Here is a 97,668-nt window from a genome sequence, read left to right as displayed (position 1 = left end):
CCACACGACCGCCGGTCCTCGAACCGGCCGACCGCTCGCGGCGACGAAGAAGAACACTACACAGGCTGCGGGCCTCGCGCAAACGCGAGGGGCCCGCACCGCGCTGACGCGCGTGCGGGCCCCTCAGCGGGGCGTCCTCCGCTGCCCGGAACCGTCCGACGGGCCGGCGCGGGACCTCAGTCCCTCGGCTGCAGCCACACCGCGCCGAGCGGCGGCAGGTCGACCACGGCGTGAGCGGGCTGCGCGTACCGGGGCTCGTCGACCGCGCTCGCGGAGCCGTTGACGACCCCGGAGCCGCCGAAGCGCTCGTCGTCGGAGTTCAGGACCTCGTCCCACTGCCCCCCGCGGGGCAGGGGCAGCCGGAACCCCAGGTGCGGGGCGCCCGCGAAGTTCACCGCGCAGACCAGCGGCCGTCCCTTGGCGTCCCAGCGCACGAACGACATGGTGCTGCCCTGGCTGTCGTTGGCGTCCAGCCAGGTGAAGCCCTCCGGGATGTTGTCCTGCGCCCACAGGGCCGGGGTCCGCCGGTAGATCGCGTTGAGCTCCGCGACCAGGCGCTGGATCCCCTGGTGCGGCTCGGTCTCCGCCAGCCACCAGTCCAGGCTCTTGTCGTTGTCCCACTCCGCGTCCTGGGCGAACTCGGTGCCCATGAAGATCAGCTGCTTGCCGGGGTGCGCCCACATGTACGAGAGGTAGGCGCGCACGTTCGCGAGCTGCTTCCAGCGGTCCCCCGGCATCTTGCGCAGCAGGGAGCCCTTGCCGTAGACGACCTCGTCGTGCGAGATGGGGAGGATGAAGCTCTCCGAGTACGCGTAGACCATCGAGAACGTCAGCTTGCCGTGGTGGTAGCCGCGGTACATCGGGTCCTCGCTCATGTACTCGAGCGAGTCGTGCATCCAGCCCATGTTCCACTTGATCCCGAAGCCCAGGCCGTCGGCATCCGTCGGGCGGGTGACGCCCGGGAACGCCGTGGACTCCTCGGCGATCATGACCGTCCCGGGGCTGCGCCGGTACGCGGTGGCGGTGGCCTCCTGCAGGAACGCGATCGCCTCGAGGTTCTCGCGGCCGCCGTGCTGATTCGGCTCCCACTCCCCGTGCTCGCGGGAGTAGTCCAGGTAGAGCATCGACGCGACGGCGTCGACCCGCAGGCCGTCCACGTGGAACTCCTCGAGCCAGTACAGGGCGTTGGCCACGAGGAAGTTGCGGACCTCGGCGCGTCCGTAGTCGAAGATCAGGGTGCCCCAGTCCTTGTGCTCGCCGCGACGGGGATCGGGGTGCTCGTAGAGCGGAGCGCCGTCGAAGCGCGCCAGCGCGAAGTCGTCCTTCGGGAAGTGCCCGGGGACCCAGTCGACGAGCACGCCGATGCCTGCCTGGTGCAGCGCATCGACCAGGTGCTTGAAGTCGTCCGGCTCCCCGTAGCGGGAGGTCGGGGCGTAGTAGCCGGTGACCTGGTAGCCCCACGACCCGCCGAAGGGATGCTCGGCGACCGGCATCAGCTCGACGTGCGTGAAGCCGTGCGCGGTGACGTAGTCCACGAGCTCCGTGGCCAGGTCGCGATAGCTCAGGCCCTGGCGCCACGAGCCGAGGTGCAGCTCGTACACGCTCATGGGGCTGTTGTGGGGGTCGGTCTGCGCCCGACGGGCCATCCACTCGTCGTCGCCGAAGCGGTAGCCGCTCTCGAGCACCCGCGAGCCCGTCATGGGCGGGACCTCGGCCCAACGGGCCATCGGATCGGCCTTGTCCTTCCACTGCCCGTCCGGTCCCATGATGCGGAACTTGTAGGTCGTGCCGTGGCCGGGGCCCGGGACGAACAGCTCCCAGACGCCGCTGCGGCCGAGGGAGCGCATGGCGTGCTCGGTGCCGTCCCAGCCGTTGAAGTCGCCGATCACGCGCACGGCCCGGGCGTTCGGGGCCCACACGGCGAAGCTCGTGCCGTGGATCTCGCCGAAGCTCGAGGGCCAGCGGCGCACGTGCGCTCCCAGGGCCCGCCACAGATCCTCGTGGCGGCCCTCGCCGATCAGGTGCAGGTCCATCTCGCCGACGGTCGGGGCGTAGCGGTACGGGTCGTCCATCTCGACCGCGCTCCCGCCGTCCCAGGTCACGCGGAGGCGGTAGTCGGGGATCCCTCCGTCGGGGGCGGCCGGGATGCGGCCGGTGAAGATCCCGCCCCATTCGTGGCTGAGCAGGTGCACGGAGCCGTCCCCGGTGACCGCCTCGACCTTCTGCGCGAAGCGGCGCAGGCTGCGCACGAGGATCGAGCCGTCGTCCTGCGGATGGGCGCCCAGCACCGAGTGGGGGTCGTAGTAGCGGCCTTCCGCGACGGCCGCGAGGACGTCTTCGGAGATGCTGTGGGACACGTGGTTCTCGCTTCCGATGGTCTCGCCCGCGCCCGCCGGCTCGAGGCCGGCGTCGGGGGTCTCCTGGGTGGACCCGGCGGCCTCGCCGAGGGCCTCGTCGTGCTCGTACTGCGAGGGTACGCCCGCGGCCGCGGCATCCGGTCCCGACGGGTCGGGAGCCCCGGAGCGGCCGGTCCCGGCGACGGCTCCGGCCCCGGTTCGGGCAGGGGCTCCGTCCGCGTCTCCCGAGCGGTCGTCCGTCGCGCTGCCGGGGGCGACCGGGGCTCCGCCCGGCGCGCCGAGCGCCCGCTGCACCGCCGCGAGCGGGACGTCGATCCAGTCCGGCCGGTTGCGCGCCTCGTAGACGACCTCGTACATGGCCTTGTCGAGCCACAGGGCGCGGAACACCGGATCCGCGCGATCCACGAGCACGTGGGCCACGGCCGTCCAGCCCTCGAGGAAGGCGGCGGCGGCCTCCTCGCCCCACTGCGCCGTGTCCCCGCCGGATTCGCGGGCTCCGAAGGCGGCGGCGTAGTCGAGCGAGCGCAGCATGCCCACGACATCGCGCAGGGGCAGATCGGCGGCGCTGCGCTCGGAGATCTCGCGCAGCGGCTCGCCCTCGAAGTCGAGGATCCGGTAGGCGCCGTCGGGGCCCCGCAGGACCTGCCCCAGGTGGTAGTCGCCGTGGATGCGCTGCAGGTCGGGCAGCTCCTGCACGGCTCGGGCCGCGGAGAGCACGCCGTCCAGCTCGTCCGCGCGCTCGCCCAGGCGATCGCCGATCTCCCGTCGCGCCCAGTCGATGCGCCCGGCCAGTCCCTCCAGGACCTCGCGCCGCCGCGGCCCGTCGGGCTCCTCGACGCCGAACGCGCTGGCGAGATCGCGATGCATGCGCGCCGTGGCACGGCCGAGCTCGCGCGCCTCAGCGGCGAACGAGCGTCCCTCGGCCGCCGCATCGACGGCCGTGCGCCAGGCGTCGGAGGCGCCGTCGACGAACTCCGCCGCCACGAGGGCGTGCCCGGAGGCCTCGCGGCCGTCGCCGCCGGCAGCCGCCTCGGGCCATCGCACATCGGCCCAGCCCCACGTGCGCGCCACGACCGAGCAGCCGAGATCGGTGAGCTCGCGCCCGACCTCGACGTCGGGATTCGCGCCCTCTCCGAGGACGCGGAAGAGCTTGAGGATCAGGGCGTCCTCCCCCGGCTCCGTGGGGCGCAGGACCACGGAGGTGTTCGACTGCTCGCCGGCGATCACCTGCACCTGATCCGCCGTGCGCACGCGGGAGACAGGGGTCAGAGCGTCGTTGGAATCGCCCTCGAGCGAGGCCTGCTCGCCCTCGACGGTCGTGCCGCGGGCGAGCAGGCCCAGGACCGCGTCCAGGAAGGCGGGCCGGTCGACGGCCTCGCGGACGTGCCGCGTGCCGTCCTGGGCCTCGAACGAGCCGATCGAGCCCTCCAGGGGATCCCGGGAGATCTCCAGGGGCACCTGGACGATTCGCCGGTCCCCGCCCGCGCCGGCGCGCAGCAGATGGAACGCGATCCCCTCTCCCCCGCGGGCATCGGCCGCGGCGTCCGGCAGCGGGATGACCGCGACGGTCTCCACGTCGAGCTGCCGGGGGTCGCCCTCGAAGGGGAACCAGCGGCGCGACGGCAGCCAGGCGCGCAGCACCTCCTCGAGGCTGTGCGCGTTCTGCGACGACGGTGCTTCGGCGGGCATGTCAGGCTCCTGTGAGGTGATGGGCGATGCGAGGGCCGCGCGGCGGGGCCGATCAGCCCAGGGACGTGATCACCGGCATGGCGCGGGTGGCCGGCTGAGCCCCCGAGGCGTCCGGCGCGGCGCGCAGGCGCAGCCAGAAGAAGTCCTGCGAGCCGAGGGTCACCCGGTAGGCGCCGTCGGAGCCGACCTCGCCGAACGGCTCCCCGCCGAAGATCTCGCGCAGGCCGCGCCCGGCGTACTCCGGCAGGTCGATCGTGCTCGCGGCCGGCGTGTGGGACAGGTTGAAGATGCACAGCAGCGATTCGGCCTGGTCCTCGTGGCGCTCGTCGCGCGGATCGAACTCGCGCACGAAGGCGAACACCGCCTCGTGGCCGGAGTCCACCGAGCGGAACTCGCCCATGCCGAAGGCCGGGTGCTCCCGGCGCACGAGCAGCATCCGGCGCAGCCAGTGCAGCAGCGAGGACGAGGAGGCCAGCTGCGCCTCGACGTTCGTCTGCGTGTAGTGGTGGACCAGCGACTGGATCACCGGCAGGTACAGCTTGCCCGGATCCGCCTCCGAGAAGCCCGCATTGCGGTCCGGGGTCCACTGCATCGGCGTGCGGGAGGCGTCGCGGTCGTCGAGCCAGATGTTGTCGCCCATGCCGATCTCGTCCCCGTAGTACAGGAACGGGCTGCCCGGCAGCGCCAGCAGCAGGGCGTGGATCAGCTCGATCTCCGCCCGCGAGTTGTCCAGCAGCGGGGCCAGCCGGCGGCGGATGCCCACGTTCGCGCGCATGCGCGGGTCCGGTGCGTACCAGCCGAGCATGGCCTGGCGCTCCTCGGGGGTGACCATCTCGAGGGTGAGCTCGTCGTGGTTGCGCAGGAAGGTGCCCCACTGCGTGCCCTCGGGGATCCGCGGGGTGCCCGCCATCGTGTCGATCAGCGGCTGGGCCCGCTGGTCGCGCAGCGCGTAGAAGATCCGCGGCATGATCGGGAAGTGGAAGCACATGTGGCACTCGGGCGCCTCGTCGGAGCCGAAGTACTCCACGACCTCCTCCGGCGGCTGATTGGCCTCCGCGATGATCACGCGGCCGGGGAACTCCCGGTCGACCATCTCGCGCAGGCCCACCAGGAACTCGTGCGTTCCCGGGAGGTTCTCGCAGTTCGTCCCCTCCTCCTCGACCAGGTACGGGATCGCATCCGCCCGGAAGCCGTCGATGCCCATCTCGAGCCAGAACCGCACGACGTCGTGGACCGCCTCGACGACCTCGGGGTTCTCGAAGTTGAGGTCGGGCTGATGCGAGAAGAACCGGTGCCAGAAGAACTGCCGGCGCACCGGGTCGAAGGTCCAGTTCGACTCCTCGGTGTCCACGAAGATGATGCGGGCGTCCGAGTAGAGCTCGTCCGTGTCCGACCAGACGTAGAAGTCGCCGTAAGGGCCGTCGGGATCCTCGCGGGAGGCCTGGAACCACTCGTGCTGGTCCGAGGTGTGGTTCAGCGGCAGGTCCGTGATGACACGCAGGCCCCGGGCGTGGGCCTCGGCGACGAGCCGCTTGAAGTCCGAGACCGTCCCGAACTCGTCGAGCACCGAGTAGTAGTCCGAGATGTCGTACCCGCCGTCGCGCAGCGGCGACTCGTAGAACGGCGGGATCCACAGGCAGTCGATGCCCAGCCACTGGAGGTAGTCCAGCCGCTCGATGAGCCCGGAGAAGTCACCCGACCCGTCGCCGTTGGCGTCCGAGAACGCGCGGACGAGGACCTCGTAGAAGACCGCCTTGCGGAACCAGTCGGGATCGTGGGAGATCCCGGGGGCGTTGACGCCGAAGCTGGTCGGGTTCATGGCATTCACGTGCGGGGTGTCTCCTGATGCTGTCTGCGGCCGGGTGCCCGAAGCGGGCGCCCGGCCGGCGATGCGGCGGTCCTCGGCTGCGATCTCGCTTCCGAGGGGGCCCGGGTCAGTGCGAGCGGCGGACGCTCACGATGTGGACGGGCTCGTAGAACGGGTCCAGGCGGACCCACACCCGGTCGCCCCAGCGCCAGGACTCGCCGGTCAGCAGCTCGTCCGCGGCGAAGGCCCCGTCCTCGCCCAGATCCTGCGGTGCGATGCGCAGGGCCTCCAGATCGAGCTCGATGTTCGCGATGCGCACTGAGTGCGGATCCGTGTTCGCCACGACGATCAGCGTGTCCTCGTGCTCGCCTTCCGGCCCGCTGACCGTCTTGGTCTTGGAGAAGCACAGGATCGCGTCGTCGTCCGTGGGATGCAGGGTGAGGTTCTGCAGGTCCCCCAGGGCCGGGTGCTGCCGGCGCAGCTGGTTGAGGCGGCGCACGTACGGAGCCAGCGAGTCGCCGCGGGCCTCGGCGCCCTCGAAGTCGCGGGGCCGGTACTCGAACTTCTCGCTGTCGATCGACTCCTCGGCCCCGGGGCGCTGCACGTTCTCGTACAGCTCGTAGCCGGCGTACATGCCCCACAGCGGCGACGACGTGGCGGCCAGGGCGGCGCGGATCTTGAAGGACGGGCGCCCGCCCTCGACGAAGTACGCGGTCAGGATGTCGGGGGTGTTGACGAAGAAGTTGGGCCGGTACTGCGCCGCCGTCTCCCGCGTGATCTCCTCGAGGTACTCCTCGAGCTCCCACTTGGCGTTGCGCCACGTGAAGTACGAGTACGACTGCTGGAACCCGGCCTTGGCCAGGCCCTGCATCATGGCCGGCCGCGTGAAGGCCTCGGCCAGGAAGACGACGCCGTCGTCGTGCCTGCGGACCTGGTCGAGCAGCCACTCCCAGAACCACAGGGGCTTGGTGTGCGGGTTGTCGACCCGGAAGATGCGCACGCCGTGGGAGATCCACAGCTTCACGATCCGCAGGATCTCCCGGCACAGCCCCTCGGGGTCGTTGTCGAAGTTGATCGGGTAGATGTCCTGGTACTTCTTGGGCGGGTTCTCCGCGTACGCGATGCTGCCGTCGGCGCGGGTCGTGAACCACTCCGGGTGCTCCTGGACCCACGGGTGGTCCGGCGAGGCCTGCAGGGCGAGGTCGAGAGCCACCTCGAGGCCGAGCTCGCGGGCCCTGGCCACGAAGGCGTCGAAGTCCTCGAACGTCCCGAGATCCGGGTGGATGGCGTCGTGGCCCCCGTCCTCGCTGCCGATGGCCCAGGGCGATCCCGGGTCGTTCGGGCCGGCGTCGAGGGTGTTGTTGGGGCCCTTGCGGTGGGCGCGCCCGATCGGGTGGATCGGCGGCATGTAGAGGACGTCGAAGCCCATGTCCGCCACGGCGGGCAGGCGCTCGGCGGCCGTGCGGAAGGTGCCCGAGCGGAACCCGCCGGTCTGCTCGTCCCGCACGGCGCCCTCGGAGCGCGGGAAGAACTCGTACCAGGCGCCGCGGCCGGCCGCATCCCGCTCGACCCGCAGCGGAAGGCTCTCCGAGCTCGTCACGAGGCTGCGGATCGGACGCGTGCGCAGGAGCTCGAGCACCGAGCGGTCGGTCGCCCGGGCGAAGCGCTGACCGGCCGGGACCGAACGATCCTTCAGGTGCTCGGCGATCTCGCGGAGCCGCTGCCGTTCGGTCTCGGGGCGATCGGCCTCGGAGGCGGCTCGGGCGAAGACCACCGCGCCCTCGTCCATCATGAGCTCGACGTCCTGGCCCACGCCGAGCTTGATCTGCGCGGCGTGATGCCACGTCTCGTAGAGGTCCCCCCAGCCCTCGACGGCGAAGCTCCACTCGCCCTCGGCATCGGGGCGCAGCCAGCCCTCGTAGCGGTCGGTGCCCGGGGCGCTGAGCTCCATGGCCGCCCGCGAGCGCTCCCGGCCCTGCGGGTCCCGCAGCACCGCGGACACCCCCAGGGCGTCGTGGCCCTCGCGGTAGACGGTCGCCGAGACCCGGATGTCCTCCCCGGGCAGTGCGGCGGCGGGGCGGCGGCCGCCGAGGACGCGGGGCTGCACGTCCTCGATCGGGATGCGGCCGTAGACCAGACCCGAGAGATCGATGGCCGAGGCGCCGGACGCCGCGCCGTCCGGCGCGGATCCCCCTGTCTCGGCGGAGGCGGCGTCGGAGACGGAAGGGGACTGGCTGTTGGAAGTCACCCCCACACCGTAGCCAGTCCGGCGCCCCATGGTGAACCACGTCATCCGGAATTCGCCCGGGAGCCGGACCGTGATCGCTCGGCGCCCCGGCGGGCGGGCGAACTGCCCCGCCCCGCCGTGGGGGTCTCGTCGGAACCGGCGACCGCGGCTAGGCTGGCCGAGTGTGAAGGCGATCACCACGTTCACCGTCCGCACCTCCCTCCCCGAGTCGATCGGCGCGCTGAGCCGGCTGTCCGCCAATCTGCGCTGGTCCTGGCACCGGCCCACCGAGGCCCTCTTCCGCGATCTGGCCCCCGGGGCCTGGGATGCCTCCGGCGGCGATCCCGTCCGGGTCCTGGACTCGCTCACCCGCGAGGAGATCCAGCGGATCGCCCAGGACGACGAGCTGGTGGAGCGCATCCAGGCGCTCGAGCACGACCTCGACGCGTACCTGAGCGAGCCCCGGTGGTACCAGCAGGAGCACGGCGCCTCCGGACCGCGCTCGATCGCCTACTTCTGCGCCGAGTACGGCATCACCCCCGTCCTGCCGCAGTACTCCGGCGGTCTCGGCATCCTGGCGGGGGATCACCTCAAGACCGCCTCGGACCTGGGCGTGCCCGTCGTCGGGGTGGGCCTGCTGTACCGGAACGGCTACTTCGACCAGTCGCTGTCGCGCGACGGGTGGCAGCTCGAGGACTACCCGGCCCTGGACCCGCAGGGCCTCCCCGTGACCCTGCTGCGCGAGGCGGACGGCACCCCCGTCCGCATCCGGCTGCCGCTGCCCGAGGGCCGGCAGCTCGGCGCGCAGATCTGGCGGGCCGACGTCGGGCGGGTCCCGCTGCTGCTGCTCGACGCCCAGGTCCCGGACAACGACGAGGCGGCCCGCGGGGTCACCGACCGCCTCTACGGCGGCGGGGGCGAGCACCGCCTCCAGCAGGAGCTGCTGCTGGGGATGGGCGGGGTCCGCGCGCTGCGGGAGTTCTCCCGGCTGACGGGCGCCCCCGAGCCCGAGGTCTTCCACTGCAACGAGGGCCACGCCGGCTTCGCGGGCATCGAGCGGATCGCCGAGCTGATGAGCGAGGGGACCGACGGCGGCTCGGGCCTGTCCTGGCTCGAGGCCCTCACCGCGGTCCGCGCCTCGACCGTGTTCACGACCCACACCCCTGTGCCCGCCGGCATCGACCGCTTCGAGCGCGGGCTGATCGAGCGCTTCCTCTCGACCGGCCTGACCGGGCCCGCCCCGCTCGAGGACGTCCTGGCGCTGGGGGCCGAGGACTACGAGGGCGGCGACGGCTCGGCGTTCAACATGGCGGTCATGGGCCTGCGGCTGGCCCAGCGCGCCAACGGGGTGGCTCAGCTGCACGGGGCCGTGTCCCGGCAGATGTTCTCCGGCCTCTGGCCCGGGTTCGACGCCGACGAGGTCCCGATCGCCTCCGTGACCAACGGGGTGCACGTGCCGACCTGGATCGACCCGCGCATGGAGGCTCTGGCCGTGGATTGCAGCCAGCCCGATCTGCGGTCGCGCTGGCGGGCGATCAGCGGGGTCTCGGACGAGGAGCTGTGGCGCGTGCGGGGTCAGCTGCGCGCTGACCTGGTGGCCGACGTCCGGCGCCGTCTGCGGGAGTCCTGGAAGCAGCGCGGCGCCTCCGATGCCGAGCTGGGCTGGACGGACTCGGTCCTGGACCCGGAGATCCTCACGATCGGCTTCGCGCGGCGGGTGCCCACCTACAAGCGGCTCACGCTCATGCTGCGCGATCCGCAGCGGCTCAAGCGCCTGCTGCTGGATCCCGTGCGCCCGGTCCAGCTCGTGGTGGCGGGCAAGTCCCATCCTGCCAACGAGATGGGCAAGCGCATGATCCAGGACCTCGTGCGCTTCACGGACGATCCCGAGGTCCGCCACCGGATCGTCTTCCTGCCGAACTACGACATGGCCATGGCCCGGACCCTGCTGCCCGGCTGCGACGTCTGGCTCAACAATCCGCTGCGGCCCCTCGAGGCCTGCGGGACCTCCGGCATGAAGGCGGCGATCAACGGCGGGCTGAACCTGTCCGTGCTCGACGGCTGGTGGGACGAGCTCTACGACGGCCGGAACGGGTGGGCGATCCCGACCGCCGACGACGGAGCTCCGGGCGAGGAGCGCGACGGGATCGAGTCCGCGGCGCTCTACGAGCTGATCGAGGACCACGTGGCCCCGCGGTTCTACGGCGAGGTCCGCGACGACGGGGCCGAGCGCATCCCGCACGAGTGGCTCGCGATGGTCCGGCACACGCTGATGCACCTGGGACCGAGCGTGTCTGCGGCCCGCATGGTCATGGACTACGTGGCGCAGCTCTACGTCCCGGCCGCCGGGTCGGGTCGCGCCGCCGCGGCCGCGGGCCACTCCCGAGCGCGCTCGACGGCCGCGTGGATCGCGCGCGTGCGCGAGAGCTGGCCGCAGGTCGGGATCGAGCACGTGCATCTCGACGGCCTGCAGGCCGAACCGCAGATCGGCGACACCGTCGAGCTCACGGCCCGCGTGCGCCTGGGGGACCTGAGCCCGGAGGACGTCCGGGTCGAGGTCGTCTTCGGCCGGGTCGCCGACGGCGATCACCTGCGCGAGCGGGAGCACCGAGACCTCGCCCCGGCCGGGTCCTCCGAGGCCGGGGTCCGGGCCTTCTCGGGCAGCTTCACGATCGACCGCTCGGGCCCGTTCGGCTGCACGGCTCGCGTGCTGCCCGAGCACGAGGCCCTGCTCGGCGGGGCGGAGCTGGGGCTCGTGGCGAGCGCATGAGCCGCGCCGGCGATCGCTCGGCGCCGGGGCTTCAGACGAACGCGAGCGCGGCGACCGTCAGCCCCGGGAGCTCCAGGGCCTGCCCCCCGTCGAGGCGCAGACCGCAGGAGGCGCGCTGCTCGGCATCGGTCGAGAAGACGAACTCCACGGCACGCTCCGGGTGGTCTGCCGCCGCACCGGATCCGACCGCACCGGGGTCCTCGGCCGCGAACAGGTCCTCGCTCAGATGCGGCACCGTGAACTCGCGATCCTCGCGGGCCCCGTTGAGCATCACGAGCCCGGCCACTCCCCCGTGGCGCGCCCGCACGAGCATCTGCACCGCGCGGGCCCCGGGGGCCTCCCAGTCCTCCGCTCGCATGAGCCGCCCCTCGGGCGCGAACCAGAGGACGCGGATGTCCTCCGGGCGCATCATGTAGTCCTCCGCCTGCCGGCGCAGGAAGCGGCGGCGGACGCGCAGCGCCTCCCGGGTGGTCTCCAGCATCGCCCGCTGCGCCGGACCCGTCTTCCAGCTCACGTAGCCGATCGGCCCGTCCTGGCAGTAGGCGTTGTTGTTGCCGCCCTGCGTGCGCAGCATCTCGTCGCCCGCGGTGATCATGGGCACGCCCTGCGAGAGGACCAGGGTGGCCATGAGATTGCGTGCCGTGCGGGCTCGCGCGCTGCGCACCGCGGCCGAGCGGCTGGGCCCCTCCTCGCCGTGGTTCCACGAATGGTTGTCGTCCGTGCCGTCGCGGTTGTCCTCGCGATTGGCCTCGTTGTGCTTGTGGTCGTACGTCGTGAGGTCGTGCAGCGTGAAGCCGTCGTGCGCCGTGACGAAGTTGACCGAGGACAGGGGGGTGCGCCCCGAGGCGGCGAAGCGCCCGGGCGAGCCCACCAGCACGTCGGCCAGCCGGGAGAGGCCGCCGCCGGGCGCGCCGTCGGCCATGCCGCGCTGCTCGGTGAGCCAGAAGTCGCGCACCGTGTCCCGGTAGACGTCGTTCCAGTCGGCCCAGCCGGGCGGGAAGCGCCCGGTCTGCCAGCCCCCCAGCCCGACGTCCCACGGCTCGGAGATGAGCTTGGCGCCGCCGATGGACGGGTCGGCCACAGCGGCGACGAGGAACGGGTGCCGCGCCGTGAAGCTGTGCGACGCGTCGCGCCCCAGGGCGGGGGCGAGGTCGAAGCGGAAGCCGTCGATGTGGCAGACGTCGGTCCAGTAGCGCAGCGAGTCCAGGGCCATGCGCACGACCTCGGGCCGAGAGAAGTCCAGCGTGTTGCCGCAGCCGGTGACGTCGAGGTAGTCGCCGCTGTCGTCGTGGCGGTACCACTGCCGGTCCCCCAGGCCGCGCCAGCAGTAGGGCTGCTCGGTCCTGCCGGCCTCCGCGGTGTGGTTGTAGACGACGTCGAGGATCACCTCGAGGCCCGCGGCGTGGAGATCCTTGACCATCTGCTTGAACTCGTCGAGCACACCCTGCGGGCCGCGCCGCTGCGCCGCGCGAGTCGCGTAGGCGGCATGGGGGGCGAAGTACGACAGCGTGTTGTAGCCCCAGTGGTTGCTCAGCCCGGCGGCCGTCAGGTGGGGCTCGTCGAGATGCGCGTGCACGGGCAGGAGCTCGACGGCGGTGATGCCCAGCGATCTCAGGTGCTCGATCATGACCGGGTGGGCGAGCCCCGCGTAGGTGCCGCGCATGTCCTGCGGGATCCCCGGGTGCTGGATCGTGAGGCCCTTGACGTGCGCCTCGTAGATCACGGTGTCGCGCCAGGGGATGTCCGGGGCGAGGTCGCCGGCCCAGTCGAAGGCGTCGTCCACGATCACCGAGACGTAGCGGCTGCCGTACGTGTCGGGCTGCGTGACCCCGCGGCGGCCGGGCACGTGATGGACCTGCTCGAGTCCCCGGCCGTGCGGATCGAGCAGGATCTGCTCGCTGCACGGCGTCGACCCGTCGCGCAGCAGCGACGACCCGGCGTCCACGAAGCCGTAGCGGGTGCCCGGGGGCATTGCGGGGCCGCCGCCCGGGGCGGGCGGCACGAGGTCGAAGTGGATCCCGCCCTCGAGCCGACGCAGCGTGTGGCGGCGCCAGCGGCCTCCCGGCACCTGCCACACCAGGTCCAGGCGGTCGACGCCCGGGGCCCAGACCGCGATGTTCGCCGCGTCCTGGCCGCCCAGGGCCTGGGAGACGCCCAGCGGTCGCGGCCGCGACCGCGCCGGCCCCGGGGCGGTCGGGCGCCTACCGGGAGCGGGCGGCACGGCGGCACGACGTCTCGTAGAGAGCGATGCCGACGGCCATGGAGGCGTTGAGCGACTCCATCTCCGACTGGATCGGGATCGAGACGATCTGATCGCAGCGCTCGGTCATCAGCCGGGAGAGGCCCTTGCCCTCCGAGCCCACCACGATCACGAGCGGCTCGGTGGCCAGCGAGAGCCCGGGCAGCTCGACGCTGCCGCCGCCGTCGAGGCCGATCACGAAGTAGCCGCGCGACTTGGCGTGCTCGATCGTCCGGTTGAGATTGGTGGCCTGCGCGGCGGGCACCCGCGCCGCCGCGCCCGCACTGGTCTTCCAGGCGGTCGCGTTGAGCCCGGTCGAGCGCCGCTCGGGCAGCAGGACGCCATCGCCGCCGAAGGCGGAGACGCTGCGCATGATCGCCCCGAGGTTGCGGGGATCGGTGATCCCGTCGAGGGCCACGAGCAGCGGGGCGCGCTCGCCCGAGCGGTCGCCCTTCCAGCGGTCCATGGCCTCGTCGAGCAGCTCGTCCGCGCCGCGGTACTCGTACGGGGGCACCTGCAGGGCGATGCCCTGGTGGACGGCGTCCTCGGTCAGGCGGTCGAGCTCCGGGCGGGTGGTCTCGAGCACCGGGATCCCGCGCTTGCTGCACAGCTTGATGATCTCGCGGATGCGGTCGTCGGCCTCGATCCTGACCATGATGTAGGCCGCCTTGGCGGGGATCTGCGCGCGCAGCGATTCGAGCACCGCATTGCGTCCCGTCACCAGGTCCTCGGTCTTGCCCGGCCCGCGGCGGTTCGGCCCGCGGCGCCGGCCGGCGTCCGGGGCGCCGGTGGCCGCGCGGCGCTCGGCGGCCTTCTTCTGCTTGTAGGCCTTGTGGTAGGGGCGGTCCTCCGCCCGGGGCGTGGGGCCCCTGCCTTCGAGCTTCTTGCGGCCGTGGCCGCCGGTGCCCACGGTGGGGCCCTTCTTCTTGGAGCTTCCGCTCCCGCGTCGGGGTGCTGACATGGTGTGTCACCCATTCATCTCGTGACCGGGCGTCCCGGTCGGCGTTCGGCTGCTCCGGCGACCGCTGCGTGAACGGCGCCGCGTCGGTGCAGGTGAGGTGCTCAGCCCAGCGACCAGGTCGAGCCGGCGGGCCCGTCGGCGACGGTCACCCCGGCGGCGGCCAGGGTGTCGCGCAGGCGATCCGCCTCGGCCCAGTCCTTGGCCGCCCGGGCCCGGGCGCGGCGCTCGAGCAGGTCGTGCACGAGGTGGTCCAGGGCGGCGTGCTCCTCCGCCCCGGCTCCGGGCCCGCCCAGCGCCATGAGCTGGCGCAGGCCCAGGACATCGGTCATGGCCGAGACCGCTCGGGCCGCCGCGGCGAGGTCCTCCGCCGCGGCCTCGGCGTGCAGCGCGGTGTTGCCCGCGCGGACCGTCTCGTGCAGGACGCCGAGGGCGCGGGGCACGTTGAGATCGTCGTCCATGACCGCCGCGAAATCGGCGGGGACGTCGTCGGCCGTCCACTCCAGGTCCGCTCCGGCCGCCGCGGCGGCGACCAGGAACGCCTCGATGCGCTCGACGGCCGAGGCCGCCTCCTCGAGGGAGGTGGGGCGGTAGTCGAGCACCGAGCGGTAGTGGGCCTGCCCGAGCAGGTAGCGGACCACGAGCGGCCGGTTCTCGGCGAGCATCTGCTGCGGGTCGATCGTGTTGCCGATGGACTTGGACATCTTCTCGCCCTGGTAGGACACCAGGCCGTTGTGCAGCCAGAAGTTCGCGAAGGGCTGCCCGGCCGCGCTCGACTGGGCGAGCTCGTTCTCGTGGTGCGGGAAGCGCAGGTCCAGGCCGCCGCCGTGGATGTCGAAGTGCTCGCCGAGGTAGCGCCCCGCCATGGCGGAGCACTCCAGGTGCCAGCCCGGGCGGCCGCGGCCCCACGGGGAGTCCCAGGAGGCGCTGGCCGGGTCCTGCTCCTTGCTGCCCTTCCACAGGGCGAAGTCCCGGGGATCCCGCTTGCCGCGCGGATCCGCGTCGGCCGCGTCCTGCATCTCGTCGAGGCGCTGATGGGTGAGCTCGCCGTAGCGCGGCCAGGACCGGACGTCGAAGTAGACGTCGCCCGAGTCGTCGGCGGCCGGGTAGGCGTGCCCGCGCTCGATCAGGCGCCGGATCAGCTCGTGCATCTCGGGGATGTGCCCGGTCGCCCGGGGCTCGTAGGTGGGCCGCTCGATGCCGAGGGTGTCGTAGGCGCGGTGGAACACGCCCTCGAACCGGTAGGCCAGGGCCCACCAGGGCTCGTCCGGGTGCTCGCCCACGTAGTCGGGCTGCTCGGAGGCGCGGGCCTTGTCGAGGATCTTGTCGTCGATGTCGGTCACGTTGCGCACGGCGGTGACCCGCAGGCCGCGGAAGCGCAGCCAGCGGATCAGGATGTCGAAGACCAGGCCCGAGCGCACGTGCCCGATGTGGGGGCCGCTCTGCACGGTCGCCCCGCAGTAGTACAGGCGGGCCTCCCCCGGGACCACGGGGTCGAAGTCGCGGACGGAGGCGGAGGCGGAGTCGTAGAAGCGCAGGGTCACGCGGGAAGTCTACCGACGCGCCTTCCGCGGGCACGATTCGGGCCGGGGCTCCGGCACGCCGCGTCGACCGACCGGGTCGGATGCGCCGGCGGGGGCGGCCGGCGCACCGCCTCGGCTCAGACCGGGACGACGAGCGCGGTGGCCACCGCGGCCAGACCCTCGTCGCGCCCGGTGAAGCCCAGCCGGTCGGAGGTGGTCGCCGCGACGGAGACGGGGCAGCCGGCGGCCTCGCCGAGCACGGCCTCGGCCTCCCGGCGCCGAGCGGCGAACCGGGGGCGCTGCCCGATCAGCTGCACTGCGATATTGCCGGGCTCGAAGCCCGCCGCCCGCACGATCGCCGCCGCCTCGGAGAGGATCCGCACCCCGGAGGCCCCTGCCATCTCCGGGCGGTCGGTGCCGAAGTTCGAGCCGAGATCGCCGCAGCCGGCGGCGGAGAAGAGGGCGTCGGCGGCGGCATGGGCGACGACGTCCCCGTCGGAGTGCCCGGACAGCCCGCGCTGGCCCTCCCACAGGAGTCCGGCCAGATGCAGCGGCACCAGGCCGTCGGGGTGCTCGGCGCACTCCCCATCGGTCGCGAAGGCATGGACGTCGACGGAGATCCCGGTGCGGGGGACGGCTGCGGTCATGGGCGGTGCTCCTGATCGGGTGCGGCGCCGCGGGCGGCCACGACGGCCTCGGCCAGCAGCAGGTCCAGCGGCCGGGTGACCTTGAAGGACTCCTCGTGCCCGGCCACGGCGACGACCTCGAGGTCGGTGTAGCGCTCCACGAGGGAGGCGTCATCGGTCACGGCGGCGTCGTCCAGGCCCTCGGCCGCCGCGCGGGCGCTGAGCTCGCGCAGCAGCGGCCACTCGAAGCCCTGCGGGGTCTGGATCGCGCGCAGGCGCGCCCGGTCGACGGTTCCGGAGAGCCGCTCCCGGTCGTCGATCGCGCGCATGGTGTCGATCACCGGCAGCACGGGGATCACGGCCCGGTGCTCGCCCAGCGCCGCGGCGACCTCCCGGAAGACGGAGGGAGGAGTCAGGCAGCGCGCCGCATCGTGGACGAGCACCTCGGCCGGCGCAGGCCCCCGGGCGATGGCCTCGAGGGCGGCGCGCACGCTCGCGGCCCGCGAGTCCCCGCCCGGCACGGCCTGCACGCCGAATCGTCGGCACACGGCGCTGAGCGCCCGGTCCCCGGCCGGGACGGTCACCACGATCCGGCCGGGGTCCGGGCACACCCCGGAGGCCAGGACGCCCTGCAGGCTGCGCTCCAGGATGCTGCGGCCGGCGATCTCGACGAGCGCCTTGGGCATCCCCCGGCCCAGCCGGGTCCCGGATCCTGCCGCGACGACGACGACGGCGCACCCCGTCCCGGAGGAGGGGTGCGCCGTCGCGGAGCCCTGCGGGCCCGATGCGTCCATGCGCTGGGGTCAGCCGGCGAGGATGTCGTCGAGGCGCTTCTCGGCCTCTTCCTCGTCGATGTCCTTGGCCAGCGCCAGCTCGGAGGTGAGGATGTGGCGCGCCTTGGTGAGCATCCGCTTCTCCCCGGCCGAGAGGCCGCGGTCCTTGTCGCGGCGCCACAGGTCGCGCACGACCTCGGCGACCTTGAGGACGTCGCCGGAGGCCAGCTTCTCCACGTTCGCCTTGTAGCGGCGGGACCAGTTGCTGGCCTCCTCCACGTCGTCGGCCTGCAGGACGGCGAAGACCTTCTTGAGGCCCTCCTCGTCGACGACGTCGCGCACGCCGACCAGGTCGACGTTCTCCGCCGGTACCTCGATCACCAGATCGCCCTGGGTGACCTTGAGCTTCAGGTACATCTTCTCCTCGCCCTTGATGGTGCGGGTCTTGATCTCCTCGATCAGTGCCGCGCCATGGTGGGGATAGACGACCGTCTCGCCAACCTCGAAAACCATGTATGGTGCCCCTTTCCGCCGATCGATCCTAACATGCGGCCTCGCGGCGCCGATCTGGTGCCTGAGGGATGCGGACGATCCGTCACCCAGCGGATACCATGGCTCCGAGCATCTACGATCTGCCTGAGGAGTTCGCGCTGTGACCACTGCCGCCCGCAAGAGGCTTCGCACCATCGGCCTGGGGGCCGCATTCGCCGCCGCCGCTCTCACCTCGACCGGCTGCGCCGTGACCAGCCCGCAGGCCACCACGGACGACTACTCCCCCGCCGACGGCATCGTCGGCCAGGTCGGCGAGGTCAGCGTCAACAATCTCCTGATCGCGGCCGAGTCCGGCGACTCCGAGGGGCGCCTGCTCGGCACCCTGGTCAACGAGTCGGGCGACGACGCCTCGGTCGAGATCGCCGTGGAGGGCGCCTCCCCGGTCACCGTGGACGTGCCCGCCGGCGGCGAGGTCCGCTTCGAGGACGACGCCAACGAGGAGCTCGTGGACCCGGCCGGCGCCGATCCCGGTCTCCTGGTCCCCGCCACGCTCACCGTCGGGGGCGAGACCCTCGAGCACGAGCTGCCGGTGCTGGACCACACCTACCCGCGCTACGCCGAGTACATCCCGGGCGGCGCTCCCTCGACCCCGGCGAACCCGTCCAACACCCCCGCCCCCGAGGGCGAGGAGGGCGGCCACTGAGCCGGACTCCTCGCCGCGGGGCGCATCGGTCCCGGCGGTCGGAGCCGGTCCGCAGCTGATCCTCCCGAGCACGACGGGGCGGCGATCATCCGGTCGCCGCCCCGTCGTCGTCCCCGGCACCCGGGCCGAGCATGCCGGCCGGAGCGCTCAGACCTCGAACTTGTAGCCCAGCCCGCGCACCGTCACGAGGTGGTGCGGATCGGACGGGTCCGGCTCGATCTTGGAGCGCAGCCGCTTGACGTGCACGTCGAGGGTCTTGGTGTCGCCCACGTAGTCGGAGCCCCAGACCCGGTCGATCAGCTGGCCGCGGGTCAGCACGCGGCCCGCATTGCGCAGCAGCATCTCGAGCAGCTCGAACTCCTTGAGCGGCATGTTCACCGTCTCGCCCTCGACGGTCACGACGTGGCGCTCGATGTCCATGCGCACCGGGCCCGCCTGCACGGTCGCCGAGACGAGCTCCTCGGGCTCCGAGCGGCGGCGCAGCACGGCGCGGATGCGCGCGACCAGCTCGCGGGAGGAGTACGGCTTCGTGACGTAGTCGTCCGCGCCGAGCTCCAGGCCCAGCACCTTGTCGATCTCCGCATCCTTGGCGGTCAGCATGATGATGGGGACGCTCGAGCGCTGGCGCAGCTGCTTGCAGACCTCCGTGCCGGACAGCCCCGGCAGCATGAGGTCCAGCAGCACCAGGTCGGCGCCTGCCCGGTCGAACTCCGCGACCGCCTGCTGGCCGTCGGCGACGACCTCGGGGTCGAAGCCCTCCTTGCCCAGGAGGTAGGCCAGCGGCTCCGACAGGGACTCCTCGTCCTCCACGATCATGATCCGGGTCATGCGGATTCTCCTCCTTCTCGTCGGCCCTGCCCGGTGCGCACGGGGCGAAGGCCCCGGCGCCCCGAGGGGGCATCGTCTGTTCCCGCGGCCTCGGCGCCCTGGGCGCTCGCAGCGGCATCCGCGGCCTGCCCGTCGTCCGGCCGCCCGTGCTCGGCACCGCTCATCAGCGGGATGTGCAGCGTGAACGTCGAGCCCTGCCCCGGCTCGGACCACATGTCGACGAGCCCGCCGTGCTGCTGCATGACGTGCTTGACGATGCTCAGGCCGAGCCCGGTTCCGCCGGTCTGGCGCGACCGCGCGGAGTCCACGCGGTAGAACCGCTCGAAGACCCGCCCCTGCTCGGTCTCCGCGATCCCGGGGCCCTGATCGGTCACCGCGATCAGGGCCATGTCGTCGCGCCGCCGCAGGCCGATGCCCACCCGGGTGCCCGGGGGCGAGTATCGGATCGCGTTGTCGATCAGGTTGCGCAGCGCGGTGGTCAGCATGTCGGCGTCGCCGAAGGCCGGGGCGTCCACGCTGCCGCCGATCACCAGGGCGATGTCGCGGGACTCCGCGGTCATCCGGTTGCGGTCGACGGCCTCCGCGACCACCCGGTCCAGGGCCACCGGCCCGCCGGAGGTCACGACGTTCTGCCCCTGCAGGCGAGACAGCTCGATGATGTCCTGGACCAGCAGGGTCAGCCGCTCCGACTCCCGATGCAGCCGGGACGCGAAGTGGCGCACGGCGTCCTCGTCCTCGGCCGCGTCCTCGATGGCCTCCGAGAGCAGGCGGATGGCGCCCACGGGCGTCTTGAGCTCGTGGGAGACGTTGGCGACGAAGTCGCTGCGCACGGACTGCGCCCGCTCGATCTCGGTCTGGTCATCGGCCAGCAGGAGGACGAACTCGTCGCCCAGCACCGCCACCCGGACGTCCAGGACGATCACCCCGGCGTGCTCGGCGCCGCGGCCGATCTCGACCCTGCGCTCCTCGGTCACGCCGGAGGTCCGCGCCGCGCGGATCATGGCGAGCAGCTCGTCGAGCACGACCGAGTGCCCGCGCACCAGCCCGAAGGCGTACGCGGCGGGCGAGGCGCGCACGACCCCGTCGACCCCGTCCACGACCACGTAGGCGCGGCCCATGACGGACAGCACGTCCGCGGCGCCGGCCGGGAGCTGCGGCTCGCCCACCTCCGCCGCCTCGACGCGGCGCTGCGAGGTCCCGCGCAGGGCGAAGAGACCGCTGAGTCCGAGCAGCAGTCCGATCAGCCCCGAGAGGAGCGCGAGCAGGAGGGGGTCCACGCCTCCAGGGTAGGGGCACGCCCGGCCGTTGTCGGCGCGCCCCGGGGCCGTCGCCGGGGCGGTCGCCCGGTCGTCACGGGGAGATCACCCGACGTTCGGCCGCTGTTCACCCGCCGCGCGGACGTCCGCAGGCCAGCCCGCGTAGCGTATTCCCCTCGTCGACCTCGGGCACGAGGTCGTCACGGCACGACGGCGTGCGGACCCGGCACCGGGACCGCACAGGGGGAGGCGCTGGATGCGCACGGTGTTCCAGGCAGAGCTCAAGCAGGTGGGCGACGAGCTCGTGGCCATCGCCCGGCTCGTGCGCGAAGCGCTCTCCGAGGCCAGGTCGGCCTTCCTGGACGCCGACCTGGAGACGGCCCAGGAGGTCATCTCCAACGACGCCCGGATCGATCACCTGCAGGACGAGCTCGACGAGCGCTCGATCGACATCCTGGCCCGGCAGTCCCCCGTGGCCTCCGACCTGCGCATGCTCGTGTCCGCCCTGCGGATGAGCACCTCGCTCGAGCGCATGGGCGACCTGGCCCGGCACCTGGCCCAGGACGCCCGCCGCCGGTTCCCCGAGCCGGTGCTGCCCGAGGCCCTGGTCGAGGACTTCGCCCAGCTCTTCGAGCTGGACCTCGGCATCCTGGACGGGGTGATCGAGATGCTCGAGACCCGCGACATCTCGATCTTCGACGAGATCCACCAGCGCAAGGCCCAGGTCAACGCCCTCCACCGCGGCATCTTCGACGCGATGGCCGCGCCGGAGTGGACCGCGCCGGTGCACACGACCGTGGACGTGACGCTGTCCTCGCGCTACCTCGAGCGCATCGGCGACCACGGGGTCTCCGTCGCCCGGAAGGTCACCTATCTGGTGACCGGCGAGTGGACGCCCCAGCCGGCCGACCGCGGGGACGGCACCGCCCGCTGAGCTCCGGCAGACGGCGCGGCGCCGGCGATGGCGGAGCACGAGGCGGGACGACGCAGCAGGGGCCCGGATGCGATCGGCATCCGGGCCCCTGTGCGATCCGGGCCGTGCGACCCGGCCTGCGGGACCGCCTGCGCCCCCCGCGGCGGCTCAGCTCACTTCTTGCCCTGGTTCGCCACGGCCTTGATGGACTCGGCCGCGGCCTCCGGGTCCAGGTACTCGCCGCCGGCGGTCAGCGGCTTGAAGTTGGCATCGAGCTCGTAGACCAGCGGGATGCCCGTGGGGATGTTCAGCCCGGAGATCTCCTCGTCCGAGATGCCGTCCAGGTGCTTGACCAGAGCGCGCAGCGAGTTGCCGTGCGCGGCGAGCATGACGGTGCGCCCCGCCTTGAGATCGGGCTTGACCTGGTCCTCCCAGTACGGGAGGAACCGCTCGAGCACGTCCTTGAGGCACTCGGTGCGCGGCAGGTGCTGGACGTCCTCGTAGCGGGGGTCGCCGGCCTGCGAGTACTCGTCCGAGTCGTCGAGCTCGGGCGGGGGGACGTCGTAGGAGCGGCGCCAGGTCATGAACTGCTCCTCGCCGTACTTCTCCCGGATCTCGGCCTTGTCCTTGCCCTGCAGGGCGCCGTAGTGGCGCTCGTTGAGGCGCCAGGAGCGCTTGACCGGGATCCAGTGGCGCTCCGCGGAGTCGAGGGCCAGGTTGGCCGTCATGATCGCGCGCCGCAGCAGCGAGGTGTGGACGATGTCCGGGAGGATGCCGCGCTGCTGGAGCAGCTCGCCGCCGCGGGCCGCCTCGGCGCGGCCCTTGTCGGTGAGCGGGACGTCCACCCAGCCGGTGAAGAGGTTCTTCTCGTTCCAGTCGGACTGTCCGTGACGGAGCAGGATCAGCGTGTACTTCGCTTCGGTAGCCATATCGCAAGTATCACACCTGATCGGGCCCCGGGCGACCTCGGCCACGGGGTTGTCCGCGGCGCCGGCCGCGATCGGGTGCCGCCGTCGGCCCCGTCACCGGGGCGTCACCAGGCGGACGGACCCGAGGACTCGACGTTCACGGCCGGCTTCACGTCGGCGAGGTAGACGCCGGAGGCGGTGGCCGCGATCAGCAGGACGAACATGCCGCCCAGCTGGGGGATGCCGCCGGTGAGCAGGGCGATCACGGCGGGCACCGACATGAGGGCGGTGAACAGCAGGCACGCGCCCGTCACGAGCAGCCAGAAGGTCCGGGTGCGCTTGAACGCGCGCTCGAACTGGATCGGCTTGACGGTCAGGGCGTGGAAGAAGGCCATGGCCGCGAGGACGGTCACCAGCACCATGGCCGCGACATCGACCAGCGCGACGGCCAGCAGGATGATGGAGGTGAAGGTCATGTCCCCGATCCTACCGTCCGGACCGAGGAGGGCCCCTCTCGGTCGGAGGAGGGCAGCCCCGCGTCCAGGGCGCCGCGGAGGTCGTCCCACAGGTCCTCGACGTCCTCGATGCCGACCGAGAGCCGCAGCAGCGACTCGGGGACGCTCGCCTGCTCCTCGGGGTGGCGGCGCCGTCGTTCGACGAGCGACTCGACCCCGCCCAGGGAGGTCGCCGGCACCCACAGCCGCAGGGCCTCGACCACGCGATCGGCCGCGGATGCGCTGCCGTCGACGACCAGGCCGACGACGGCTCCGAAGCCGCCGTCGAGCTGACGGGCCGCGCGCTCGTGACCGGGGTCCTGCGGCAGCCCCGGATAGCGCACGGCGCGGACGGCGGGGTGGGACTGCAGCCGCCGGGCGATCTCCGCGGCATTGGCGCAGGCGCGCTCGACCCGAAGGGACAGCGTGCGCACCCCCCGCAGCGCCAGCCATGCCTCGAACGGGCCGGGGATCGCTCCGTGGCCGGAGCGGTGGGCGTGCAGCCGCTCCCTCAGCCGGGGGTCCGAGGTCACGGCGGCGCCCAGGACGACGTCGGAGTGGCCGGAGAGGTACTTGGTGGCCGAGTGCACGACGATGTCCGCGCCCCAGGTCAGCGGCCGCTGCAGCAGCGGGGTCGTGAAGGTCCCGTCGACGCAGGTGAGCACCCCCAGGCGCCGAGTGCCCGCCAGGATCGCGGGCAGGTCGGCGACTTCGAGCATGGGATTCGTGGGCGACTCGAGCAGGACCAGATCCGCCCCCTCGGCGGCCGTCAGGACGGCGTCGGTGTCCTCGACGTCGACGGCGCCGACCGAGATCCGCCCCTCCGCCTCGGCCTCGCGGACCAGGGTCGCGGTGCCCATGTAGACGTGCCGGGGCACGATCACCCGGCCGCCCGGCGGCACCAGCGACAGCACCGCGGACAGGGCCGCCGCGCCCGAGCCGAAGGCCAGGGCGGGCAGCCGCGCCTCCTCGAGTCGGCCCAGGACGCCCTCGAGGTCCTCCCACGTCGGGTTGGACACCCGGCCGTACATCCGCTCCCCGGGAACGGGCGGGCCCGAGCCCCGGTAGGTCGAGCTCAGCACGATCGGCGGCCCGACGGGGGCGTCGTTCTCCGGCGCGGGCCGGCCCCCGGACACCGCGATGGTCGCCGGGCGCAGGCCGTGCGGTCCGCTCTCGGCGGAGGCCTCCCGGGAGGGCGCGGAAGCGGAGGCTGACAGGCGGTCGTCCGGGGTCTGCGGGATCATGCCCAACAGCCTACGACCGCCGGCCCACAGCCCCGATGCCCGCATCCGCGATGTCCGGGCGGGCCCCTACAGTGGGTGTGTGAGGACCCAGAGCACCCCTGCGAGCATCTCCGCGGATGCGGCCGCGCACGCCCCCGCCGCCGCGCGCGGCGCGTTCATCGCGTTCGAGGGCGGCGACGGCGCCGGCAAGTCCACCCAGCTGCGCCTGCTGGCGGAGTCCCTGCGCGAGCGCGGGGTCCCGGTGCTGCACACCCGCGAGCCCGGCGGCTCGGCCATGGGCGAGCAGATCCGCTCGCTGGTCCTGGACCCCGAGCACGCTCCGGTGGATCCGCGCACGGAGGCCCTGCTGTTCGCGGCCTCGCGCAGCGCGCACGTCGAGCGCACGCTGCGTCCGGCCCTGGCCGACGGCGTCGCCGTGCTCACCGATCGCTACCTCGACTCCTCGGTGGCCTACCAGGGCGCCGCCCGCGGTCTGGGCCCGGCGGCGGTGCGGGAGCTGAACCTGTGGGCCGTCGACGGGCTGCTGCCCGATCTGACCGTTCTGCTGGACGTCCCGGAGGACACCGGGCGGCGGCGCCGCGCGGACCGGGCCGCGGATCGCATGGAGCAGGAGCCGGCGCCCTTCCACGAAGAGGTCCGCCGGGCCTTCCTGGACCTCGCCGGCTCCGCGCCGGAGCGCTATCTGGTGCTCCCGGCGGACTCCCCCGTGGACCGCCTCGCCGAGCGGATCCGCGAGCGCGTGCTCGAGCTGCTGAGGACGCGGCGGGAGGCCTCCGGCGATCCGGTGCCGGGAGACCCGACGGCGAGCGGTCCGGCCGCCGGCGGCATCGCCCCCGCGACGACGGGCGGTCGGCGATGAGCGTCTGGGACGACCTCGTGGGGCAGGACGCCGTCGTCGACCAGCTGGCGCGCGCGGCGCGCGACGAGCAGCCCTCGCACGCGTGGCTCGTGACCGGGCCGCCGGGCTCCGGGCGATCGCACGCGGCGCTGGCCCTGGCCGCCGCCCTGCTGTGCGAGCAGCCCGATCCGGCCGAGCGCGGGTGCGGTCGGTGCGCGGCCTGCCGGACGGTGCGGGCCGGCTCGCACGCCGATCTCACGCACTTCCGCACGGAGCACTCGGAGATCCGCATCGACGAGGCGCGCGATCTCGTGGTGCGCGCCCAGGACAGGCCCTCCGTCGGCCGGTGGCGCGTCATGGTGATCGAGGACGCCGACCGCATGGCCGAGCGCACCTCGAACGTCATGCTCAAGGCCATCGAGGAGCCGCCCCCGGGGACCATCTGGCTGCTGTGCGCGCCGAGCCCCAGCGACGTCCTGGTCACCATCCGCTCGCGCTGCCGCCCGGTGACGCTGCGCGTGCCGCCCGTCGAGGCCGTGGCGCAGCTGCTCGAGCGCCGCGACGGCGTCCCGGCGCAGCGCGCCCTGGAGTGCGCGCGCCTGGCCCAGTCGCACGTGGGCGTGGCACGGCGCCTGGCGCTCTACGACGACGCCCGCGAGCGTCGTCGCCGGGTCGTGGAGATGCCGCTGCGGCTGAACGGGGTCGCCGACGCCGTGCGCGAGGCCGGGCGGCTGACCAGGCTCGCCGAGGAGGAGGCGACCGCCGAGTCCGAGGCCCGCGACGAGGAGGAGCGGGCCCACCTGCTCACCTCCCTGGGCGCGGCCGACTCCGGCAGGATGCCGCCGAACGTGCGCAGCGCGCTCCGGCGGCTGGAGGAGGATCAGAAGCGGCGCTCCAAGCGGGTGCGCACCGACACCCTGGACCGCTTCCTGATCGACCTCACCACGTTCTACCGCGATGCCCTCACGCTGCAGCTGGGCACCGGGTCGGAGCTGGTCAACCAGCACATCGCGGATGCGCTGCGCGACCACGCGGCCAACTCCGCGCCCGAGGAGTCGCTCGAGCGGATCGACACGATCGCGCGCACGCGGACGCGGATCCGCACCAATGCCGCCGCCGGACTGGCCTTCGAGGCGATGGCCGTCTCGCTGCTGTGACCGGCAGCGCCCGCGGCCGTCCCGCGCCGCGGCCCGGGACGGCCGCCCACCACCGGACGATCGAGATCGGATGCCCCGGATGACTGCTTCAGCTCGCCCGCGCCGGCGGGCGCGGCTGGCCGCGCTCGCGGCCGTCGCCGCCCTGGGCCTCGGCGCCTGCACCGGCGGCGAGGGCCCCCGGGAGGCGGACGTCCCCGAGGGGGCCGCGGCCGGCATGGACCGGTACTACGGCCAGCAGCTCGACTGGGGCGCGTGCGAGGGCTCCGGCGGCCTCTCCGGGCTGCTCGGCGGCGACGGGGACCAGGAGTGCGCGGAGCTCACCGTCCCGGTGGACTACGCGGATCCCGAGGGCGGGACCACGACCGTCGCGCTGTCCCGGCTGGCCTCAGAGGGCGAGGCCGCCGAGGGCGCGCTCGTCGTGAATCCCGGCGGGCCGGGCGGATCGGGCGTGGACCTGATCGCCGGGGCCGGGGGCCTGTTCGGGGAGGAGCTGCGCGGCGCCTACGACATCGTGTCCTTCGACCCCCGCGGCGTCTCGCGCTCCGACGGGATCGAGTGCTTCGCCGACGACGCCGAGCGCGATGCCTGGCGCTCCCTGCCAGCCTTCGACCCGCAGCAGCGCTCGGTCGACGATCTGCGCGGCGAGTACCGCGACCTCGGGCGGGACTGCGCGCAGCGCTCCGGTCCCGTGCTCGAGCACATGGACACCGCCTCCGTGGCCCGGGACATGGACGTGCTGCGCGCGGTCCTGGGCCAGGACCGGACCGACTACCTGGGCTTCTCCTACGGCACGCACATCGGCGCGGAGTACGCGCGGCAGTTCCCCGATCGGGTGGGCCGGTTCGTGCTCGATGCCGCGGTCGACCCGCAGGTCTCCAACAGCGATGTCTCGCTCGCGCAGGCCGAGGGCTTCGAGAACGCGCTGCGCGACTTCCTGGAGCACTGCACCGCGGACTCCCCCGAGTGCTTCGCCGAGGGCTCGGTCGAGGACGGATTCGAGGAGGTGCGGCGGATCCTGGCCCGCTCGGCGGACGAGGAGATCACCGGCGCCGACGGCCGTCGGGTGACGCCGGTGCAGGTCGCCGAGGGCATCATCACGCCGCTGTACAGCACGGCGACCTACTCGACCCTGGACGAGGCCCTGCGCAAGGCATCGGACGGCGACTACGCGGCCCTGCAGGAGCTCTCGGACGCCAATCACGGCCGCCGGCCGGACGGCAGCTACCACGGCAACTCGACGACGTCGTTCACGGCGGTGAACTGCCTCGACTCGACCGACGAGTCCCTCACGGACGAGGAGCTGGCCGCCCAGCAGGAGGTGCTGACCGAGCGGGCCCCGACCTTCGGGCCCTATCTGGGCTACTCCGAGGCCGCGTGCCAGGGCTGGCCGTTCGGCCCGGCGGGCCGCGACGAGCCCGCCGAGTACACCGGCGACGCGGAGATCCTGGTGGTCGGCGGCACCGAGGACCCCGCGACCCCCTATGCCTGGTCCGAGGCGCTGACCGAGCAGCTGGGCAGCGCCCGGCTGCTCACCCGCGAGGGCATGGGCCACGTGTCGTACTCGTCCGGCAACGGCTGCATCGTGGAGGCCGTGGACGGGTTCCTGGTCGACGGGAGCCTGCCCGAGGAGGGCGCCGTCTGCCGGGACCCCCAGCTCTGAGGCACGCGGTCGGGCCGCCGTCGTCCCCGGCCGGATGAGCGCTCAGGGGGTGCGGGAGCGCAGCGGGAGGTCGAGCAGCCCGGGGATGTCGCGCAGCGAATCGACCACGGCGTCCGCCCCGGCCGCCATGAGCGAGTCCTCCCGGTGCGCCCCGGTCAGCACGCCCACGTTGGCCCGGGACCCTGCGCGGCGCCCGGAGAGCATGTCGGCGGCGGTGTCCCCGACCACCATGACCTCGCGGACGTCGGTCAGGTCCAGGGCCAGCAGCGCCGTGAGGATCATGTCCGGGTACGGGCGCCCGCGGCCGGCGTCGGAGGGGCACAGGCTCAGATCGGCCAGGCCCATCCAGCCGAGGTGCTCCAGGATCTGGTTCTGGCTGTGGCGGTTGTAGCTCGTGGCCAGGACCACCCTGAGACCGGCGTCCTGGAAGCCGCGGATGACGTCCTCCGCGCCGGGGACGGGCTCGACGACGTCGGTGCGCAGCAGGTCGTCGAACTGGCGCTCGAACTCCCGGCTCGCCTCGGCCGCCGTGGCCGGATCGTCCTGGAACAGGTGCTGGAAGACCCGGACCTTGGACTGGCCGAGCGTGTCCCGCACGAAGCCGAGCATCCCCGAGAAGCGCTCCGAGGAGGCATCGATCCCGAGGGTCTCGAGGGTCCGGGTGAAGGCCTGCTCCATGATCCCGTTGTCCTGGAACGACGTCCCGGACATGTCGATGAACGCGAGGCGGAGGTTGCGGGCGATGTCGGTTCGGAGGGGCACCGGCGCTCCTTGTGTGGTCGATCCCTGCTCGTCGTTCAGGGCACCGGGCCGTTCACCGCGAACAGTATGAATTCTCAAGCACGAAGGCTTGACACCCCATGGTCACGGCGCGGCGGGCCTGATCCGCAGACGCCCACGGAAGCTGGGGTGAACGACGAGCGAACTCTGCCCCCGCCGGCGCCGGGACGCGTCGATCGGGGGTCCCGCCCGCGCGCCGCCGGTCGATTGTGACGCTCCGGCGCGGCGATGCTAAGGTGTCATCCGCGCTGTGACCCTGCGAGGGTCCCGTCGCGCCGCCTTAGCTCAGTCGGTAGAGCGATTCACTCGTAATGAATAGGTCGCCGGTTCGATTCCGGCAGGCGGCTCGCGCAGAAGGCCCCGTCCCCCTCCCGGGAGACGGGGCCTTCGTCGTCCCCGGCCCCGGCGCGGCCCGGGCCCCCGCGCCCGTCGCCCGGTACGGGCCCAGCGGTTCAGTCCTCGCTCAGCCGGCCGTCGAGCATGCGCAGCCGGCGGTCCCCGGCCTCGAGCAGCTCGGTCTCGTGGGTGACCAGAACGGTCGCGATCCCGAAGCGCCGGGTGGTCTCGCGCAGCAGCTGCATGACCGCCGCCGAGCGCTCGTGGTCCAGCGCAGCCGTGGGCTCGTCGACCAGCATGACCGCGGGGCTGGTCATCAGCGCGCGGCCGATGTTGACGCGCTGCTGCTGCCCTCCGGAGAGCTGATGCGCTCGGCGCCCGGCCGCCGCCTCCAGCCCGAGCAGCTCGAGCAGCTCGTCGGCCCGCTCGGCGGCCTCCCTCCGGGCCCGTCGGCCCAGCCCGGCGATGTGCGCGGTGAGCAGCAGCTGCTCCCGGGCGGTGAGCGAGGCGAGCAGGTTGGGCTGCTGGAACACGAGCCCGATGCTGTCGCGGCGCATCCTCGTGCGCTGCTCGGGGCTCATGGCCGCGACGTCCCGGCCGTCGACCAGCACCTCCCCCGCGCTCGGGCTCACGAGCCCTGCGATGACGGACAGCAGCGACGACTTGCCCGAGCCGGAGGGCCCGGAGACGGCGGTCAGGATGCCCGCGCGGGCCTCGAGGCTCACGCCGTCGAGGGCGTGGACGGTGCGGGGGCGGCCGTCGTCGTCCTGGCCGTCGGGCCAGCTCAGCCGCACATCGCGGATCCGCAGCGGGGCGGGGGCGGCGGGCTCGGCGGCCGCAGGGGACCGCCAGGGAGCGGGGGTGCTGCTCAGGAGGGTCATGCCGGTCTCCTTCGGGTCGGGACGGGTGGACGGCCGGGGGCGGGTGCGCATCACGGCGCCGACAGCGCGATCTGCGGATCCACGGCGGTCACGCGGCGCACGGCCAGCAGGGCGGACGCCAGGCCGAGGACGAGGATCCCCAGGGCCGGCAGCAGCGTCGTGGCCGGCGTCAGGGCGAACGGGACGACGCCGGCGACCAGGACCCCGCCGATGCCGCCGATCAGCAGCCCGAGCGCCGTGCCGCCCAGGAGGACGGCCGCCGACTGGACCAGGGCGTCCCTGAGGACCCAGCCGCGGGAGGCGCCGAGGGCCCGCAGGATCGCGACCTCACGCGTGCGCTGGATGCTCCACACCGTCAGGAACGCGATCACCACGAGCGCGCCGATCCCGTAGAGGAAGCCCTGCATCATCAGCAGGGAGCCGCGCTCGGAGCTGTAGGCGGGCAGCGCGGCGAAGGAGCCGTCGGTGTCGGCGCTCCACGTGCCGGACGCCGCGTCCTGCTCGGCCAGCAGCTCGTCGACCTCCCCCGGGCCGAGGCCGTCGGCGGGGAAGATCGCCAGGGCGCTGCTGCGGCCGTCGTCCATGCGCAGCAGCTGCGCCGAGTCCTCCGTGGAGGTCCAGGCCACGGGGGAATGCGAGTACCACTCGTCGGCCGCGATGCCGACGACCTCGAGCGAGGCCGGCCCGGCGTCCAGGTCGTCGCCCACCCCGACCCCGAGGGCCTGCGCGATCTCCTCCGACAGCACGGTCTGCCCAGCTCCCGGGCGCCCCTGGCCCTCGAGGATCTCGAGCTCGGGGGCCAGGCGGGTGCCCGGCTCCAGGCCGAGCAGCGCTGCGGAGGACGACGTGCCGTCGTGCTCGAGCTGCGTGCGGCCGACGTCGAAGCGCTCGACGGCCTCGACGCCCTCGGCCTCGGCCCAGGAGCGGGCCTGCTGGGCGTCGATGCGGGAGTCGTCGTAGGCCGGGTCCTCGTCGCCCTGTCCGGCGGCCAGGGCGATCCGGGGCGCCTCGAGGCGCTCGAGCGCGGACGTGGACTGGTGTCCCAGCCCGTTGGTCAGCCCCGTGAGCATCACGACCAGCACCGTGATCATGGCGACCACGGAGCCGATCAGGGCGAAGCGGCCGCGCGCGAAGCGCAGATCGCGCAGGGACAGGAACATGCAGGTCACTCCTGGCGGGTCGGGGCGGGGCCTGCGGCAGGACGCGCCGCGCGGTCCCCGATGTGCTGGAGGCTCCACTGTCCGTCGCGGGAGGGGCCCGGGGCATCGGCCGGCGGGCCGGTCCTGCGCACGCCGATCGGCGCAGCCCAGGATCAGCCGATCGGCTGATGCGCCGTCCGTCCAGGTCCGTACGCTGGAGCGATGACCTCCTCCGCCGCCGCCCAGCAGAGGTCCGACGACGCCCCCGCCACCCCCGCCGTCCTGCGGGCCATGCGGGTCGTCCTGCACGTGAGCTTCGCGGGGCTGCTGGCCCTGGCCCTGGCCCGCTTCCTGATCGGCGCGGCATGGCCGGGAGCGCTGTGGCCGCTGTCCCTGTCGGCGCTGCTGGCGGCGGCGTACCTGGCGGGGACCCTCCTGGAGCATCGCGCCTTCCGCGGGGTGCGCCGGGGCTCGCGCCCGGTGCCTGTCGGACTGTGGCTGACGGTCGTGGTGGTGCTGTGGATCCTGCTGGCCCTGCATGCGCCGGACTTCTCGTGGGTGGTCTTCCCCCTGTTCTTCGTGGTCCAGGCGGTGCTGCCCACGGGCCCGAGCCTGCTGGCGGTCGCGGGGCTGACGGCCGTGGTGATCGCGGCGCAGGCCCTGCATGCGGCCCCCGGGGAGTTCGGGGCGGGGCAGGTCCTGGGGCCGATGATCGGCGCGGTGTTCGCCGTGGTCACGGCTTGGGCCTACCGCGCGCTGTGGCGCGACGCGCAGCGGCACCGCCGCACCGTGATCCAGCTCGAGCGCGCCCGCGAGGAGCTCGCCCACCGGGAGCATCGCGCCGGCATGCTCGCCGAGCGGGACCGCCTCTCCCGCGAGATCCACGACACCCTGGCGCAGGGCCTAGCCTCGATCGTGCTGGTCTCCCGCGCCGCCCAGGACTCGCTGGCGCACCGGAGCCTCGAGACCGCGGCCGAGCAGCTCCGGGTGATCGAGCAGACCGCCTCGGCCGATCTCGCCGAGGCGCGGCGGTTCGTCCAGGGCCTGGCCTCCCCGCGGCTGTCCGACGGGCTCGAGGACGCGCTGCAGGGCCTCGTCGACGGCGTGCGGACGCGGGCCGCCGCTGCAGGCTCGGACCTCACCGCCTCCCTCCACGTCGACGGCGATCCCCGCGATCTCGACGAGGCGGCCGAGGCCGTGCTCCTGCGGGCCGCGCAGACCTGCCTCGGCAATGCGGAGACCCACGCGGGCGCCTCCCGCGTCACCCTCACCCTGGCGTACTGGCCGGCGTCCGTGACCCTGGACGTCGTGGACGACGGCGCGGGCTTCGACGCCGCCGTGCGCTCGCACCCGGGCCCCGACGGCGGCTACGGCCTCCCCCACCTGCGGCGCCGCGCCGAGGAGCTGGGGGGCGCCCTGTCGGTCGAGTCCCGACCCGGCGCGGGCACGGCCGTCGCGCTGCAGCTGCCGGCCCGCGCGGCGGCGACCGGTCCGGCGCCCGCCGCCTCCCTCCCGACGGCGCGCGCATCCGAGCTCGGAGCCGGATCGGCGCCCACGGCCTCCGCCGCCCCTCCGCCGGACGGTTCCCGGAAGGCGCCGCAGTCCGCACGGACCGGAGGCGACGCATGACTGCCCCTGTCCCGACCCCCGGATCCCCGCTCGAGCTGCTGCTCGTGGACGACCACCCGGTCGTGCGAGCCGGTCTCAAGGCCCTGCTCGAGGCCGACGGGACGCTCGCGGTGCGCGCCGAGGCCGGCGACGGCGCGCAGGCGATCGCAGCGCTCGACGAGCACCCGGTCGACGTCGTGATCATGGACCTGCAGATGCCGACCATGGACGGGCCCACGGCCATCCGCCGCCTGCGCGAGCTCGGCGGGCCCCCGGTCCTGGTGCTGACGACCTATGAGACGCAGGCCGACATCGTCATGGCGCTCGAGGCCGGCGCCACCGGGTACCTGCTCAAGGACTCCCCCGCCGACGAGCTGCGCGATGCCGTGCGGCAGACCGCGCAGGGCCGCTCGGTGCTGGCGCCGTCGGTCACCCAGCAGCTGGTGCAGCGAGCGGCTCGTCCGGCGCAGACGCTCAGCGCGCGGGAGATCGAGATCCTGCAGGGACTGGCCACGGGGGCGAGCAACCGGGAGCTGGCCGCGCGCCTGGTGATCTCCGAGGCCACCGTCAAGACCCACCTGCTCCACGTCTACGACAAGCTCGGCGTCGACAACCGGACCGCCGCCGTCCACCGGGCGCGGGAGCAGCGGCTCATCTGAGGCTCAGGCCGCGCGGTGCTCCGCGAGCAGCCGCTCGCCGCGCCGGACGTGCTCGTCGACCGCCTCGGCGCGCCGCCGCACGGTCTCGAGCCGCTGCGCACGAGCCGTCTCAGGATCCGCCCCGGGGGCACGGAAGCGAGCCAGCGCCAGGGCCTCGGCCGCCTGGGCCATGTCGTTGCCGGCCCGCGAGAGCTCCCGATGCAGGTCGTTGAGCCACCCGCCGTCGGAGCCGGGGATGTCCTGATCGTCCGAGGGGGCGGCCGACTGCGCGGTGCGGCAGATCTCGCGCACCCGCGGCAGCAGATCCGCCAGCTCGTTGGCGGTGGGGACCACGGCGCCCTGCAGCTCGGGGTCCTGGATCTGCTCGAGGACCTGGTGGAAGCGGTCGAGGCCGCGGCGGAAGCGGCCGTGGGCCCGCCGCCACACGCCCAGACCCATCTCTCGCTCGTCGCGGCGCTTGGCGCGATGCTCGCTCAGGAATCCCATAGGGGCTCATGATGACACGTCGTCAGCATCCTGCCCTGCCATCCCGTCGTTGCCTCCGAGCCCGCCTTCCGCGAGCGGCCGATACTTCACCCATTCGCGCTCGCCGCCCCCGCGAGCGGCCGATTCCTCACCCATTCGCCCCCTCCACTCCCTCGAGTGGCCGATTCCTCACCGATTCGCGCCGGAAACGGTGAGGAATCGGCCACTCGCGAGATATGCGGTGAGGAACCGGCCACTCAGGGGAGATGCGGTGCGGAATCGGCCGATCGCTGCGGGAGATGGGGGCTTGGCGGACGGAGGGGCGACGTCAGCAGCAGCGGCCCTCCGGGTGGCGCTCCTGCCAGTCCTGCCAGCTGCGCCAGAACTCCCGCTCGGTCATCAGCGACTCCCCCTCGCCCGCATGGGCTCGGTGGTATTCGACGTAGCGCTGGTACTTGTCGGCGCCCAGGACGCCGTCGGCGAACCGCTTCAGCGAGGACGCGGCCCTCAGGATCGAGGTCATGCTCTGCTCCTTCCGTCTCTGCATTGCTGCTCGGCGGGCGCCCGCGGGTCGGGCTCGTCGCCGGGGCGCGCGCCCGGCGACGAGCCCTCGCCTCAGTGCCCGTGGCCGGTGACCCCGCCCGGGGTGCGCTGCTCGATCGGGACCTGCTCCCAGCGCCGCGCGAGCTCCTTCTCCGACGGCGTCGTGACGAAGCCCGCCGGGGCGTAGAAGCGGGACTCGACGTACGGGTCCTCGTGGCCGACGGCCTGTCCCTCCAGGTCCTGCACGCCGATCCTCCCGTGGGCCCGGTAGTGCTGGATGGTGCGGATGACGGCCATGATCACGACGGTGAGCGTCAGGACCACGAACACGATCGACAGGACCCCCTGGACCGTCGTGTTGCGCACGACCGCCTCCATGGCCTCGGTGGTCTGGGCCGTGCCGTGGCTGCTCTCCCCGTCGGCCAGCGCCTGGCGGAAGGCCGCGTTGTTGGCCCAGTAGCCGATCGCGGGATCCGAGGAGAAGATCTTCTGCCACGAGCCCGTGACGGTCACGGCGACGTCGAAGGCCAGCGGCACGATGATGATCCACAGGTAGCCGAAGCGCCCCCGGGACGCCGCGATGGTCAGGCAGACCGCGAGCGCGATCGCTGCGAGCAGCTGATTGGCGATGCCGAACAGCGGGTAGAACGTGTTGATGCCGCCCAGGGGATCGGTCACCCCCAGGATGAGGATCGTGCCCCAGCCCGCCACCATGATCGCGGTGGTCAGCCAGGCTCCCAGCCGCCAGTCGGGGTCGCGGAAGCGCGGGATCACGTTGCCCAGCGAGTCGGTGAGCATGAAGCGGGCCACACGGGTGCCGGCGTCGACCGCGGTGAGGATGAACAGCGCCTCGAACATGATCGCGAAGTGGTACCAGAAGCTCATCATCGATGCGCCGCCGAACCACTGGTTCATGATCCCGGCCAGGCCCACGGCCAGCGTGGGGGCGCCGCCGGTGCGGGAGACGATCGACTCCTCCCCCACCGCGTCGGCGGTGCCCTGGATCATCTCGGGGGTCACGCTCACGCCGGCCAGACCCAGGGAGTTCACCCAGGCCACGGCGCCCTCGACCGTGCCGCCGGTGGCCGCCGGCGAGGAGTTCATGGCGAAGTAGATCCCGCGGTCGATCGAGATCGCGGCCACCAGTGCCATGATCGCCACGAAGGACTCCATGAGCATGCCGCCGTAGCCGATCAGGCGCGTCTGGCGCTCCTTCTCGATCATCTTGGGGGTCGTGCCCGAGGCGATCAGGGCGTGGAACCCGGACAGGGCGCCGCAGGCGATCGTCACGAACAGGAACGGGAACAGCGCGCCGGAGAAGACGGGGCCGTCGGTGCGTCCGGCGAACTCCGAGACCGCGGGCACCGAGATCTCGGGACGCACGACGACGATGGCGACCGCGAGCAGGACGATGGTCCCGACCTTCATGAAGGTCGAGAGGTAGTCGCGCGGGCTCAGCAGCAGCCACACCGGCAGGACTGCGGCGACGAAGCCATAGATGATCACGCACCAGGCCAGCGTCACGCGGTCCAGGGTGAACAGCGCGACGCCCCAGTCCGTCTCCGCGACCCAGCCGCCGGCCACGATCGCGAGCATCAGCAGTGCGAAGCCCACCAGCGAGATCTCCAGGACCCTGCCCGGACGGATATAGCGCAGGTAGACGCCCATGAACAGGGCGATCGGGATGGTCATCCCGACCGAGAACACGCCCCACGGGGACTCGCCCAGGGCGTTGACGACCACGAGGGCCAGGATCGCCACGATGATGATCATGATGACGAGCGTCGCGATGATCGCCGCCCAGCCGCCGACCGGCCCGAGTTCGTCCTTGGCCATCTGGCCCAGGGAGCGCCCGCCGCGGCGCATCGAGAAGAACAGCACCAGGTAGTCCTGGACCGCGCCGGCCAGGATCACGCCCACGATGATCCAGATCGTGCCGGGCAGGTAGCCCATCTGGGCCGCCAAGACGGGGCCGACGAGAGGGCCCGCGCCGGCGATCGCCGCGAAGTGGTGGCCGTAGAGCACCCGGCGGTCCGTCGCGAGGTAGTCGCGGCCGTTGGCCTTGTACTCGGCGGGGGTGGCGCGGCGGTCGTCGGGCTGGACCAGCTTGCGCTCGATGAACCGGGAGTAGAACCGGTAGGCGATGAAGTAGCTGCAGACCGCAGCCAGCACGAACCAGATGGCGTTGACGGTCTCCCCGCGCACGATCGCGAGCATGACCCAGGCGAGTCCGCCCACGAGCGCGATGGCCGCCCACAGGGCGATCTTGGCCGGGGTCCATCGCGAGTGCTCGGCGTCAAGGACCTCAGGTTCGACGGCGGCGGGCGGCAGCTCGGTCTGCGGGTCCGGCGAGCCGGGCCCGCCGGCCCCGGGCGGCGTGACGGTGGTGCTCATGGAGGGCTCCTGGTGAGGGAGGGGACGATGCCGCCGCCCCGGCTGGAGGACGGGGGCGGGGCAGGGGACACCAGGAGTCTATGCGGACGTGATCCGGCTCATGCGACGAGCGCCACGGGCCGGCCGCGACGACGGGAGCGTCGTCGAGCGGCCGCTTCCGCACCGCTGCCCTATCGAGCGGTCGCTTCCGCACCGCATCCCCCTCGAGTGGCCGCTACGTCACCGATTCGCCGCGGAACCGGTGAAGAACCGGCCGGTCGCGGGTGGAGGGGTGGAGAAGCGGCCGGTCGCGCGGGCGAAGGAGGGGGAAAGGGTGGAGAAGCGGCCGGTCGCGCGGAGCAGGGCACGAGCTCAGGTCACGGCGTGAGCAGGATCTTCCCGATGTGCGTGCCGGAGTCGAAGTGCTCGTGGGCCTGCGCCGCCTGCTCGAGCGGGAACTCGCGGTCCACGATCGCGCGCACCTGTCCGGAGACGACCTTCGGCCAGACGTGCTCGTGGACCTGGGCCATGATCGCGGCCTTCTGCTCCGCCGGGCGGGCGCGCAGGGTCGTGGCGACGAGGTGCTGGCGCCTGACCATGAAGGAGCTCAGGTCGATCTCGGCCTTCCGCCCGCCCTGCAGCCCGATGATGATGAGCGTCCCGTCCGCCGCCAGGGCCTCGAGGTTCGGGGCGAGGTACTTGGCCCCGACGACGTCGAAGATGATCTCGGGCCCGCGGCCGCCGGTCAGCTGCTTCGCCCGCTCGACGAAGTCCTCCTGGTCGTAGCGGATCGGCTCGGCGCCGAGCTCGCGGACGAACTCCGCCTTGGCCTCGGAGCTCACCGTGGTGATGACCCGCATGCCGATCGCGCGGGCGATCTGGATCGCGGCGGTGCCGACGCCCCCGGTCCCGCCGTGCAGCAGCAGCGTCTGCCCCGAGTCCGCCCCGGCCTCCATCACGAGGTTCGACCACACGGTGGCCAGGACCTCGGGCAGCGCGGCGGCCTCGCTCATCGGCAGCGCGTCCGGCACGGGCAGGACGTTGGCGGCGGGTGCGACGACCTCCTCGGCGTAGCCGCCGGAGTCCATGAGCGCGCAGACCCGGGCGCCGGGGACCAGGACGCCGCCGTCGAGCGCGTGGTGCGCCGCGTCGTCGCCGACCTCGACCACGTGGCCGGAGACCTCGAGCCCGTAGACCGTGGAGCCGCCCTCGGGGACCTTGTAGTTGCCCGTGCGCTGGAGGACGTCCGCCCGATTGATGCCGACGTGCTCCACGCGGATGCGGATGCCGTCGGCGGTGAGCTCGGGAGCGGGCTGATCCGTGACGGAGAGGACCTCGGGCCCTCCGTGCTCGGCTTCGGCGACTGCGCGCATGAGTGCCTCCTGGGATCGTCGTGATGCGTCGTCTTCTGCGCTCAGGCTACTGACGGGGCCCGACGGCGGGGGCCGCGTTTCGCCGGGAGCCGCGTCGATTCGGCACCCCGCCCGCGGCAGTGGAAGAATGTGGCGCTGTGCGGGCGGTGCACGCCGACCCGTCACGGGAAGGTTGTCCGAGCGGCCGAAGGAGACGGTCTTGAAAACCGTTGTGCAGTGACCCTGCACCAAGGGTTCGAATCCCTTACCTTCCGCCTCGGCGCACGAGGGCCCCGACCGGGCGGACCGGTCGGGGCCCTCGTCTTCGGAGGCCGTCGTCGGGAGCAGGGGCGCCGCCCCGCGCGCTCCGGTACCTTGACCGCATGGACCCGACGACGCCGCCGCCCCGCCCTGCCGACAGCTCCTCCCGCCGCCACGAGGTGACCCTGCGCCAGCTGGCCGCGCCGACGGATCGCGGGCACTCCGGGACCGTCGATGCCGGGCGGGTCCTCGAGTGGGTGGACAAGGCCGCCTTCGCCGCGGCCGCCGCGTGGTCCGGCTCGTACTGCGTGACGGCCTACGTCGGCAACATCCACTTCCAGCATCCCGTCCAGGTGGGGGAGATGGTCGAGGTCACCGGAACGGTGCTCTACACGGGCCGGTCGTCCATGCACATCAACACCGTCGTGCGCTCCGGCGATCCCAAGACGGGCGTGCTCGAGGAACGGGCCCGCTGCCTGACGATCTTCGTGGCCGTCGACTCCGACGGGCATTCGGTCCCCGTCCCGCCCTTCGAGCCGCGCGGGCTGGAGCAGGAGCTGGCCCGCGACTACGCCCTGTCGCGCATCCCGATCCGGGAGGAGATCTCCGAGGAGATCTCGCGGCAGGACTACAGCGCCCCCGGAACCGCCGAGCGGGTGGTCCTGCGCTTCCTGGCGGCCCCGACCGATGTGAACTGGGGCGGCAAGGTCCACGGCGGCATCGTCATGGAGTGGATCGACGAGGCCGCCTACCTGTGCTCGGCGCGCTACTGCGGCCGGGACACCGTGGCCGTCTTCTCCGGCGGCGTGCGCTTCCTGCGCCCCCTGCACATCGGGGACATGGTGGAGGTCGACGCCCGGCTGATCTACACGGGGAACAAGGGCATGCACGTGGCCGTCGAGGTCCGCTCCGGGGATCCGAAGGCCCGGGAGCTGGAGGTGACCACCAACTGCCTGACCGTCATGGTGGCCCGCGACGAGGAGGGCACCTCCGTGCCCGTCCCGCGCTGGGAGCCGGCCGACGAGACGGATCGGCGCCTGTGGCAGCACGCCCGCACCCTCCTGGAGATCCGCAGCAGGGCGCAGGGCAACCGGCTTCCGAACCACCTGCTGGAGCAGCACGGCGACGACGCGGAGACCGCCTCGGGCTGAGCGGGTGGCGCCGGCCCGCGGCCCGCTCAGCGCCGCGGGACGACGGCCCGCACGGCTCCGGAGACCAGGCTCTCGAGCGGGCCGGGGCCGTCGCCGCCCGCGCGCCAGACCGTCGCCAGTGCGAGCAGCACGATGACCTGCAGCAGGTACAGGGCCATGAAGCCGGACATGATCACGTGCAGCGCGTACATGGTCAGCGGCATGGACCCGGCCGCCAGCAGCGGCATCAGGATGCGGACGTCGTCCCCCAGCGCCCGGCAGATCAGCACGCACACGGCGATGGCCGCGACCGCGATGCCGGCGGTGTGGACGAGGTCGAAGGTCGTCGACGAGTGCGGACCGGCCGTGGCCAGCCACCACCACGTGTCGGTGGGCGTGGTCCCGTGGCTGCTGATGTGCCTGGCCAGGTGCGGCGATCCCCATTCCAGCAGCCCGCGCCCGGCGGCCGCGCGCTCGATCGCCTCCGCCCCGCCCTGGGCCAGCAGGATCTGCGACGACGCCCAGGCCAGCCCCGCCGCGAGCGCGCCGGCGATGACGGCGCGGACGGCGGTCCTCCCGCTGCGCCAGTCGAGCCGCGCGATGAGCAGGCCCACGAGCAGGTAGCCCATCCACTGCAGCACGGGGTAGTAGCCCGTGAGCAGGACCGAGACCGCCAGATAGCCGGGATCGGCCAGATGCGTGATGTCCGGGGAGACGGCGGCCCGCGGCAGGGCCCAGGCGTCGCGCAGCAGATGCGAGACCACCGGCGAGGCCGCGAGCCAGACGGCCGTGAGAACGGCCAGCCACCGGGTGGGCAGGCGCAGGACCAGCGGTGCGAGCAGGAACAGCACGCCGTACTGGACGAGCACCACCGCGATCGAGGTCGACAGCCAGCTCAGCACCAGGCCGATGAGCGCGATCAGCGCCCCGCGCACCGCCAGGGCCGCGGCGGCGTCGCGCCACCGGTCGTACCGGCGCGTGGACAGCTCGACGGAGAACCCCGCGAGCACCGCGAACAGGGCCGCGGCCTTCCCCGCGATGAGCGCGACGGGCATGGGGTTCCCCGCCGGGTCGACGAGGGACAGGGTGTGGGTCGCCATCATCCCCAGCAGGGCGACGGCCCGGGCCAGATCGATGCCGAGCAGCCGGGACGACGCCCCTGCGCCGACCCGATCCGCGCAGGGCGCCTGTGCGCCGGCCGCCCCCGCGCGGGTCGTCTCGGGGGACCGGGCCGGGCCGTCGCGGTGGTTCTGCATGAGCCCACTGTGCCCGCGGATCACCGGCACCGCGAATCCGCCTCCGACCGGGCCGGACGTCGACGTCGGCGGGTCGTCGCGGTTGTCACGGAGTTGGCCGATCCCGGGCGGCGGAGCAGACTGGACGACGACCCCACGGGAGCCCGGCGCACGGGCTGAGAGGAAGCTGACGCGGCTTCGACCGTCGAACCTGCTCCGGTCAGCACCGGCGAAGGAAGTGATCGCATGACGGCATCATCCGCGCACGCCCCGACCACGGACACGGGGGATCCCCGTCCCCCTGAGCGCACCCGTCACGCGATCCGCGGCGGGATCATGGGCAACTTCGTCGATCAGTTCGACATCTTCCTCCCGGTGATGGCGCTGGGCCCGGCCGCCGCGCAGCTGTTCGGCGAGCAGGACGCCGTGTTCCGGGCGAGCCTGATCTTCGTGGCCACACTGATCGGGCGGCCCCTGGGCTCGCTGGTCTTCGGGCCGATCGCGGATCGGGTGGGCCGCACCGTCGTGACCCAGATCGCGCTGGCCGGGATCAGCCTCACCACCCTGCTGATCGCCCTGGTCCCCGGCCACCACGTCCTGGGGGCGGCCACGTTCTGGGCGGTGCTGATCCTGCGCTTCCTGGGCGGCGTGTTCCTGGGCGGGGAGTACACCTCCGCCGTGCCCCTGGCGATGGAGTGGGCCCGCCCGGGCTCACGCGGCCGGGTCAGCGGCTTCATCATGGCCATGTCCCCCTGCGCCAACGCCACGATCGCCGCGCTGACCTTCGCGCTCATCCAGGGGCTGGGCCCCGAGGACTACGCCGCCTGGGGATGGCGCATCCCCTTCCTCATCGGCGCCGCGATGGCCGCCGGGATGCTGGCCTACTACCGGCTGCGCATCGCGGACGCCCCCGGGCGGCAGCCGGCGGCCTCGGCCGCCCGCCCCGTGGCCGAGCTCGCGAGCAGCGGCCGGCGGCTGTGGCAGGTCTTCGTGCTGATGAGCGGGCTGTGGCTGTTCACCTACATGGCGGTGACCACGTTCACCGCCGAGCTCGGGGCCTCCGGGCAGATCGATGCGGCGCACGTGTCGCTGGTGATGATGTGCGCCACGGCGGTCTCTGCGGTCGCGATGGCCGCAGCAGGGCATCTGTCCACGTTCACGGGGCGGCGCCGGTTCTTCGTGGCCTTCGGCCTGGCCGCCGCCGTCGTCTCGCCGCTGATCTTCCTGGCGGTCTTCGCGGTGCAGGGCACCGGCCCCGTGCTGATGCTCGCCGCGGCCCTGCAGGTGGCCACGGTGACCTGCTACGGGCCGGTGGGCGCGTACCTGACGGAGCGCTTCGCCGACGGCGTGCGCTCGACCGGCTACGGCGCCGCCTACAGCCTCTCGATCGTGCTCCCGGCCCTCTACCCGTACTACCTGCCGCCCCTGCAGGAGGCCCTGGGCCGTCACGGGGCCGTGGCCGCGCTCCTCGTGCTGGCCGGTCTGCTGGTGGCGATCGGCGGGCTGCTGGGTCCGGACACCGACCGCTTCGGCCCGCTGCCGCGACGGGCGGGGTGAGCCCTCGCCCGTCGCGGCCGGGTCAGACCTCCGTCAGGTCCCGCGAGGGGGTGTCCGCCGTCGAGGCCCGGCCCGCATAGGCCCCGCGGTACCTTGCCGCCGGATGGGTGTCGAGCACCCTGGACTGCCCGGCGCCGTAGACGTTCTCGCGCAGGGTCGGCCCGTCGTAGTCCGTGCGGTACCGCCCGCGCTTCTGCAGCTCGGGCACCACCAGCTCCACGAAGTCCTCGAACGACCCCGGAGACACGTGGTAGGCCAGGTTGATGCCGTCCAGGCCGCCGTCGTCGATCCAGGTCTCGAGCTGATCCGCCACGGTCTGCGGGGAGCCGACGACCACATCACCCATCCCGCCGAGCGCGCAGTGCCGGGCGATGTCCTCGCGGGTCCACTGCTTGGCGCCGTCCTGCATCGTGAACGGGGTCAGGAAGGACTGGATGGCCTCGGTCTTGACGTAGTTCAGGACCTCGTCCTCCTGGAACGTCGACAGGTCCAGTCCGGACCAGCCGCCGATGATGGCCTGCGAGGCCTCGAGGTTCGCGTACTCCTGGTACTCGCGGTGCTTGGCCCGGGCCTTCTCGTCGGTCTCGTCGACCACGACGGAGAGCATCGCGTAGATCTTCACGTCGTCGCGGTCGCGCCCCTGCGCCTCGGCGTTGTCGCGGATGCGATCGGTCATGTGTCGGGTGAGATCCGGGCGCAGCGCTCCGATGAACACGGCCTCGGCGTGCTTGCCGGCGAAGGCCTGGCCCCGGGAGGAGGCACCCGCCTGGAAGATCAGCGGCGTGCGCTGCGGGCTCGGCTCGGTGAGCGCGGCGCCGGGCACCGAGAAGTGCTTGCCCCGGTGCTGGATCGGGTGCACCTTGGCCGGGTCGGCGTAGAGGCCGCGCTCGCGGTCCTTGACGACGGCGCCGTCCTCCCACGAGCCCTCCCACAGCTTGTAGCAGACGTCGAGGAACTCGTCGGCGATCTCGTAGCGCTCGTCGTGCTCGATCTGGGTGGGCAGGCCCTGGTTCTCGGCCGCCGAGGGCAGGTAGGAGGTCACCACGTTGAAGCCCACGCGGCCGCGGGTGAGGTGATCGAGCGTGGCGAACCTCCGGGCCAGCGTGTACGGCTGCTCGTAGGTGACGGCGCTGGTCACGCCGAAGCCGAGGCGCTCGGTCACCGCGGCCATGGCGGAGATCTGCAGGAACGGGTCGTTGACCGGGACCTGGGCGCCGTCGGCGATCGCGGGGGCCGCGGAGTTGCGGTAGATGTCGTAGATGCCGACGACGTCGGCCAGGAACAGGGCGTCGAACCGGCCCCGCTCCAGGGTCCGGGCCAGGTCGGTCCAGTACTCGATCGTGTTGTACTCCGTGGCCCGCGAGCGCGGGTGCCGCCAGAGGCCGAAGCTCTGGTGGTCCACGCAGGTCATGTCGAACGCGTTGAGCGAGATCCGCTTGGTCATGGAGATGTCCTCCTGGGTCGGGTGGACCCGCGCCCCGTGCGCCACCGTGCAGTGGTCATACCTGCGGGTCCAGCGCGTGAGGGCGCCGTACTTGCCGCGCGCGGTCTAGCGCGCGGCCCGATCCTCACCTGGGGCACCCCGCTACGGGAGAGGGTTGCCGTCCGGCCAGCCAGGGCTGTGGGCCGGAACTCTTGATCGTGTGGGCGTCATCCTAAGCGCATGAGTGCCCTGGTCGGAAAGCCGGGCCGTCCGCTGCCCCGGACGACGCCCGATTTGCCGATCGGGGCGCGCAGGGCTTTGACTGACCCCGGTTCCCATCCGGAGCGGCCGAGAGACCTGGCTCGTCGACGCCGCAGCAACCCGTGCCGTCCATTACGCGGCACACGGTGCTAATGCCAGGACCGATGGAGTGATGTGATGAGTCCTGCGCCCTCGTCCGCCCCGAGCACGGGCGGCTCCTACTCCGATCCCCTGCGCCCCACCCCGAACCCCGCCCGCGTCTCGGACGAGGCTCGCGTGCAGTTCTGGGAGCAGCAGGCCTCCCGGCTCGACTGGGCCGAGCCCTGGCACACCGCGCATCGCTTCGAGAAGCCGCGCCGCATCGGCACCGACGACGACGGGAGCCCCACCTTCTCGGTGCCCGAGATCGCGTGGTTCGAGGGCGGGAGGCTCAACGTCGCGCACAACTGCGTGGACCGCCACGTCGAGGCCGGCCGCGGCTCCCACGTGGCCCTGCACTTCGAGGGCGAGCCCGGGGACCGCCAGACGTGGACGTACACCGACCTGCAGAAGGCGGTCGCACGGGCGGCCAATGCCCTGGAGGGCCTGGGCGTGGTCCCGGGCGACCGGGTGGTGATCTACCTGCCGGTCATCCCCGAGACGATCATCATCACCCTGGCCTGCGCGCGGATCGGCGCCGTGCACTCGCTGGTCTTCGGCGGCTTCTCCGCGGAGGCCCTGCGCTTCCGCGTCGAGGACACCGGCGCCAGGATCCTGGTCACCGCGGACGGGCAGAATCGCCGCGGCTCCGCGGTGCCCGTCAAGGCGCAGGCGGACGAGGCGTGCGCCGGGGACAACAGCATCGAGCACGTGCTCGTCGTGCGCCGGACGTCGCGCGCGGGCAACCCCCGCCTGCCCGTCGGCAAGCGCGGCGCTCGCTCCAACGACCAGATGAACGTGCCCTGGACCGCGGGGCGCGACCTGTGGTGGCACGAGCTCACCGAGACGGCTTCCGAGGTGCACGAGGCACAGGCCTTCGACGCCGAGACCCCGCTGTTCATCATCTACACCTCCGGGACCACCGGCCGGCCCAAGGGCCTCGTGCACACCATGGGCGGCTACCTGGTGCAGTCCGCGTACACCCACGCGCTGCTCTTCGACCTGCTGCCCGATGCCCCCGACGACGACGGCGCGCTGCGCCCGCAGGAGCTCTCCGCCGTCAACGACCCCGCCAAGGTGGACTCCGCGGTGCACTGGTGCACGGCCGACCTGGCCTGGGTCACCGCGCACACGTACGAGATCTACGGGCCGCTGGTCAACGGGGTGACCCAGGTCCTCTACGAGGGCACGCCGAGCACCCCGGACTTCGGGCGCCACTTCGAGATCATCGAGCGCTACGGGGTGACGAGCTACTACACCGCCCCGACCCTGATCCGATCGCTCATGGGCGCGTTCCCCAACGGGCTGCCCAAGATCTGGAACCTCTCCTCGATCCGCCTGCTGGGCTCGGTCGGCGAGTCCATCAACCCGGAGGCCTGGCGGTGGCTGCGCCGTCACGTCGGCCGCGACGAGGTCCCGTTCGTGGACACGTGGTGGCAGTCCGAGACGGGCTCGTGCGTGGCCTCCCCGCGCCCGCACGATCCGCAGTTCGCCCCGGAGGGCACGTTCCCGGAGGGCACGCCCGGCACGACCCCCAAGCCGGGCTGCGCCGTGCGCCCGGTTCCGGGGGTCTCCACGCGCGTCGTCGACGCCGCGGGCGGCGACGTCCCCGCGGGCGAGCAGGGCCTCGTCGTCGTCGATGCCATCGGGCCGTCCATGGCCCGGACCGTGTGGGGCGATCCGCAGCGGTACCTGAGCTCGTACTGGGCCCACTACGGCGAGCGGGGCTGGTTCCTGGCCGGCGACGGCGCCCGCCTGGACGACGACGGGGACCTGCACATCCTGGGCCGCGCGGACGACGTCATCAACGTGTCCGGCCACCGCCTGTCGACCATCGAGATCGAGTCGGCCCTGGTCACCCACCCCCTGGTCGTCGAGGCCGGGACCGCCCCGGTGGCCGACGAGCTCACCGGCCACGCCGTGCTGGCCTGCGTGGTGCTGACCCCGGAGGGCCGGAGGCTGCCCGAGGCCGAGGTGCACGAGGCCCTGCGCGCCCACGTGGCCCGCGAGATCGGCCCCATCGCCAAGCCCCGGGAGGTCGTCCCGGTGCCGGATCTGCCCAAGACCCGATCGGGGAAGATCACCCGCCGCCTGCTCGGCCAGCTCTACGAGGACAGGCCGCTGGGCGACCGCTCCTCCCTGCAGAACGAGGAGGCCCTCGAGGCGATCGCAGAGGTCTTCGCCCGGCGCCGCCGCTGACCCGCCCTTGCGGCGCCCGCCCGGGCCCCGCAGACTTCCGCACGACCGCCACCGGGGCCGGAGGCCCCCACGAGGAGGACACATGGCCGAGCACCAGTTCGGTTTCCGCACCCGTGCGCTGCACGCGGGCGGGACCCCCGATGCCGAGCACGGGGCCCGCTCCGTGCCGATCTACCAGACCAGCTCGTTCGTGTTCCAGGACGCCGACGACGCCGCCAGCCTGTTCGCGCTGCAGAAGTACGGGAACATCTACTCGCGCATCGGCAACCCGACGGTCGCGGCCTTCGAGGAGCGCGTGGCCTCCCTGGAGGGCGGCATCGGCGCGGTGGCCACGGCTTCCGGCATGGCCGCCGAGTTCATCACCTTCGCCGCCCTGTGCGGGCACGGCGATCACATCGTGGCCTCCTCCCAGCTCTACGGCGGCACCGTGACCCAGCTCGACGTCACCCTGCGCCGCTTCGGCGTCGAGACCGCGTTCGTGCCCGGCACCGATCCCGCCGACTTCCGAGCCGCGCTCACCCCGAGGACCAAGGCGCTCTACACCGAGCTGATCGCGAACCCGTCGGGCGAGATCGCCGACCTGGAGGGCCTGGCCGAGGTCGCGCACGAGGCCGGGGTCCCGCTGGTCGTGGACGCCACGCTGAACACCCCGTACCTGGCCCGGCCCTTCGAGCACGGCGCGGACATCGTGATCCACTCCGCGACCAAGTTCCTGGGCGGGCACGGCACCACGCTGGGCGGCGTCGTCGTCGAGTCCGGGCGCTTCGACTGGGGCAACGGGAACTTCCCGTCCATGACCGAGCCGGTGGCCTCCTACAACGGCGTGAGCTGGTGGCGGAACTTCGGCGAGTACGGCTTCCTGACCAAGCTGCGCTCGGAGCAGCTGCGCGACATCGGCCCGGCGCTGTCCCCGCAGTCGGCGTGGAACCTGCTGCAGGGCGTGGAGACGCTGCCCCACCGCATCGACGCCCACGTGGCCAATGCGCACGCGGTCTCGGAATGGCTGGAGGCCGATCCCCGGATCTCCTACGTGAACTACGCCGGGCTGCCCGGGCACCCGCATCACGAGCGCGCGCAGAAGTACCTGCCCCAGGGGCCGGGCTCCGTCTTCGCCTTCGGGGTGCGCGCCACGGCGCAGCTCGACGCCCGCGAGGTCGGCCATCGGTTCATCGAGGGGCTGCAGCTGGCCTCGCACCTGGCCAACATCGGCGATGCCCGCACCCTGGTCCTGCACCCGGCCTCGACCACGCATCAGCAGCTCAGCGCCGAGCAGCTCGTCTCCGGCGGCGTCGGCCCCGATCTGATCCGCATCTCGGTGGGCCTCGAGGACGCCGCCGACATCCTGTGGGACCTCGACCAGGCCCTCACCGCCGCCACCGGCACCACTCGCGAAGGAGCCTCCGCATGAGCACCGAGTCCCGCACCTGGGTGGGCCCCAGCGCCGCCGAGCGCCTGTCCATCCTGCGCAGCACCCGATCCATCGCGATCGTCGGCATGTCGGACAAGCCCTCGCGGGCGTCCTACTTCGTGGCGACGTACCTGCTGTCCTCGTCCCCGTACGACGTCTACTTCGTGAACCCCGTGCTCGACGAGGTCCTGGGGCAGAAGGTCTACCCCTCCCTGGCCGAGCTGCCCGTGGTGCCCGATCTCGTGGAGGTCTTCCGCAAGGACGCCGACCTGCCCGGCGTGGCCCGGGAAGCCGTCGACATCGGCGCCAAGACCGTCTGGATGCAGCTGGGCTCGTGGAACGAGGAGGCCGCCCGGATCGCGGAGGACGCCGGGCTCGACGCGGTGATGGACCGCTGCGTGAAGATCGAGCACGCGCGCTTCCACGGCGGGCTGCACCTGGCCGGCTTCAACACCGGGGTCATCTCCGCCAAGCGCCAGGTCACGGCCTGAGCCGCTGACGCCCTCCCCCGTCCGAGAGGCGGCGACGCACCCGGCGCACGACGGTCACGGCAGCACACGCTGGTTCGTCCTGGCCGCGGTGCTGGGCACCGGTCACGGTCTGTTCAGCCTCCACTGGGCCGCCGGCGGGACCTGGCTGCTGTCCACGGTGGGCGAGATCGCCGAGCAGTTCGACGGACGGCTGTGGCTGCTCGCTCCGGTGGGGCTCGTGAAGATCGCCGCCGGTCTCGGGCCGTGGCTGCTCGCTCGCCTGGGCCGGCCGCTCCGGGCGCTGAGCCGCGCGATCTGCTGGCTCGGCGCCGCCGTGCTGATCGGCTGGGGCTGTCTCAGCGCAATCGTCGCCCACCTGGTGCTGGCGGGCGTCGTCTCCCCCGAAGGCGGGTACGACCGGGCCTCGATGCTGGGGCACGCGTGGCTGTGGAATCCGTGGTTCGTCGCCTGGGGCGCGGCTGTGGTGATCGGGCTGAGGGCGCTCGCGTCGGGCGGCCGCGGTGCCGGCCGACACCCGCTGAGCCACAGCCGGCGCTGCATCCGGAGGGCGACAGACGCGCGCACGAGCGGTTGACTGACCCCATGGAGATCATCAAGCAGTACACCGTGCTGGATGCCGCGGACGTCGAGGCGGAGGCCGCCTTCTGGGCCGCGGTGCTCGGCGGCACCGCCCGCCCGGACCTCGAGAGCGCGTCCGGGGACTGGCGCACGATCGTGGTCAGGGGCCGAGATGTGCTGGGCATCCAGCTGGCCCCGGACCACATCCGCCCCCAGTGGCCCGACGGCCCGCAGCGCCAGCAGGCGCATCTGGACCTCTGCATCGCCGATCTCGAGACCGCGCATGCCGAGGTCATGGGGCTGGGCGCCGAGCTGCTGCAGCCCGCCGAGGACCCGTCCGCCCAGCGCGGCTTCCAGGTCTACGCCGATCCCGCCGGCCACCCGTTCTGCCTCTGCTGGGAGTGAAGCGGCGGGAGCGGTGCAGGCCCGGCCCCGGGCCGCAGGCGACTCAGTGCTCCCCGCCGCCGTGGGCGGCCCGGTGATGCGCCGCGCCGCAGCTCGACCGGTCCGTCGAGCCCGATCGCTCAGCCGACGAGCCGCTGAAGGCCCCCACGGCGATCGCGGCGGCGATGCCGAACACCGCTGCCGTCGCCGGGCCGACGAGCTCGAGTCCGGCCAGCAGCAGGACCACCGCGCCGGCGACCGCGAGCTGCAGGGCCTTGAGCCGGGCCAGCCGCCGGTCCCAGACGTCGAAGGCGATGCTCAGCAGGGAGCCGGTCTCCCCCGGAACGTACGAGGCCGGGGCGCACCACGCGCCGACCGCCGCCGTCAGCGCGGCGGCGATGCTCACCGAGACGAACTCGAAGCTCATCAGGGGCAGGCCGACGGCCACCATCACGACGACGATCGGCGTGGCGATCAGGGGGATGCGGAGCATGGATCCAGCGAATCACATCGGAATCGCGATCGATCCCGTGTGACGCCGGCGGCTTCGAACACATGAGGGGACGGCCGACAGCTCATGCTGTCGGCCGTCCTGAGGCGGTGCTGCGGGGTCCGGCAGGTCAGCCGACCGGCACCGGCGCCTTGACCAGGGAGAACAGGTCCTTGGGGTCATCGGGATCGGCCACGAGGTCGATCGGGACCTGCAGATCCGTCCCCGCCGTGGCGTCGCGCACGCAGCGCAGCGCCGAGAAGTCCGAGATCGCGAAGCCGACCGAGTCGTAGAGCGTGATCTCGTCATCGGAGCTGCGGCCGGGGGCCGCCCCGGTGAGGACCTGCCAGAACTCGACGACCGGGAAGTCGTCCTCCATCTGCTGGATCTCGCCCTCGATGCGGGTCTGCGGCGGGAACTCCACGAAGACCGTGGCGCGCCGCAGGATGTCGGCCTCGAGCTCGGTCTTGCCCGGGCAGTCGCCGCCCACCGCGTTGAGGTGCACGCCGGGGCGGACCTGGTGGTCGGAGAGCACCTTGTTCTGCGCCTTGTCGGCGGTGCAGGTGGTGATGATGTCGGCGCCCTCGACGGCCTCGTCGACGGAGTCGGTCAGCGTGATCCGGAAGCCGAGCGGCTCCAGGTTGCGACGCAGCTTCTCCATGGCGTCGGGATCGACGTCGTAGACGCGCAGGTCCTCGATGCCGAGCACCGAGCGGAAGCCCAGCGACTGGAACTCTGACTGGCTGCCGGCGCCGATCAGTGCCATCACCTTGGAGTCCTTGCGAGCGCACTGCTTCGCGACCATCACCGAGTTCGCGGCGGTGCGAAGGGCGGTCAGCAGCGTCATCTCGGCGAAGAACGTCGGGTAGCCGTTGTCCACGTCCGCGAGCATCCCGTAGGCGGTGACGGTCTGGTAGCCGCGGGCGGGGTTCGACGGGTGCCCGTTGACGTACTTGAAGCTGTACGTCTCGAGGTCGGACGTGGGCATCAGCTCGATGACGCCCACGGGGGTGTGGGTGGCCACGCGCGGGATCTTGTCGAACTTCTCCCACCGGCGGAAGTCCTCTTCGATGTAGCCGACCATCCTCTCGATGATCGAGCCCACGCCATCGCGCTGGATCCACTGCGCCATGGACGGAACATCCACGAGCTGCGGCATACGGCCTCCTTCTGAAGTGTCCGGGAACTGCATCTGACGGGTTGCTGCTGCACGGTTCGTCGGGTGACCTGTTGAACAATAGGGGGCGAAAAGTGCACGGGTAACCCCCTGGATGCGTGCGATCGTCGCGTGAATGGGCGATCCGTGGCGGGTCGGTTAGCATTCCGCACATGACGCAGATCTCCGAGCTCGAGAGCCGCCTCATCGCCGAGCTGCGCGCCGACGGCCGCGCCCCCATCGCGGCGCTCGCCGAGCGGCTGGGGGTCTCGCGCACCACGGTCAGCCGCAGCATCGACCGGCTCGTGGCCCGCGGGGTGATCATCGGCTTCACCGTGCGCACCCGGGACTCGACGGCCGACGACCGGGTGCGAGCCGTCTCCTTCATCGAGGTGCAGGGCTACACGACCGACCAGGTGATCAGCTCGCTGCGCGGCCTGCCCGAGATCATGGGGCTGCACACGACGAACGGCGGGTGGGACCTCGTGGCCGAGATCTCGTGCCGGGACCTGAAGGCCTTCGACGACCTCCTGCGCCGGATCCGCGCGATCCGGGGCGTGATGAACTCCGAGACCTCCCTGCTGCTCAGCTCGGTCGTGCGCTGACCGGCCGCCCGCAGGCCCGGATGCCGGGCGTGCCTCCGCGCTCGGCGGCTCCGCAGGATCGGCGCGGGGCCGGAGCCGTGCGGCTCCGGCCCCGCGCCGGGTCGGGATGGATCGATCCGGACGGGATCAGCGGGCCCCGGGGGTCCCGTCGTCCTCGGGGACGCCGGCCGAGCCGTCGCGACGGGGATCCGCCGGGCGGTGCGAGCGCTGCTCGAACAGCTCCCGGCCCGGGCTCGTGCCCACGACCGGGAACTGGCCGGTGTAGCCCTCGTGCGCGGCCGCGATCTCGCGCACCCGGCCGCGGACCAGGAACCAGCCGCCGATCAGGCACGGGATGACCACGAGCATCGAGGCCAGGGTGTAGGTGCCGACCGGGTAGTCGAAGGCGATGAGGACCATCACCGCGGCGATGAACACCATCACCGCCCAGTCCGCGAAGCGGCCGCCGGGCGCGCGGTAGGACGGGCGGCGGTACTTCCCGCGGTTCACGAGCTGCAGGAACTTCTGGTGCGACATCGCGATCGCCGCCCACGAGGCCATGGTGCCGATCGCGGCGATGTTGAGCACGATCTCGAAGGCCTGGGCCGGGACCCAGAAGTTGAGGAACACGCCGAACAGCGCGACGACGGCGGTGAGCATGATGCCGCCCACCGGCACGCCGGCCTTGTTCATCTTCTGCGCGAACACGGGCGCGGAGCCGGCCACGGACATCGAGTGCAGGATGCGCCCCGTCGAGTAGATCCCGGCATTCATGGACGACATGGCCGCGGTGATCACCACGAGCTGCATGATCGTGCCCGCGGCATCCACGCCGATCGAGGAGAAGAAGGTGACGAACGGCGACTCGTCGGCGGAGTATGCCGTGTACGGCATGAGCATGCAGAGCAGGAGCACGGAGCCGACGTAGAAGACCGCGATGCGGAAGATCACCGAGTTGACCGCCCGCGGGATGACCTTCTCCGGGTTCTGCGTCTCGCCGGCCGTCGTGCCCACGAGCTCGATGCCCGCGTAGGCGAACACGACGCCCTGGGTCACGATGATCGCGGGCAGGAAGCCGTTGGGGAACAGCCCGCCCTCGCTGGTGATCAGCGACAGTCCGGTGGGCGAGCCGGTCGGCGTCCCGAAGAGCACGAAGATGATCCCCACGATCAGGAAGATCACCAGGGCGCCGACCTTGATCAGGGAGAACCAGAACTCGAGCTCGCCGAAGACCTTCACGGACACGAGGTTCAGCGACACGACCAGCACGACCACGACCAGCGCCAGGATCCACTGGGGGATCTCCCCCAGGAAGGCCATGGACTCGTACTGGCCGAACCAGGCGATGTAGATCGCCAGCGCGGTGGCGTCGGCGACGGCGGTCATGGCCCAGTTGAGCCAGTAGAGCCAGCCGGACACGAAGGCCGAGCGCTCGCCGTAGAACTCGCGCAGGTAGGAGACGAAAGAGCCCGACGACGGCCGGTGCAGGACCAGCTCGCCCAGGGCCCGCAGGATCAGGTAGCCGAAGAAGCCGCAGACGGCGTAGAGGATGAACAGCGACGGCCCGGCGGTCTCGAGGCGGCCGCCCGCGCCCAGGAACAGGCCGGTGCCGATGGCCGAGCCGATCGCGATCATCTGGAGCTGGCGGGCGCCGAGCCCCTTGTGGAATCCCTCCTGCTCATGGGCGAAGGGGTCATCCGGTCGCTGCTGCACCGGTGAACTGCTCGAGTGTGACATGAGGACGCTCTCCTGGATCAGGCGCCGACGACCTGCCGCGCCCGCGGAGGCCCCGCCCGGTGAGAGGCGGCCGCGCAGGCGTCGGGAGGACATGGACGCGCGCCCCGGCGGAACATCCGGTGCAGCAGCGACCGCCGGGAGCAGGATGTACCGTACATCACAGCCCCCTCCGCGCCGCCCTGTGACGCCGCGCGTCGCCGCCCTGCTCAGGAGCGCGGCCCCGCCGCGCCGGAGCGCAGCGGGGCCGCGGGCGGGTCGGCGCCGGAGCCGGAGTCGGAGTCCGCGCGGGACTCAGCGCATGTCGTCGCCGGGATCCCGCAGCGTGTCCTCTCGCGAGACGATGGTGCCGATCGGGAACTGGCCGGTGTGGCCCTCCCGCAGGCGCGCCTGCTCCATGACCCGGCCGCGGACGCAGAACCAGCCGATGACCAGCGCCGGCCCCACCACGACCACCAGCAGCCCCAGGGTCCAGCTGCCCACGGGGTAGTCGATCGCGATCAGGAAGAACACCACCACGATGAACGCGATCACGGCCCAGTCGCCGACGATGCCCGTCGGGTTCCGGTAGGCCGGGCGCTCGTAGACCCCCTGGCGGGCGAGCCGCACGAACCTCTGGTGCGAGAGCACGATGGTCACCCAGGCGGCCATGACGCCGACCGCGCCGATGTTGAGCACGATCTCGAAGGCCTGCTCGGGGACCCAGATGTTCAGGGCCACGCCCACCATGGCCATGGCCGCGGTGAGCAGGATGCCTCCTGTGGGCACGCCCGAGCTCGACAGCCGCTGGGCGAACCGCGGCGCGGAGCCGGCCACGGACATCGAGTGCAGGATGCGCCCGGTCGAGTAGATCCCGGCATTCATGGACGACATGGCCGCGGTGATCACCACGAGCTGCATGATCGGGCCCGCGGCATCCACGCCGATCGACGAGAAGAACGTCACGAAGGGCGACTCGTGTCCCGAGTAGGCCGTGTACGGCAGCAGCAGGCACAGCAGCAGGACCGAACCGCAGTAGAAGACGGCGATGCGGAAGATCACCGAGTTGATCGCCCGGGGGATCTGCTTCTCCGGCTCCGCGGTCTCGCCGGCCGTCGTGCCCACGAGCTCGATGCCCGCGTAGGCGAAGACCACGCCCGCGATCATGACCACGGCCGGCACCGCGCCGTTGGGGAACAGGCCGCCGTTCTGGCTGATCAGCGCGAAGCCCGTCTCCGAGCCGGTGGGGGTCCCGAAGAGCACGAAGAGGGTGCCCACGACCAGGAAGACCACCAGGGCGCCGACCTTGATCAGGGAGAACCAGAACTCGAGCTCGCCGAAGACCTTCACGGAGAGCAGGTTCAGGGAGACCACCAGGACCACGATCACCAGGGCCAGGACCCACTGCGGGACGGCGTCGATGAAGGCGAACGGCTCGTACCTGCTGAACCACTTGAAGTACAGCGCCAGCGCGGTGGCGTCGGCGACCGCCGTCATGGCCCAGAACATCCAGTACAGCCACCCCGAGACGAACGCGGAGCGCTCGCCGTAGAACTCGCGGGCGTAGGAGACGAAGGAGCCGGACGACGGGCGATGGACCACCAGCTCGCCCAGCGAGCGCAGCATGAGGTAGCCGAAGAAGCCGCAGACGGCGTAGAGCAGGAACAGCGACGGGCCGGCGGTCTCGAGACGGCCGCCGGCGCCCAGGAACAGACCGGTGCCGATCGCGGAGCCGATCGCGATCATCTGCATCTGCCGCGCGCTCAGGGACTTGCGGAAGCCCTCCTGCTCGTGCGCGTAGGCGTCCTGCGACGCGGGATCGGTGGAGGGCAGTGACATGTGCACCTTCTCGGGCTGAGGAGCAGGGATGCCTCATCATCGGGGCATTGTTGAACAGGAGAAGAGAGTACTCCCATACCAGACACCGCTGTGACTGGGACCACCCGGGACACGCTCTCAACGTGCACTCACCGGCAACCCAGGGTTCATCCAGGAATGGTGCGCTGGAGCGGTCCGCCGCTCCGGGAGGTCGAGGATTCCGCGCCGGGGCCGACCTCTCCGCCCGAAGGATCGCGCATGTCTCCCCTGAAGCACCCTCGCCCGTCGTCCCTGTCCGCTGCGGTGGCCGCGGCCGGCGTCCTGGTCTCGACGTCGTTCATCGTCCCGGCCCACGCGCAGGAGGCGCAGCCCGAGGCGGTCGCCTCGGCCGCGAGCACCACGGATCTGCTCTACTTCAACGACTTCCACGGGCGGCTCGACGAGGATCCCGTGGGCTTCGCCGGGGCCATCGAGTCGCAGCGCGGGCCCGAGGACCTGCTGCTCTCCGGCGGGGACAGCATCGGCGCCTCGCAGTACACGTCGGCCGCGCAGGACGACGACCCGACGCTGGACATGCTCAACGCCCTCGAGCTGGACGCCTCGGCCGTGGGCAACCACGAGTTCGACCAGGGCCGCGACGACCTCACGGGCCGCGTGGCCGAGCGCGCCGACTTCCCCTACCTGGCCGCCAACGTGCGCGTAGGATCGGAGACCGGGCCGCTGCTCATGGAGGGCGAGGGCCACGAGGGCAGCGGCGCCTACGACCTGTTCGAGCGCGACGGCGTGACCTACGCGGTGATCGGCGCGGTCACCCAGGCCACCCCGTCCAAGCTGGCGCCCTCGGCCACCGAGGGCCTCGTGTTCACCGATCCGGTGGCCGAGGTGAACGAGGTCGCCCAGGAGCTCGCGGCCTCCGGTGAGGCCGACGTGATCATCGCGTCCTACCACGACGGCTCCGCGAGCCAGAGCGCGGCGGAGGCGGATCGCTTCTGGACGGAGACCTCGCAGGAGGTCGACGTGATCTTCGGCGGCGACACCCACGCGGAGTACGACGTGTCGGAGGACGTCGACGGCGACGGCACCGACGACCGCGCCTATCTGCAGACCGGGTCGTACATGGCGAACCTCGGCAAGGTAGAGGTCACCTACGACCCGGAGGCCGACGACGTCGACGTGGTCTCGAGCGTGACCCCCTACGAGGAGCTGATCGACGGGCAGACCCCCGATCAGCTCGCGCAGCAGCACCCGCGCGTCGCGGCCGTGTCCGGCGTGGTCTCCGAGGCGGAGAGGGCGGCCGAGCAGATCGGCTCGACCCCGGCCGGGCAGATCACCGGCGACATCACCACCGCGTTCGTCGGCCAGACCCGCGACGACCGCCAGAACGAATCGGCCCTGGGCAACCTGGTGGGCGAGTCGATCCGCTCCGAGCTGGCCGGGTCCCACGGCGTGGACATCGGCGTCATCAACCCGGGCGGGCTGCGCAACGAGTTCCACTACGCGGACGACCCCGACGAGGTCATCGACGGCGATGCCGACGGCGTGGTCACCGAGGCCGAGATCAACAATGTCCTGCCCTTCGCCAACAACCTCAACACGGTCGAGCTGACCGGCGCCCAGTTCCGGCAGGCGCTCGAGCAGCAGTGGCAGCCCGAGGGCTCCTCGCGCGCGTTCCTGCACCTGGGGCTCTCCGACAACGTGCAGTACACGATGGACGAGTCCCGCCCCGTCGGCGAGCGCATCACGTCGGTGACCGTCGACGGCGAGCCCCTGGATCCGGCGGCGACCTACACCATCGGCTCGGTGTCCTTCCTGCTCGAGGGCGGCGACGGCTTCACGGCCTTCTCCGACGGCTCCGATCCCGTCGACACGGGCCGCATCGACCGCGAGGCCTTCCAGCAGCACATGAGCTCCCAGACGGCCCCCATCGCCCCGCAGTTCGACCGCCGCGCGGTCAACGTGACCGGGTCCTCGGCCGAGGGCGGCACGACGACGCTCGAGCTCTCCGAGCTGAACCTGACCTCGCTGGGGGCGCCGGCCAACGAGACCGTGGAGATCCGCCGCGGCTCCGCGGACGGCGAGGTCGTCGCGACCGCCGAGGTCTCGGGCGACGCCGTCCAGGATCCCGCGTCCGGGCGGGTGGGCGGTGCGGCGACCGTCGAGGTGCAGACCGCGGATCTGCAGGGCGAGCCGTCGTTCCTGGTGGTCCGGCCCGCCGGGACGACGATGCGGCTGCCGGACGAGCTCTTCGCCGCCGGCGGCCCCGGCGCGGCCGACGAGGACTGGCGCACGGACTTCGTGGACGTCCCCGAGGGCCTGGCCCACGCCGAGCACATCCAGTGGATGGCCGACCGCGGCATCGCGACCGGCTGGGTCAACGAGACCCTCAAGGTCGCGGAGTTCCACCCGCACGACGCCGTCCACCGCGATGCCATGGCCGCGTTCCTCTACCGCCTGGCCGGCGAGCCGGAGGTCGAGCTGCCCGAGCAGTCGCCGTTCTCCGACGTCGACGAGGACTCCACGCACTACACCGCGATCGTGTGGGCGCAGCAGGAGGGCATCGCGACCGGCTGGTCCGACGGCACCTACCGCCCGACCGAGGACATCCGCCGGGATGCGATGGCCGCCTTCATGTACCGCTTCGCCGAGGTCCCGTCGTACCAGCCCTCGAGCGCCCAGCCGTTCACGGACGTCAGCTCCGGCCAGCAGCACGGCGCGGCCATGGCGTGGATGAAGGACTCCGGGCTGTCCACCGGCTGGTCCGACGGCACCTACCGTCCGCTCGAGAGCACCCACCGCGACGCGACCGCGGCCTTCCTGCACCGCTACGCGCAGCAGTTCGGCCTCGAGGGCTGATCCCCCGCGCAGCCCGCCGCGGCCTCCCGGCCCGGCGGGCTGCCTCGCGCCCGGCGCCGTCGCGGCGCCTGCCCCTCGCCCACCGCCACCCCCGCTGCCCCGCCGACGTCCGCTCCGAAAGGGATCCCGATATGACCGCGCAGAACTCCCCCGCCCGCCGTTCCCGCTTCGCCGCCCTGCCCGCGGCCGCGCTGCTGTCCCTCCCCCTGGGTCTGAGCTCCCTCGCCCCGGCCACGGCGGCCCCGGCCGGCGACGACGTGGTGATCAACGAGGCCTACGTCAACGGCGGGTCCTCGGGCGCCTCCTTCACCCACAAGTTCGTGGAGCTCTACAACCCCACCGACGCCCCGATCAGCCTCGACGGATGGAGCCTGCAGTACCGCTCGGCCACCGGCACGGCGGGCTCCTCCAGCACCGCGCCGCTGTCCGGCACGATCGGACCCGGCGAGCACTTCCTGGTCACCGGCGGCTCCAACGGCACCGACGGGGCCCCGCTGCCCGCCGGCGACGTCACGGCCGGCGGCAGCCTGAACCCGTCGGGAACCCGCGGCACCCTGGTGCTCTCCGACGGCTCCGCGCCGCTGTCCCTGCCCGCCGGATCGATCACGGAGGGCACGCCCGGCGCGGAGTCCGTCGTGGATGTGCTGGGCTACGGCTCGTCGAACACCTTCGAGACCGCCGCGGCGGCCGGCCCGGACTCGAACGCGGACCCCCGCTCCCTGAACCGCGCCGAGGGCGCGGACACCGACGACAACTCGGCCGACTTCTCCCTGTCGGGCCAGGTCACCCCTCAGACGGGAGACGGGACCGAGGTCCCCGCCCCCGAGCCCGAGCCCGAGCCGGAGCCGGAGCCGGAGGGCCCGGCGCAGGAGCTGCCGATCGCGCGGATCCAGGGCGAGGGCGACACGACGCCCTATGCCGATCAGCGCGTCACGACCCGCGGCGTGGTGACCGCCGCCTACTCGACCGGCGGCCTCGACGGCTACCAGATCCAGACCGAGGGCACGGGCGGCGACCTGGGCGAGGACCACAGCGCCTCGCACGGGATCTTCGTCTACGCCCCGGATGCGCTGGACGCAGCGCAGATCGGCGACCACGTGCAGGTCACCGGCACGGCGGACGAGTACTACGGCCAGACCCAGATCTCGGTGCCCGCAGAGGGGATCGAGGTGCTGTCCGAGCCGGCCGAGGCCGTCAAGCCCGCGGAGGTCGCCTGGCCCGCCGATGAAGGATCCCGCGAGGACCTCGAGGGCATGCTCCTGCAGCCGGCCGGCGAGTTCACCGTCTCGGACAACCACGCGCTCAACGGCTACGGCGAGATCGGCCTGGCCGCCGGCGAGGGCCCGCTGCGGACCCCGACCGACGTCGCCCCGCACGGCTCGGCCGAGGCCGCGGCGGTCGAGGCCGACAACGCCGCCCGCGGCGTCCTGCTCGACGACGGGTCCACCTGGAACTACGGCAATCTGGACCGCTACGGCGACGAGCCCCTGCCCTACCTCTCCCTGGAGAATCCGGTGCGGGTGGGCTCGTCCGTGAGCTTCGACCAGCCGGTGATCCTGGGCTACGGCTTCGACTCCTGGCGCTTCCAGCCGCTCGAGCAGGTCACCGGCGACAGGCCCGCGGCCGTCCCGGCCCTGTTCGAGAACGACCGGCCCGAGTTCGCCGCGCCGGCCGAGGTCGGCGGCGACTACACGCTGGGGACCTTCAACGTGCTGAACTACTTCACCTCGCTGGGCGAGGACGAAGCGGGGTGCGATGCCTACGTCGACCGCGACGGCGATCCCACGACCGCCGACTACTGCGACGTGCGCGGGGCCTATGACCAGGACTCCTTCGAGCAGCAGGAGGCCAAGATCGTCGCCGCGATCAACGGGCTGGACTCCTCGGTCGTCTCGCTCGAGGAGATCGAGAACTCCGCCGCCTTCGGCAAGGACCGCGATCAGGCCCTCTCCGCCCTGGTGGACGCGCTCAACGCCGCGGCCGGCACCGAGAAGTGGGCCTACGTCCCCTCCCCGGACGAGATCCCCGCCGACGAGGACGTGATCCGCACCGGGTTCATCTACCAGCCGGCCGAGGTCGAGACCGTCGGGGAGTCCGCGATCCACGACGACGAGTCGGCGTTCGCGAATGCCCGCGAGCCGCTGGCCCAGGCCTTCCGCCCCGTGGGCGGGACGGAGGCCGACGACTTCGCGGTCGTCGTGAACCACTTCAAGTCCAAGGGCGGCGGCGGCACGGGCGACAACGCCGACACCGGCCAGGGCGCCTGGAACGGCGACCGCACCCGGCAGGCCGAGTCCATGCAGGGCTTCGCGGAGCAGTTCGCGCAGGACGCCGGCACCGATCGGCTGTTCCTGACCGGCGACTTCAACTCGTACACGCACGAGGACCCGATGCTCGGGCTCTACTCCGACGGCTACGTGAACCTCGCCCCCGAGGGCCAGCACTCGTACTCCTTCGACGGGCAGTCAGGCTCCCTGGACCACGTGCTGGCCTCCCCCGCCGCGGCCGAGGCCGTGACCGGCTCGGACATCTGGGAGATCAACGCGAACGAGTCGATCGGCATGGAGTACTCGCGCGCGAACCACAACGTCGTGGACCTCTACGCCCCGGACCAGTTCCGGGCCTCGGACCACAACCCGGCGCTCGTCGGCATCGCCCGAGCTGACGATCCGGGTCAGGAGCCCTCGCCGGAGCCGACTCCGGAGCCCTCGGACGAGCCGGGCGACCGGCCCCCCTTCGGGCACGGCCGCGACCTCGCGGAGCAGCGCAAGCAGGACCGAACCCGGCCCGACGGCGACCTGCGCGAGTGGACCCGCGGGCAGCGCGAGACCCGCACCGGCCGCTGAGCCACTGAGCAGCCGCGGACGCGGCCGGGGCGGCTGACCGGCTGACGACGACAGGGCCCCTGCCCGAGCACCGCTCGGGCAGGGGCCCTGCCTCATGCCCTCGAGCCCGCGGCTCCGGGGCCCAGGAGCCGCGCGCTCACCCCAGGATCTGCTCGGCCGCCCGGTCGGCGTCGGCCAGGGTGCGGGCGCCGAGCTCGGCGGGGGCGTCGGCCTCGGCGGCGATCGCGGTGCCCCACTGGACCGAGGTCAGCTGCAGGCCCAGCACCCACACGCCGTCCTGGACCCGATCGTCCGTGCCCACGGTGCGGTACGGGATCGCGGAGACGTCCAGCCCGGCCCCGGGGAACCGCGCCGCCCCGTCCCGGGTGTCCATCGGCTTGGAGCGCAGGATCCCGGCATCGTGCATGGACTGCAGCAGGGGCGAGATGTTGCGCCGGACCTCGTTGGGCGGGGACATCGCCTCGAGCATCACCCGGGAGCGGAACGGCTCGGCGGCCACCCACGGGGAGCTGGCCTCGAAGCAGCCGCGCTCCTCGTCCACCCGGAACACCGGGTCCGGGCCCAGGAAGCGCACGACCCCGGCGCGGGCCAGGGCCGCCAGCTGGCGGATCCGCAGGGACGGCGGCCCGGAGCTCAGGCCCTCGGCCAGCGGGGCGAAGGTGCGCAGCAGGTCGTCGTGCCACGAGGCATCGGTCAGCCCGACCTCGGCGATGATCTGCTTGAGCAGGGTGCGGGACCAGTTCAGCGAGGAGAACGCCATCTTGGCCGGGTCGTCCTCCCCGCGGGCCGAGCCCGCTGCATCCCGGTCCAGCAGGTGCACCACGGCCGCGGCGTACTCCTCGTGGGAGCCGAAGTGCTCGCCGCGGAACGGCTTGGCCGAGCGCACGGGGTCGAAGCGGTCGGCGGCGGGCACGGCCGTCTGCACGAGCCGCTCGAGGCGCACCTCCCAGGGCAGGCCCTCGGCGGTGTCCTCGGCCAGGCGCTCGGTCGAGTCCTCGGCCCATTCGCGCTCCGCTCCGCGGCGGGCGGCCCGGGCAGCGGGGTCGGCCTCGGCCGATGCGGCCTCGGCGTCGTCGGGGATCCCGAGGGCCCGGTCGAGCTCGGCCAGGAAGTCATCGGCCGGGAGCTCCAGGCGCTCGGGGTGCACACGCGCATAGGTGCGGTAGTAGGTGCGGTGGGCATCGCGCAGCACGAGCGGCAGCAGCACGCGCTCGAAGGACAGCGGCCCCCTGCCCCGCAGCTGCTCGATCGTCGCGGGGGTCAGGAAGCGGTGCTGCAGGCTGCGGGCGTAGTAGCTGTCGATGTCGGGCTTGGCGCGGTACGGGGTCCCGCGGCGGGAGCCCGCGACCACGAACGGCTCCCGGCCCGACGGGCGGTAGACGAGCCGGCCGGTGCCGTCGTCGGCCGGGGCGAAGCTGCCGCCCCGGCCCTCGGTCACCTCGGCCAGCACGTCGTGGAAGTTCAGGCCCATGCCCCGCACGAGCACCGCGTCCCCTGCCGGCAGCGACTCCCAGTGCCCGTCCGCCGGGACGATCGGCGGGCGGTAGTCCAGGCCGTGCTGGGCCGCCGCGTCCACGAGCTCCTTCTGGCCCCTGTTGAGCTGGGCGTCCAGGTGCCCCAGCGCCAGCACGATGTGATCGGCGAGCAGCTCCTGCTGTCCCCCGATCTCCACGGCATAGCGATGCCGCCCCGACTCGACCCTGCGCGCGGCCACCGCCTCGTCGCGGTGCACCCGCAGCTCGACCGCCGCCGGGGCCCGTTCGACCAGAGAGCGGAAGACCCACTCCAGGTAGGCGCCGTAGAGCCTGCGGGGCGGGAAGTCCGCCGCGCCCAGCTCCTCCAGCGCGGCGCGGTTCTGCTCGTCCAGCTCGACCGCCGGCTCCTGCGCGGCGACGGCCTGGCGCCACGCATCGAAGCTCATCCCTCGCAGCGGCTCGAGCGGGGGGACCTCCAGCGCGCCGTCGGCCGCGATCACCGTGGGGAACAGCGAGGGGGTGTTCATCAGGAAGCGCGGCGACTGCCGGGTGCGCCACACGTGCCCCGACCCGGGCGGGAACGGATCCACCACATCGATCTTCACGCGCCGGCCCGAGGCGGCGGCGCGGGCCACGAGCCGTTCGAGCGCCGAGAGGCCCCGCGGCCCGCAGCCCACGATGACCACCCGGGGCACGGGCCGGGAACGGGGCTCGTCATGGGGGAACTCGGTCGTCGGGGGCTCAGCGGTCATGCTCCCAGCATAGGAACTGAGCGGGCAGGCCTCGGCATGAGGGCGCTGCTGCCCGGTGGGCACGGGGCCGGGGCTGGGTCGGGCCGGTGCTGGGCCTGCCCTGCCCATGCGCCCCTAGGGTGGGGACCATGACTCACGACCCGTCCGCCGAACCGACCGACGACCTGCTGTGGCTCGAGGAGATCCACGGCGAGCGCGCCCTCGAGTGGGTGCAGCGGGAGAACGAGCGCAGCGAGGCCCTGCTGCTGACCCCGCAGCTGGAGCGGCTCGAGGCGGCGGCCCTGGAGGTCATGGACTCGGACGACAAGATCCCCATGGTCTCCAAGCACGGCGACCACTACTACGGCTTCTGGCGCGATGCCGAGCACCCCCGCGGGCTGTTCCGCCGCACCACGTGGGAGTCCTGGATCAGCGACGAGCCCCGCTGGGACGTGATCCTGGACCTCGATGTGCTGGCCGAGGCCGAGGCCGTCCCGTGGGTCTGGGGCGGCGCGCGGATGCTGCGCCCCCGGTACACCGACGGGCAGTGGCGGCGGCTGCTCATCGGCCTGTCGCCCGACGGCGGCGACGCCCGCCGGTACCGCGAGTTCGACCTGCTCCAGCGCCGCTTCGTGCCCGAGGACGAGGGCGGCTTCGACCTCCCGGCCGCCAAGACCTCCGTCTCGTGGCTGGACGCGGACACCCTGCTCGTCGGCACCGACACCGGGACCGGATCGCTCACGACGTCGTCGTACCCCGCCCAGGTCCGGCGCCTCTCGCGCGGGCAGGCCCTGGCCGAGGCCCCGATCCTCTTCGAGGTGCCGCTCGATCACATCCAGGCGTGGGCGGGGCGCGATCACACGCCGGGCTTCGAGCGCACCCTGGCCGTGGATGCGATCGACTTCTTCCGCTCCGTGACCTACCTGTTCGACGAGGCGGTCGACGGCGGCCCCGTGCCCATCGACGTGCCCGAGACGGTCGAGGTCGACATCCACCGGCAGTGGCTGCTGCTGCGCCCGCAGGAGCCCTGGGTGCACGAGGGGGCCGAGTACGAACCCGGCACTCTGCTCGTCGCCGAGCTCGATCGGTTCCTGGACGGCGAGCGCGAGCTGACCGCCGTCTTCGCCCCCGACGAGCGCACCAGCCTGCAGGGCTGGTCCTGGACGGCCTCCCACCTGGTGCTGCAGCTGCTCTCGGACGTCTCCTCCGAGATCCGCACGCTCGAGCCCGGCACCTGGCGCGCCGAGCCCATGGAGGGCGCGGGCAGGCATCGCTCCACCGCGGTCTGGGCGGTCGACGACGAGGATCCCCAGGCGGGCGATGACGTCTGGCTCTCCACGAGCGGCTTCCTCACGCCCACCACGATCATGCGCGGGACGCTCGAGCAGTCGCTGCCCGAGCCGGTCAAGCAGGCGCCGTCGTTCTTCGACGCCTCCGGGCTGAGCGTCGAGCAGCACTGGGCGGTCTCCGCCGACGGCACGCGGATCCCCTACTACCAGGTCGGCCCCGCTGATCTGCCGCTCGACGGGCGCAATCCCACCCTGCTCTCCGGCTACGGCGGCTTCGAGGTCTCGCGCACCCCGGGCTACTCCGGGGTGATCGGCCGGTCGTGGCTGACCCGGACCGTCGAGGCCTCCGGCTCCGACGACGCCGCGGCCCCCGGGCGAACGGGCGTCCACGTCATCGCCAACATCCGCGGCGGGGGCGAGTACGGGCCGTCGTGGCACCGGGCGGCCCTGCAGTCGCAGCGTCACCGCGCCTACGAGGACTTCGCCGCCGTGGCCCGGGACCTGCACGAGCGCGGGGTGAGCTCCCCCTCCACGCTGGCCTGCGCGGGCGGCTCGAACGGCGGTCTGCTCGTGGGCAACGTGCTCACGACCTATCCGGAGCTCTTCGCGGGGATCTCGTGCGGCGTGCCGCTGCTGGACATGCGCCGCTACACCCGGCTCTCGGCGGGGACGTCGTGGATCGCGGAGTACGGCGACCCGGACGACCCGCAGCAGTGGGAGTTCCTGCGCACCTTCTCCCCCTACCACCTGGTGGAGCCGGGCCGGCAGTACCCGCCCGTGCTGTTCTGGACGGCCACGAGCGACGACCGGGTGGGGCCCGTCCAGGCCCGCAAGATGGCCGAGCGCATGCGCCGGCAGGGCCATGAGCGCGTCTGGTTCCACGAGACGCTCGAGGGCGGGCATGCCGGAGCCGGCGACAATCGCCAGGCCGCCCGCTCGCATGCGCTGTCCTACGACTTCATGTGGCGGACCGTCACCGGAACCCTCTGACCCCCTCCATTCGCCGAGCAGGCGGTCTCCTGCGCTGCTGACCGGCATTTGGCTCGAGATCGCCCGCTCGGCAGGCAGGATGGGCGGGTGGCGGAGCGCGCTCCGCGCATCCGCAGCCTCAGCCCAGAATCGGAGCCGACCGTGTCCTCCCTGCCCTCCCCCTCCGGCGGCCCCTCCCGGACCGCACCGCCCTCCTCCGCGCCCTGGGCTTCGGCCCCGGCCGCGGCCCAGGCAGGGGCCCCCGCCGCGGCGCCCACGAGCGCGCTGCACGACGACCGGCCCGGGGCCCTGCTCGAGACCACGGGCATCGAGATCATCGCCGAGGACGAGCGCACCGCCCGCCCCCGGGATCTCTTCTGGCCCTGGTTCGCGGCGAACATCTCCGTGTTCGGGATGACCTACGGCTCCTACCTGCTGGGCTACGGGATCTCCTTCTGGCAGGCCACCGCGGTCGCGGTCATCGGCATCGTCATCAGCTTCGCGCTGTGCGGTCTCGTGGCCATCGCCGGCAAGCGCGGCAGTGCGCCCACCATGGTGCTGTCGCGGGCGGCCTTCGGCGTGCACGGGCAGAAGCTGCCGGGGATCATCTCGTGGCTGACCTCGATCGGCTGGGAGACCTCCCTGGCGATCACCGCCGTGCTGGCCACGGCGACGGTCTTCAGCGCGCTGGGGTGGGGAGCCGGGGGCGCCGTGACCGTGATCGCCGCGGCGGTCGTGGCGCTGCTCATCGTCACGGCCTCGGTGCTCGGCTACCACACGATCATCCGGCTGCAGTCGGTGCTCACCTGGCTCACGGGCGCGGCCACGATCGTCTTCATGGTGCTGACGATCCCCCACATCCGGTGGGAGGCCGTCCTCAGCGCACCGGCCGGCTCGGCCCAGCAGATGATCGGCGCGCTCGTGATGGTCATGACGGGATTCGGCCTGGGCTGGATCAACATCGCCGCCGACTGGTCGCGCTATCAGTCCCGCTCGACCTCCGACGGCGCCATCGTCGCGTGGAACACGATCGGCGGAGCCTCCGCCCCGATCGTGCTCGTGATCTTCGGCCTGCTGCTGGCCGGATCGGACCCCCTGCTCGCCGAGGCCATCGGCGGCGACCCCGTCGGGGCCCTGGCCGCGCTGCTGCCCCTGTGGGCGCTCATCCCGTTCTGGCTCGTCGCCGTGCTCACTCTGGTCTCCGGGGCGGTGCTCGGCATCTACTCCTCGGGGCTGACGCTGCTGTCGCTGGGCATCCGCATCCCGCGCCCGGCCGCGGCCGCCGTCGACGGCGTGATCCTGACGGTCGGCACCCTGTGGGTCGCCTTCGCGGCCCAGGACTTCATCGGGCCGTTCCAGTCCTTCCTCATCACCCTGGGCGTGCCGATGGCCTCGTGGGCCGGCATCCTGATCGCCGACGTGCTCACCCGCCGCGCCGACTACGACGAGGCCGCGCTCTTCGATGCCCGCGGCCGCTACGGCTCGATCGACTGGATCTCGATCCTGACCATGGTCGCGGCCTCGGCGATCGGGTGGGGCCTGGTCCTCAACGCCTTCGCCGAGGAGGCTCCCTGGAACAGCTGGCAGGGCTACCTGCTCGGTCTCGTGGGAGGCCCCGAGGGGACCTGGGCGGGGTCGAACCTGGGCGTCCTGGTCTCGCTCGTGCTGTCGTTCGCCGTGACCCTGATCGCGCGCCGCGGCCGCATCCGCCGCCAGGAGCGGGGGCTGTGACCGGCTGAAGAGGCCCGCCCGCTCGAGCCCGCGGGCGGCGCCGCCGACGCAGGGTTCAGGCGGGGCGAGCGTCGCCGTCGCCCGCTCGAGCGGCGGGATCCTCGGTCTCGTACCAGTCCGGCAGCGGCTCGAGCTCCAGCTGCGTGCGATCCCCGGGCCGGGTCAGCGTCAGCAGAGCGCGCCGGACCCCCGGCTCCTGCTCCAGCCGGTCCTCGACGGCCTGCACCCGGGCGCGCAGCTCGGACTCCCGGACATCGCCGACCACGTCCACCGAGGCGACGACGAACATCTGATCGGCACCGACCCACTCCGTGTGCAGCAGGCTCACGGATGCGATGTCCGGGTGCTCGAGCAGGACGGCCAGCAGCCGGTTGCGCCCGCGCGGAGAGCCGCCCTCGCCGGTGAGCAGCTGGACGTTGCGCCGGATGAGCGACACCGCCACGACACCCAGCAGCACGCCCACCAGGATGGAGCCCACCGCATCCCACACGGCGTCGCCGGTGATCTGGTGCAGCGCCATGCCGGCCCCGGCGATCACCAGGCCGATCAGGGCGGCCGAGTCCTCGGCGAACACCGCGCGCAGCATCGAATCCGAGGTGGTGCGGACGTAGCGCAGGGGGCTGACCCGGCGGGTGCGGGCACCCGCGCGGGCCTGGTGCAGGGCCTGCAGGAACGACGTGCCCTCGAGGACGAACGAGATCGCCAGGACCAGGTAGGCCCAGAGGTACTCGCCCTCCTCCCCCTCGGCCCCCAGGGACTGCACGCCGTGCAGGATCGAGACTCCCGAGCCCACGGCGAACAGCCCGATCGCCGCGAACATCGCCCACACGTACCCGGCGCGGCCGTAGCCCAGCGGGTGCGTCGGATCCGGCGCACGGCGCGAGCGCCGCTCGCCGACCAGGAGGAAGACCTCGTTGCCCGTGTCGGCCCACGAGTGCGCGGATTCGGCGACCATCGAGGCGGAGCCCGTCAGTGCGGCGACGACCGTCTTGGACAGCGCGACGAGCAGATTCGCCGCGAAGGCCAGGACGACGGTCAGCGAGCTGCCGCCCTGCTGCGCGTCCCGGTCGTCTCCCGAACCGCTCTGCGCTGACGTGGCTGTGCTCATGGGGCGGCGCTTCTTTCGGGTGACGGAAGGAGAGGATGCGGGCGGCCACCATTGTGCGCCTGCTCCGCGACCTCCCGCGCACCGCACGCCCGGAGGGGTCCCGACGGCAGCGCTCCCTCGCCCCCGCCGGGGGTCCAGCCTCTGCCGAGGTGCCGGTGACCGCACCATCAGGTCGGCCGACGATACTCGTCAGATGCAGAACTTGACACGTCCCGCAAATTCGCTCCCCGTGCTGACGGATGTCGCCCTGCTGCTGGCGCGTCTGGCCCTCGGGATCACCCTCATGGCCCACGGCTGGCAGAAGTTCTCGTCCTGGACGCTGGCCGGGACGGCCGAGAGCTTCGAGCAGATGGGCGCACCGGCGCCCGGGCTCAGCTCCGCGCTGGTCGCCACCGCCGAGCTCGTCGGCGGTGGCCTGCTGATCCTCGGCGCGCTGACGCCGCTGGTGGCCCTCATCAACGTGGCCGTGATGATCGGCGCCGCGATCATCGCTCACCTGGGCAACGGCATCTTCGTCGCCGACGGCGGCGTGGAGCTCGTGCTGGCCATCGGGGCGGGACTGCTGCTGCTCGCCGTCTTCGGGGCGGGCCGGTTCAGCATGGACGGGGCCCTCCGGGGCGCCTTCCGGGACACGGCGGTGACGGAGCGCCCGGCTGCTCCGCGCGGCTCATCGGCCACCAGCCGCTGAGCCGCTCGAGGCGGAGGAGATGACATGAGAACGGCCCCCGTGCTGACACGGGGGCCGTTCTGCGCGCGGATCGGGCGCTCTCGGCGGAGACGGCGGGATTTGAACCCGCGATCCAGGTTTCCCCGGATCCTTCATTAGCAGTGAAGTCCATTCGGCCGCTCTGGCACGTCTCCCCGCTGATCCCGCTCAGGCACCTGGAGCCCTGGCGATGGAACAGCGACTGACATCGTAGTCGGCGGCCTCGGCCAGGGTCAAAGACGATCAGCCGCGCGAGGCGAGGACGAACGGCAGAACCGGGCCCGCACCGGCGCGACGCAGCTCCCGGGCGGCGACCGCGAGGGTCCATCGGCTGTCCACGAGATCGTCGATCAGCAGGACGGGGGCGCCGTTGAGCCGATCCAGGCCGTCCTGGACCTCCGGGGGCACGGTGAACCGGTCCCACAGCGCCGCCAGCCGGTACGCGCCGTTGCCGCCGGTGCCCTGGCGGGGGTGGCCCTGCGACAGGCCCAGCTGCCCGAGCAGCGGCATGCGCCCCGCCTGGGACAGCCCCTGCGCCAGCGAGGCGACCAGCTGCGGTCGCGACAGCGACGGCATGGCCACGATGCCGGCCGGGCGCCGCTGCCAGTCCCAGGCGGCGAGGACCTCGATCGCGGCACGGCCCAGCGCGGGATCGACCTCCTGGTCCATGGGCCGGCCGTCGGCATCGTCCTGGAAGATCTGGCGCAGGCGGTTGCCCCACCCGAGGTCCGTGAGCCTGGCGACGGCCCGGCCGATCTCGGCGCGCTCGTCCTCCGGGATCCGGCCCTTGACCGGGACGCCGAGCCGGTCCATGCCCGTGGGCCACTGCGCTCGCGGTTCGATCATGACCCCGACCTTCTCGAGCGACGAGGAGGCCGCCTGGGAGGAGTCCCTGCTGACCCGGTCCGAGTACCACGGCCCGGCGCAGTTGTCGCAGCGCCCGCAGGGCTGCGCGTGGGGGTCGTCGAGCTGCTCGATCAGCAGCTGCATGCGGCAGCGAGAGCTGTTCTCGTAGTCGAGCATGGCGTTCTGCTCGTCGACCCGCGCCCGGCGGATGCGGTCGTAGCGCTCGGCATCGTAGTGCCATGGCCGCCCGGTGCTCTGCCAGCCTCCCTGCACCTGCTCGACCGCCCCGTCCACGGCCAGGACCTTGAGCAGCAGCGTGAGGGCGGTGCGCTTGATGTCCACCCGCGCCTCCAGCGCCCCCGGGCCCAGCGGTCCGCCGTGCTCGGCCAGGGCGGTGAGCACGGCCTCGGCCTTGGCCTCGGTGGGCATGGAGGCAGTGGCGAAGTACTCCCAGATCTCCCGGTCCTCGCTGCCGGGCAGGAGCAGGACGTCCGCATTGTCCGTGGCGCGCCCGGCGCGGCCCACCTGCTGGTAGTAGGCGACCGGGGACGAGGGCGCTCCCAGGTGGATCACGAAGCCCAGATCGGGCTTGTCGAAGCCCATGCCCAGCGCGGAGGTGGCCACGAGCGCCTTGACCCGGTTGTCCTTGAGCGCCTGCTCGAGCTGCTCGCGCTCGCCGGGGTCGGTGCGCCCGGTGTAGGGGCGGACGTCGTGCCCGGCATCGCGCAGCGCCTGTGCGGTGTCCTCCGCGGCGCCGATGGTGAGGGTGTAGATGATGCCCGAGCCCGCCATGTCCGCCAGATGCTCGAGCAGCCACGCCAGGCGGACGGTGTTCGACGGCACCCGCAGGACCCCCAGGCGCAGGGAGTCGCGGGCCAGCGGGCCGCGCAGGGTGAGGACGGGGTCCCTGCGGTCGTCGACGATCCCCACGCCGAGCTGCTCCTCCACGTCGTGGACCACGCGCTCGTTGGCGGTCGCGGTGGTGGCCAGCACGGGGACGGTGCCCGGCAGCTGCGCGATCAGATCCCTGATCCGCCGGTAGTCGGGGCGGAAGTCATGGCCCCAGTCCGAGATGCAATGGGCCTCGTCCACCACGAGCAGCCCCATGCGGCGGATGAGATCCGGCAGCTGCTCCTGACGGAAGCGCGCGTTGTTGAGGCGCTCCGGGGACACCAGCAGGACGTCGATCTCGTCCCGCCCGAGCCGGTCCAGGATCTCGCCCCACTCCGTGGCGTTGGCCGAGCTGATCGACGCGGCGCGCACCCCGGCCCGCTCGGCGGCGGAGACCTGGTCCCGCATGAGCGCCAGCAGCGGCGAGACGATCAGCGTGGGACCGGCCCCGCGGGCCCGCAGCAGCAGGGAGGCGATGAAGTAGACGGCCGACTTGCCCCAGCCCGTGCGCTGGACCACGAGGGCGCGGCGGCCGTCGGCCACGAGCGCGGAGATGGCCTCGAACTGGCCGGGGTGGAAGACCGCGTCCGGACGGCCCGTGAGGGCGCGCAGCAGGTCGAGGGCCTCGGATTCGAGGGCTGCTGAAGGAGAGTCCTGAGCCATGACAGAAGTCTCGCGTGCGGCTCCGACAGCACAAGGAGACCGCAGGCACCGCCCGTCAGGAGGAGCGGGGGCGGCAGAAGGGCCGGGTCCGGCCCCCCGACCGGACCCGGCCCAGAGCCCATCGGCAGACTCCCGACAGGGTCTCTGCCCGTGGACTCTGCCGGCGCGCGCACCCCCCGATGCTGCCCGCCGGCGGACCCGATGGCCGGAGCTCGCAGACGGACTGAAGGCTCCCGCGCTCTCGGATCCCGGCAACCATGGTCCTCGCTTCGCTCCCGTCTGGGAAATGAGCCGCGAAGCACGTCGACTTCACATGAATCTTCACCTCTCGAGCGGGCTGCATCATCCCTGGTCAGAAGGCACTCGGGCAAGAGGCGGCCATCTGCCTTGTCGGATCAAGTGATGACAGGCCGATGCGGGAGGACGGCACGGGGCTCACCACTGCAGGGCGTCGACGACCCGCTCCTCGACCATGGGCGCCATGCTGCGGCCGAAGGTCCCGGTCACGTGGTCCAGGTCCCGGTAGACCATGATGTTGCCGACCTTGGGGCGGCAGACCCCGTCGGGGCAGTAGAGGTCCGTGAAGTCCACGAGGGGCACGTCGGGATGCGTCTGCTCCCACTCCTCGACGATCTGCTGGCCGCCCAGCGCCTCCTCGGCCGGAGCGCTGCACAGGTGGCTGTCCTCGCCGTAGAGGTCCACGCACTCGAACATGTCGCGCTCCCAGCGGGGGTTGTCGCGCACGCTGATCACCGGGATGCCCTGCTCCTGGAAGCCGGCCACGCCCTCGGCCCAGTTCGGCACCAGGATCTCGCGCTCGTCCTGATCCGGCATCTGCGAGCGGGTGCCCTGGGCGATGACGGCATCCGGGTCCAGCTCGAGCGTCGCCTGCTCGGCGGCCCGATTGAAGGCATTGCACTCCGCGGTGGCGTCGTCGGTGTCGCCCGAGTAGCGGCAGGCGGGGTAGACGAAGGTGATCAGCCGCCAGTCGTTGCGCTCGGCGACGGCCTTGAGCGGCTCGGCGAGCTGCTTGGCATGGGAGTCGCCGAGCAGCACGACCGTGCGCTCGGCCTCCCCGCCCTGCTCGGCGGCCGGATCGTGGACATAGCACTCGGCCAGCTCGTCGAATCCCTCCGGACGCTGCTCGCAGGCCTGCCCTCCGGGATCGCCCCATTCGTCGTCGACCTCGGCCCAGGTGGGGATCGGGTGGAGGTCGGGCAGATCCGAGTCGTCGTACCCGTCGACGGCGGCCACCGCCCCCGGGTAGTTCTCCGGCGTCACCTCGTACGACTCCCGCAGCCCCGACTGGGAGAGGGTCCACGCCTGAGCCGCGCTGACGGGCACCGCGACGGCCGCGACGACGGCCACGAGCCGCACGAGCTCCCGCCGCGTCGAGGCCCGTGAGCGCTGCGTGCGCGGGGCGGTGATGAGCCCCACGACCTTCTCCGTCACCAGCGACAGCGCGATCGAGACCCCGAAGATCAGCAGCCCCGCGCCCAGGGACATCGTGCTCTCGCCCGTGAGCAGCAGGCAGGTGATCATGATGGGCCAGTGCCACAGGTAGATGCCGTACGAGCGGTCGCCGAGCCACACCAGCGGAGCCCAGGACAGCGGCCGGTGAGCGCCGTGGTCGCCGCCGCTGTCGCGGGCGATCAGCAGCGCGGCCGCCCCCAGGGTGGGCACCAGCGCCACCCAGCCGGGGAACAGGCCGTCGTCGCCCACCGCGAACCCGGCCGCCGCGACCGCGGCGACGCCGCCCCACCCGAGGACCACGGAGAGCCGCCGCGGCAGCGCGGAGGTGAAGATCAGCGCCGCGAGCGAGCCGAGGGCGAACTCCCACAGCCGCAGCCCCGTGTTGAAGTACAGCGGGCCGGGATCCAGCGGCGTGAGCACGACCGAGGCGAGCAGCGAGGCGGCGAAGACCGCGCCGAAGACCCCGATCGCGGTCCGCCGGAAGCTCAGGCCGAGCGCCCGGGACAGCCCCAGCGCGGCGGCGATCAGCAGCGGCCACAGCACGAAGACCTGCCCCTGGACCGCCAGGGACCACATGTGCTGGACCGGGCTGGAGGCGGCCCCGCCGCCGGCGTAGTAGTCCACCGAGGCCGCTGCCAGGATCCAGTTCAGGGAGTAGGTCGCGGCTCCGAGCAGCTGCGTCCACAGCGCATCCCAGCGCGACTGCGGGTAGAAGGCCAGGATCGCGGCGAGCACCGCCAGCAGCACGATGCCGACCGGGATGAGCAGGCGCACAAAGGTCCGCGACCAGTAGTGCGGCAGGGCCAGCGGCCGCCCCTTCTCGACCTTGCGCGCGAACGACTGCGTCAGCAGATATGCCGAGACGACGAAGAACACATCGACCCCGCCGGAGACTCCGGTGCCCCACAGGTGGAAGGCCACGACGAGCACGACGGCCAGCCCGCGCAGCCCCTGGATCTCGGGGCGTCGGCGGGCAGGACCGGCCTGGGCGGGGGCGGTCGAGGAGTGGGAGGGCGCGGTGCCGAGGGCGGTCGCAGTGATGGGGATCCCCTGGGCGGTCTCGGGTGCGGCGACGGACCCTGAGTTTACACATGCGAATGTTTGCGTGCAACACCTCTGGGCTGCCGTCGTCCCACGACACGCTATCGGGGCAGCTCGAAAGATGCACGGCCGGGCATGGATCCGGGTGCAGAGTGCTGGAATGACCTCTTCCCCACCGCCCTCCCCGGACTCCGGGGCCACGGCCGCCTCTGTCGATCCCGCACCGCCCGCGAACGACGACCGCGGCTTCTTCGGCCACCCCCGCCTGCTCGCCCCGCTGTTCTCGGTCGAGCTGTGGGAGCGCTTCTCCTTCTACGGCATGCAGGGCATCGTCCTGCTCTACATGTACTGGCAGGTCTCCGACGGCGGCCTGGGCATCGACGCCGCCGTGGCCACGGGCATCGTGGGCGCCTACGGCGGCACGGTCTACCTGTGCGCCATCCTGGGCGGCTGGGTGGCCGATCACCTGACCGGCTCGGAACGGGCGATGTTCCTCAGCGGCATCCTGATCATGGCCGGGCACATCGCCCTGGCGCTGGTCCCGGGCGTCGTGGGGCTGGGGATCGGCCTGATCCTCATCGCGGTCGGCTCCGGCGGGCTCAAGGCCAACATCACCAACCTGGTCGGCTCGCTCTACACCCGCGAGGACACCCGCCGCGACGGCGGCTTCTCCATCTTCTACATGTCGATCAACATCGGCGGGCTGCTCGGACCGCTGCTCACCGGCTGGGTCCAGCGCGAATGGGGCTTCCACCTCGGCTTCGGCCTGGCCGCGATCGGGATGGCCCTGGGCCTGGCCGTCTACGCCTGGAACCGGCGCAGCATGCCGAGCAGCGTCCACGTGGTCCCGGACCCGCTGCCGCGCTCGGCCTATCCCAAGTGGATCGCGATCGTCGTGGCCGCGATCGCGATCATCGTGATCGCGGTCGCGACCGGGCTGCTCACCGCCGCCAACCTCTCCAACGTGGTCGTGGGCGTCTGCGTGATCGCCGCGATCGCCCTGTTCGCGCTGATGCTGGGCAGCTCCAAGCTCGACGCCGACGAGCACTCCCGAGTGCTCGCCTTCATCCCGCTGTTCATCGGCACCGCGGCGTTCTTCGCGCTGTTCCAGCAGCAGTTCACCGTCATCACGGTCTACGCCGACACCCGGCTGGATCTCGACGTGTTCGGCTGGCAGGTCCCGGTCCCGTGGGTCCAGTCCTTCAACCCGGCCTTCATCATCCTGCTCGCCCCGGTCTTCGCCTACCTGTGGACCACCCTGGGCAAGCGGCAGCCGGTGACGGCCATCAAGTTCGGCATCGGCCTGATCCTCATGGGCTCGGCCTTCCTGATCTTCCTGACCCAGGTCTCGGTGGTCTCCGTCTCCGTGTGGTGGATCGCCCTGATCATGCTCGTGGCCACGATGGGCGAGCTGATGGTCTCCCCGGTCGGGCTGTCGCTGTCCACCAAGCTCTCGCCCCGGGCCATGCCGGTGCTGATGGTCTCGCTGTACTACCTGGCCGTCGCGCTGGGCACCGCGCTGTCCGGATCGCTGGCCCGGTTCTACAGCGCCGATGGCGAGGCCGCGTACTTCGGCACGCTGGGCGCTATCACCATCGGCATCGGCCTGATCACCCTGGCGCTGTCCCGCAGGATCACCCGCGGCATGCGCGGGGTGCGCTGACGTCACCTCATCCGCACGACGACGGCGGGGTCGGCGCACAGTGCACCGGCCCCGCCGTCGTCAGCGATGTCATCAGCGCCCTCGCCGGCGCCCTCGTCAGCCCGGTGCCGGCTGCGCGCTCAGTCGAAGCCGGCCGCTAGCCGCGCCCGCTCGTCCTCGTCGCGCTTGCGCTGCGCGACGCCGCGGTCGAACCTCGCGCCCTCCGGAGTCGAGGGCATCACGAAGCAGATCAGCAGGAACACGAAGCCGGCGACCGGGATGAACCCGGCCAGCAGCCACAGCCCGCTGCGGTTCACGTCGTGCAGCCGGCGCACGCACAGCGTCAGCCACGGGATCACGTGGCCCAGGCAGACCAGGCCCCACACCCCGACGAATCCGCGCCCGAACCCGTTGAGCGAGACGGGATCCTGGTCCCTCAGGCGCACCAGCTCGCCGCCGCCGAAGGCCCACACGAGCACCACCGCGGCAGCCGAGGCCAGCATCCCCCACAGCACGATCCACCAGAACTCGGTGGGCGAGGCCCGACCGGTGATCCGGGCGAAGCGGGCATAGAAGTTCCGGATCGCCCGGAAGGGCCCCACGGACTCCGGGGGCTCGTCGCCGCCGGCGGACGACGGGGTCCGGCTCTGCACCGGCTGTGTGGCCGACACGGTCAGCTCCTCACCGGCTCGGGCACCGCGCGGGGCGCACGGTCGAAGCGCGCGCCGCGCGCGTTCGAGGGCATGAGGGTCAGGATGAACAGGCAGATCGGGCCCGCCAGGACGATCATCACGGCCAGGATGCCCACGATCAGGGACGGTCCGGCGGAGACCCCGCCCGCGAAGAGCATGCCCATCGTGACGCCGAGCGCGAGGGCCACCAGCGGGGTCAGGTACAGCAGGGACCACCAGCCGCTGTGGTCGGAATCGTGCAGACGGCGCCCCGTGAGCGAGAGGCCCGGGATGACGTGGACCAGCGCCACGATCTGCGCGATCACCAGCACGACGTTGCCCGCCGGGCTCAGCCGGGCGGGATCCTGATCGTCGATGCCGCCCACCACGCCGCCGTCGAACGCGCCCATGAGCAGGCCGAAGGCGGTGGACACCAGCAGGTAGGCCAGCGCCATCCACCAGTACTCGGAGCGCGAGGCGCGTCCGGAGAACCGGGCGAAGCGCGTGTAGAAGCTTTTCACCGCGCCCAGCAGATTCACCCGCTCGGGCGGCTGGGTCCCGACGGTCCGGGGATCGGACATGCTCACGGCGCCCCTCCTCTTCGATGCACGAAAGTATTCAGGCACCCACGAAAGCAGGTCCTCGGCGCAGGCCCCACCGTCGGACGGCGCCGCCGCCGCGATCGTGATCGGATCGAGATGTGCCTGTGAGACGATCGCGGCGGCGGAGGGCCGGGGCGTCAGCCGCCGATGTTGACCTGCCAGAGGATGCCGAAGCGATCCGTCACGGCGCCGTAGATGCCGCCCCACACCTGCTTGCCCAGCGGCATGGAGACCTCGCCACCCTCGGACAGGGCCTCGAAGATGCGGGTCAGGCGCTGCTCGTCGTCGGCCTCGCCCATCAGCGCCAGGGTGACGTCGTTGCCGTGGACGAGCTCCCCCGGGGCCATGCCCTCGATGAAGTCCGAGACGTACAGGCGGATCAGGCCGTCGACCTCGAGGGCCCCGTGCATGATCCTGTCCGCGTGCTCGCTCTCCGCCGGGACCGCGCCGAAGTCGGCGAACGTCGCGAAGCGGGGTGTCCCTCCGAGCGCCTCGCCGTAGAACTCGAAGGCCTCCCGCGCGTTGCCGCGGAAGTTCAGGTACGGATGCAGGGCAGCGGTCATGGCGTCCTCCTGGACGGAAAGGGGCGGGGATCGACGACGGCCGTCGATCCGCTCGCGTGCAGTATGTCGCGCCGGGGGACCGCCGCCCAGCCCGTCAGCCCCACGCCTCCCCGGGGGCCACGATCCGATCCGTGGCACGGCCGTCGGGCTGGAGGAGGCGCCCGACCCGCTTGGGGATCTCGGTGATGACGACCGACTCGAGGACGTCCAGACGCGGTATCCGCGCTCCGATCCGCTGCTCGACCGTCATGATGTCGGCCGGGGAGCGCAGCCACATCATGAACCCGAAGTTCGCCGGCCCGGTCAGGGAGGTGCACAGCCTCAGGGTGCTCAGTGAGCGCAGGACGGCGGCCGCTTCCTCGTGCTCCGCCGCGGGAAGGCGGCAGAACCACTGGCACACGATCGGGAAGCCGGCCGCCCGATGGGACGTCTCGCAGCGGATCGTCACCGCCCCGCTGCCCAGGACCCGGCGCAGCTGACGCCGCGCGGTGGCGGGATGGAGGTCGACGGCTTCGGCGATCCGGGCCGCACTGACCCGGCCGTCGCGCGCCAGCTCGCGCAGGATCGGGGCGAAGTGGCTCGGCAGCGGCCCGGCGGGCGAGGTCCGCTCCACCGCGGCCTCGCGCAGTCGTCTGCGCTGGTCGCCGTCCAGGACGCCCAGCCGCCAGTCGGCCGCGATGTGGTGCAGGCGGGTGCAGAACGACGACTCATAGCGCTGCATCCCCGGGACGCGGTCGAACTGCGGGTAGACCCGCTCCGTCAGCCAGGACAGCGACGGCGTGATGACCGTCAGCATCATGTCCCGGCCGCGATGGCAGCGCTCGACGCTGAAGACGTCCGGGATGCGCATGAGGGCCTCGGCGGCCTCCTCGCGGCGGGACGGGTCGCACACGACGTCGTGGAAGGACAGCGTCATGCTGCCGGGGCGCCCCACCGGGTGCGCCGAGACCCAGGCGAGGCCCTGCCCCGTGAGCCGCTCCCAGCGCGCGGCGAGCGAGGCGGGATGGCGCTCCAGGACCTGGCCGAGCACCGTCCAGCTCAGCCGCGGCCCGATCTGCAGAGCCTCGATGAGCTCCTGATCGGATTCGGCCAGGACGTCCTCGTCGGTGATCACGACTGCGATTCTGCAGCATCTGGTGATCGCTTCTCCACGATCCTCCTGACAGTGACGCAGGTCACCCAAGAATGGGCCAGATCGCATCGGCCCCGCTCGGGGCATCGCACCACCTCCGGAGGCAGTCATGCCCATGATCTCCCAGGACGGCAGCTCGACCGACGTCCTCGCCATCGCGAACATGCCGCTGCTGTGGCTGTGCGCCCTCGGCGTCTTCGTCGTGATCATCATCCAGTCGGTCATCTACATGAAGGCCGCCCGCCGGGCCGCGGATGCCGCCGGCATCACGCAGGACGAGCTGACCGTCTCCTTCCGCACCGGCGCGATCGGGGCCATCGGCCCGTCGCTGGCGGTGGCCATGGTGGCCGTGGCGCTGCTGGCGCTGTTCGGCACCCCCGCCACGCTCGTGCGCATCGGCCTGATCGGCTCGGTGTCCTTCGAGACGGGGGCGGCGAACCTCGCCGCGACGTCCGCGGGCTCCCAGCTGGGCGGCCCGGACTACACGCAGCAGGTCTACGCGATCGTCTTCTTCGCGATGTCGCTGGGCGGGGCCATGTGGATGCTGGCCACCCTGATCCTCACGCCGCTGCTCAAGCGGGGCGAGCACAAGCTGGCCAAGGTCAATCCGGCCATCATGACCGTCATCCCGGCCGCGGCTCTGCTGGCCGCCTTCATCTCCCTCGGCATGGCGGAGGTCCCCAAGAGCTCCGTGCACGTCATCGCGCTGCTGTCCTCGGCCGCGGCCATGGGCCTCATGCTCGCCCTGTCCTCGGCGCTGCATCGGACGTGGATCCGGGAATGGGGCCTCGGCATCGCGATCCTCGTGGGCCTCGTCGCCGCCTACCTGGCGTCCTCCGCGGGCATGGGCCTCCCCCTGGCCTGAGACCGCCGCGACGGCCCGGCAGAACGGCCGTCGCCTCTCCACCACCTGATCTCCGGACGCCGCGGCATGGGCCGTCGGCCCCCGGACCTGCATGAGAGGAGACCACGATGTCGGTCTCAGCACACAGCTCCATGACTCCCGACCAGGGCGCCGCCGGCATGGCGGAGTTCGACCGCACCACGTCCCGCTGGGGGCGGATCACCATGATCGGCGGGCTCGTCCTGTCGCTGGCAGGTCCGGTCTACCTGGTGCTGTTCGCCGATCTGGGGGTGACCCCCTCCCAGCTCAGCACGGCGTTCCTGGCGGTGGCCGCCACGTTCTTCATCATCTGGATCATCGAGCCGCTGACCTACTTCCCCATCCTGGGATCGGCCTCGATGTACCAGGCGTTCATGATCGGCAACATCTCCAACAAGCTGCTGCCCGCGGCGATGATGGCGCAGTCGCGGATCGGCGCCCAGCCGGGCACGCACCGCGGCAGCCTCTCGGCGCTCATGGCGATCTGCGGGGCCGCCGCGGTCCATCTGCTGTCGCTGCTGGTCTTCGTCGGGGTGCTCGGCACGTGGCTGATCAGCATCATCCCCGCCGACGTCATCGGCGTGATCCGCCTGTACGTCTTCCCCGCGGTGATCGGCGCGGTCATCGTCCAGTCCATCTACTCGCTGCGCCAGCTGCGTCCGACCCTCATCGCCTTCGCGGTGGTCCTGATCGTGCAGTTCGTGCTCATCCCGCTCGTGCCCGCCCTGGCCCTGGCCGGCACGGCCATCTCCGTGATCGTCACCATCGTCATCGGCTGGTTCCTGCGCGTGCGCGGAACCGGCGCGATCACGGACTGACCCCGCCGAGACCACCGCATCCCACCCACCGCACCGAGGAGACCCTCATGACGAGCACCTGGACCCTGACCGACGACCAGCGCACGCAGATGCACGATCTCTATCGCCGCCTGCACGCTCACCCCGAGCTGTCCATGCAGGAGCACCGGACCGCGCAGCTGCTCGAGGACGCCCTGGCCGAGCTGGGCATCGAGAGCTTCCGCTGCGGCGGGACGGGCGTCGTGGGGATCATCCGCAACGGCGACGGTCCCGTGGTCGGGTTCCGCGCCGACACCGACGGCCTGCCGATCCGCGAGGACTCCGGAGTCGACTGCGCGTCCACGGACACCGGGAGGCTCGACGACGGCACCGAGGTCCCGGTGATGCACGGCTGCGGCCACGACACCCATGTCACGGCCCTGCTGACCGCCGCCCGCGTCCTGATGAGCATGCGCGACCGGTGGAGCGGGACGCTCGTGCTGATCTTCCAGCCCGGGGAGGAGACCGCCGCCGGGTCGCGGGCCATGGTCGACGACGGCCTGTGGGACCGTGCGCCGAAGCCCGAGGTCGTCTACGGCCAGCACGTCATGCCGGGCATCGCCGGGACCGTGCGCCTGGTCGCGGGCCCGGTGATGAGCTATGCCGACTCCTGGCGCGTCACGGTGCACGGGCGGCAGACCCACGGCTCCCAGCCCGAGAACGGCGTGGACCCGATCGTGCTGGGGGCCCACATCGTGACCCGGCTGCAGGGCGTGGTCTCGCGCGAGATCCCGGCGCTGCGCTCCGCCGTGGTCACGGTGGGCACCTTCCACGCCGGCCTCAAGGAGAACATCATCCCGGCCGACGCGCAGTTCACGCTCAACATCCGCTCGCTCGACGACGACGTCCGCGAGACCGTCCTCGCTGCGGTGCGCCGGATCATCTCGGCCGAGGCCGCGGCCTCGGGCGCGCCCGAGCCGCGGATCGAGGAGCTCTACCGCTTCCCCCGCAATCTCAACGACGCCGAGGAGACCGAGGCCCTGCGCAAGCACCTGGTGCAGGCCCTGGGCGAGGACAGCGTCCTCGAGACCGAGCCGATGATGGGCTCCGAGGACTTCGGCACGCTGGCCGAGTCGATCGGCGTGCCGTCGGTGTTCTGGTTCTTCGGCGGCTTCACCCCCGAGCAGATGGCGGCCGAGAACCCCCCGGTGAACCATTCGCCGCAGTTCGCGCCGGTCCTGGAGCCCACGCTGAGCACCGGGCTCGCGGCCGTCATGGCCGCCGTGCTGGGGAAGCTGGGCACCGAGCGCCCATGAGCGCCCGCTTCCTGCCGTGATCGGCCCGGCCGGCGCTCGTCCGGTGCAGGCGCCGGCGGCTGCGCTGTCGGCGGGCAGGTCCACAGTGGTGAGCATGAGCACGCCCCTCACGGAAGGAACAGCATGAAGATCGCCGTCGTCGGCCAGGGGAACCTGGGGCAGGCCGCGGGCCGAGCCCTGTCCCGCCGCGGCCACGAGCCGCAGTTCCACTCGCGCTCCACCGGGTTCGACGTCACGGACCCGGATCCCCGGTACACCTTCGGCGACGTCGAGGCCGTGGTCGAGGCCACCGATCACTTCACGGCCAAGCGCGACGAGGCCGCGGAGTTCTTCACCGCCTCCACGCGGGCGGTGGCGGCCGCCGCTCGGCGCAGCGAGGCCCGCCATGTCCTGGTCTCGATCGTGAACTGCGATGACCCCGCCCTGGAGCCCTTCGGCTACTACGCCGCCAAGGCCGGCCAGGAGCGGGCGGCCCTCGAGCAGGGATCCCGGCTCAGCGTCGTGCGCACCACCCAGTGGTTCACCTTCCCGGAGCTGGTCGTGGAGGCCGCCCGACTGGGCCCCGTCTCCCTCATCCCGCAGGCCCTGCTGCGCCCGGTCGACCTGGACGCGGCCGCCGACGTGATCGCCGCGGCGGCCGGCGGCGAGCGCAGGGAGTCCAGGATCGACGTGTGCGGCCCGCAGCGCCACACGCTGTGGGAGCTGGTGACCGGGCTGAAGCAGCCGGGCGCCCGCCTGATCTCCCTACCGATCCCGGGGCGGATCGGCTCGGCCCTGCGCCACGGCGCGCTGGCGCCCTCGGACGACGACGCCGAGGTCGTGGGCCCCGAGTTCGCCCAGTGGCTGCGGGAGCGCGGCTGAGCGGCCGCGGCTCTGCGCGCGTCATCGGCCCGGTGACGTCACCGTGCCCTGCAGGACCGCCGCGAGCTCGGCGACCGCGGTCTCGGCCACGCCGGAGGTGCCCGTCACGGCCGCGGTGGTGACGCTGCCGTCCAGGATCGCCGGGGCCAGTGTGGGCCTGACATCGGGGTGCCCCCGGGCCGCCAGCAGCTGCTGCACCTGCCGGCCGGCGGCCTGCCGGTGCCGGGCGAGCCGGGCCGCGAGGTCCGGGCTCTCCCGCGCGCAGTCCACGATGCACCATGCCATCCCCGTCACGGCGTCGTCCTGGAGGTCCGGGCCGTAGAACACGCGCAGCGCCATCCACGCCGTGCGCTCGGCATCCGACGGATCGCCGCGATCCGCCTCCGCCAGCACGCGCTCGGCCTCGGCGGTGCGGACCCGCTCGATCTCCTCGAGGCAGGCGGCCAGCAGGTCCGCGCGGGTGCGGAAGTAGTAGCGGATCGCCCCCAGCGAGGCCGAGGCCTCCTCGGCGACGCGGCGGTGGGTGACCGCGCCGGCGCCGCTGCCCAGCAGCACGCCGACGGCCGCGGAGCGCACCTGCGCCTGGCGCTCGATCGACCGCGGCTGCTGCGGCGGCGCCCCGCCGACCGTGGCCTCCCCCGGGGCCCGGTCATCGGAAGGCGCGCCCTGCTGCGCCCCGGGCCCGTTCACTGCTGCGTCTGCCACGTCCCTCTCCTCTGTCGTGCATCTCACGCCCATGAATTGATATGCGCGTATCATTTATCTGTAGGCTCTGCGTGGTCCGCCTCCGGTCGAGGCCGACCTCCCCGCTCGGGGTCACCCCAACCATGAGGTTGATCGCATCATGTCCACGAACACTGCCAGCATCCCCGCGACCACCGACACCGGTCGCCCCTCCGGCGGCCCGGCCGTCGTCCTCGTCCTGGCCGCCATCGTCGGCCTGGCGCCCTTCGCGGGCGACATGCACCTCGCGTCCCTGCCGGCCATCGGCGCCGAGTTCGACGCTCCTGTCTGGCTGACCCAGCTCACCCTGACCGGCTATCTGCTGCTGCTCGGCATCGGCCAGCTCGCGGCGGGCCCGGTGACGGATGCCGTGGGCCGCCGCGTCCCTCTGCTGATCGGCCTGGTGCTGTTCGCGCTCGGGTCCCTCCTGGCCGCCCTCGCCCCGGGCATGGCCGTCCTGGTCGTGGCCCGCGTCCTCCAGGGCATCGGCGGCGCCATGGGAGTCGTGGTGGCCAACAGCTCGGTGCGCGACCGGGCATCCGGCGCCGCCGCCACGCGTCTGTTCGCGGCGCTGATGACGGTCACGGCCCTGGCTCCCGTGATCGCCCCGGCCGCCGGAGGCATCCTCGACAGCGCCTTCGGCTGGCGCTCCGTGTTCTTCGTCCTGGCCGGGCTGGGCCTCATCGTCCTCGTGCTCGCCGCCCTGGTCCTCAAGGAGTCCCTGCCCGCCGGGAAGCGCCAGCCGCTGGCCCTGGGCTCGGCGCTGCGCGGCTATGCTCAGCTGTTCGGCAGCCGGGACTTCGTCCTGCCCCTGGGCGGCCTCGCCTCGATGTTCCTGCTGCTGTTCTCCTACATCGGCGGCGCGACCTACGTGTACCAGGGGCAGTACGGACTCGACCCGGCGACCTTCGGCCTCGTGTTCGGCGGGACCGGCATCGTCCTGCTCGTCGGCCCCGTCCTGGCCGGGAAGCTGGCCCTGGCGGTGCCGACCGCCCGCCTGGCGCGCTGGGGCGTGCAGACCGCCGTGCTCGGCACGGCAGTCACCATGCTGGCAGCCCTGGCCGGGCTGCCCCTGTGGACCCTGGTGGCAGGGCTGGCCGTGACGATGGCCGGCCTGGGCCTGTGCGAGCCGTCCTTCATGAGCCTGTGCATGAGCGCCGGCGGAGCCCGGTCGGGCCAGGCCGCGGCCCTCATCGGCGGCGCCCAGTTCATCTTCGGCGCCTGCGGCACGGCCCTGGCAGGCGTCGTCGCGGCCTCGGGCGCCGCCCCGTGGGCCCTGCTGATGCTCGCCTTCACCGTGATCGCCCTGGTGTTCACGCTGCGGATCCCGGCGTCGAGGACGGCATGACGCATCGAGCGCCGCCCCCGGGAGGGCTCCCCGGGGGCGGCGCTCGTCGACAGCGCAGCATCACTCGGCGGGCTGCAGCTCGCTCTCGACGAACCACTTGTGATCGGTCATCTCCATGCCGTCCATCACCACGTCGACCATGTACACCGTCTCCTGGGTCGAGCTCTCGATCGTTGCCGTGGCGCCGTCCATGCCGGCCATGTGATCGGCGTCCAGCACGACCTCGGCGCCCTCCGGCAGAGGCGCTTCGCCGGGATCCTCCAGCTCCTCGTGCACGACCCACTTGTGGTCGACGACGGGCTCGCCACCGTCCGTGGGCGTGTAGGTGACCGAGTAGGCCGTGGTGTCGAACGCGCCCGTGACGGTCGCCTCCGATCCCGCCATGCCCGGCATGTGGTCGGCGGTCGGGGTGACCTGCGCGTCGACCGGGTAGGCGGGATCGGCCGCGGTCCGGATGCCCTCGGGCGGGGGGCCGCCGTCGGGATCGTGCTCGTGATCGGCCATCCCGCCGGAGCCGTGCTCCGCCGGCATGCTCGACGGCTCGGCGGCCGTCGGCGACGACTCGGTCGGCTCGGGCGATGCGGCGGCCGTCTCCGACGGCTCGGGCGGCGTCTCGTCCTCGGCGCCGCCGCAGGCGGTCAGTGCGAGCATGCTCGCCGCGGCCGCGGCCATTCCCGTGGTGCGGATGGACTTCCTCATCGTGTCTCCTTCGGTGGTGATGCCTCGGGCGCAGATCGTCCGAGGCTCCTGACGCCGGCCCGGCGGCAGCGGGTCGGGCGAGGGGCTGATGCGGGCTCGGGACGTCTGCTCAGCCCTGGCTCCGCGCCCATTCGACAGCCGCCTCGGGGGCGAGATCGAGGCTGCGCAGCGTCTGGGCGTTGAGGGCGACCACGACCGTGGAGGCGCCCATGAGCAGCGCGCCGACGGCCATCGGCATGACGAACCCGATCGGGGCCAGCACGCCGGCCGCCAGGGGCACCGAGATCAGGTTGTACCCGGCGGCCCACCACAGGTTCTGCACCATCTTCCGGTACGAGGCCCGCGAGAGCCGCACGACCGAGACCACCGCGCGGGGGTCGTCGGAGGCCAGGATGATCCCCGCCGAGGCGATGGCCACATCGGTCCCGGCGCCGATGGCGAGCCCGACGTCCGACTGGGCGAGGGCCGGCGCGTCGTTCACCCCGTCGCCGACCATCGCGACCTTCTTCCCCTGCTCCTGCAGCTGCCGGACGCGGCTGCTCTTGTCCTCGGGGCGGACCTGGGCCTCGATGCGATCGATGCCGAGATCGCGGCCGACGGCCTCGGCGACGCTGCGGGCGTCGCCGGTCAGCATCGCGGTCTCGATCCCCAGGTCGTGCAGGGCCTGGATCGCCTCGCGGGCCGCGGGGCGGACCTCATCGGCCAGGGCCAGCGCCCCGGCGACCCGGCCGTCGACCAGCACGTGCAGGACGGTGCGCCCATCGCGCTCCCAGTCCTCGCTCGGCAGCGGCTGCACGTCGGCCCGGCTCAGCAGCGCGGGGCCGCCCACGCGGACGTCGGCGCCGTCCACGGACGCCGAGACGCCGACCGCGGTCGCGCTGTCGTGCTCGGCGGCATGCGGCACCTCTGCGCCGCGCTCCTCCGCCGAGGCCACGATGGCCCGCGCCAGCGGATGCTGGCTCTGCGCCTCGGCCGCGGCCGCGAGAGCCACGAGCCGGTCCTCGTCGATCTCCGACGGCGCGTCGGGGGCCAGCCGCACGTCGAGCACCGCCGGCTCGCCGCGGGTCAGCGTGCCGGTCTTGTCGAACACGACGGTGTCGACGGTGCGGACGCCCTCGAGAGCCTGCCGGTCGGAGACCAGGACCCCCTGGCGCGCGGCCCGGCCGGTCGAGATCGAGACGACCAGCGGGATCGCCAGGCCGAGGGCATGGGGGCAGGCGATGACCAGGACGGTGACGACGCGGACCAGGGCCGTCGCGGGCGTGTCGAAGATCAGCCACACGACGGCGGTGATCGCCGCGGTGATGAGCGCGAACCAGAACAGCAGGTTCGCCGCCTTGTCGGCCAGGCGCTGGGCCCGCGTGGAAGAGGACTGGGCATCCTCGACCAGGCGCTGGATGCCGGCCAGGGCCGTGTTCTCGCCGATCTCGGTGACCTCGAGGGTCAGGGGCCGGTCGGTGGCCACCGTGCCGGCCACGACCCGCTCCCCCGCGCCGCGGGTCACGGGGATCGACTCGCCGGTGACCATGGACTCGTCGACGTCGGCCTCGCCCTCGGTCACCGCGCCGTCGGCGGGGATGCGCCCGCCCGGGCGCACCAGCACCCGATCGCCGACGGCCAGCTCCGACGGCGCCACGGTGCGGGTCGAGCCGTCGGGCTCGAGGACCTCCGCCTCATCGGGCAGCAGGGCCGCGAGCTCGTCGAGCGCGCTCGAGGTGCGGGCCAGCGAGGCCATCTCGACCCAGTGCCCCAGCAGCATGATCACGACCAGCAGCGCCAGCTCCCACCAGAACTCCAGGTCCGCCGGCAGCAGTCCGAGGTGGCTGCCCCACGACGCCAGGAAGGCCACCGAGATGCCCAGGCCGATCAGGGTCATCATGCCGGGCTTGCGCTGCCGGAGCTCGTCGACCGCCCCCGTCAGGAACGGGCGGCCGCCCCAGACGTAGAGCACCGTGCCGAGCACCACAGGAGTCCAGGTGACGAGCAGGCTGTCCGGCAGCTCGTAGCCCACCAGGTGGGCGAAGCTGCCGCTGAGCAGGATCGTGGGGATCGAGATCACCAGGGAGATCCAGAACAGGCGGCGGAACATGGCCACGTGGTCGTGTCCGCCGTGACCGCCATGGCCGCTGTGCCCCTCGTGGCCGTCGTGCGCGTGGTGGCCGACGTCGCCTGCAGGCCCGGGGCTCTCTCCGGGGCCGCCGTGCCCCGAGCGCTCTTCGCGGTGATCGCCGGGGTGGTCGACGGCGTGGGCTCCGGACGCGGGCGAGGCCCCCTCCCGATGCTGTGCGTGTGGATCTGTCATCACTGCCTCCTCACCCTCGACTGTACCCCCCAGGGGTATATTTGGCGAGGGTTGCCGGGCCTTGCACGGCGCCGACTGGCGCCGCGCCCGGCTCAGGGCAGGCGCCAGAACTCCCCGGTCAGTCCGCGCTCCTCGAGCAGCTGCTGGTTGTGCGCGGCGGAGTGCGGCTCGAAGTCCGGGTCGAGCCGGTCGCCGTACCAGGCCTGCGCGAGGCTCCAGACGGTGGTCGCCTCCGCGATGAAGCCGCGGCCCGGTGCGTGCCCGCGGGTCCACTGCTCGGCATGATCGCGGGAGCAGAACAGCCGGATCATGGTGCAGGTGCCGACGACGTCGTCCCACCACTGGACGGCAAGCCTGGGGAAGCGGACGGCGAGCTCGGCGGGCGGCGGGGTCGTCGGCCCGGCGACGACGGAGAGGTGCTCGGCGCACTGCGGGCAGGCCGTGTCGATGCGCACGTCGAGCCCGAGGGCGGCGCTGATGCCGAACGAGTCCCAGGCGCAGCCGCCCCACCACCGGCGGTCGTCGCGGCCGTCGAGCGGGGTCACGACGAAGGCCATGGGCGCGGCGGTGAACGGGTGGGCCATCCGGATGGCGTCGCCCTCCGCGTCGAGCACCAGCGCATGGGCATCGGCGAGCTCGTGCAGCCGGCGCCGCACCCGCTCCGGGGCGTCGCCGGTCCGGCGGGCGAGCTCCCCGACGGAGGGGGCTCTGCCCTCGGCGGCCAGGGCCGCGTAGACGAGGTCGCGGATGCGCCGGGCCTCGGGCGCATGCATGGGGTCGTGGTGGGTCGTGTCGGTCGTGGGATCGGTGTCGGTCGTGGGATCGGTCATGGCCCGATCGTCGTGGACGGTCCGTCCGGGCGTCTTGTACGTTCCTTGCATGGTCGAGCACGTGCGCGCATGGCATCCGGACGTGCCCTCGCTGCGCGAGGTGTACCACGCCCGGTTCGCGCACGCGTACCCGATGCACACCCACGACGACTGGGCCGTGATGCTCGTCGACGACGGCGCGGTGGCCTACGACCTCGGCCGCGGCTCCCACTGCGCGATGTCGGCGGCCCTGACCCTCCTCCCGCCCGGGATCCCGCACGACGGACGCCCGGCGGTCGAGGGCACGGGCTATCGGAAGCGGGTGCTCTACCTCGAGGCCGGCTGGCTGCCGCAGGAGGTCCGGGGGCTCGCGGCCGACCGGCCGACGCTTCCCGGTCCCCTCGCGGTCGCCGCCGCGCGCCGGGTGCATCGAGCGCTGCAGGAGCCGGGCGATCCGATGGCGGCCGAGCACTGGCTGCTCGCGGTCCGCGATCACGTCCTGCGGCACCTGGGCAGGCCCGCGCCCGTCGTGCGCGATGCCCCGCTGGCCCGGCGGCTGCGGGCGCTGCTCGACGACCGCCTGACGGAGTCGTTCACGATCACCGAGGCCGCCGCGCAGCTCGGCGCGCACCCGAGCCACCTGGTCCGGGTGTTCTCCCGGACCTACGGCATCGCCCCGCACCAGTACCAGATCAGCCGCCGCGTGGACCTGGCCCGGCACCTGCTCCTGGACGGCCACCGACCGGCCGAGACGGCGGCGCTGGCCGGGTTCCACGATCAGTCGCACCTGGCCCGGCACTTCCGACGGGTGCTGGGCACCGCCCCCTCGACGTTCACGGGGCAGGCCGGACGGCACCCCCGGGGGCCATCGAAGAATGGGACATGTCCCTGATCCGCTGATAGCCTCGCGTGAACCGCATCACTGACGACACGGGGGCCCCGCATGCAGCCGCAGACCATCGGACTGGCGATCCTGCTCCTGGGGGTGCTGGCCGTGGCGGGCATGCTCGTCCGGGCGAGCTGGGGCCTCACCCAGCGGCTGTTCCTCCCCGTCTCGATCATCGCCGGCTTCCTGGGGCTCCTCCTGGGGCCGCAGGTCCTGGGGCGGATCGCCGATGCGGCGGGGCTCGACGCGCTCGTCGAGGGCGGGATCTTCGGCCCCGACGTCATGGCGGTGTGGGCCGAGCTGCCGGGCCTGCTGATCAGCGTGGTCTTCGCCACGCTCTTCCTGGGCAGCCGCATCCCCTCCCCCCGGCGAGCCGTCAGGCTGCTCGGCCCCCAGCTGTCCCTGGGCGTGACCTTCGCCTCGGGCCAGTACGTGATCGGCCTGCTGCTCGTGGTCCTGCTGCTCGCCCCGGTCTTCGGCGTCAGCCCCATGTTCGGCGCGCTGATCGAGATCGGCTTCGAGGGCGGGCACGGCACCGCCGCGGGCATGGCCCCGGTCATGACGGAGCTCGGCTTCGAGGAGGGCGGCGACCTGGCGCTGGCGATGGCCACCGTCGGCATCCTGACCGGCGTGATCGTCGGCGTCTTCGCCGTGAACTGGGCCGCGCGCAAGGGCCACGCCACCGCACTGGACGCCGATGCCGAGATGCCCGTGTGGGAGCGCCGCGGACTGCACGCCGGCGACGGCAAGCCCTCGGCCGGCCGGGAGACCACGCGCACGGCAGCCGTCGAGACCCTGACGCTGCACGTCGGCGTCGTCGCGCTCGCGGTCCTGATCGGCCAGCTGATGCTCTCGGCGCTGCAGGCGATCGAGGCCGCGCTGTGGGCCGACACGGTCGAGATCTTCGCCTACGTCCCCCTGTTCCCGCTGGCCATGCTGGGCGGCGTGCTGATCCAGGTCGTGCTCGACCGGTTCGACACCGTGGGGCTGATCGACCGCGGCATCATGGAGCGCATCCAGGGCCTGTCGCTCGACCTGCTGATCATCGCCGCGCTGGCCACGCTGTCCCTGACCGCGATCGCCGACAACTTCGCCCCGTTCGCGATCCTGGCCGCGGCCGGCATCGTGTGGAACGTGTTCGTGCTGTTCGTGCTGGCGCCGCGGTTCATCCGCTCCTACTGGTTCGAGCGCGGCCTGGGCGATTTCGGGCAGTCCATGGGCGTGACCGCCACCGGCCTCATGCTCATGCGCATGGCCGACCCCGAGGCGAAGACCCCGGCCTACGAGTCCTTCGGCTACAAGCAGCTCGTCTTCGAGCCGTTCTTCGGCGGCGGGCTGATCACGGCGGCATCGATCCCCCTGATCGTGCAGTTCGGCCCCTACCCGCTGCTGGGGATCATGGCCGTGCTGCTGATCGCGGCGGTGCTCACGGGCCTGTTCTACTTCGGCCGCAATCCGACCTTCGACCTCGGGACGACCGACCGCTCCGGCGCCTGAGCCCGCCGGCTGCGCCGTCGGTCCCGCGCGGGATCATGGGCGCATGAGCGATCCGCAGATGATCCAGGTGCGCGGCGCCCGCGTGCACAACCTCAAGGACATCGACGTCGACGTCCCCCTGAACCGGCTCGTCGGCATCGCCGGGGTCTCGGGATCGGGCAAGTCGTCGCTGGCCATGGGCGTGCTGTACGCGGAGGGCTCGCGGCGCTACGTCGAGGCGCTGTCCACCTACACGCGCCGCAGGATGGGCCAGGCCGCCCGCGCGGACGTCGAGCGGGTGACGCACGTGCCCGCGGCGCTCGCACTGCGGCAGCGCCCGGGCGTCCCGGGGGTGCGCTCCACCTTCGGCACCTCCACGGAGCTGCTCAACGCGGTGCGGCTGATGTTCTCCCGGCTCGCCGCGCACGTGTGCCCCAACGGCCATCGGCACGAGCCCACCCTGGACGTGGCCGCCGAGGTCCCGCTCGTGTGCCCGGAGTGCGGCGTGGAGTTCACCCCGCCGGGCGCGGAGGCCCTGGCCTTCAACTCCGCGGGCGCCTGCCCCGAGTGCCAGGGGACCGGCGTGATCCGGCAGGTCGACGACGCCGCGCTGATCCGGGATCCGGACCTGTCGATCGACGACGGCGCCGTGATCCCCTGGCGCATGTTCGGCTTCAACGTCCAGCCCGACATCGTCCGGGAGTTCGGCGTGCGCACGGACGTGCCGTGGCGCGAGCTCGAGGACTGGGAGAAGGACATCGTCCTGGACGGCCCGGAGGAGAAGAAGCACATCGTCGTGACCACCAAGAAGGGCGTCACCGACCTCGACTTCACCTTCCGCAGCGCCCGGCTGACCGTGACGGAGGAGCTCAAGCGCGCGTCGGACGAGAAGCGCCTGGCCCGGGTCGAGCGCTTCCTGGACGAGCTGACCTGCCCGCAGTGCCAGGGCACGCGCCTGTCCCCGCAGGCCCGCGCACCCCGGATCGGCGAGCTCGGCCTGGCCGATGCCACCGCGATGACCCTGGACGAGCTCGCCGCATGGGCCGAGGGCGTCCCCGAGACCCTGCCCCGGGACATGCGCTCCATGGCCCGGGCGCTGACCGACGCCCTGGGGCACATGGCGCGGCGCCTGCTCGACCTGGGGCTGGGCTATCTCGCCCTGGACCGCGCGGCCGCCACGCTGTCCACCGGCGAGCGCCAGCGCGTCCAGCTCGCCCGATCCGTGCGCAATGAGACCACCGGAGTGCTCTACGTCCTGGACGAGCCGTCCATCGGCCTGCATCCGTCGAACATCCGCGGCCTGCAGGGCGTGATCGAGGACCTGCTGGACGAGGGGAACTCGGTCGTGATGGTCGATCACGACCCCCTGGTCCTGCGCGCCGCGGATCACCTGATCGAGATCGGCCCGGGCTCCGGGCACGACGGCGGCGAGGTCGTCGCCCAGGGCACGGCCCGGGAGCTCGATGCGGACCCGGACTCGCAGATCGGCGGGTTCCTGACGGGGCGCTCGCGGATCAGCGTGCGGGAGCCCGCCGATGCCCAGGAGACCTTCGCCCACGGCAGCATCCGGCTGTCCACCGGACCCGTCCACACGGTCCGCGCCCTGGAGGCGCGGATCCCCCGCGGCCGGCTCACGGCCGTCACCGGGGTCTCCGGCTCCGGCAAGACCACGCTGGTCCTCGAATCGCTCGTCCCCGCCCTGCAGGCCCGGGATCGCAGCGAGCGCCCGGCCCACGTGGCGTCGCTCGAGGCCGAGGGGATCGAGCGCGTCACCGTGGTGGACGCCTCGCCCATCGGGATCAACGTGCGCTCCACCGTGGCCACGTACACCGGGATCCTGGACGAGCTGCGCCGCGCCTGGGCCCGTCTGGACTCCGCGCGGGAGGCCGGGCTGACAGCGGGCGACTTCTCCTACAACACCGGCTCGCTGCGCTGCCCGCGCTGCGAGGGCACCGGTCAGATCACGCTCGACGTCCAGTTCCTTCCCGACGTCGAGATCGACTGCCCGGACTGCGACGGCCGCCGCTACGCCCCGGAGGCCGCCGAGCATCGCCGCGCCTCCGGCTCCGCATCTGCCCCCGGCTCAGCGTCTGCCCCCGGCTCCGCCGGCCAGGGGCTGTCGCTGCCCGAGGTCCTGGCGCTGACCGTCGTGCAGGCGCTCGAGCACGCCGGCGACCTGCCGAAGGTGCGCCGGCGCCTGGAGTCCCTGCGCGACGTCGGGCTCGGCTATCTGACCCTGGGCGAGGCCACCCCCGCCCTGTCCGGCGGCGAGTCCCAGCGCCTGCGCCTGGTCAGCGAGCTGGGCCGCACCCAGGCCGGGACGCTGTTCGTCTTCGACGAGCCCACGGTCGGGCTGCACCCGCTCGACGTCGAGGTGCTGCTGGGCGTCCTCCAGCGGCTCATCGACCAGGGCGGCACCGTGCTGGTGATCGAGCACGACCTCGACATGATCGCCAATGCCGACCACGTGATCGACATGGGCCCGGGCGGCGGCCAGGACGGCGGACGGGTCGTGGCCGCGGGCACGCCTGCGCAGATCGCCCGGGAGCCGGACAGCACCACCGGCGCGCACCTGAAGGACGTCCTCGCCTCCGGCTGACCCGGGCCCGGAGTGATCCGAGCCGTCAGCGGGCCGGGCGCCCGCCGGTCAGCTGCACGAGCCCGACGATCCCCACCGGGATCAGCAGGAACCCGGCGAGCCCGCTGAAGCCGACCGCCGCCAGGATCAGCCCGGCGCCCGCGCCGCCCAGGGCCCCGGAGAGATTCATCAGCGTGTCGGACAGTCCCTGGATGCGAGGACGCCGTGCGGGCACCCCGGCGCGGCTGACCAGCACCGACCCCGCGACCGTCGAGCCCGACCAGCCGAGCCCCAGCAGGATCAGGCTCGCGGTCACCACGCCGGAGGACTCCGCGCCGAGGAGCGAGAGAGCCAGCGCCGCCGCCAGCAGGACCTGCCCCAGCAGCACCGTGGAGCGGGCTCCCGCCCGGTCCGTCAGGATGCCGAAGACCGGGGAGAGCCCGTACATCCCGGCGATGTGGAGGCTGATCGTCAGGCCGATGATGCTCAGCGAGGCCCCGTGGTCCTGCAGGTGCACGGGCGTCATGGACATGAGCGAGACCATCACCGCGTGGCTCAGCGCCACGGTGAGCACCGCGCGCCACGGGCTCGCCGACGGGCTGTCCGACGGCTCCGCGGGCCCTGCCGCGCGCTGCTGCGCGGCGCCGCGAGCGCGGGCCGTCAGCAGCGGGTCCGGACGCAGGCCCGTCAGGTAGACGGCGGCCGCCAGCAGCTGCGCCGCGGCGGTGATCGCGAGGGCGCCCGTCAGCGGGGGCATGCCCAGCCAGCCGCCCAGCGTCTCCCCCGGGCCCAGCAGATTCGGCCCGGCGACGGCTCCGATCGCTGTCGACCACACGACCAGGGACAGGTCCCTGCCGCGGCTGCCCGCCGAGGCCAGATCCGTGGCCGCGAACCGCGACTGGAGGTTCACCGCCTGCGCGGCGCCGATCAGCAGGATGCCGGCCAGCAGCAGGACCAGGCTGCCCGCCGCCGCGGCCGTCACGGCCAGGACCGCCCCGACCACCGCGGTGAGCGCGCCGGCGCTCAGGGAGCGTCGGCGCCCCCGTGCCTGGGCGAGACCCGCCAGCGGCATCGCGAAGACGGCGGCCCCCAGCGTGCTCATGGTCGCGGCCATCCCCGACCACGCGGACGATCCGGAGATCTCGGTGATCAGCAGGGCCCCGAGGCTCAAGGTCGCTCCGGTGCCGAGCCCACCCAGGATCTGTCCCAGCACGAGCACCAGAACGATGCGCCGCTGGGTGACCCCTGCCGCCCCCGATCCGCCGGCCGCCGACCGCTGCTGCACCGCCATCATCCGCGCCTCCGTCGTCGTGCCTGCCGATGGCCGTCCTGCCCGATCACGGATCCTGTCGATCACCGGAAGCCCCCAGACCCAGTGGAGCTCCCAGGAGATCGGCGAGATGAGCAGTATCACCGCAGCGGGCGGCGGAGAAGGAGTGGGCCCTGTGGGGATCGAACCCACGACCCATGGATTACTGGGTCCGGACGCCACTGGTAGACCGCGCAGTCATCCTCACCTGGTTGTGGCTTGGCGCCGTTGGCATCTCCCCCACGGTTGAGGTTCGCCCCCAGCTTGCTGCGGCAAGCCTCAGCCTGCTGGAAGGCGAACAAAGGTCTGAGCAGGCCGGTCTCAATCCAGAGAGGCCAGCAGATCCGCGCAGGCGATCTCGCAGCGCCGGCACGCCTCCGCGCAGACCCGGCAATGCTCATGCATATCCACGTGCTTTTCGCACTCTTCGGCGCAGGACCGGCACGCCGTCCGGCACGTTTCGAGCGCGGCGCGGTTGACGTCGATGTTGTTGCCGGTCTGGCGGGAGAGCACCCTCCCGGTGGTCTCGCAGAGGTCGGCGCAGTCCAGGTTCAGACGGATGCACTGGGTCAGCTCCGCGACCATGTCCTCGGCCAGGCAGGCGTCGGCGCAGGCGGTGCAGGTCTGCGCGCACTCGAAGCAGGCCTCGATGCATTCGGCCAGTTTCTGGGTGTCGATGCCGCCGAGATCCTTCGGGTACGTCTCCAGCATCGAGCTCACGTGATGAGTCATGGTCTCGCTCCTTCTGTCGATCCGAACGGAGCGGGCTGGTAGGCATCAACCCGCTCCGTTAACCGTAGACAGTGATCGGCGAGAGGCGGAAGAGCGAAGCCATGAAGAGTTCGTGAAGACGCGAGAGCCAGAACACTGTGCCCTTCGCGCCTACTGGGCGGGCTGAAGCTCGCTCTCGACGAACCACTTGTGGTTGGTCATCTCCATGCCGTCCATCTCGACGTCGACCATGTACACGGTCTCCTCGGTCGAGCTCTCGATCGTCGCCTCGGCGCCGTTCATGCCGGGCATGTGATCGGCATTCAGCACGACCTCGGTGCCCTCCGGCAGCGGTGCCTCACCGGGGTTCTCCAGTTCCTCGTGCACGACCCACTTGTGGTCGACGACGGGCTCGCCACCATCTGTGGGCGTGTAGCTCACCGAGTAGGCCGTCGTGTCGAAGGCACCCGAGATCGTCGCCTCTGACCCCGCCATGCCGGGCATGTGGTCAGCGGTGAGAACCGCCGTCGAGTCGATCGGATAGGTGGGATCGGCTGCGGTCTCGATGCCCTCGGGCGGGGGCCCGCCCTCGGGATTGTGCCCGGCCATACCCCCGGAACCATGATCCATGCCCATGCCCATGTCCATATTCGATGACTCGGACGATGTCGACGGCGCAGCCGCCGCCTCGGACGCCGTCTGCGAGGGCGCGGGTTGTGCGTCTTCCTCCTCCGCGGTGCCTCCGCAGGCGGTCAGCGCGAGCATGCTCGCCGCTGCGGTAGCGGCCATGCTGGTAGTCCAGATGGACTTCTTCATCTCGTCTCCTTCGTTGATGTTCCTTCAGGCGTGGATGGCCTGAAAGTCTCTATGCCAACCCTGCGACAACAGACTGGCGAAGAATTGATGGCCACGCTGACGACCCGGGTCAGGTCTGATTCTTTGCCCATTCAACCGACCCCTCAGCGGTGAGGTCGAGGCCGCGCAGCGTCTGCGCATTGAGCGCAACCACCACCGTGGAGGCGCCCATGAGCAGCGCGCCGATGGCCATGGGCATGACGAACCCGATGGGGGCCAGCACACCGGCTGCCAGCGGCACCGAGATCAAGTTGTAGCCGGCAGCCCACCAGAGGTTCTGCACCATCTTGCGGTAGGAGGCGCGCGAGAGCCGCACGACCGAGACCACCGCGCGCGGATCCTCGGAGGCGAGGATGATCCCGGCCGAGGCGATCGCGACGTCGGTTCCGGCGCCGATCGCGAGCCCGACATCGGCCTGGGCCAGAGCCGGAGCATCGTTCACACCATCGCCGACCATCGCGACCTTCTTGCCCTGTTCCTGCAACTGGCGGACCCGGGCGCTCTTCTCCTCGGGACGGACCTGAGCCTCGATGCGGTCGATGCCCAATTCGCGGCCAACGGCCTCGGCTACGTTGTGGGCATCGCCGGTCAGCATCGCCGTCTCGATCCCCAGGTGGTGCAGGGCCTCGATCGCCTCGCGGGCGGCCGGACGGACCTCGTCGGCCAAGGCTAGGGCCCCGGCAACTCGGCCCTCTACGAGGACATGCAGAACGATCCGCCCGTCCTGAGCCCATTCATCGGTGGACAGCGGCTCCACACCGGCCTGGCTGAGCAGTGCGGGGCCACCGACGCGGATGTCGGTGCCCTCGACGGTGGCCGAGACGCCGACCGCGGTCGCGCTGTCGTGGCCGGTGGCCTGCGGCACGGCAAGGTTGCGGTCTTGTGCGGCGGCCACGATCGCCCGCGCCAGAGGGTGCTGGCTCTGCGCTTCGGTCGCGGCCGCGAGGGCCACAAGACGGTCCTCGTTCATGCCCGCCGGGGCGTTTGGTGCCAGCTGCACGCCCAGCAGAGCGGGCTCGCCGAGGGTGAGGGTGCCGGTCTTGTCGAAGACGACGGTGTCGATGCTGCGCACGAGCTCAAGGGCCTTGCGGTCCGAGACGAGGATGCCCTGGCGGGCGGCCCGTCCGGTCGAGATCGAGACGACCAGCGGGATCGCAAGCCCCAGAGCGTGGGGACAGGCGATGACCAGGACGGTGACAACACGGACCAGCGCCATGCTGGGTGTGCCGAGGATCGCCCACACGACGGCGGTGATCGCGGCAGCGAGGAGGGCGAACCAGAACAGCAGGTTCGCCGCCTTGTCGGCGAGGCGCTGGGCGCGGGTCGAGGAAGACTGAGCGTCCTGGACCAGACGCTGGATGCCGGCCAGCGCCGTGTTCTCGCCGATCTCGGTGACCTGGAGGGTGAATGGCCGATCGGTCGCCACAGTGCCGGCCACGACCCGGTCGCCCCGCCCGCGCAGGACGGGGACCGACTCACCGGTGACCATGGACTCGTCGATGTCGGCCTCGCCCTCGATCACCTCACCATCGGCGGGGATGCGTCCGCCCGGGCGGACAAGCACGCGGTCGCCGACGGCGAGGTCCGAGGGCGCGACCGTGCGCGTCGAGCCGTCAGGGTCAAGCACCTCAGCCTCGTCGGGCAGCAGGGCCGCGAGCTCATCGAGCGCGTTGGAGGTGCGGGCCAGAGACGCCATCTCGACCCAGTGCCCCAGCAGCATGATCACAACCAGCAGCGCCAGCTCCCACCAGAACTCCAGGTCCGGTGGCAGCAGCCCGAGGTGGCTGCCCCAGGATGCGAAGAACGCCACCGAGATGCCCAGGGTGATCAGGGTCATCATGCCGGGTTTGCGCTGCCGGAGTTCGTCGACCGCACCGGTCAGGAACGGGCGGCCGCCCCAGACGTAGAGCACGGTGCCGAGGATCACGGGGACCCAGGTGATCAGTGCGTTGTCCGGCAACTGGTAGCCCAGCAGGTGCGCGAAGCTGCCGCTGAGAAAGATCGTGGGGATCGAGATGACCAGGGAGATCCAGAACAAGCGGCGGAACATGGCGACGTGGTCATGTCCACCATGGCCTCCATGGTCACCGTTTCCCTCGTGGCCGCCGTCACCCGAGTGCTCGTCCTGGGAATCGTGGGGGTGATCGGGGGTGGGGGCCTCGCGCAAGGGCGAGGTTCCACCATGGTGGTGGGCGTGCGAATCCGTCATAGTTGCCTCCTCATTCTCGACAGTACCCCCCCGGGGGTATGTTTGGCGAGGAGTTTCCGGGAAGTTGTAATGCTTCCTAAGCCCACCCCGGCCACCAGGGCGGGCAGGTAGTGGATAGCGGTCAACCCGATCAGAGCCAGCCCCCGAGCTGCGTCGATGCCGCTCAGCCGCTTCCGCGACAGAGCCGCGCCTTCGGCGCTCATCGCCGGGACCATCTCCTGGCGCTTAGATGTAAGAGGGCATGACGTTATTGGCAGGGGCCGGGACGCGTGAGGCCGGGGGATGATCGCC

General features: G+C 72.4%; 73 protein-coding genes, 3 tRNA genes and 2 riboswitches. Of the genes, 32 read left to right on the top strand and 44 right to left on the bottom strand.

The annotated features are described in order from the left end of the window. Positions 1 to 176: 176 nt before the first annotated feature. The 3 genes from glgB to FSY66_RS09975 form a co-directional block, all read right to left on the bottom strand. Entirely contained in the window at positions 177 to 4,046 is a 3,870-nt protein-coding gene (gene glgB / locus FSY66_RS09985) for a 1,4-alpha-glucan branching protein GlgB (protein WP_144794464.1), read from the bottom strand. A 52-nt stretch (positions 4,047 to 4,098) separates the two neighbouring features. Then, positions 4,099 to 5,865 (bottom strand): maltose alpha-D-glucosyltransferase, encoded by a 1,767-nt coding sequence (gene treS / locus FSY66_RS09980; RefSeq protein ID WP_144794462.1) that lies wholly within the window; start codon positions 5,863 to 5,865, stop codon positions 4,099 to 4,101. Positions 5,866 to 5,980: 115 nt separating this feature from the next. Then, positions 5,981 to 8,146, bottom strand: a complete 2,166-nt coding sequence (locus FSY66_RS09975; RefSeq protein ID WP_144794459.1) for an alpha-1,4-glucan--maltose-1-phosphate maltosyltransferase — start codon at positions 8,144 to 8,146, stop codon at positions 5,981 to 5,983. 118 nt (positions 8,147 to 8,264) lie between these two features. Between FSY66_RS09975 and glgP the strand changes: the two genes are divergently transcribed. Then, the gene (gene glgP / locus FSY66_RS09970; RefSeq protein WP_186304540.1) at positions 8,265 to 10,850 is read left to right on the top strand and encodes an alpha-glucan family phosphorylase; all 2,586 of its coding nucleotides are present in this window, start codon (positions 8,265 to 8,267) and stop codon (positions 10,848 to 10,850) included. A 31-nt stretch (positions 10,851 to 10,881) separates the two neighbouring features. On the opposite strand, the gene glgX is transcribed toward glgP, so the two are convergent. From glgX to FSY66_RS09940, 6 genes are all read right to left on the bottom strand, one after another. Next, the gene (gene glgX, locus FSY66_RS09965; protein ID WP_260853631.1) at positions 10,882 to 13,071 is read right to left on the bottom strand and encodes a glycogen debranching protein GlgX; all 2,190 of its coding nucleotides are present in this window, start codon (positions 13,069 to 13,071) and stop codon (positions 10,882 to 10,884) included. Then, positions 13,052 to 14,050, bottom strand: a complete 999-nt coding sequence (gene rlmB, locus FSY66_RS09960) for a 23S rRNA (guanosine(2251)-2'-O)-methyltransferase RlmB (protein ID WP_144794455.1) — start codon at positions 14,048 to 14,050, stop codon at positions 13,052 to 13,054. Before rlmB ends, glgX begins: the two co-directional genes overlap by 20 nt. A 101-nt stretch (positions 14,051 to 14,151) precedes the next feature. Next, positions 14,152 to 15,591, bottom strand: a complete 1,440-nt coding sequence (gene cysS, locus FSY66_RS09955; protein ID WP_144794453.1) for a cysteine--tRNA ligase — start codon at positions 15,589 to 15,591, stop codon at positions 14,152 to 14,154. Between the two features lie 116 nt (positions 15,592 to 15,707). After that, positions 15,708 to 16,217 carry a 2-C-methyl-D-erythritol 2,4-cyclodiphosphate synthase gene (gene ispF / locus FSY66_RS09950; RefSeq protein ID WP_144794451.1) on the bottom strand — a complete coding sequence of 170 codons (510 nt, stop codon included), beginning with the start codon at positions 16,215 to 16,217 and terminating at the stop codon, positions 15,708 to 15,710. Further along, positions 16,214 to 16,990, bottom strand: a complete 777-nt coding sequence (locus FSY66_RS09945) for an IspD/TarI family cytidylyltransferase (RefSeq protein WP_144794449.1) — start codon at positions 16,988 to 16,990, stop codon at positions 16,214 to 16,216. The genes ispF and FSY66_RS09945 overlap by 4 nt, the downstream gene beginning before the upstream one ends. 9 nt (positions 16,991 to 16,999) lie before the next feature. Next, positions 17,000 to 17,482, bottom strand: a complete 483-nt coding sequence (locus FSY66_RS09940; RefSeq protein ID WP_006214662.1) for a CarD family transcriptional regulator — start codon at positions 17,480 to 17,482, stop codon at positions 17,000 to 17,002. Positions 17,483 to 17,621: 139 nt separating this feature from the next. Between FSY66_RS09940 and FSY66_RS09935 the strand changes: the two genes are divergently transcribed. After that, positions 17,622 to 18,164 carry a hypothetical protein gene (locus FSY66_RS09935; protein WP_144794447.1) on the top strand — a complete coding sequence of 181 codons (543 nt, stop codon included), beginning with the start codon at positions 17,622 to 17,624 and terminating at the stop codon, positions 18,162 to 18,164. Positions 18,165 to 18,311: 147 nt separating this feature from the next. Here the strand turns inward: FSY66_RS09935 and FSY66_RS09930 are convergent, their stop codons facing one another. Continuing rightward, positions 18,312 to 18,992 (bottom strand): response regulator transcription factor, encoded by a 681-nt coding sequence (locus tag FSY66_RS09930; RefSeq protein WP_144794445.1) that lies wholly within the window; start codon positions 18,990 to 18,992, stop codon positions 18,312 to 18,314. Further along, positions 18,989 to 20,269 (bottom strand): sensor histidine kinase, encoded by a 1,281-nt coding sequence (locus FSY66_RS09925; protein WP_144794442.1) that lies wholly within the window; start codon positions 20,267 to 20,269, stop codon positions 18,989 to 18,991. The genes FSY66_RS09930 and FSY66_RS09925 overlap by 4 nt, the downstream gene beginning before the upstream one ends. Positions 20,270 to 20,504: 235 nt before the next feature. On the opposite strand from FSY66_RS09925, the gene phoU reads away from it, so the two are divergent. Further along, a complete protein-coding gene (gene phoU / locus FSY66_RS09920; protein WP_144794440.1) occupies positions 20,505 to 21,182 on the top strand; it encodes a phosphate signaling complex protein PhoU in 678 nt (225 codons plus the stop codon). Positions 21,183 to 21,334: 152 nt separating this feature from the next. On the opposite strand, the gene FSY66_RS09915 is transcribed toward phoU, so the two are convergent. From FSY66_RS09915 to FSY66_RS09905, 3 genes are all read right to left on the bottom strand, one after another. Then, the gene (locus FSY66_RS09915; RefSeq protein ID WP_144794438.1) at positions 21,335 to 22,090 is read right to left on the bottom strand and encodes a phosphoglyceromutase; all 756 of its coding nucleotides are present in this window, start codon (positions 22,088 to 22,090) and stop codon (positions 21,335 to 21,337) included. A gap of 104 nt (positions 22,091 to 22,194) precedes the next feature. Beyond that, positions 22,195 to 22,545, bottom strand: a complete 351-nt coding sequence (locus FSY66_RS09910) for a DUF2516 family protein (RefSeq protein WP_144794435.1) — start codon at positions 22,543 to 22,545, stop codon at positions 22,195 to 22,197. Beyond that, positions 22,542 to 23,807, bottom strand: a complete 1,266-nt coding sequence (locus FSY66_RS09905; protein WP_144794433.1) for a trans-sulfuration enzyme family protein — start codon at positions 23,805 to 23,807, stop codon at positions 22,542 to 22,544. The genes FSY66_RS09910 and FSY66_RS09905 overlap by 4 nt, the downstream gene beginning before the upstream one ends. Positions 23,808 to 23,886: 79 nt before the next feature. On the opposite strand from FSY66_RS09905, the gene tmk reads away from it, so the two are divergent. From tmk to FSY66_RS09890, 3 genes are all read left to right on the top strand, one after another. Then, the gene (gene tmk / locus FSY66_RS09900; protein WP_313955549.1) at positions 23,887 to 24,666 is read left to right on the top strand and encodes a dTMP kinase; all 780 of its coding nucleotides are present in this window, start codon (positions 23,887 to 23,889) and stop codon (positions 24,664 to 24,666) included. After that, complete coding sequence (locus FSY66_RS09895; protein ID WP_144794429.1) at positions 24,663 to 25,802, top strand: DNA polymerase III subunit delta'; 1,140 nt, start codon at positions 24,663 to 24,665, stop codon at positions 25,800 to 25,802. Before tmk ends, FSY66_RS09895 begins: the two co-directional genes overlap by 4 nt. A 79-nt stretch (positions 25,803 to 25,881) precedes the next feature. Then, the gene (locus FSY66_RS09890) at positions 25,882 to 27,462 is read left to right on the top strand and encodes an alpha/beta hydrolase (protein WP_144794427.1); all 1,581 of its coding nucleotides are present in this window, start codon (positions 25,882 to 25,884) and stop codon (positions 27,460 to 27,462) included. Between the two features lie 42 nt (positions 27,463 to 27,504). On the opposite strand, the gene FSY66_RS09885 is transcribed toward FSY66_RS09890, so the two are convergent. Then, positions 27,505 to 28,224, bottom strand: a complete 720-nt coding sequence (locus tag FSY66_RS09885; protein ID WP_260853630.1) for an HAD-IA family hydrolase — start codon at positions 28,222 to 28,224, stop codon at positions 27,505 to 27,507. A 292-nt stretch (positions 28,225 to 28,516) separates the two neighbouring features. Here FSY66_RS09885 and FSY66_RS09880 point away from each other — a divergent pair. After that, a tRNA-Thr gene (locus tag FSY66_RS09880) sits at positions 28,517 to 28,589 on the top strand. A 105-nt stretch (positions 28,590 to 28,694) separates the two neighbouring features. Here the strand turns inward: FSY66_RS09880 and FSY66_RS09875 are convergent. Continuing rightward, positions 28,695 to 29,459 carry an ABC transporter ATP-binding protein gene (locus tag FSY66_RS09875; protein WP_144794425.1) on the bottom strand — a complete coding sequence of 255 codons (765 nt, stop codon included), beginning with the start codon at positions 29,457 to 29,459 and terminating at the stop codon, positions 28,695 to 28,697. Between the two features lie 50 nt (positions 29,460 to 29,509). After that, the gene (locus FSY66_RS09870; RefSeq protein WP_144794423.1) at positions 29,510 to 30,619 is read right to left on the bottom strand and encodes an ABC transporter permease; all 1,110 of its coding nucleotides are present in this window, start codon (positions 30,617 to 30,619) and stop codon (positions 29,510 to 29,512) included. A gap of 201 nt (positions 30,620 to 30,820) precedes the next feature. Between FSY66_RS09870 and FSY66_RS09865 the strand changes: the two genes are divergently transcribed. Next, complete coding sequence (locus tag FSY66_RS09865; protein ID WP_144794421.1) at positions 30,821 to 32,227, top strand: sensor histidine kinase; 1,407 nt, start codon at positions 30,821 to 30,823, stop codon at positions 32,225 to 32,227. Further along, entirely contained in the window at positions 32,224 to 32,865 is a 642-nt protein-coding gene (locus FSY66_RS09860; protein ID WP_144794419.1) for a response regulator, read from the top strand. The genes FSY66_RS09865 and FSY66_RS09860 overlap by 4 nt, the downstream gene beginning before the upstream one ends. A gap of 3 nt (positions 32,866 to 32,868) precedes the next feature. On the opposite strand, the gene FSY66_RS09855 is transcribed toward FSY66_RS09860, so the two are convergent. From FSY66_RS09855 to FSY66_RS09835, 4 genes are all read right to left on the bottom strand, one after another. After that, complete coding sequence (locus tag FSY66_RS09855) at positions 32,869 to 33,351, bottom strand: hypothetical protein (protein ID WP_144794417.1); 483 nt, start codon at positions 33,349 to 33,351, stop codon at positions 32,869 to 32,871. A 307-nt stretch (positions 33,352 to 33,658) separates the two neighbouring features. Further along, positions 33,659 to 33,853 carry a YbdD/YjiX family protein gene (locus tag FSY66_RS09850; RefSeq protein WP_144794415.1) on the bottom strand — a complete coding sequence of 65 codons (195 nt, stop codon included), beginning with the start codon at positions 33,851 to 33,853 and terminating at the stop codon, positions 33,659 to 33,661. Positions 33,854 to 33,945: 92 nt separating this feature from the next. Next, a complete protein-coding gene (locus FSY66_RS09845; RefSeq protein WP_144794413.1) occupies positions 33,946 to 36,267 on the bottom strand; it encodes a carbon starvation CstA family protein in 2,322 nt (773 codons plus the stop codon). Positions 36,268 to 36,623: 356 nt separating this feature from the next. Beyond that, complete coding sequence (locus FSY66_RS09835) at positions 36,624 to 37,619, bottom strand: NAD(P)H-quinone oxidoreductase (protein ID WP_144794411.1); 996 nt, start codon at positions 37,617 to 37,619, stop codon at positions 36,624 to 36,626. Positions 37,620 to 37,785: 166 nt separating this feature from the next. Between FSY66_RS09835 and FSY66_RS09830 the strand changes: the two genes are divergently transcribed. After that, positions 37,786 to 37,873 (top strand) — tRNA-Ser (locus tag FSY66_RS09830). A 108-nt stretch (positions 37,874 to 37,981) separates the two neighbouring features. Next, positions 37,982 to 39,010, top strand: a complete 1,029-nt coding sequence (locus tag FSY66_RS09825; protein WP_144794409.1) for an acyl-CoA thioesterase — start codon at positions 37,982 to 37,984, stop codon at positions 39,008 to 39,010. 26 nt (positions 39,011 to 39,036) lie between these two features. On the opposite strand, the gene FSY66_RS09820 is transcribed toward FSY66_RS09825, so the two are convergent. Next, on the bottom strand, positions 39,037 to 40,245 hold the full coding sequence (locus FSY66_RS09820; protein WP_144794407.1) for a heparan-alpha-glucosaminide N-acetyltransferase domain-containing protein: 1,209 nt from the start codon (positions 40,243 to 40,245) through the stop codon (positions 39,037 to 39,039). A 225-nt stretch (positions 40,246 to 40,470) separates the two neighbouring features. Between FSY66_RS09820 and FSY66_RS09815 the strand changes: the two genes are divergently transcribed. Then, the gene (locus FSY66_RS09815; protein ID WP_144794405.1) at positions 40,471 to 41,781 is read left to right on the top strand and encodes an MFS transporter; all 1,311 of its coding nucleotides are present in this window, start codon (positions 40,471 to 40,473) and stop codon (positions 41,779 to 41,781) included. A gap of 22 nt (positions 41,782 to 41,803) precedes the next feature. On the opposite strand, the gene FSY66_RS09810 is transcribed toward FSY66_RS09815, so the two are convergent. Further along, positions 41,804 to 43,225, bottom strand: a complete 1,422-nt coding sequence (locus FSY66_RS09810) for an LLM class flavin-dependent oxidoreductase (protein ID WP_144794403.1) — start codon at positions 43,223 to 43,225, stop codon at positions 41,804 to 41,806. A gap of 82 nt (positions 43,226 to 43,307) precedes the next feature. Then, positions 43,308 to 43,422: riboswitch (SAM riboswitch) on the bottom strand. A 114-nt stretch (positions 43,423 to 43,536) separates the two neighbouring features. Next, positions 43,537 to 43,644, top strand: a riboswitch (SAM riboswitch). Here FSY66_RS09810 and FSY66_RS09805 point away from each other — a divergent pair. The 5 genes from FSY66_RS09805 to FSY66_RS09785 all read left to right on the top strand — a co-directional run bounded on the left by FSY66_RS09805 (position 43,643) and on the right by FSY66_RS09785 (position 48,664). Then, positions 43,643 to 45,802 (top strand): AMP-binding protein, encoded by a 2,160-nt coding sequence (locus FSY66_RS09805; RefSeq protein WP_144794401.1) that lies wholly within the window; start codon positions 43,643 to 43,645, stop codon positions 45,800 to 45,802. Its footprint overlaps the riboswitch before it by 2 nt. 82 nt (positions 45,803 to 45,884) lie before the next feature. Beyond that, complete coding sequence (locus tag FSY66_RS09800) at positions 45,885 to 47,210, top strand: O-acetylhomoserine aminocarboxypropyltransferase/cysteine synthase family protein (protein ID WP_144794400.1); 1,326 nt, start codon at positions 45,885 to 45,887, stop codon at positions 47,208 to 47,210. Continuing rightward, on the top strand, positions 47,207 to 47,701 hold the full coding sequence (locus FSY66_RS09795) for a CoA-binding protein (protein WP_144794399.1): 495 nt from the start codon (positions 47,207 to 47,209) through the stop codon (positions 47,699 to 47,701). Before FSY66_RS09800 ends, FSY66_RS09795 begins: the two co-directional genes overlap by 4 nt. An 88-nt stretch (positions 47,702 to 47,789) precedes the next feature. Continuing rightward, positions 47,790 to 48,275 carry a DUF3995 domain-containing protein gene (locus FSY66_RS09790; protein WP_186304539.1) on the top strand — a complete coding sequence of 162 codons (486 nt, stop codon included), beginning with the start codon at positions 47,790 to 47,792 and terminating at the stop codon, positions 48,273 to 48,275. Between the two features lie 8 nt (positions 48,276 to 48,283). Next, complete coding sequence (locus FSY66_RS09785; RefSeq protein ID WP_144794397.1) at positions 48,284 to 48,664, top strand: VOC family protein; 381 nt, start codon at positions 48,284 to 48,286, stop codon at positions 48,662 to 48,664. Between the two features lie 43 nt (positions 48,665 to 48,707). Here the strand turns inward: FSY66_RS09785 and FSY66_RS09780 are convergent, their stop codons facing one another. Next, positions 48,708 to 49,136 (bottom strand): hypothetical protein, encoded by a 429-nt coding sequence (locus tag FSY66_RS09780; RefSeq protein ID WP_144794396.1) that lies wholly within the window; start codon positions 49,134 to 49,136, stop codon positions 48,708 to 48,710. A gap of 127 nt (positions 49,137 to 49,263) precedes the next feature. Then, positions 49,264 to 50,292, bottom strand: a complete 1,029-nt coding sequence (locus tag FSY66_RS09775) for an ornithine cyclodeaminase (RefSeq protein ID WP_144794395.1) — start codon at positions 50,290 to 50,292, stop codon at positions 49,264 to 49,266. A gap of 170 nt (positions 50,293 to 50,462) precedes the next feature. Here FSY66_RS09775 and FSY66_RS09770 point away from each other — a divergent pair, with 170 nt between their 5' ends. Further along, entirely contained in the window at positions 50,463 to 50,894 is a 432-nt protein-coding gene (locus FSY66_RS09770) for an Lrp/AsnC family transcriptional regulator (RefSeq protein WP_144794394.1), read from the top strand. A 126-nt stretch (positions 50,895 to 51,020) separates the two neighbouring features. On the opposite strand, the gene FSY66_RS09765 is transcribed toward FSY66_RS09770, so the two are convergent. Next, positions 51,021 to 52,610, bottom strand: a complete 1,590-nt coding sequence (locus tag FSY66_RS09765) for an amino acid permease (protein WP_144794393.1) — start codon at positions 52,608 to 52,610, stop codon at positions 51,021 to 51,023. A 291-nt stretch (positions 52,611 to 52,901) separates the two neighbouring features. Further along, positions 52,902 to 54,425 (bottom strand): amino acid permease, encoded by a 1,524-nt coding sequence (locus FSY66_RS09760; protein ID WP_144794392.1) that lies wholly within the window; start codon positions 54,423 to 54,425, stop codon positions 52,902 to 52,904. A gap of 237 nt (positions 54,426 to 54,662) precedes the next feature. Here FSY66_RS09760 and FSY66_RS09755 point away from each other — a divergent pair, with 237 nt between their 5' ends. Further along, positions 54,663 to 57,257 (top strand): 5'-nucleotidase C-terminal domain-containing protein, encoded by a 2,595-nt coding sequence (locus FSY66_RS09755; RefSeq protein WP_144794391.1) that lies wholly within the window; start codon positions 54,663 to 54,665, stop codon positions 57,255 to 57,257. A gap of 131 nt (positions 57,258 to 57,388) precedes the next feature. Beyond that, positions 57,389 to 60,103, top strand: a complete 2,715-nt coding sequence (locus FSY66_RS09750) for an ExeM/NucH family extracellular endonuclease (RefSeq protein WP_144794390.1) — start codon at positions 57,389 to 57,391, stop codon at positions 60,101 to 60,103. A gap of 136 nt (positions 60,104 to 60,239) precedes the next feature. Here FSY66_RS09750 and FSY66_RS09745 read toward each other — a convergent pair whose 3' ends face one another. After that, entirely contained in the window at positions 60,240 to 62,330 is a 2,091-nt protein-coding gene (locus tag FSY66_RS09745; RefSeq protein ID WP_144794389.1) for an FAD/NAD(P)-binding protein, read from the bottom strand. 128 nt (positions 62,331 to 62,458) lie between these two features. On the opposite strand from FSY66_RS09745, the gene FSY66_RS09740 reads away from it, so the two are divergent. Further along, entirely contained in the window at positions 62,459 to 64,588 is a 2,130-nt protein-coding gene (locus tag FSY66_RS09740) for a prolyl oligopeptidase family serine peptidase (protein ID WP_144794388.1), read from the top strand. 264 nt (positions 64,589 to 64,852) lie between these two features. Beyond that, a complete protein-coding gene (locus FSY66_RS09735) occupies positions 64,853 to 66,298 on the top strand; it encodes a purine-cytosine permease family protein (RefSeq protein WP_144794471.1) in 1,446 nt (481 codons plus the stop codon). A 55-nt stretch (positions 66,299 to 66,353) separates the two neighbouring features. On the opposite strand, the gene FSY66_RS09730 is transcribed toward FSY66_RS09735, so the two are convergent. Beyond that, positions 66,354 to 67,406 (bottom strand): cation diffusion facilitator family transporter, encoded by a 1,053-nt coding sequence (locus tag FSY66_RS09730; RefSeq protein ID WP_144794386.1) that lies wholly within the window; start codon positions 67,404 to 67,406, stop codon positions 66,354 to 66,356. Between the two features lie 193 nt (positions 67,407 to 67,599). Between FSY66_RS09730 and FSY66_RS09725 the strand changes: the two genes are divergently transcribed. Then, positions 67,600 to 68,094 carry a DoxX family protein gene (locus FSY66_RS09725; RefSeq protein WP_144794384.1) on the top strand — a complete coding sequence of 165 codons (495 nt, stop codon included), beginning with the start codon at positions 67,600 to 67,602 and terminating at the stop codon, positions 68,092 to 68,094. An 84-nt stretch (positions 68,095 to 68,178) separates the two neighbouring features. Here the strand turns inward: FSY66_RS09725 and FSY66_RS09720 are convergent. The 3 genes from FSY66_RS09720 to FSY66_RS09710 form a co-directional block, all read right to left on the bottom strand. Beyond that, positions 68,179 to 68,267 (bottom strand) — tRNA-Ser (locus FSY66_RS09720). 88 nt (positions 68,268 to 68,355) lie between these two features. Then, on the bottom strand, positions 68,356 to 70,512 hold the full coding sequence (locus tag FSY66_RS09715; protein WP_144794382.1) for a RecQ family ATP-dependent DNA helicase: 2,157 nt from the start codon (positions 70,510 to 70,512) through the stop codon (positions 68,356 to 68,358). 435 nt (positions 70,513 to 70,947) lie between these two features. Beyond that, entirely contained in the window at positions 70,948 to 73,227 is a 2,280-nt protein-coding gene (locus tag FSY66_RS09710) for an acyltransferase family protein (RefSeq protein ID WP_144794380.1), read from the bottom strand. Between FSY66_RS09710 and FSY66_RS09705 the strand changes: the two genes are divergently transcribed. Next, positions 73,187 to 74,689 carry a peptide MFS transporter gene (locus FSY66_RS09705; protein WP_144794378.1) on the top strand — a complete coding sequence of 501 codons (1,503 nt, stop codon included), beginning with the start codon at positions 73,187 to 73,189 and terminating at the stop codon, positions 74,687 to 74,689. The genes FSY66_RS09710 and FSY66_RS09705 overlap by 41 nt on opposite strands. 119 nt (positions 74,690 to 74,808) lie before the next feature. On the opposite strand, the gene FSY66_RS09700 is transcribed toward FSY66_RS09705, so the two are convergent. The 4 genes from FSY66_RS09700 to FSY66_RS09685 all read right to left on the bottom strand — a co-directional run bounded on the left by FSY66_RS09700 (position 74,809) and on the right by FSY66_RS09685 (position 77,618). Beyond that, the gene (locus tag FSY66_RS09700) at positions 74,809 to 75,339 is read right to left on the bottom strand and encodes a DUF805 domain-containing protein (RefSeq protein WP_186304537.1); all 531 of its coding nucleotides are present in this window, start codon (positions 75,337 to 75,339) and stop codon (positions 74,809 to 74,811) included. A gap of 2 nt (positions 75,340 to 75,341) precedes the next feature. Then, positions 75,342 to 75,920, bottom strand: a complete 579-nt coding sequence (locus FSY66_RS09695; protein ID WP_260853632.1) for a DUF805 domain-containing protein — start codon at positions 75,918 to 75,920, stop codon at positions 75,342 to 75,344. A gap of 158 nt (positions 75,921 to 76,078) precedes the next feature. Further along, the gene (locus FSY66_RS09690; protein ID WP_144794371.1) at positions 76,079 to 76,504 is read right to left on the bottom strand and encodes a VOC family protein; all 426 of its coding nucleotides are present in this window, start codon (positions 76,502 to 76,504) and stop codon (positions 76,079 to 76,081) included. 94 nt (positions 76,505 to 76,598) lie between these two features. After that, positions 76,599 to 77,618: an Lrp/AsnC family transcriptional regulator gene (locus tag FSY66_RS09685; RefSeq protein ID WP_144794369.1), complete on the bottom strand. Its 1,020-nt coding sequence runs from the start codon at positions 77,616 to 77,618 to the stop codon at positions 76,599 to 76,601. Positions 77,619 to 77,745: 127 nt separating this feature from the next. Here FSY66_RS09685 and FSY66_RS09680 point away from each other — a divergent pair, with 127 nt between their 5' ends. The 4 genes from FSY66_RS09680 to FSY66_RS09665 all read left to right on the top strand — a co-directional run bounded on the left by FSY66_RS09680 (position 77,746) and on the right by FSY66_RS09665 (position 81,472). After that, on the top strand, positions 77,746 to 78,501 hold the full coding sequence (locus FSY66_RS09680; RefSeq protein WP_144794366.1) for a DUF5058 family protein: 756 nt from the start codon (positions 77,746 to 77,748) through the stop codon (positions 78,499 to 78,501). A 107-nt stretch (positions 78,502 to 78,608) separates the two neighbouring features. Then, positions 78,609 to 79,337 carry a hypothetical protein gene (locus tag FSY66_RS09675; protein ID WP_144794363.1) on the top strand — a complete coding sequence of 243 codons (729 nt, stop codon included), beginning with the start codon at positions 78,609 to 78,611 and terminating at the stop codon, positions 79,335 to 79,337. A gap of 47 nt (positions 79,338 to 79,384) precedes the next feature. Beyond that, complete coding sequence (locus FSY66_RS09670) at positions 79,385 to 80,611, top strand: amidohydrolase (protein ID WP_144794360.1); 1,227 nt, start codon at positions 79,385 to 79,387, stop codon at positions 80,609 to 80,611. Positions 80,612 to 80,734: 123 nt separating this feature from the next. Beyond that, complete coding sequence (locus tag FSY66_RS09665) at positions 80,735 to 81,472, top strand: SDR family oxidoreductase (protein WP_144794357.1); 738 nt, start codon at positions 80,735 to 80,737, stop codon at positions 81,470 to 81,472. 21 nt (positions 81,473 to 81,493) lie between these two features. Here the strand turns inward: FSY66_RS09665 and FSY66_RS09660 are convergent, their stop codons facing one another. Continuing rightward, on the bottom strand, positions 81,494 to 82,177 hold the full coding sequence (locus tag FSY66_RS09660; RefSeq protein WP_186304536.1) for a TetR/AcrR family transcriptional regulator: 684 nt from the start codon (positions 82,175 to 82,177) through the stop codon (positions 81,494 to 81,496). A gap of 139 nt (positions 82,178 to 82,316) precedes the next feature. Here FSY66_RS09660 and FSY66_RS09655 point away from each other — a divergent pair, with 139 nt between their 5' ends. Next, entirely contained in the window at positions 82,317 to 83,543 is a 1,227-nt protein-coding gene (locus FSY66_RS09655) for a Bcr/CflA family efflux MFS transporter (RefSeq protein ID WP_144794351.1), read from the top strand. Positions 83,544 to 83,603: 60 nt separating this feature from the next. Here FSY66_RS09655 and FSY66_RS09650 read toward each other — a convergent pair whose 3' ends face one another. From FSY66_RS09650 to FSY66_RS09640, 3 genes are all read right to left on the bottom strand, one after another. Next, a complete protein-coding gene (locus FSY66_RS09650) occupies positions 83,604 to 84,242 on the bottom strand; it encodes a YdhK family protein (protein WP_144794347.1) in 639 nt (212 codons plus the stop codon). Between the two features lie 109 nt (positions 84,243 to 84,351). Then, on the bottom strand, positions 84,352 to 86,544 hold the full coding sequence (locus FSY66_RS09645) for a heavy metal translocating P-type ATPase (protein ID WP_144794344.1): 2,193 nt from the start codon (positions 86,542 to 86,544) through the stop codon (positions 84,352 to 84,354). 92 nt (positions 86,545 to 86,636) lie between these two features. After that, positions 86,637 to 87,374, bottom strand: coding sequence for an alkylmercury lyase family protein (locus tag FSY66_RS09640; protein WP_260853629.1), 738 nt, complete (start codon positions 87,372 to 87,374; stop codon positions 86,637 to 86,639). A gap of 49 nt (positions 87,375 to 87,423) precedes the next feature. Between FSY66_RS09640 and FSY66_RS09635 the strand changes: the two genes are divergently transcribed. Genes FSY66_RS09635 through FSY66_RS09625 form a run of 3 tightly spaced genes read left to right on the top strand, consistent with a single transcriptional unit; the run spans position 87,424 to position 92,314 of the window. Beyond that, a complete protein-coding gene (locus tag FSY66_RS09635; RefSeq protein WP_144794341.1) occupies positions 87,424 to 88,245 on the top strand; it encodes a helix-turn-helix transcriptional regulator in 822 nt (273 codons plus the stop codon). 51 nt (positions 88,246 to 88,296) lie between these two features. Further along, positions 88,297 to 89,736, top strand: a complete 1,440-nt coding sequence (locus FSY66_RS09630; RefSeq protein ID WP_144794338.1) for a sodium/glutamate symporter — start codon at positions 88,297 to 88,299, stop codon at positions 89,734 to 89,736. Between the two features lie 43 nt (positions 89,737 to 89,779). After that, the gene (locus tag FSY66_RS09625; RefSeq protein WP_144794335.1) at positions 89,780 to 92,314 is read left to right on the top strand and encodes an excinuclease ABC subunit UvrA; all 2,535 of its coding nucleotides are present in this window, start codon (positions 89,780 to 89,782) and stop codon (positions 92,312 to 92,314) included. Positions 92,315 to 92,339: 25 nt separating this feature from the next. On the opposite strand, the gene FSY66_RS09620 is transcribed toward FSY66_RS09625, so the two are convergent. From FSY66_RS09620 to FSY66_RS09605, 4 genes are all read right to left on the bottom strand, one after another. After that, positions 92,340 to 93,584, bottom strand: a complete 1,245-nt coding sequence (locus tag FSY66_RS09620; RefSeq protein ID WP_144794466.1) for an MFS transporter — start codon at positions 93,582 to 93,584, stop codon at positions 92,340 to 92,342. Between the two features lie 339 nt (positions 93,585 to 93,923). Continuing rightward, a complete protein-coding gene (locus FSY66_RS09615) occupies positions 93,924 to 94,334 on the bottom strand; it encodes a four-helix bundle copper-binding protein (protein WP_006214730.1) in 411 nt (136 codons plus the stop codon). Positions 94,335 to 94,484: 150 nt separating this feature from the next. Further along, positions 94,485 to 95,129, bottom strand: coding sequence for a YdhK family protein (locus FSY66_RS09610; protein WP_144794331.1), 645 nt, complete (start codon positions 95,127 to 95,129; stop codon positions 94,485 to 94,487). 109 nt (positions 95,130 to 95,238) lie between these two features. Then, positions 95,239 to 97,377, bottom strand: a complete 2,139-nt coding sequence (locus FSY66_RS09605) for a heavy metal translocating P-type ATPase (protein ID WP_144794327.1) — start codon at positions 97,375 to 97,377, stop codon at positions 95,239 to 95,241. Between the last annotated feature and the right edge of the window lie 291 nt (positions 97,378 to 97,668).

Origin of the sequence: Kocuria palustris, from assembly GCF_007666205.1 — a bacterium.
In the GTDB taxonomy this organism is placed as follows: domain Bacteria; phylum Actinomycetota; class Actinomycetes; order Actinomycetales; family Micrococcaceae; genus Kocuria; species Kocuria palustris_A.
This window is presented reverse-complemented; position numbering and strand designations above follow the sequence as displayed.

Coding starts and splice junctions, on each gene's coding strand:
- FSY66_RS09940 (WP_006214662.1), bottom strand. CDS start 17,482: ATGGTTTTCGAGGTTGGCGAGACGGTCGTCTATCCCCACCATGGCGCG.
- FSY66_RS09605 (WP_144794327.1), bottom strand. CDS start 97,377: ATGACGGATTCGCACGCCCACCACCATGGTGGAACCTCGCCCTTGCGC.
- FSY66_RS09670 (WP_144794360.1), top strand. CDS start 79,385: ATGACGAGCACCTGGACCCTGACCGACGACCAGCGCACGCAGATGCAC.
- FSY66_RS09815 (WP_144794405.1), top strand. CDS start 40,471: ATGACGGCATCATCCGCGCACGCCCCGACCACGGACACGGGGGATCCC.
- FSY66_RS09865 (WP_144794421.1), top strand. CDS start 30,821: ATGACCTCCTCCGCCGCCGCCCAGCAGAGGTCCGACGACGCCCCCGCC.
- FSY66_RS09770 (WP_144794394.1), top strand. CDS start 50,463: ATGACGCAGATCTCCGAGCTCGAGAGCCGCCTCATCGCCGAGCTGCGC.
- FSY66_RS09975 (WP_144794459.1), bottom strand. CDS start 8,146: ATGACGTGGTTCACCATGGGGCGCCGGACTGGCTACGGTGTGGGGGTG.
- ispF (WP_144794451.1), bottom strand. CDS start 16,217: ATGACCGCAGCCGTCCCCCGCACCGGGATCTCCGTCGACGTCCATGCC.
- FSY66_RS09890 (WP_144794427.1), top strand. CDS start 25,882: ATGACTGCTTCAGCTCGCCCGCGCCGGCGGGCGCGGCTGGCCGCGCTC.
- FSY66_RS09945 (WP_144794449.1), bottom strand. CDS start 16,990: ATGGACGCATCGGGCCCGCAGGGCTCCGCGACGGCGCACCCCTCCTCC.
- FSY66_RS09930 (WP_144794445.1), bottom strand. CDS start 18,992: ATGACCCGGATCATGATCGTGGAGGACGAGGAGTCCCTGTCGGAGCCG.
- FSY66_RS09870 (WP_144794423.1), bottom strand. CDS start 30,619: ATGTTCCTGTCCCTGCGCGATCTGCGCTTCGCGCGCGGCCGCTTCGCC.
- FSY66_RS09755 (WP_144794391.1), top strand. CDS start 54,663: ATGTCTCCCCTGAAGCACCCTCGCCCGTCGTCCCTGTCCGCTGCGGTG.
- FSY66_RS09860 (WP_144794419.1), top strand. CDS start 32,224: ATGACTGCCCCTGTCCCGACCCCCGGATCCCCGCTCGAGCTGCTGCTC.
- FSY66_RS09645 (WP_144794344.1), bottom strand. CDS start 86,544: ATGACAGATCCACACGCACAGCATCGGGAGGGGGCCTCGCCCGCGTCC.
- FSY66_RS09855 (WP_144794417.1), bottom strand. CDS start 33,351: ATGGGATTCCTGAGCGAGCATCGCGCCAAGCGCCGCGACGAGCGAGAG.
- FSY66_RS09620 (WP_144794466.1), bottom strand. CDS start 93,584: ATGGCGGTGCAGCAGCGGTCGGCGGCCGGCGGATCGGGGGCGGCAGGG.
- FSY66_RS09705 (WP_144794378.1), top strand. CDS start 73,187: ATGACCTCTTCCCCACCGCCCTCCCCGGACTCCGGGGCCACGGCCGCC.
- FSY66_RS09615 (WP_006214730.1), bottom strand. CDS start 94,334: ATGACTCATCACGTGAGCTCGATGCTGGAGACGTACCCGAAGGATCTC.
- glgB (WP_144794464.1), bottom strand. CDS start 4,046: ATGCCCGCCGAAGCACCGTCGTCGCAGAACGCGCACAGCCTCGAGGAG.
- FSY66_RS09740 (WP_144794388.1), top strand. CDS start 62,459: ATGACTCACGACCCGTCCGCCGAACCGACCGACGACCTGCTGTGGCTC.
- FSY66_RS09845 (WP_144794413.1), bottom strand. CDS start 36,267: ATGAGCACCACCGTCACGCCGCCCGGGGCCGGCGGGCCCGGCTCGCCG.
- FSY66_RS09730 (WP_144794386.1), bottom strand. CDS start 67,406: ATGAGCACAGCCACGTCAGCGCAGAGCGGTTCGGGAGACGACCGGGAC.
- FSY66_RS09715 (WP_144794382.1), bottom strand. CDS start 70,512: ATGGCTCAGGACTCTCCTTCAGCAGCCCTCGAATCCGAGGCCCTCGAC.
- FSY66_RS09905 (WP_144794433.1), bottom strand. CDS start 23,807: ATGATCCCGCAGACCCCGGACGACCGCCTGTCAGCCTCCGCTTCCGCG.
- phoU (WP_144794440.1), top strand. CDS start 20,505: ATGCGCACGGTGTTCCAGGCAGAGCTCAAGCAGGTGGGCGACGAGCTC.
- FSY66_RS09835 (WP_144794411.1), bottom strand. CDS start 37,619: ATGCGCGCAGTCGCCGAAGCCGAGCACGGAGGGCCCGAGGTCCTCTCC.
- FSY66_RS09760 (WP_144794392.1), bottom strand. CDS start 54,425: ATGTCACTGCCCTCCACCGATCCCGCGTCGCAGGACGCCTACGCGCAC.
- FSY66_RS09805 (WP_144794401.1), top strand. CDS start 43,643: ATGAGTCCTGCGCCCTCGTCCGCCCCGAGCACGGGCGGCTCCTACTCC.
- FSY66_RS09775 (WP_144794395.1), bottom strand. CDS start 50,292: ATGCCGCAGCTCGTGGATGTTCCGTCCATGGCGCAGTGGATCCAGCGC.
- FSY66_RS09640 (WP_260853629.1), bottom strand. CDS start 87,374: ATGACCGATCCCACGACCGACACCGATCCCACGACCGACACGACCCAC.
- FSY66_RS09795 (WP_144794399.1), top strand. CDS start 47,207: ATGAGCACCGAGTCCCGCACCTGGGTGGGCCCCAGCGCCGCCGAGCGC.
- FSY66_RS09745 (WP_144794389.1), bottom strand. CDS start 62,330: ATGACCGCTGAGCCCCCGACGACCGAGTTCCCCCATGACGAGCCCCGT.
- FSY66_RS09610 (WP_144794331.1), bottom strand. CDS start 95,129: ATGAAGAAGTCCATCTGGACTACCAGCATGGCCGCTACCGCAGCGGCG.
- FSY66_RS09635 (WP_144794341.1), top strand. CDS start 87,424: ATGGTCGAGCACGTGCGCGCATGGCATCCGGACGTGCCCTCGCTGCGC.
- FSY66_RS09680 (WP_144794366.1), top strand. CDS start 77,746: ATGCCCATGATCTCCCAGGACGGCAGCTCGACCGACGTCCTCGCCATC.
- FSY66_RS09750 (WP_144794390.1), top strand. CDS start 57,389: ATGACCGCGCAGAACTCCCCCGCCCGCCGTTCCCGCTTCGCCGCCCTG.
- FSY66_RS09875 (WP_144794425.1), bottom strand. CDS start 29,459: ATGACCCTCCTGAGCAGCACCCCCGCTCCCTGGCGGTCCCCTGCGGCC.
- FSY66_RS09650 (WP_144794347.1), bottom strand. CDS start 84,242: ATGAGGAAGTCCATCCGCACCACGGGAATGGCCGCGGCCGCGGCGAGC.
- FSY66_RS09695 (WP_260853632.1), bottom strand. CDS start 75,920: ATGTCCGATCCCCGGACCGTCGGGACCCAGCCGCCCGAGCGGGTGAAT.
- treS (WP_144794462.1), bottom strand. CDS start 5,865: ATGAACCCGACCAGCTTCGGCGTCAACGCCCCCGGGATCTCCCACGAT.
- FSY66_RS09810 (WP_144794403.1), bottom strand. CDS start 43,225: ATGACCAAGCGGATCTCGCTCAACGCGTTCGACATGACCTGCGTGGAC.
- FSY66_RS09910 (WP_144794435.1), bottom strand. CDS start 22,545: ATGACCTTCACCTCCATCATCCTGCTGGCCGTCGCGCTGGTCGATGTC.
- FSY66_RS09655 (WP_144794351.1), top strand. CDS start 82,317: ATGTCCACGAACACTGCCAGCATCCCCGCGACCACCGACACCGGTCGC.
- FSY66_RS09675 (WP_144794363.1), top strand. CDS start 78,609: ATGTCGGTCTCAGCACACAGCTCCATGACTCCCGACCAGGGCGCCGCC.
- FSY66_RS09780 (WP_144794396.1), bottom strand. CDS start 49,136: ATGCTCCGCATCCCCCTGATCGCCACGCCGATCGTCGTCGTGATGGTG.
- FSY66_RS09665 (WP_144794357.1), top strand. CDS start 80,735: ATGAAGATCGCCGTCGTCGGCCAGGGGAACCTGGGGCAGGCCGCGGGC.
- FSY66_RS09915 (WP_144794438.1), bottom strand. CDS start 22,090: ATGGCTACCGAAGCGAAGTACACGCTGATCCTGCTCCGTCACGGACAG.
- FSY66_RS09820 (WP_144794407.1), bottom strand. CDS start 40,245: ATGCAGAACCACCGCGACGGCCCGGCCCGGTCCCCCGAGACGACCCGC.
- FSY66_RS09630 (WP_144794338.1), top strand. CDS start 88,297: ATGCAGCCGCAGACCATCGGACTGGCGATCCTGCTCCTGGGGGTGCTG.
- FSY66_RS09765 (WP_144794393.1), bottom strand. CDS start 52,610: ATGTCACACTCGAGCAGTTCACCGGTGCAGCAGCGACCGGATGACCCC.
- FSY66_RS09850 (WP_144794415.1), bottom strand. CDS start 33,853: ATGACCTCGATCCTGAGGGCCGCGTCCTCGCTGAAGCGGTTCGCCGAC.
- FSY66_RS09800 (WP_144794400.1), top strand. CDS start 45,885: ATGGCCGAGCACCAGTTCGGTTTCCGCACCCGTGCGCTGCACGCGGGC.
- FSY66_RS09825 (WP_144794409.1), top strand. CDS start 37,982: ATGGACCCGACGACGCCGCCGCCCCGCCCTGCCGACAGCTCCTCCCGC.
- rlmB (WP_144794455.1), bottom strand. CDS start 14,050: ATGTCAGCACCCCGACGCGGGAGCGGAAGCTCCAAGAAGAAGGGCCCC.
- FSY66_RS09625 (WP_144794335.1), top strand. CDS start 89,780: ATGAGCGATCCGCAGATGATCCAGGTGCGCGGCGCCCGCGTGCACAAC.
- FSY66_RS09725 (WP_144794384.1), top strand. CDS start 67,600: ATGCAGAACTTGACACGTCCCGCAAATTCGCTCCCCGTGCTGACGGAT.
- FSY66_RS09690 (WP_144794371.1), bottom strand. CDS start 76,504: ATGACCGCTGCCCTGCATCCGTACCTGAACTTCCGCGGCAACGCGCGG.
- FSY66_RS09785 (WP_144794397.1), top strand. CDS start 48,284: ATGGAGATCATCAAGCAGTACACCGTGCTGGATGCCGCGGACGTCGAG.
- FSY66_RS09895 (WP_144794429.1), top strand. CDS start 24,663: ATGAGCGTCTGGGACGACCTCGTGGGGCAGGACGCCGTCGTCGACCAG.